This is a genomic window from Amycolatopsis keratiniphila (assembly GCF_000400635.2).
GTDB classification, from domain to species: Bacteria; Actinomycetota; Actinomycetes; order Mycobacteriales; family Pseudonocardiaceae; genus Amycolatopsis; species Amycolatopsis keratiniphila.
Genome location: NC_021252.1, coordinates 8,437,129 through 8,548,978, shown reverse-complemented (window position 1 = coordinate 8,548,978; position 111,850 = coordinate 8,437,129). Strand labels below are relative to the sequence as shown.

Below are 111,850 nucleotides of genomic sequence, written 5' to 3'. Positions count from 1 at the left end.
GTGGCTGCTGATCGCGCTCGACTGGCGGCCGTCGGCCGGCGGGCTGGGGTGGGCGCGGTCGGTGCTGGCGCGGAATCCGCGGCTTCCGGCCATCCTGACCATCCATGAATTGGTATGGGCCGACGAGGCCGGGCAGGCGCAGTTCTCGGAGTTCGGGCAGAAGGTGTGGGACGAACTGGTCGACGGCAACGACCAGATCTTCCTGACGCTCAACGGGCACTACTGGCCGCCCGGGCGCATGGTGAAGCGGAACAAGGCGGGCCACGACGTCCATCTGCACATCACCAACTACCAGGACCGCTACTACGGCGGCGGCGCGATGATCCGGCTCTACCGGTTCGACCTCGCGCGCAACGTGATCGACGTCCGTACGGTCTCGCCGTGGCTCGCGGACCAGGCGCCGCGGCTGAACGAGCTGCAGCGGCAGGAGATCGAACGCACCGGTCCGGCGGACTATTTCAGCCTGGAGATCGACTTCGAGTCGAGGTTCGCGGGGTTCGCGCCGGTCCCGGTGCCGCCCGCCCGGCCCGCCGAACGCCAGCTGATCCGCGGGACCGTGGCGTACTGGCGGTTCGAGGGCCGTGACGGCGCGCCCGTGGACGGTGTCCGTGACCTTTCGGGCCGGGGCAACGACCTGGTCCGGGTGACCCTGCCCGGTAGCGCGCCCGAGGCGTTGCGGTTCTCCGGCGAGTTCTCCCCGCGGCAGCCGTCGAGGTCGAGCCTCCGGTTCGACGGCGGCAAGAAACCGGCTCGCGGCGGGTACCTGCGCACGGCGGACTCCGCGCCGATGAACGCGGAGACGTTCGCCCGCGGCTACACCATCGAGGCGTTCGTGAAACTGCCCGAGGATTTCAAGGACGGCAAGCATTCCTGGGCCGCGATCTTCGGCAGGCAGGGCTCGGGCGGCAAGGCGGGCAAGACCGGCGACGATCCCGGCGAGCCTTCGGCCACACTGTCCCTTTCGGACGGTGCCGCGTTCCAGTGGGCGGTCTTCCCGGTGAACCAGAACGGGATCTCCACCTGCTGGGGGCACGAACTGGCGTTGCGGGAATGGATCCACGTCGCGGCCGTCAACGACGGCAGGCGGACGACGCTCTACGTCGACGGCTGCGCGGTGCTGCGAAACCCGAAGACGCCGGCGGCGGGGATCGCGAACCCCGGCGGCTCGTGGCTGATCGGCGCCTACGCCTATGACTCGATCGTCGAGCAGGCGTTCCACGGCTGGCTCGGCGACGTCCGCGTGGTGGGCAGGGCGCTGGACCCCCGCGAGTTCATGCTCGGCTGAGTTTCGCGCGGATCGTGCGCGGTAATGGTGGACGACCGTCCCCATTATCGCGCACGGTCGTTTCCAGGGGAATGCGGGGGTCTCTTGACAAGCGGGGGACAATAAAAAATCGGCGCCTGAATCAGATTCACTGATCAGTACGCCGAATGTGTTGTCAGTCTAACCGCTGTGAGGGGAACTTGTCAAATCAGGGGTACGACGAGGAATTGCGATCCGAGCGGCAGTACGTGGCGTCGCTCTACGGGCGGCTGGACACCGAGCGCGTGCGGGTCGGCGAGGCGTATGCCGGTGCGCTGCGCGGAGAAGGCTTCGCGCTGTCCGACCGCGAGGTGTCCGTCGGCGCGAAGGCGCGTGAGATGGCCAGGCTGAAGATCGCCGACGAGGGCCTTTGTTTCGGCCGTTTGGACGCCCTTTCGGGAGAACGTTCGTACGTCGGCCGGATCGGCCTTTTCGACGAAGAGAACGACTACGAACCCTTGGTGCTGGATTGGCGTGCGCCGGCGTCGCGCGCGTTTTACTGCGCGACCGGCGCGTCGCCGGAAGGAATGGCGAGGCGCCGTCAATTCCGCACCCTCGGGCGTGAGGTCCTCGACTTCACCGACGAGGTCTTCGGCCGTCCGGAATCGGAGGGGGAACGGGGCGATGTCGCGTTGCTGGCCGCGGTCAACGCGCCGCGCGGCGAGGGAATGCGAGACATCGTCGCGACGATCCAGGCCGAGCAGGACGAGATCATCCGGCTCGACCACGCGGGTGTCGTCGTGGTGGAGGGCGGCCCCGGCACCGGGAAGACGGCGGTGGCGCTGCATCGCGTGGCGTACCTGCTGTACACGAAACGGGAGCGCATGGAGCGCCGCGGCGTACTCGTGGTCGGGCCCAGCAGCGGCTTCCTCGACCACATCGGCCGGGTCCTGCCGTCGCTCGGTGAGACCAGCGCCGTCTTCGCGACACCTGGCGACCTCGTCGCCGGTCTGCGCACCGAACGCGAGGATCCGCCGCCGGTCCAGCGGATCAAGGGTTCGCTGGCGATCCTGGACGTCCTCGCGGCGGCGGTGGTGGACCGGCAGGAACTGCCCGCCGAACCGGAGCCGATCGAGCTCGACGACGTCACCGTGCCGCTGGACGCCGAGCTCGCGGCCGCCGCGCGCGAGGTGGCCAGAGAGAGCGGCCTGCTGCACAACGAGGCCAAGGCGGTTTTCGAACGCACGGTGATCGCCGCGCTCGCCGTCCGCGCGGTCGACCGGATCGGCGCGGGCTGGCTTCCGGCGGACGATCGGCACACCCGTCCGGAGATGCTCGAGAACGCCCGCCGTGACCTGGGAGCCAGCGAGGAGCTCGGCGCGGTGCTCGACCGGCTCTGGCCGTCGCTGACGCCGCAGCGGCTGCTGGCCGACCTCTACGCGTCGCCGGAGCGGTTGCGGGCGGCCGGGGCCGATCCGGCGCTGTTCCGTGAGGACGCGGACGCGTGGACGGTGTCCGACGTGCCGTTGCTGGACGAAGCCGTCGAACTGCTCGGCCGTGACCGCACCGCCGAGCGCCGGGCGGAGGAACGGCGGCGGCTGGCGCGCAAGGAATACGCGGAGCGGGTGCTGCAAATCGTCGAGGTCGAAGACGATCACGACGACTACGAGTTCGCGCTGCGGCCCACGGACGTGCTGATGGCGGAGGAACTGGCGGACCGGTTCGCCGAACGCGACGAGCGGGATCTCGCGGAACGCGCCGCCGCCGACCGGGAATGGACCTATGGCCACGTGGTCGTCGACGAGGCACAGGAACTGTCCGAAATGGACTGGCGAGTGCTGATGCGGCGCTGTCCCAGCCGGTCGTTCACCGTCGTCGGGGATCTCGCGCAACGCCGGTCGCCGTCCGGCGCGCGATCGTGGGACGAGATGCTTTCGCAGTACGTCGCCGATCGGTGGGTGTACCGGAAACTGACCGTCAACTACCGGACGCCGTCGGAGATCATGGCGGTGGCGGCCTCGGTGCTGGCGAGTTTCGCGCCGGATGTGGTGCCGCCGGAATCGGTGCGCTCGTGCGGGGTCCGGCCGTGGGCGCGCCGACTGTCCGAAGTGGACATGGAGGACGCGGTCGCCGAGTTCGTCCGCGAAGAGGCGGGGCGAGAGGGGACGTCGGTCGTCATCGGGCCGCCGGGAGTGCCCGGCGCGATCGCGCCGTCCGCGGCAAAGGGGCTGGAGTACGACGCCGTCCTGGTCGTCGAGCCGGCGCGGATCCTCGCGGAAGGCCCGAACGGTGAGGCGGAACTGTACGTCGCGCTGACGCGGGCGACGCAGCGGCTGGGGGTCCTGTACAGCGGGGTGCTGCCGAAAGTCCTCCGCGGTCTTGATTCCGGGCGGCGGACTCCCGACGCTTACCTGCACTGCGTCTGACCCTCCCGCGAGTGCCATGAACGGGCCGTTCCTTGCAAATTTCGCAAGGAACGGTCCGTTCATTGCGCGGGACGTGCTGTCATCGGGTCAGGTTGCCCCAGGCATATGTCTGCTTTGCGAGCTTCAGGTAGACCAAGGTCTCCGTGCTGACGACACCCGGGATGGGCCGGATGTCGTCGTTCAGCACACTCAAGAGGTGTTCGTCGTCCCGGCAGGCGACCTCGGCGAGCAGGTCGTAGCCTCCCGCGGTCAGCACGACGTAGTGGATGTCCGGCATTCCGGAGAGCTGGTCGGAGACCGCCCGCGGATCGCCTTGCACCTTGATCCCGACCATCGCCTGACGGCCGAGCCCGACGTTCGCCGGATCCGTGACCGCGACGATCTGCATCGTCTCGTCCCGCAGCAGCCGCTGGACGCGCTGCCGCACGGCGCCCTCCGACAACCCGACGGCCTTGGCCAGTGCCGTGAACGAGGCCCGCCCGTCGACTTGCAGTAGAGCGATCAGGGTGCGATCGGTATTGTCCAAACCTCTAGGTGTGCGCTGCTCCATCTGCGCGCGTGGTTCGTCACCCATGCCGTCCCTCCCTTTGTTTCGGCATGCGATTCTTGTCGCGCAGCGTATCGATAAGTGTCCAGAATGCTACCGCCGTTAAGTTGTTTGTCGTGATTCTCTTTCTCGGCGCCTTCGCGCGAAGGATTCTGTCGTTCGATAGGGCGAGTGCCGAGGTTTTCGGATGACGCGTCAGCCGAGGTCGCGTTTCAGCAGGTCCTCCTCGGTTTCGCGGCGGACGAGCAGCGTCGCGGTGCCGCGGGAGACGCCGACCACCGGCGGCCTGCCGACGAGGTTGTAATTCGACGCGAGCGAGTGGTGGTATGCCCCGGTGCACGGGACGGCGAGCAGATCGCCGGGGTGGACGTCGTCGGGGAGCGAGAGCCCGTCGGCGAGGACGTCGCCCGATTCGCAGTGCCGTCCGACCACCGTCATCGGACGCCGGGCGGCGCGGCTGCGCCTGCCGATCAGCCGCGCGGTGTACGCCGCCCCGTAGAGCGCGGGCCGCGCGTTGTCGCTCATCCCGCCGTCGACGGCGACGAAAGTGCGCGAGCCGCGTTTCACCGCGCAGACCCGGTACACGGTGATCCCCGCCGGGCCGACGATCGCGCGGCCCGGTTCGATCGTCAGCTTCGGCAGGGGGAAGCCGTGCGAGGTGCATTCGTAAGCGAGCGCGACCCGCAGGCGGCGCACATAACCGTCGATGTCGAAACCCGTGTCGCCGGGCAGATAGCGCACGGCGTGCCCGCCGCCGAGATCCAGTTCGCGCAGGGTGACACCGTGGCTCTCACGGAGTGCGACGAGCACCCCGATCATCTTGCGGGCGGCCAGTTCGTAGAAGTCCACCCGCGACACCTGCGAACCGATGTGGCAGTGCAGCCCGGCCAGCCGGAGCCCGGGCTGCGCGAGCACGGCGGACACGGCGCGCCCGAGGTTGTCGCGGACCTGCTCCCGCAGTGAGAAGCCGAACTTCTGCCCTTCGGTGCCGGTGGTGATCGCCGCGTGCGTGCCGGCCGCGACGTCGGGGGTCACGCGGATCAGCACCTGCTGCGGGCCGGTGGCCAGCGCGCCGAGCTGCTCGATCTCGTCGAGCGAGTCCACCACGATCCGGCGGACGCCGTAGGACAACGCGGCCTTGAGGTCTTCGGGGGTCTTCGCGTTGCCGTGCAACAGGATCCGCTCGGCGGGGAAACCGATCGACCGCGCCACCGCGATCTCACCGGCCGAGCAGGTGTCGAGGGAAAGGCCCTCCTCGGCGACCCAGCGCAGGACGGCGCGGGTGCACAGGGCCTTGCTCGCGTACGCCACCTCGGCGTCGGGCAGCGCCTTCCGGTAAGCGCGGGCGTTCTGCCGGACCTCGTCCTCGTCGAGCAGGTACGCCGGTGTCCCGAACCTCGCGGCGAGGTGGGACACCGGCGCGCCCGCGAACAGCAGTTCCCCGTCCGGCCCGAGCCGGGTGCTGCGTGGCCAGACCCCGGGTTCGAGGTGGTCGGCGGCCTCGCAGCCGAGGCTGGGCAGGAGCTCGCTGAGCGTCACGGTTACCTCCGCGTCGATCGGTCAGTGCCTCCTCAGCACAACTCCGATCGGCCCGGCCCGGCCGTCGCGGCAACGTCTCCCTGACGCTTCGCGAGGCCTCGCTGACGTCTTGTTAACGCGTGAGTAACCCCGGCCACACCGCGGCGGTGACCCGCTCGCGTTCCGCGCCGGTCAGCGGGCGGCTCGGCGGCCGGACGTCGGCGCGGCACAAACCCAGCTGTGCCAACGCTTCCTTGACCACGCTCACGTTGTGGGCGCTGCCGTCCGCGGCCCGCAGCTCCTCGAAGGGCCGGATCCGCTCCCAGACCGTCATCGCCCCGGCGAAATCGCCGTCCCGCAGCGCGCGGAACATCTCCAGCGAGAGCGACGGCGCGACGTTCACCAGCCCGGAGGTGAACCCGGTCGCGCCGACGGCGAAGTAGCCCGGCGCCGACAGCTCCGCGAGCCCGGCGATCCACGCGAAGCGATCGATCCCCGCGTCCCGCGCCACCGAGGCGAAGCGCACCGGATCCGGCACCGCGTACTTCACGCCGATGACGTTTTCCGCGGCGTCGGCGAGCCTGGCCAGCTGCTCGCCTTCGATGCGCCCGTCGCGCACGTAAAGCACGACACCCAGCTCCGGGACCGCCGCCGCGATGGCGCGGTGGTACTCGACCCAGCCCTCCGTCGAGACGTATGGATGCACCGGCTGATGGATCATGACCAGGTCGGCGCCCGCGTCCCGGGCGTGCCGGGCCGCGCCGATCGCCGTCCGGACGTCGTGCCCGATCCCGGCGACCACACTCGCCCGACCCGCCGCGGCCTTGACCGTCACTTCGAGACAGTGCCGCGTCTCGGCCTCGTCCAGCGCGTAGAACTCGCCGGTGTTCCCGTTCGGCGTCACGACGTCGATGCCGGCGCTGATCACCCGGTCGACCAGGCGCCCGTAGGTCTCGGAATCCACGGCGCCGTCGGCGTCGAACGGGGTCACCGGGATGGCCACGACCCCGGACAGCCGCCGTTTGCGCTCGTCGAACCGGGGAGAGGTCACTGGCATGTCCGATCTGATATATGATGTGACGACGTCAGGTTAGCATCTCGGGACGCTTGTCCTGAACTTTGAGGCGGAAGGTCCACTTAGGACAAGGCGGCGAGGAAGATCTCAAGCTGTTCGACCACGAACGCGTGATCGTCGGCCTGGGGCAGCCCCGAGACACCGACGGTGCCGACCGGCCCCACTCCCTCGACGATCACCGGGAACACGCCGCCGTGCGCGGCGTACAGATCCGGGTCGAGCCGGGAGTCGGCTTCGAACGTCGTGCCCTTCGCGCGGAATTGTTCGCCGACGAAGTACGAGCTGTGCCCGTATCGGTCGACGACGCGGCTCTTGCGGTCGATCCACGCGTCGTTGTCGGCCGAGGTGCCCGGCAACGCCGCGTGGAACAGCCGCTGTCCGCCGCGGCGCACGGAGACCGTCACCGGGAGGGCGCGGTCCCGTGCCGCCGCGAGCAGATGGGCGCCCAGCTTCAGCGCGGTCTCGTTGTCGAACCGGCGGAAGACCAGGCGCTCCTCCTGTGCGGCCAGGACGGCCAGGGTGTCATCGCTCATGGCACCCATTAAATCAACGCTGTTGTGTAATGGCTAGCGAAGGGTATCCAGGGCGAAGGCGGCATACATCGCTACGCCGTTGGCCATCGCGTCCTCATCGAAGACCACCCGGTTCGAGTGGTTCGCCTCCACCGTGGCCAGGTCGGCATCGGGCGGGCAGGCCCCCAGGAACGCGAACGCGCCCGGCACCCGCTGCAGGACGTACGAGAAGTCCTCCGCGCCCATCACCGGGTTCTCCATGACCTCGGAGTTGCGGGCGCCGAGCACCTCGCCCGCCAGCTCCAGCACCCTCGCCGCGACCTGGGGATCGTTCACCGTGACGGGGTAGCCGGGGAGGACCTCGGCGCTCACCTTGACGCCGTGCGCCGCGCCGACCGCCTCGCACACCTTCGGCAGTTCCTCGCGCACGAACGCCTGCGTCCGCTCGGACAGCGTGCGGATCGTGCCCTCCAGGAACGCCGTCTCCGGGATGATGTTCGTCGTCGTCCCCGTCTCGATGCGGGTCACCGACACCACCGCGGGCTCGAACACGCTGACCTTGCGGGTCACCATCGTCTGCAGCGCGCCCACCATCGCGGCCGCCGCCGGCACCGGGTCGATCGCCTGGTGCGGCGCCGAGCCGTGCCCGCCCCGGCCGGTGACGGTGACGTGGAAGCTGTTCGCCGACGCCATGATCGGGCCCGGTCGCGTCTGCACGACACCGGACGCGGCCGAGGTGAAGATGTGCAGGCCGAACGCCTTTTCGACGCGTTCACCCGCGGCGTCGAGCACGCCCTCGTGGATCATGTGGCGCGCGCCGTGCTCGCCTTCCTCGCCGGGCTGGAACATGAACACCACCGACCCGGCCAGCTCGTCGACGTGCTCGCAGAGCAGCCGCGCGGCCGACGCCAGCATCGCGACGTGCGTGTCGTGCCCGCAGGCGTGCATCGCGCCGTCGTCTTCGGAGGCGAAATCGAGCCCGGTGTCCTCGTGCAGCGGCAGCGCGTCCATGTCGCCGCGGAGCAGGATCGCCGGCCCCGGCTTGCCGCCGCGGAGGACGGCGGTCAGCGAGGTGGTCGATTTGCCCTCGGTGATCTCCAGCGGCAGGCCCTCGAGGGCGGCTTTGATCGAGGCCTGGGTCTTCGGCAGGTCGAGGCCGATCTCCGGATTCCGGTGGATCTCCCGGCGGAGCTCTACGGTTTTCGTCTGGAGAGCGCGGGCTTCGTCCAGCAATCCGGCGAAGCGCGCGTCGGGGAGGGTGGGCAGGTCGGTGGGTCCGGTCATGTCTCGATAGTGGCGCATGCGGCGCTTCGGGCGCACCGTGCGTGCGTTCCGAATGCGGGCGGAATACGGTGTGCGCATGGCGGTGCAAGAGCCGATCACGGGGTTCGCGGTGGCCGTGGTGCGGGAGGACGGTCGATGGCGGTGCAGTTCCCTTGATCCGGGGGCGCTCGGCGAGCTCGACGCTGCGATCACCGAGCTCGGCAAACTGCGTTCGACGGGGGCCGCGTTCGGGCTGCTCGCGGTGGACGACGAGTTCTTCGTGATCGTCCGGCCGAGCCCGAGAGGCCCGTCGCTGCTGTTGTCCGACGCCGCCGCGGCGCTCGACTACGACATCGCCGCCGACGTCCTCGACGTGCTGAGAGTCGACCCGCCGGACGAGGACGACGACGCGGTCTGGCCGGAAGGCGACCTGGAGATCCTGTCCGACCTCGGACTGCCAGGGGCCGAGCTGCAGGTGATCGTCGGCGAGGTCGACCTCTACCCGGACGAACAACTCCAGATGGTCGCGCAGCGATGCGGCTTCGCCGCCGAGTTCACCAAGATCCTGGACGAGATCTGAGCCCCGCCGCCTCCGCCGCCGACATCGCCGCCGTCCGGGCGGCGATCGTCGCGGCGCGGGGTGCGGGCGAAGACGTGCCGATCGGCGCCGTCGTCCTGTCCCCGGACGGGACCCCGCTCGCTTCCGCTCGCAACGCGCGCGAAGAACTCGGCGACCCGACGGCGCACGCGGAGATCCTCGCGTTGCGGGCCGCGTCGAAGATCTACGGCGACGGCTGGCGCCTCGAAGGCTGCACGCTCGCGGTGACGCTGGAGCCGTGCACGATGTGCGCCGGCGCTCTTGTGATGGCCAGGGTCGCGAAGGTCGTCTTCGGCGCCTGGGAGCCCAAGACCGGGGCCGTGGGATCGCTGTGGGACGTCGTCCGCGACCGGCGGCTCAGCCACCGCGCGGAAGTCGTCGGCGGGGTCCTGGAGGCCGAATGCGCGGCCCTGCTCGAAGACTTCTTTCACGGGCAACGGGGTAACCGCACCGGGTGAAGGATGTGTCGGACCCCGGGACACGGGTAACCCTCCGGACAGGCGGCCGCAGACGGTGGCCGCAGTCGAAGGAGGAACATCCGCCATGAGCGTTTTCGACAAGGCGAAGGACAAGGCCGAGCAGGCCATCGGCGCCGCCAAGGAGAAGCTCGGCGAGAAAACCGACAATCAGGACCTCGCGAACTCCGGCCGGGCCGACCAGACCGAGGGCCAGGTCAAGGAGGCCGGGCACGACCTTCGCGACCGCGCGGAAGGCGGCGTCCAGGACCTCAAGGACAAGTTCAACAAGTAGCGCGAACGCAGAAGAGCCGGTCTCCGTGGAGACCGGCTCTTCGCTGCGGTGGCGGTGGGATTTGAACCCACGGACGGGTATTAACCGTCACACGATTTCGAGTCGTGCTCCTTCGGCCGCTCGGACACGCCACCGCCGAGAACAATAGCGGACCCTTTAGTCCCGGCGTCGCAGGGGGTCAAGGAAGCTGCGCGGTGATCTCGCCGATCGCCGCCGTCTGGTTCTCGACGATCTCCTGTGCCAGCGCTTTCGTCTCGGCGTGCTCGCCGGAGGAGAGCACCGTCTTGGCCATCGCGACGCCGTTGCGCAGATGCTCGGCCATCAGCGGGAGCCACATCCTGTCGAATTCGGCGCCGGTCAGGTTCTGCAGGGACGCGACCTGCCCTTCGGTGATCATTCCCGGCATCGCGTGCCCGGCGTGGCCCGCCGCGGGGAGCACGGCCGCGTTCCACGACTGGAGCCACGCGGTCATCGTCTGGACTTCGGCCGACTCCGCCTTGACGATCTTGGCCGCGGTGGCCTTCACATACTCGGAAGCCGACCGTTCCGACGCCAGGTTCGCGACTTGGATCGACTGCTGGTGGTGCGGCACCATCTGCTGGGAGAAGGTGATGTCGGCCTGGTTGGCGCCCGGGGTCGCCGGTGCCGCGCCCGTGGCCGTCGAGCAGCCCGCGAGCACCCAGGCGACCAGCGCGAACAGGGCCATCGGCAGTCGCCGTCGCATCGATACCTCCGTTGTCGGGAAACCGGCCCCTCCCCGTCCTGTGATACGGCTGTGACCTTCCGGCGGTTCAAAACCGGATTAGCCTTGGTGGACATGACGGATCCGAAGACCGTGGTGACCGGTTTCCTTCAGGCTCTCGAAGAGTTCGACATCGACCGCGCGCTGGGCTTCGTCGCGATCGACATCGTCTATCAGAACGTCCCGCTGCCGCCTGCCCGCGGCCTTTCGGCGGTGGAGAAGCAGTTGCGCGCCATGGCCCGCTACGGAAGCGGGTTCGAGGCGCGCACCCACCACATCGCGGCCGACGGGCCGATCGTGCTCACCGAGCGCACCGACGTCCTGCGGCGCGGTTCGTGGGAGGCCGAGTTCTGGGTGTGCGGCACGTTCGAAGTGCGCGACGGCCGGATCGTGCTGTGGCGCGACTACTTCGACTGGGCGACGTTCCTCGCGGCGAGCGCGAAGGGTGCGGGCAAGGCGGCGGTCGCCGGCTTGAAGAGACTCACGAGGCGGAAATGACACACCGCCGGTGTACGGGCTCCGTCCTCCCCCGACGGGTCCCGTGCACCGGCGGTGCGCCCCCAGTTCCCCCTGCTCACCCTCCCCGGTGAGCGTCCAGAAGTCGTTCGCCCGGATCGGCCTCGCGCAGAACGGCGTCGAGCCGCGCCCCGCCGAACGGGGCCACCGGGCGTCCGCCGCGTTTCCGGTCGCGCAGGTCGACGGCCAAGGCGGTGGTCAGCAGCAGAACCAGTGCCGTACCGACGATGAGCCAGTTCATCGGACACCTCCTCCGGCGACGTGAGGGAGGATTTGTGTCCTCGCTCACGTCGCCAAAGGTAGCTCCGGAAATGCCGGGTCGTCCCCGGACTTGAGCTTCATTTAAGGCAGCGGAACACCAATGGACTATTTCCGCGGGGTTCCCGCGACATAAATGTCACCGTCGGCCACGGAGACGTCACGGGCACTGGACGCGCCGGTCGCCAGAATGCGGGCGGGGTCCCGGAAACCGGTGATCACTTCCACGCGCTGGACCGGTTTCGGTGTGGTGATCAAGGTTTCCGGCGTCCAGACGCGGCCGTTCCCGAGCAAGAACGTTTCGATGCCCGGCTGTCCGTCACGCGTTCCATAAACGCGCCACGTGCCGCCATTGAGCTGTTCGATCTCATGCAATCGGAGTCCCTTGGCGACTTCGCGCACTTCCCAGTTCCGGCCGTTCCACGCGCCCGCGAAATCGCGCGGCGAGCCCGCGGCGTCGAACTGGAACCAGGTGACGAACGGCTTGCCGTCGCGCTGGATGCCGACCTGCAGGATGTAGTCCGGCGACTTGAGCCCGCCGGGGAGTTCGAGCGGGGTCTCGACGACCTTGAGGTACCGCTCCTGCTCGGCGTCGTCGACCTGTGTGCCGAGATCGCGGCCCGACGCGGAGAAGAAGTGCAGGGTCCGGACGTCGAACGACAGGTGGTAGACGTTCCGGTGGTAGACGTCGTGCTTGTGCTGTGACGGCCCGCCGCCCGCGAGCGTGTACGCGAAGTGGATCCGCCCGGACGACGGCACATACCGCAGCTGCCCGACGTAGACTTCGTCCATGTGGTCCGCCCGGCCCAGCGAGCCGAACGCCCACCGCTTCCCGGTCAGCTGCACGGAGTTCTTCCACGTCTTCCCGTGATCGCGGGAAACGAGGTACTTCATCGGGCGGAAGTCGGAGTTCGCCGTCGGATCCAGCTCGTTGGTGGTCTCGCGATAGAACAGGAAGAGCGTGCCGTCGACGGTCTTCACCGGCATCGGGTAGCTCGCCGCGGCCCCCTCGGGGACCTCGATGTCGGTCCAGGTGCCGTCGAGGGAATGCGCGAACGGCGCGCGGCTGATCACGGTCCGCTTGTTGTGCATGCCGCGGAAGATCAGCAGATGCCCGTCACCCGCCGGCAGCATCGTCGGATAGTTGTGCGGATCGGACTCGCCGTCGGCGATCTTCTTCGGCGCCGTCCAGACGCCGGTCCGGTGGTCGTACGCCTGCACGTAGGTGTCCGCGGCCTTGCCGGACCACGAGATGAAGGTCTTGCGCGCGACCGGGTCGAAGATCCCGCCCGCGTTCGGCCGCCGGTCGGTGCGTGACGCGACCGTGCTCGCCGGGGTCATCACGTCGAACACGGCTTTCCCCGGTGGTTCGGCGGCCGCCGCGGGAACCGGCATCACGAGACCGGCCGCGACGAGCACGCAAAGCAGTCCGCGCATGAAAAACGCCTCCTGGTTGGTAGCAGGCGGCGGAGCCCGATCTTCTCACGCGAGGATCCGACCGGGCTAGTGGTGACGAATCGTTGTCTCGCCGTCTTCCTCATTTCACTTGTTCGGGGGAGTATGCGTCGACCGATCTTGCGAAAAGGGGACTCAGCGTGACCACATCCCGACATGCTGCCCGGAGACGAGCCCTGACCGTGGCCGTCGCCTCGGGCCTGGTCGTGAGCGGCATGACCGCTCCGGCCGCGCTCGCCGCGCCCAGCGCCGACGCCGTGATCGCCGAGGTCTACGGCGGTGGTGGCAACTCGGGCGCCACGCTGACCAACGACTTCGTCGAGCTCGCGAACCGCGGCGCGGCCGCCGTGAGCCTCGACGGCTTCAGCGTCCAGTACGCGCCCGCGTCGGGGAACAGCTGGCAGGTCACGCCGCTGACCGGCAGCGTCGCGCCGGGCGCGCGGTATCTCGTCGCGCAGGCGAAGGGTTCGGGCGGCACGGTCGCCCTGCCGACGCCGGACGCCACCGGCTCGCTGGCCCTGTCCGCGACCGCCGGCACCATCGCGCTCGTCCAGGGCACCACGGCGCTGACCTGCAAGACCGCGGCCGACTGCGCGGCCGACAGCCGGATCAAGGATCTGGTGGGCTTCGGTTCCACCGCCGTCATCCGCGAGGGGGCCGCGGCGCCCGCGGCGTCCAACACCGCGTCCGTCGCCAGGGGCACGACGCTCGCGGACACCGACGACAACGCGGCCGACTTCACCTCCGGCGCGCCGACGCCGACCAACGGCAAGGGTGAGACGCCGGGCGAGACCGGCCCGCCGCCGGTCGACGCCAAGATCCACGACATCCAGGGCACCACGCGGATCTCGCCGCTCAAGGACCGGAAGGTCGCCGGGGTCACCGGCGTCGTCACCGCGATCCGGAGCTTCGGTTCGGCGCGCGGGTTCTGGATCACCGACACCGCACCCGACGCCGACCCGCGCACGAGTGAGGGCCTGTTCGTCTTCACCGGCTCGACCACGCCGGCCGTGGCCGTCGGCGACGCGGTGACCGCCACCGGCACCGTCCGCGAGTTCTACCCGGACGCTCCGGCGACCTCGCCGTACCAGTCGCTCACCGAGCTGACCAGTGCACAGTGGACGGTCCAGTCGAGCGGAAACGCCCTGCCCGCACCGACCGTCGTCACGCCGGACACGGTTCCGGACACCGTCGCCCCCGCGCCGGGCGGCAGCATCGAACCGCTGCCGCTGGAGCCCGCGAAGTACTCGCTGGACTTCTGGGAGACCCACGAAAGCGAGATCGTCAGCGTCTCCGACGCGCGCGTCGTCGGCCCGACGTCGCGGTTCAACGAGCTTTACGTGACCACCAAGCCGAAGCAGAACCCGAGCATCCGCGGCGGCGCGGTGTACCTGGACTACGACCGGCTCAACACCGGCGTGCTCAAGGTCGCGTCGCTGATCCCGTTCGCCGAGCAGCCGTTCCCGAAGGTCAACACCGGTGACGTGCTCACCGGCGAGACCTCCGGCCCGGTCGAGTACAGCAACTTCGGCGGCTACACGCTGTTCGCGACGAAGCTCGGCGCCGCCAAGGACAACGGGTTGCGGCGCGAGAGCACCCGCCCGCAGCGCGGCGGCGAGCTTTCCGTGGCGACCTACAACGTCGAGAACCTGTCCGCTTTGGATAGTGACGAGAAGTTCGGTGAGCTGGCCAAGGCCGTCGTCGGCAACCTGGCGAAGCCGGACATCCTGAACCTGGAAGAGATCCAGGACAACAACGGGCCTACGAACGACGGTACCGTCGCCGCGGATCAGACGTTGCAGAAGTTCGTCGACGCGATCGTCGCCGCCGGTGGCCCGCGCTACGAGTGGCGCCAGATCGACCCGGAGAACGGCAAGGACGGCGGTCAGCCCGGCGGCAACATCCGCGTCGGCTTCCTGTTCAACCCGGCTCGTGTGTCCTTTGTGGACCGCAAGGGTGGCGACGCGATCACTCCGGTCGGCGTGGTCAAGGAGCGCGGCAAGACCCACCTGACCGTCTCGCCCGGCCGGGTCGAGCCCGGGAACGAGGCGTGGGAGGACAGCCGCAAGCCGCTGGTCGGCGAGTTCGTCTTCCAGGGCCGCACCGTGTTCGTCATCGCGAATCACTTCAACTCCAAGGGTGGCGACCAGCCGACGCACGGCCGCAACCAGCCGCCGGTCCGGAGTTCGGAGGTGCAGCGGGCCAAGCAGGCGACTCTGCTCCGCGGCTTCGTCGACAAGCTGCTCGCTTCGGACAAGAACGCGAACATCGTCGTGGCCGGTGACCTGAACGACTACCCGTTCTCGCCCGCCGTGCAGACGCTGACCGCCGGTGGCGCGCTGAAGGACCTCATCGCGTCGCTGCCCGAGAACGAGCGGTACAGCTACGTTTTCGAGGGCCAGTCGCAGGTGCTGGACCACATCCTGGCGTCGAGGGCGCCGCGCGGGCTCGACTACGACGTCGTGCACCTGAACGCCGAGTTCGCGACGCAGGCCAGCGACCACGACCCGCAGGTGCTGCGCTTCCGGCCGAGCGCCGGCAACCCGGTCCAGGACGCGTTCTGGGACCTGGCGGACCACCTGGAGAAGGTCTTCGGCCCTTACCTGCCGAAGCCGTAGCGCGAGTTCCGTCCCCGATCACGCGAGTTACGCCTTCAATCACGTGTGTCGTCCATCCAATCACGCGAGTCGTCCGTCCGGTCACTGGTGACCCATCGAGTACGTGTGCTTGGAGGCGTAACTCGCGTGATTGAAGGCGCGACTCGCGTGATTGGACGGCGAACTCGCGTGATTGGAGGGACGACTCGGCGGGGGTCAGGAGCGTTTGGCTCGCCAGCCAAGGGAGAGGACGGCCTGCACGAGTTCCTGGTAGCTCGGCTTGACCTCTTCCAGGTACTTCTCCAGGTACCCGGCCCGCGCGGTCGGTACCGGACGCGGGTCTTCGTCCTCCGGCAGCCACGAGAGACCTTCGACGTTGTGCTGCGCCATCTTCCACCAGCGCGTGCACCGGTCGACGGCGCGCTGCTCGCGTTCGGCGGCGTCCGCGACGGCCTGGTGCGCCTCGGCGAGCCGGGCCTCCAGTTCGTCCGCGCGGCCGATCTCCCAGTTCCGGAGGTTCTCCGCCGAAGCGCGCGCGAGGCCGACGATCTCCTTGTACCGCATGGCCGCGGTGATGCCGTCATCCATCGAGAAGCCCTTCCGGACGCTGGAACGGGATGATCACCTCAGGGGCGCCGTGCGTGGTGCGGTCGAAGAACAGCGCGCGGCCCGGCCGCGGTGACCAGTGCACCACCTGCCCGGCGGCGAACGGCGACAGTTCGTTGCCCTGGACGTCCAACGCCGCCCAGGTGCCGATGTCGTCAGTGCCCGCGAAGCCGAGCGTGTCCTTCAGCCGGGCGATGCTTCGCCACCAGCCGATGGTGTGGACGCCGTGCGTCGGGCCCTGCTTCAGCAGCACCCGCAACTGATCCAAACCGCTCTTGAGCTGTCCGGGTGCCTTCGCCTCCAGTGCGGGAATCGACGCGTCGACGCCGTACAACAGCAGCACCTTTGCGCTGTCCAAAGAGGACAGATTATCGGCGATATCGATTACCCGGGCGGGAAGATCGTCGACCAGGGTCGCCTCGTGGCCCTCCGCGCGCAGGCGGTCGACCAGCTCGGAGACCGCGGGGACGGACGCTTCGATGGGGCACGAGAGCACGAACTCCACCGAACCGTGCGGATGCTGCCTGGCCAGTGACCGCGCGGCGGAGTCCATGATGGACAGTGCCTCGGCCGTGGCCGCGCCGAGGACGGCGACGTTCCGCCCCGGCGCCTTGGGCAGTTCGACCCCGCAGGCGGCCTCGTCGACGTCGATGGACTGGCCGAGCAGTGCCCGCGGTTTGCCCGTCGGCTTCAGGTCGGCGAACGCCGGGAACTGTTCCAGCACCGGGGAATGCGCGCCGTCGAACAGCCTCGGCCGCTTGAACGACTCCGAGTACCGCTCCCAGAGCCGGTGCTGCAGCTTGTTGAAGACGTCCTTGCTGCTCGCGTCCGGGACATGGGCGAGCTGGTTCCCATGCGCCACGCCGGAATCGTGGTTGATCACCGCGTGCCATTTCGGCGCCGAGACGGCCGCGTTGTTGGTCTCGGACAGCACTCGCCGCGCCTTCGGCATGGCGATCCGCAGCGTGCACTGCTCGAACACCGCCGGTTTGCCCCAGAAGGCCTCGATCCCGGCGACGTCCTGGCTCGCCAGCACCAGGTGGATGCCCTGAGACCGGCCTCGCCGCGCGATGTCCTCCAGCAGCTGGGTCGCGGTCGCCGTCACGCCGTCGCGGCCGGCGAACAGGTACTGGAATTCGTCGATCACCGCGACGATCCGCGGCCAGTGCCCGCCCGGGTCCTGCTCGCGCAGATCCGCGAGATTGGTGACCTCGTGCAGTTTCGCCGCGGCCGACCGGCGGCGCAGCTCGTCGGCGAGGAACCGCAGCAGCGCCAGGCCGAACTCGCGGTCGGTGTTGACGTTGACCCCGATGAGCTTGGCGTGCGGCAGCCAGCTGGCGTCCCGCCGTCCCGGCGCGAGCCCGGCGAACGACACGCCTTCCTTGAAGTCCAGCAGGTACAGCGCGAGCTCGTCCGGCGAGTACCGCGCCGCGAGGCTGCCGAGCAGCGAGTACAGGAAGTTCGTCTTCCCCGAACCGCTCGGCCCGCCGATGAGCACGTGCGGGCTGGCGTCGCCGATGACGACCTCCACCGGCTCGCCCTCGAAGAACCCGACCGGCGCCCGCAGTTCCCGCGCCGAGCTCTCCTTGCCGAGCTCGGTCGGCAGGAGGTCGGCGAACGCGCGCGGCCCGCCCTGTTTGGCGATCAGCGCTTCGGCGATCCGGCCGGCGGCGCGGATGACCTGCCCGGACGGCATCGGCGGATCGAGGTCGACGACCAGGTCCGGGCCGGTCATGCTGGTCATCGCCCGCCGTTCGTCGTGCAGGCTCAGCGATTCGACCGACGTCGACAGCATGGTCGGCACGTCGATGAGGATCAGGCAGATCCCGGCCGCGAGCGCCCCGGTGGCGACCCGTTTCAGTTCGCGGGCGCGCTCCGGTTCGAGGGTCTCGCCGTTGCCGTAGAGCACCGCGACACGGAACGGCTCGACGCGCTGGCCGCTCGCCCGCCGGATTTCCCGCAGCGACGTGTGCCCCGCCTGCATCCCGGTCGCGTGGATGCGGCGGATGTGCCCGGCCAGTTCGTCGAGGAGGTCCTCCAGGCGCCCTGGGTCGTACAGAGTGAGCGCGCTGGTGCGGCTCAACGGGTACAGGTCGGGGAGGATCGCGGTCAGCTGCCCGACGTCCCACAGATGGACGCGCACCGCACCGGGTTCGAACGTGCTCAGGATCCGCATCAGCAGGTTCTCCACGATGCCGTCCACCGCGGCCCTGGTCTTCGGCGCCGAAGTGATGGACAGATGCGACTCGTCGAGCAGCGGGACCGCGACGTCGAACGTGCGCGGGACGTCCTGGCCCGGCACGGTCGCCGAGCCGACACGCCACAGCCCGGGCGCGGTGATGCCGGGATTCGTGCCGACGCGGCCGAGCCAGTTGCCCGGCTGCTGGCTCGCGGGCCCTGGCGCGTTGCTCGCGACGAGTTCGCGCAACGCGTTCGGGCCCGCTTCCCAGTCGGCGTAGAACTGGCCGCGCACGTTGGTCAGCAGGCCGAACACCTCGTTCGCGGCGGGATGCCGCGACCATTCGGCGTACTGCTCCGAAGTGGAGTTGTTCATCCCCACCCGGACGATGTGCTGTTCCAGTTGCAGTTTGGCCAGCTCCGCCTCGGCGGCCTGACGGGCGCCGGCGGCGGCGCCGAGGACGAGCCCGATCTGGTGCCGGACCCGTTCGAGCGCCGTGGCGACTCGATTGCGCTGTTCACTCGCTTTGCTGCCCATACCGGCTCGCCGATCTCAGAGGCGGGATTGGTAACCGCTGACCAGGTCGTCAGCGGCGGAAAGGCGCGTCAGGAGGTTTTCCATTCCCTCGTCGGCCTGCGCCAGCTGCGGCGGCACCCATGGCACGGCCTGCGCCTGGGGTTCCACGATGGCGCGTCTGGACTCTTCGAGCAGGCTCCTGGCCCGCTCGGCATGGGCGCGTCCGTCGGCGAGGCCGGTTTGGACGGCCGTCAGCAGCTGGTGCAGTTCCTCGAGGTACATGTCAGAGACGGGTCGAGTACGACTCGGCCGACGAGATGCCCGCCTGGATGGTGCTCTGCATGCCGGTGATGCCTTGCAGGGCTTCGGCGAGAAGCCCGTGCGCCTGGCTCACCTCGTGCTGGGTGCTGCCCTGGGTGGCCTGGGAAAGCGAAAGCTGGGCTTCTTCGAGAGACTGCGCTGCCTGCTGAAGTGCGGCGATGCTCGCGGATGCCTTCTCGTTCGCGAGCGCGATACCAGCGCGGATCTCTTCGACTCCGGCCATTTTGGCGGACTCCTTGGGACGTCGGGGGCTGGAACGACCACTATTAAACTTAGCGTGATCAACTGACTCTGTTAAGTGAAGGTCCTGCTAAGTAATCAACAAGGCCCCGGACGTCGGAACGTCCGGGGCCTTGCTGACGGCGGAGGATACAGGATTCGAACCTGCGAGGGCGTGAACCCAACACGCTTTCCAAGCGTGCGCCTTAGGCCGCTCGGCCAATCCTCCGTGGGGAACGATACCGGATGCCGTTTCGCCCCCGCGAAGGCGGGTCTGACCTGCGTTTGCCGCTTCGGCGGCTCAGGCGGCCGCAGGCGCGAGAACGTCGGCCACGACGCAGGTGATGTTGTCCGGTCCGCCGCCTTCGTTGGCCAGGTCGATCAGCCTCGGGACGGTCTCGGCGGGATCTTGGAAGGCGCCCAGGACGTCCTTGATAACGGTTTCGACAACCGTTGCCGTTAACCCATCCGAGCACAGCAGGAGACGGTCGCCGGGGGCGGCGTCGAAGGCCCAGATGTCCGCTTCGCCGCTGCCGGTGCTCAGGAGCGCCTTCATCAACAGCGAGCCGCGGGGGTGTCCCTCGACCTCCGAGGGGTCGATGCGGCCGTCGTCCGCCAGGGCCTGCGCGAGGGTGTGGTCGCGGGTGAAGCGCCGAAGCGTGCCGCCGCGGAGGAGGTAGCCCTTCGAGTCGCCGATGTGGGCGGCCGTGAAGTGCGTGCCGTCGAACAGCAGGGCGGTCAGGGTGGTGCCCATGCCCCGCGTCTCGGGCTCCTGCTCGGCCTTCGCGGAGAGCCGGTCGTCGATGGCGCGAAGGCCGCCGGTGAGCACCTCGGTCAGGTCGACGTCCGCGAGGTCGAAGCCGCGGAGGTCCGTGTCGAGCCGGGACAGGACGCCGACCGCTTCGGCGCTGGCCACTTCGCCGTGCGGCTGCCCGCCGATGCCGTCGGCGACCGCCAGCATCCTGGCGCTGGCATAGACCGAGTCCTGGTTGACCTGGCGGCGCCGTCCGACGTCCGAGCCGGCGGCGTACCGAAGGGTGTACCTCATGGCTCCCAGTAAAGCAGCTGTGTACTGAGTTCACAAACAAAGGGTTGGAATGGTCAGCTGTCGGTTACGATGCGGCGATGGAGGAGCAAGCCACCGTCACCGCGGCGGACATCGCGCGCATCGCCGGCGTCGGCCGCGCCGCCGTCAGCAACTGGCGCCGACGTTACGGCGATTTTCCGCCGCCCGTCGGCGGGACGGCGTCGAGCCCCCTCTTTTCCCTGTTCGCCGTCGAAAACTGGCTGCGTGAGCGGGGGAAGCCGGTCGAAATCTCGCTCGGCGACCGGGTATGGCAGCGGCTGCGGAACCTCGGCGACGATCTGGCGCTCGGCGACCGCGTCGGCCGGGTGGGGTCGTATCTGTCGCGGCGCGGCGTGTGGACCTTCTCGCCCCGCTACGACGACGCAGAACTGCTCGGACTTCTGGACCGCTTCGCCGAAGAGCGAGGAGCACGCGAAGCCTACGAGTTCCTATGCGAACGGTACGTCGAGGCGCACTCGCGCCAGCTGTCCGTCACGCCGGAACCGGTGGCGGCGTTGATGTCCCGGCTCATCGGCCCCGACCCCGGCGTCGTACTCGACCCCGCGTGCGGGCTCGGGACGCTGCTGCTGGCCTCCGGCGGGACCCGGCTGCTCGGCCAGGTCGACGATCCGGCGACGTCGTGCATCGCCGCGCACCGGCTCCTGCTCGCGGGGGCGGACATGGAGATGTACGGCGCGGACGCCCTGTCGATGGACTCCTACGAAGGGGTGCTCGCGGACGCCGTCGTCTGCGATCCGCCTTTCAACGAACGGGAATGGGGTTACGACGAACTCATCGGAGACCCGCGCTGGGTGTACGGCCAGCCGCCGCGCGGCGAACCGGAACTGGCGTGGGTGCAGCACTGTCTCGCGCACGTGAAACCCGGCGGGCTCGTCGCGATCCGCATGCCACCAGCCGCGGCGGGCCGTCGAACGGGGCGGAGGATCCGCGGGAACCTGTTGCGGGCCGGGGCTTTGCGAGCCGTGGTGACGGTCGGCAGCGCGGATCTCTGGTTGCTGCGGCGGCCGGAATCCGGCGAACGGCCGCCGTCCCGCCTTCTTCTGACGACTGATCCGTCCACTGTGGAGGAATATCTGCGCGGTGCCGACGTACCTGGCACGGTCCGGATCATCGATCTGCTCGACGAGGAGATCGACCTTTCCCCGGTTCGTCATCAGGCGCGCGGTGAACACGCGGGGGAAGCCTTCCTTGAAGTCCTCAAGCGTTTCGAGGGTATTCGGCCGGAACCGCCGTCGCTGGCCGTGTCCGACGAGAAACCCTCGTTCGTCACGATCGGGGAGCTGCTGAAGTCCGGAGTGCTCACCGTGCCGGAGTCGGTGGAAGAAGGCGATGTCGTCGCGTCGCCCGCCGTTCCCGCGTATGTCCACAGTGGAGAGACGTTCACCGCGGAGCCGACGATGTCGAAGTACCGCACCGACCCCGAACGGCTGGACGCCGCGTTCCTCGCCGGCTGCCTGCGCGCGGCCGGGCGGATCGCGCCGGCCTCCTCGACCAGGATCGACCTCAAACGCACCCGGATCCCGCGCCTGCCGATCGAGAGGCAACGCGCGCACGGGGCGGCGTTCACCCGGCTCGCCGCCTTCGAGGACGCCCTGCGCGAGGCGGCGGAATCGGGCCTGGAGCTGGTGAGGCTAGGCTTGGCCGGGCTCACCGAAGGACAGCTCAAGCCGGAGAACTAGGTTGCTTATCGCCGACCGCTACGAACTCGACGAGCTGCCGCTCGGGCGGGGTGGGATGGGCGCGGTGTACGCGGGCCACGACCGGCATCTCGGCCGCCGCGTGGCGGTGAAGTTCCTCGGCCTTCCCGGCGGCCCGGACGCCGAACTCGAACAGCGCTTCATCCGCGAGGCGCGGATCCTCGCCACCCTGGAACACGCGGGCGCGCCGACGCTGTACGACTTCGGCACCTACGACGAGCGGTTGTACCAGGTCATGCAGTTCATCGAGGGCGTGACCGTCGCCGACCTGGCCGCCGAACACGGGCCGCTGCCGGTGCCGTGGGCGGCCGCGATCGCCGCGCAGGCCTGCGCCGTGCTGTCCGCGGCGCACGCGCTTTCCATCTGCCATCGCGATCTCAAACCCACCAACCTGATGCTGTGCCCCGACGGCAGCGTGAAGGTGCTCGATTTCGGGCTCGCGATGCTGCGCGAGACCGACGTCGCCCAGTTCACCCGTGCCGGGCAGATCCTCGGCACCCCCGCGTACATGGCGCCGGAGCAGATCCAGCGCGGGATCGCCGGGCCGCGCAGCGATCTGTACGCGCTGGGCTGCGTCCTGCACGAAATGCTGACCGGCAGGCAGCTGTTCACCGGCCCGACGGCGTACGCGGTGTTCGAGAAGCAGGTCAAGGAGAGCCCGGCCGAAGTGGCCGGTGTCCCGGTTGGACTGAACGTGCTGCTCGCGGATCTCCTGGAGAAGGACCCGGAACGGCGGCCCCGTGACGCGGACGAACTGTTCGGGCGGCTGGCCGTGTTCGCGCGCGACCTGCCGCCGTTGCCCGGATATCTGGACGAAGGCGCCAACCCTGGCCGGATGTACGCGAGGGTCGTCGGCCGCGTGCCCTGAGTTTTGCTGGTGAACCCGCCACCGCGATAGCGGGGCCTTCGGCCAGGGCGGGTTCACGCGTTCGGGCACGCTCCGGGGTAAACCTTCAGCTCCGCCCACAGGCCCTGAGACGCGATCGTGACCTGCCGATCAACAACCCCGGCCGGGTGAGCTCCGTCTTTACCCATGTCGGACGGACTACGGACAAACGGGGGTAAGGGTCGTGAAGAAGTTCCTGGTGGGGGTGACCGCACTGGCCACCGCGCTGGTGCTGACCGCGTGTTCGGGCGACGCCGGCGGCAGTGCGCCCGGTGGCGGAGCCGTCGCGCAGGGTGCGTCCACGACCACGTCGGCGCCCTCTTCGACCCCGGCCACGTCGTCCCAGGCGCCTACGCCGACGCCGAGCAGCAGCAGTGCCACGCCGAAACCGACGTCTTCCAAGCCCAAGCCGACGCCGAAGCCCACGCCGAAACCGGCGCCCAAGCCCGCCGCGAACGCCGCCGACGTGCCTTGCAAGGCCGCGCTGGCCTCACCGGGCGTGAGCGCTTGCGTGGATCTCTCCGCGCTCAAGACGTGGCTCCTGCAGGACGGCAAGGTCATCTACGGTCCGGTCAAGCAACTGCCCGGCAAGAAGGGATATGCCACGCCGACCGGCGTCTTCCACGTTTCGGCCAAGGTCAAGAACTACCACTCGAAGCAGTTCGACGCGCCGATGCCGAACTCGGTGTTCTTCCTGCCGGGTATCGCCTTCCACACGGGCAGCCTCTCGGTGTACTCGCACGGCTGCATCCACCTGGCCGCGGCGGCCTCGCAGAAGTACTTCACGACTCTGCAGAAGGGCGACGTGGTGCAGGTCGTGGCCTGATCCGCTTCGGTGCCGGTGGTCGTGAGTGACGCCCGGTTTGTCGGCTTTGCGCGGGGGTCGTGAGTGATTTGGGTGGTTCTAACCCTCATTCCCACTCACGACCCCCGTGTAGAAACGGTTATATAGGCATCAAACGGACATCTGGTCGACACGAGATGTCCCTTGTGGACACTCAGGGCCTTTGTCGACGGGTCAATGGAACCCGAAACGACCCTTGGGTAGGTGACCGAGCACGATCCGTGGCGATCATTGCGGTTCGGTTGCTTTGAGATAAATGAAAGCTCCCGGCGGCAATGACCGCCCCGTTCCCGGCGACGTGCCCAGGACACGCCGGAAATGGGGAAGTGCCGATGATCTGGAGCCGGGTACTCGCCGCCCTGTCGGTTTCCATCCTGCTTCTCCCCGGATGGGTGGGCGCTCCGGAAGCGACCGGAGCGCCCACTCTGCCTTCCGGCTTCGTCCTGCGTGACCAGCCGAGCGGTCAGGCCGCGTTCGACCTGACCGATTTCGCTTATCTGCCGGACGGTTCCGTGCTCAGCATCGGCAAGAGCGGCAAGGTCGCCTGGGTGCCGGTCACCGGTCCGGCCAGGACGATCGCGAACCTTCCCGTCCACGACGACGGCGATCTCGGGCTCGTCGGGCTCGCCGTCGCGCCGGATTACGCCACGTCACACCGGATCTACCTCGCGTGGTCGTTCGACACGGGCGGTGGCGCGTTCACCATGCGGGTGGCGCGCTGGACGGTGACCGGCACGGACATCCCCACCGGGCTCGCGAACGAACGCGTGCTCGTCGACCTTCCCGGGTTCTACGACGTCCACGGCATCACAGGTCTCGTCACGGCGCCCGACGGCACGTTGTGGATCTCCATCGGCGACGCCGCCGACTTCACCAGGATGAATCCGGGCGCGTTGCGCTCGCTCGACCTCGATCAGCTCTACGGCAAGATCCTGCACGTCACCTCGGACGGCGCCGGCGTTCCCGGCAATCCGTACTACTCCGCCACGGCCCCGGATGCCAATCGTTCCAAGGTCTTCTCCAGCGGCTACCGCAGTCCCTTCCGGTTCTCCCTCGACCCGCGGCTCGGTCTGCCGGTCGTGGGCGACGTCGGCTGGAACACCTGGGAAGAGGTGGACGTCGTGCGGCCGGGGGAGAACCACGCCTGGCCCTGCTGGGAGGGAAACGCACCCACGCCGGGGTATTCCGGGCTGGCGGGCTGCGCCGGGGTGGTCAACACACCGCCGACCACCGCGTACCACCACGGTTCCGGCGTCGACGAAGGCAACAGTGTCACCGCCGGGATCGTCTACAGTGGATCGTCCTATCCGGACGAATACCGGGGCGCCTTCTTCTTCGGCGACTATGTCACGCAGAAGATCTGGACGATGACGTACGACAGCCAGGGCAGGCTCGTGCGCGCGCCGGAGCGGCCACCGGAGTTCATCGGCATCGGCGGGCCGGTGAAGTTCGCGGCCGCGGCCAACGGCGACATCGTGTACGCCGACATCCACACCGGAAACCTGCGGCGCCTCAGCTATCCGGGGACGAACGCGGAACCGGTCGCGGTCGCCACTTCCGAAACGAACCCCGAAACCCGCACGGTCACCTTCGACGGCGGCGGTTCCTACGACTTCGACGGCGATCCGCTGACCTACCACTGGGATTTCGGCGACGGCACGAGCCAGACCGGTGTCCGAGTGACCCACACCTACGGCACCGGGCTCACGAGAGCGACAGCGCGGCTCACCGTCACGGACCGTCTCGGCGCGTCCGGCGGTACGGACGTCGTCGTGGTGCCGGGAAACCATTCGCCGGAGCCGGTGATGACGGATCCCGGCTCCCGGACGTTCGCGGTCGGGGAACCGGTCGTCGTCGGGGCGACGGCGACCGACGCGGAGGACGGCGGGCTGCCGGTGTCGTGGACCACCCTCATCCGGCACTGCCCGGAGGAGGCGACGTGTCACGCGCACCCCGGCTCGCAGGGCAGCGGACCGGCGTTCACCGTGCCCTTCACCGACCACCAGGACTCGCGCGTCGAGATCACCGCGTCGGTGACCGACAGCGCCGGGGTGACGGCGAGCAGGACGTACGTCGCGATGCCGCGTGAGCACCGGCTGACCCTGACCGGCAACGTGGCCGCGGCGCTGAGCATCCCGGCAGAGGGCGGGGTCAGCACCGCGATGGTGACCGAAGGCGCGACGTTCGAGGTCGTGGCGGAGGAGATCGCCGCGGACGGCGTCTCGACGTTCTCGAACTGGTCCGACGGGCGGACCTCGCGCACGGTGACCGTCACCGTTCCGGCGAACGACCTGACCTTGATCGCGAACTACCTCACCCCGATCGACAAGCGCTACCAGGCGGAACCCGCGCTGCGGCAACGACTCGGCGCACCCGTCGGGCCCGAGGTCGCCGACGGGACCGTGCGCTACCGGCCGTACGTGAACGGCAGGCTTTATTGGAGCGCCGAGACCGGCGTGAGGCAGATCGAGGGCGAGATCCTCAAGAAGTACCTCGCCCTGGGCGGGCACCGGAAGTTCGGGCCGCCCGCGACCGACGAGACCGCCACCCCGGACGGCGTCGGCCGCTACAACCACTTCCCGAACTGGCCCGGCACGATGCACTCGTCGATCTACTGGACGCCGTCGACCGGCGCGCATCCGGTGTACGGGCGGATCCGGGTCAAATGGGCGGCGCTGGGCTGGGAGTCGGGCCCGCTCGGCTACCCCACGACCGACGAACTCCCGACCCCTGACGGCGCCGGCCGGTACAACCACTTCAGCAAGAAGGCGTCCATCTACTACACGGTGCCGACCGACGCGCGCGCGATCTGGGGGCGCATCCGGGTCCGGTGGGAGGCGCTCGGCTGGGAGACCGGCCCGCTCGGCTACCCGACGACCGACGAATCCGCCACGCCGGACGGTGTCGGCCGCTACAACCACTTCACCAAGGCGGGCTCGATCTACTGGACGATGGCCACCGATTCGCACGCGATCTACGGTGCGATCCGGCAGCGGTGGGCAGCGCTCGGCTGGGAGCGGTCGTACCTGCGCTACCCGGCGACGGACGAGTTCGGCATCGCCATCGGACGGCAGAGCAGCTTCCAGAGCGGCTACATCACCTGGAACCGGAGCACGGGGCAGGTGATCGACCGACGGTGGTGATCACAGTTCGATAAAGCCACTCGAAAGTGTGAAATGTCCACGTGGGCCCCTTCGATGAGACGTTCGACTGGGGAAAGGGGCCCTTGCATGCCGTCGAGATTCCGTGCGCTCTGTCACGCCCTCGTGACGTTGCTGATAGTGACCTTGCTGGTGCCGCTGACGTCCACATCGGCGTCCGCGGCGCCGGTGCTTCCGCCCGGCTTCGTCCTGCGTGACCAGCAGAGCGGGCAGGCTCCGTACGACCTGACCGACTTCGCCTACCTGCCCGACGGCTCGATGCTGACCACCGGGAAGCAGGGCAACGTCGCCTGGGTGTCCACCACCGGGCAGACCAAGAGCATCGCCACCCTGCCGGTGCGCAGCAGCGGTGACCTGGGGCTGGTCGGCATCGCGATCGCGCCCGACTTCGCCACCTCCCGCACGGTCTACACGGCCCGCGCGGTCGACGTCGCCGGCGGCGGCATCGCCCTGCGCGCGTCGCGCTGGACGGTCACCGGCACCGCCGAGCCGACCGGGCTGACCGGTGAGAAGGTGCTCATCGAGGGTGCCGCCAACACCGACATCCACGGCATCACCGGTGTCGTGGCCGCCCCCGACGGCACGGTGTGGGTCTCGACCGGCGACAGCTCCCGGTTCCAGGGCGCGGCCGACCCGTTCGCGCTCAACGTGTACGACCTCGACAAGATCTTCGGCAAGATCTTCCACATCACTTCGGACGGTGCGGGCGTTCCCGACAACCCGTACTACTCCGCGGCGAACCCGAACTCCTTGCGCTCCAAGGTGTTCGCGAGCGGCTTCCGCAGCCCGTTCCGGTTCAGCCTCGACGCCAGCACCGGCCTGCCGGTGGTCGGCGACGTCGGCTGGGGCACCTGGGAAGAGATCAACTTCGTCCAGAAGGGCGCGAATCTCGGCTGGCCCTGCTTCGAGGGCAACCAGCCCGCGGACGGGTTCTCCGCGATGCCGCAGTGCGCTTCGGCCGTGAACACCCCGCCGATGCTGGCGATCCGCCACGGGCAGGGCATCGACAACGGCAACAGCATCACCGCCGGCATCGTCTACAATGGAGAGTCGTACCCGGAGGAATACCGGGGCGCGTACTTCTTCGGCGACTACGCCACCCAGAAGCTCTGGACGGCCAAGTACGACACGCAGGGCCGCGTCGTCCGCCCGCAGGAGACGCCGCCGAAGTTCACCGGCATCGGCGGTCCGGTCAAGTTCCTGGCCGCGGCCAACGGCGACATCGTCTACGCCGACATCTACAGCGGTCTGCTGCGGCGGCTCAGCTACACCACCGGGAACAAGGCGCCGGTCGCGGTCGCCACTTCCGAGACGAACCCCGAAACCCGCACGGTCACCTTCGACGGCAGCGGTTCGTACGACTTCGACGGCGACCAGCTGACCTACGAGTGGGACTTCGGTGACGGCACCACCGGCACCGGCGCGAAGGTCAGCCACACCTACCCGGCGGGCACCGAGAAGTTCACCGCCAAGCTGACGGTGAAGGATGGCCTGCAGGCGTCCGGGAGCACGGACATCGCCGTGGCGCCCGGGAACCACTCGCCGAAGCTGACCATGACCGACCCCGGTGAGCGCCTGTTCGCCGTCGGCGAGGAGGTCAAGGTCGGCGCGACCGTGACCGACACCGAGGACGGCGCCCTCCCGGTCACCTGGACCACCCTGGTCCGGCACTGCCCCGAGAACGCGGTCTGCCACGCGCATCCGGACCAGAGCGGCTCCGGAGCCGAGTTCGCCATGCCGTTCACCGACCACACGGACTCCAACCTGGAGTTCACCGCGACGGCGACCGACAGCGCCGGCGTGAAGGTCTCGAAGACCTATATCGCGAAGCCGCGCGAGCACCGGCTCACGCTGACCAGCAACGTCGCCGCGGCGCTGGGCATCACGCCGGAAGGCGGGGCCTCGTCGGCGATGGTGGTCGAAGGCGCGAAGGTGGAGATCCAGGCGGCCGAGGTCGCCTCGGACGGCGCGTCGACGTTCACCGGCTGGTCGAACGGCGCGACCGGACGGCTGACCGAGATCACCATGGGCACCACGGATCAGACCATCACGGCGAACTACATCACCCCGATCGACAAGCGCTACCGCGACGAACCCGCGCTCGCGCAACGACTCGGCGCGCCGACCGCGCCCGAGGCCGTCGACGGCACGGTCCGCTTCCGCACCTACGAGCGCGGGCGGCTGTACTGGTCGAAGGACACGGGTGTGAAGCAGATCGAGGGCGAGATCCTCAAGAAGTACCTCGCCCTGGGCGGCCACAAGGAATTCGGCCCGCCCGCGACCGACGAGATGACCACGCCGGACACCATCGGCCGCTACAACGACTTCCCGATGTGGCCCGGCAAGATGCAGTCGTCGATCTACTACACGGTGAACACGGGCGCGCATCCTGTGTTCGGCCGTATCCGCGTGAAGTGGAAGGCTTTGGGCGCGGAGGCCGGTGAACTCGGCTACCCGACCACGGACGAGAGCATCACGCCCGACCGGATCGGCCGCTACAACCACTTCAGCAAGAACGCGTCCATCTACTACACGGTGCAGACCGACGCCAGGGCGATCTGGGGCCGGATCCGCGTCAGGTGGGAAGCGCTCGGCTGGGAGGCGGGCCCCATGGGGTACCCGACCATGGAAGAGGCGAAGACGCCGGACGGTATCGGCCGCTACGTCCACTTCACCAAGGCCGGCTCGATCTACTGGACGATGCAGACCGACGCGCACGGGGTCTACGGGGCCATCCGGCAGCGTTGGGAAGCGCTCGGCTGGGAGGCCGGGTACCTGAGGTATCCGACCACCGACGAGTTCGCCGTGTCCGGTGGACGGCAGAACAACTTCCAGGGCGGCTACGTGTTCTGGAACGCCTCCAACGGTGCGGTGACCGACCGCCGCTGGTAAAGGTCAAGTACATGAAGGCCCCCTTCCTTGCGCCAGGCGCAAGGAAGGGGGCCTTCATGTACTTCAGCGCAGGAGGTCCGCCGGTGAGGTGCCCGTCAACGTCAGCGGCAGGCCGAGCGCGACGCGTTCGGTGAGCCAGGCGCTCGGCCGGTAGCGCTGGTCGCCGGTGCTCGCGACGAGACCGCGCAGGACCCGCAGCACGAGCTCCGCGCCCGCCTCGTCACCCCAGGTCAGCGGCCCGCGCGGGTAGCCGAGGCCGAGCCGGACGGCGGTGTCGATGTCCTCCGGCGTCGCGAGCCGTTGCCCGGCGATGAAACAGGCGGTGTTGACGATCGACGCGAGAAGCCGCTGCGCGATCGGCGCGGGGCCGTCGCGGACCACGGTCACCGGCAGGCCGGTCGCGGCGAGCGCGCCCCAGGCGGTGCGGCCGGCGGCCGGATCGAGGGCGGGGTGGACGGTAAGCGTCAGTCGTTTCGCGTAGCCGCCGAGGGGATCGACGCCGACGACCCGTTCCGGCGGTAGACCCGCCGCGATCGCGGTGTCCACAGTGGACGATCCGATCGGGCTGACGACCAGGACCGTGTCCGGGTAGGCGGAGTGCACCACCTGGATGCCCGCCGCCGAGAGCAGCGTGCCGAGGCGTTCGTCGTCGACCCACACCGGAGTGTTCGGAGCCTCCGGCGCGGCCGGTTCCGGCTCGACCTGCTGTTGCCCGTCGACGTAGCTGTAGAAGCCTTCGCCGTTCTTGCGACCGAAGAGCCCGGCGGCGACCCGGGGACGCGTCAGCCACGACGGCCGCAACCGCGGTTCGCCGTGGAAGCCGCTCCAGATGCTTTCGAGCACGGCGTGCGAGACGTCGAGACCGGTGAGGTCGAGCAGTTCGAACGGGCCGAGCTTCAGGCCGAGCACGTCACGGGCGACGCGGTCCACTTCGGCCGGGCTCGCGATCCCCTCGGCGAGGATCTGCAGCGCTTCGGTGCCGAGGCCGCGACCGGCGTGGTTGACCAGGAAACCCGGCGCGTCGCGGGCGAGGACGGGTTCGTGCCCCCAGCCGCGGACGAGTTCGGTCACGGCGGGCGGCAGCCACGCGGCGGTCCGCGCGCCGGGCACGACCTCGACCAGCCGCATCAGCGGGACCGGGTTGAAGAAGTGGAGGCCGAGCAACCGGCCGGGATCGGTCAGCGCGGCGCCGATCTCGGTGACCGAAAGCGAGCTGGTGTTGGTGGCGAACACGGTGTCCGGGCCGCAGACGCGTTCCAGTTCGGCGAACAGCGCGCGTTTGATCTCCAGATCCTCGCGGACCGCTTCGACGACGAGGTCGACGCCGCCGGCGGGGGCCAGCGGACCCTCGGCCGCGATCAGCCTGCCTTTCGCGGACCCGGCCGCCTCCTCGGTGATCTTGCCCTTCGAAGCGAGCTTGTCCAGCATCGCGCCGACCTGGTCGATGGCCTCGCCGACCGCCTCCGGCCGGGCGTCGGCGAGCTCGACCTCGAGCCCCGCCGTCACGGCGAGCTGGACGATGCCCCGGCCCATCACCCCGGTTCCGATCACCCGGATCCTGCCGACCTGCTCCGCCCACTTCTCCACCGCGAGCCGCCTTTCCCTCGATGTCTTCTCGTCGTGACGCTAGCCGCCACGCCGGTATCTCGCCCGGACGGGTGATCCGTGGCCCACCCGGCGTAAGGCCACCGAGCCGCCGAGGTCTCCTCCGCGAAAACCGAGTGTTCCGCGCACCACCCCCGAAGGGAAACCTCCCATGGCCACCGTCCCCGCCGCCGCAGCCGTCCGGACCACGCCGTTGCTCCTCGTCGCCGTTCTCTTCGGCGCGGTCGCCGCGTTCCTGGCGAGCCAGGCGTTGTGGTCGCTCACCGCCCTGGCCGTCGTGGTCGCCGCCGCCGTCCTCGCGGGCGGGGTGTGGCTGTCCGGCCGGAAGCCGCAGCCCGAACTCTAAGATCGCCATGTGACGGCGAAACGCTTGACGCGGGAGGAAAGCCGCGAGCAGACCAGGCAGCGCCTGCTCGCGGCGGCCGCCGAGCTGTTCTCCGAACGCGGGGTCAACGGCACGTCCGTCGAGCAGATCGCCGAGCGCGCCGGCTTCACGCGCGGTGCCTTCTACGGCAACTTCGACGGCAAACACGAGCTGGTCGTCGAGCTGCTGCGCCGCCGAACCCAGCGCGAGGCCGAGGAGGTCGCCGCGCTGCGTGACGGCGTCGGGTCCTTCGCCGAGATGATGGACCGGCTGCGCGCGTGGAACGTCGAGCGCGCCGAACACCTCGCCGGCTGGCTGACGCTGCGCACGGAGCTGGCCCTGTACGCGTTGCGGAATCCCGACGCCCGCCCGCTCGTCGGCGAAGGCGAGAAGTCGACAAGGGCACTGCTCGAGACCTCGATCCGGACCGAGCTCGCCGCGCGAGGCGCGGAACCGCCCGCCGATCCGGCCTTCCTCGCGTTGATCGTGCACGCGCTCGAGGACGGTCTCCTGTTGCAGCGCTTCCTCAGCCCGGAGGGGACGGGTGACGAGGACGTCGTGGACGCCGTCCAGCTGCTGATGCGTTCGTGGACCGCGCTCAGCCGGTCATCTTGATCCCGGTGAACTCGGCCATCTGACGGACCCCGTGCGCGAAGAAGGCGTCCGCCGGGTCGACGGAGCCGACGTACTGGCCGAACAGCTCGAAGTTGATCATCCCGAACAGCTGGGTCCAGGCCATGATCAGCCGGGAGGCGGTCTCGGGGCCCAGGTTGATCTTGAGGATTTCGGTGAGCGCGTCGAGCTGGTGAAGCAGCTCGATGGGCATCTCGCCGACCTCGGTCTCGACGCGGAGGTTCGCGTCGCGCAGGACCGCGACGAGCGCGAACGCCACCCGGCCGGCGGGGGCGACGGTGTCCTGCGGGGCCTGGTAGCCGGGGATCGGCGAACCGTAGATCAGCGCGTACTCGTGTGGGTGTGCCTTCGCCCAGGCTCGGACCGCGTGCCAGATCGACGCCCACCGTTCCAGCGGACCCTTCTTCGGGTCGTCGGCCGCTTCCGCGGCTTCTCCGACGGCGTTGTACGCGTCGACGATCAGCGCGGTCAGCAGCTCCTCGCGGCTGGAGAAGTAGCGGTAGAGCGCGGACGAGACCATGCCCAGCTCGCGCGCGACCGCGCGCAGTGAGAGGCCGAGCGCGCCGACTTCGGCGAGCTGGCGGCGGGCTTCGTCCTTGATCTCGCGGGTGAGTTCGGCGCGGGCACGTTCGCGCGCGGTCTGAGTGGCGGCCATGCTCTCACTGTAGAGCATCGCACCTAAACGAGAGCAGCGCTCTTGACATGGCGCACTGCTCTGATGTTCACTGCTCTTAACAGAGAGCACCGCTCTCGCAAACTTCGAGGAGACGGAAATGACCGCCACCCCCGCCGCGATCCGCTACGTGAAGCCGGCCAAGGCGACCAACGCGTTCAACGAGTTCGTGCTCAAGCTGACGAGGCTCGGCGTCAGCGTGCTGGGCAGCCGGGTGCTCTCGGTCCGTGGTCGCAAGAGCGGCGAACTGCGCTCCGTCCCGGTCAACCTGCTGAAGCTGGACGGCGAGCGCTACCTGGTCGCCCCGCGGGGTGTCACACAGTGGGTGCGGAACCTGCGCGTCGCCGGTGAGGGGCAGCTCAGCGTCGGACGCCGCACCGAGACATTCACCTACACCGAACTCGCCGACCACGAGAAGCCCGAGATCCTGCGGGCGTACCTCAAGCGCTGGAAGTTCGAGGTCGGTGTCTTCTTCGACGGTGTCGACGCGAAGGCGTCGGACGAGAAACTGCTGGAGATCGCGCCGGGCTACCCGATCTTCAAGATCGCCTGATGCCGAGAGATCGCCGTCCAATCACGCGTGTTCGCCACTCAATCACGCGAGTTACGCCTCTGATCACGCGTGTCCGGCGATAGCGGCCGTGGCTAGTCGGCCCGGTCCTCACCGGAGGTCTGGCGAGTGCGGCGGGCGGTGGCCGCCACCAGCACCACCCCGACCAGGAACGCGACGAGCCCGATCAGGAACCACAGCTTCTGCCCGGTCATGAAGCTGCCGGTCAGCACGCCGGCGCCCTGCAGCACCCAGACACCGCCGACCAGCAGGAAGACCAGCCCGATCGTGAGCGTGACCCAGCGTTTCATCCACAGCTCCCCGCCTCGACGTGCCCTGTGGCGATTCTGGCACCGGGCGCCCCGCCCGGCGAACCGATCAAGCTCCGCCGGGTCAGTTCCCCACCAGTCCGTTGCGGTAGGCGTAGACGACGGCGTGCACCCTGTCCCGCAGCCCGAGCTTCGCCAGGATCCGGGACACGTGGGTCTTCACCGTCTCCTCGCCGACATGCAGGCGCACGGCGATCTCCGCGTTGCTGGAGGCATCGGCGACGAGCAGGAGGACTTCGCGCTCTCGTGAGGTGAGCCGTTCGAGCTCCGCCGGTTCGGCGGCCGCGGGTTCGATACTGGTGGCGAAGGTCGACACCAGCCGCCGGGTCACCGTCGGGTCGATCAGCGCGTCGCCGCGCGCGGCCACCCTCATGGCCGAGACGAGTTCTTCGGGCGCGAGGCTCTTCAGCAGGAATCCGCTCGCACCGGCCCGAAGGGCGCGGTAGACGTACTCGTCGGAGTCGTAGGTCGTCAGCACGAGAACGCGGGTGTCGTTGCCGGGCGCGGACATGATCGCCTCGGTCGCCGCCAGACCGTCCAATTTGGGCATCCGGACGTCGAGGACCGCGACGTCCGGCCGCAGCGAGGCCGCCTGCGCGACGGCCTCGCGTCCGTCCGCCGCCTCGCCGACGCATTCGAAATCCGCCTGGGTGTCCAGCACCGCGCGCATCCCGGACCGGAACATCGCGTGGTCGTCGGCCAGCAGAACCCGGATCACTGTGCCTCCAAAGGAAAACCGACTCGAACCCGCCAGTGCCGCCCGTCGTCGAGCGGTCCGCATTCGGCCTGGCCGCCGAACAACGCGACCCGTTGCCTGATCCCGGCGAGGCCGCGTTTCGTCGATTCGGCCGACGCGTTCGGGCGGCCGATCTCGTTCGTGATCGTGAGGAGCACTTCCGTCTGCCGGTAGGCGAGGTCGATCTCGACGATCCCGCCGGCGCCGTGCCGGAGCGCGTTCGTCAGCGCCTCCTGCACGATGCGGTACAGCGCGATGTCCACCGAACCCGGGAGGTCGCGCGGCCCGCCGTGGCTGGTCAGCCGCGCGGGCAGCCCGGCGGTGCGGAGGTTGTCGAGCAGCTCGTCGAGGTTGTCCAGCCCCGGCTGCCGCTGGACGTCACCGTTCTCCTTGCCGTGCAACAGGTCCAGCAGACGCCGCAGATCGGCCATCGCGGCCCGGCTCGACGATTCGACCGCCGAGAGCGAACGCCGGACGGCGGGTTCGCCCTCCGGCAGCCCGAGCCGCGCGGCGCCGGCGTGCACGCCGATCGCGCTGACGTGGTGGGAGATCACGTCGTGCAGATCGCGGGCGATCGTCGTGCGTTCTTCGACGACGGCACGGCGGACGGCCTCCGCTTCGTGCTGTTGCCGTTGTTCCTCCGCGCGCTGGAGATCGGCGATGTACGCGCGCCGCGCGGTCGTGTAGCGGCCGACCATCCACGGCAGCAGCCCGCTCACACCGACGTCGATGACCAGCAGCCGCCAGTCCCGGTCGGCACGGTCGACCGGGATGACGTTGCAGGCGACGAGCCCGGCGAGCATCGTCACCAGGGCGGCCACCGCGGGTTTGGCCGAAAGCCAGGCGCCCGCGCGGTAACCCGCGATCAGCACGCCGGCGTTGGTGGCCTGCAGGTAATGGTCGTACGGGAACAGCAGGAGCGGCGCGGCGGCGAGCAACGCGCCGTGCGCGGCGGAAACCCAGCCGGAATACCGCGAAGGCCCGGCGAGCGCGGCGTTCGCGAGGATGCCGCCGATCAAGACCACCCACGCCTGCCAGCCCAGCGAGAGCGGCGGCCCGGCGATGAGGAACAGCCCGGCGTCGGCGACCAGGCAGACGGCCGCGACCGCGCACGCCTGCCTCGCCAGCGAACCACTGATGTCCCGCACGGGCTCAACTCTGCCCTATTTCACTGGACAGGGGTTCCTAAGATCGAAACCCATGGGGGCAGCGAAGACGCCCGTGCTCTGGACGACCGGGGCACCGGGAACCGGGAAATCGACCACCGCCTGGGGTTTATACACCCGCCTGACGCAAGCGGGTGGCAGCGTCGCGTACGTCGACATCGACCAGCTCGGGCTGATCGGCCCGCCGCCCGGCGGCGGGGACGCCGCGCACGCGATCAAGGCGGCCAATCTGCTGCGCGTACTGGAAGTCCTGCGAGGCACCGCGCAGCTCGTCGTGTCCGGGGTGGTGGACCCGGCGAAGCCATACATCGAAGACCCGGGCTTCGACCTCACGCTCATCCGGCTGACGTGCGATCGCGACGAACTCCGGCGCCGGTTTCTCGGGCGTGGCTCGCCCGCCGCGGCCTTGCCCGACCTCTTCGCGGTGGCGGACGTCTACGACCGCGCCGGTTTCGGCGAGGCGATGGACACGACCGGCCAGCGGCCCGAGCAGACCGTGGAAGCGCTGTTCCACCGCTGTGCCGTGGCCGACGGAACCGTTCAGTCGCCGGAGCCCGGACAGCCACAGCCCGGACCGGTGACCGTGGTGACCGGTCCGACGGCGGTCGGCAAGTCGACCGCCGCGTTCAGCGCGCTGCGGGACCTGTGGGAGCGGGACGCGCCCGTCGCGTACGTCGATCTGGCGCAACTCGGCTTCGCGAACCCTGGCCCGGACCCGGCACTTGAGGCGGCGCTGCTGTCGGCCGTCTGGCGCGGTTATCGCGACGCGGGGGCGAAGCAACTGATCGTCGTGGCCCGGGAGTTCCGCCCGGAGCACCGGCGGGTCTTCGACGCGGTCACCGTCGTCCACCTCGACGCGGACGACACCACGCTCACCGAGCGGGTCCGGCGCCGGGCCGAAGGTGAGTCCGCCTTGCTGGCGGGCGACGAGCTACGCGGCGCGCCACCCGGCGTACGGGACCGGGTGGCCGCGCGCGCGATCGCCGAGGCGGCCCGGATGCGGCGTTCCGGCGGTGATCGCGTCGTCCTCGACACCTCCGGGCAGGAACCCGCCGAAACGGCCGCCGCGCTGCTCGCCGTGGTGGCTCAGTAGCGCCGCTGACCGTCCTGGCCCTGTCCGGGCGGCCCGCCGCGCTGGTTCTGCCCCGGCTTGCCGATGGTCGTCGCCGTCGCGGTGTTCCCGGTGACCTTGGCGGTCACCATCACCGTCTCGCCGGCCTTGGGTTCGCCGGTCTTCATGGTCGACGCGTCGATCGTGTAGACCTGCTTGTAGCCGTCCTTGCTGGTCAGGCTGACGGAGGTCGCGCTGATCTCGGTGATCTCGCCGGTCTGCATCCGCTCGGTGCTGTAGCCGCCTTTGCCGTCGGAGACGACGAAGTCGCCGTGCAGCGCGTCGCGCGTCATCGCCCCGCCGGGGCCCATAAGCACCCGGCCGCCGCCGGGGCCGCCCATCATCGCGCCCCGTTCGGCGCCGTTCGCGGCGGTTCCGGCCCAGATCGCGGCGCCACCGCCGGCGGCGATCACCACCGCCACCCCGGCCGCGATCGCGGTCTTGCGACCCGACCAGGTCTTCTTGGGTTCGCCTTCCGGGACGGGCGCGCCCCATTCGGCGGGTTTGGTCGGTTCGGTCATCTGGACGCCTCCATAAGGTCGGTTGCGGCCATGGTCGGCGCCGTCGCTGTGCGGGAGCTGTGCCGCCGGTGGGCACGCGCTGTGATTCCGCCACGGCGGGGTGATCGTTCACAGGAAACGCACAGCCGGCGCACAGAGAAGCCTCATCGGCGCCGCCCAGGATGGCACCATGACCAGTGTGAACGTCCCTTCGTCCGGTTCCGCGAAGGCCGGCCTGCGCCGTGCCGACGGCAGCCCCGTGCGGGTGCTGGTCGTCGACGACGAGGCGACCTTGTCCGAGCTCGTGTCGATGGCGCTTCGCATGGAGGGCTGGGACATCCGCACCGCCGCCGACGGCACCGAGGCGGTCCGCGTCGCCAGGGAATTCCGGCCGGACGCCGTGGTGCTGGACGTCATGCTGCCGGATATGAGCGGCCTGGAAGTCCTGCGCCGCCTGCGTTCCGAGGTGCCGAACCTGCCGGTGCTGTTCCTGACCGCGAAAGACGCGGTGGAGGACCGGATCGCCGGGCTCACCGCGGGCGGCGACGACTACGTCACCAAACCGTTCAGCCTGGAGGAGGTCGCGCTGCGGTTGCGCGCGCTGCTCCGCCGCGCGGGCGGGGTCGCCGGGCCGAGCGGGTCGACGCTCGTCGTCGGCGACCTGACCCTCGACGAGGACAGCCGCGAGGTGCACCGCGGCGGCGATCCGGTGCCGCTGACCGCGACCGAGTTCGAACTGCTGCGTTATCTCATGCGCAATCCGAAGCGTGTGCTGTCCAAGGCGCAGATCCTCGACCGCGTGTGGAGCTACGACTTCGGCGGCCAGGCCAACATCGTCGAGCTGTACATCTCCTACCTCCGCAAGAAGATCGACGCCGACAGGGAACCGATGATCCACACGATGCGCGGCGCCGGGTATGTCCTCAAACCCGCGGGGTAGACGGCCGTGGTCCCTGCGGCGACGGCTGATCGCGCAGGTCGCGGGCCTGCTCGCGCTCGTCTGCCTGGTGGTCGGCGTGGTCACCGAACTGGCGTTGCGGAGCTTCCTGATCGACCAGCTCGACGCCCGTCTCGCCGAGACCAGCGAACGTGCCAGCCGCCCGCCGCCACCGGGCCGTCCCGGCGGGGAAAGGGTTCCCGAGGGCCTTCGCGCGTACGGGCAGAGCACCGGTTCGTTGTTCGTGAACCTCCTCCCTGACGGGCGCGTGGTCGCGGCGGTACTGCGGTCCAGTTACGACGCGAAGATCGCCGACCCGTTCCCGCACGACCCGATCGGCCCGGCCCAGCTCTCGGCCCTGCTGCGGTCGACGCCGACCGACAAGCCCACCGACGTGGACCTCGGCTCGCTCGGGGAATACCGCGTGGTGGCCAAGCAGGCGTCCAACGGCGGTGTCTCGATCACCGGGCTGCCGACCAAGGACGTCACGGATACCTTGTGGAGCCTCGGTTTCATCTTCGGCGGGGTCGCCGTCGGCGGGATCCTGCTGGCGGGCGCGCTGGGCGCGGTGACCGTGCGGCGCACCATGAAACCCCTCGACCGCCTCGCCGCCACCGCGACCAGGGTCGCCGAGCTCCCGCTGGATCGCGGCGAGGTCGCGCTGTCCGAGCGGGTGTCCGAAGTGGACACTGATCCGCGGACAGAGGTCGGCAAGGTGGGTTTCGCGCTCAACCGCATGCTGGGCCATATCTCGGACGCGCTGTCCGCGCGGCAGGCCAGCGAAAGCCGGGTGCGCCGGTTCGTCGCGGACGCCAGCCACGAACTGCGGACGCCGCTCGCGGCCATCCGCGGCTACGCGGAACTCACCCGGCGCTCCGGCTCAGAGGTGCCGCCGGACATCGCGTTCGCGATGGGCCGCGTGGAGTCGGAATCGACGCGGATGACCGGCCTGGTCGAGGATCTGCTGCTGCTCGCGCGGCTCGACTCCGGCCGTCCGGTGGTGCACCAGCCGGTGGACCTCTCCCGGCTAGTCGCGGACGCCGTCGCCGACGCGCATGTCGCCGGGCCGGAGCACAAATGGCTGCTGGAGGTCCCGCCGGAGCCGATCACCGTCCTCGGTGACGCGGATCAGCTGCATCAGGTGGTGATCAACCTGCTCGGCAACGCGCGCACGCACACCCCGGCGGGCACCGAGGTCGCCACCACGCTGTCCATAGTGGACTCGACGGTGACACTGTCCATTGTCGACGGTGGCCCCGGGATCCCGCCGGAGATCCTCCCGGAGGTCTTCGAACGTTTCGCCCGAGGCGACGACTCACGGTCGCGGGCGGCGGGCAGCACCGGGCTCGGGCTGGCCATCGTCGCGGCCGTCGTCGCCGCGCACGGCGGGCAGGTCGGCGTCGTCAGCCGCCCGGGACACACGGAGTTCCGGGTCGTGCTCAGGGCCGCCACTCACTGTTAGCGCCGCAGAGGATGACGCAGGGCAGGTCGCCTTCGGTCCTCCCGGCCAGCCACGCGGCGAACGGGACCGCGGCGGCCGGTTCGACGGCGAGGCGGAACGCCTCCCAGAGCCGGTCCCGCGCGGCGAGCAGTTCCTCGTCGCTGACCAGGACGGACGTCACCCGGTCCCGGAGCACGGCGAACGGCACGTCCCCGGCCCTGGTCGCGCCCAGCGCGGACGCGGCCACCGAGTCGATCTCCACGTCCACCGGCTCGCCCGCCTCCAGCGCGGCGCCGAGCGCGCGGCATCGTTCCGGCTCGACGGCGAACGTCGGCAACCCGGCCAGCGACGTCCCCGCGACCAGCCCGCCACCGCCGACCGCGACCAGGAAGGCGTCGACATCCGGCGCGTCCTGGACCACTTCGGCCGCGACGGTGCCCTGACCGGCGACGACGTCAGGGTCGTCGTACGCGTGCAAGTACCGCGTACCCGGCTCAGTAGCGGCTTCGAGCGCCTTCGCGGCCGCCTCGGCGTACGTCGCTCCGTGACGGATGAGCTTCGCGCCCGTGGCCTCGATCCGGTCCGTCTTCGCCTGCGGAGCCGACTCGGGCACGTACACCGTCGCAGGCAGATTCAGCAGCGAAGCCGCCGTCGCCACGCCCAGCCCGTGGTTGCCGCCGGACGCCGTCAGCACCCGTTCCGGCAACGGGCCGCTCACCAGCGCGTTCACCGCGCCCCGCAGTTTGAACGATCCGCTCCGCTGCAGATGCTCCAGCTTGAGCACCAGCGGCCGCCCGTCGACCTCGGCGCGCAGCACCGGCGTGCGCCGCACGAACGGATGAACCGCTTCGGCGGCCTTGAGGACATCTTCCCAGGTCGGAGTACTCATACCCCCCACTGTCCTCCATGCCGGGGAGGGAGTGACTACACTGGTCCTCGGATCCCGCGCGGCGTCCATCTTGTGAACCTCCCCAGGGCCGGAAGGCAGCAAGGATAAGCAAGCTCTGACGGGTGCGCGGGATCCCCTTTTTTGGGGGACTAAAAGATCCCGAACACATCCTTCGGCGGCACGGGCGACGGCAGGGCTTCCGCGTCCGTGATGGGTTTCGCCTTGCCTTGCAGGTCACGAAGGTCTTCTCCCGCGACGCAGCGCGCCGGATACGCCGACGAAGCGGCGCGGCGGGTCAGGTCCGCGACGGGGAGCTCGACGCGCGAAGCGGCGACCACGATGTTCCCGAACCGGCGCCCCCGGAGGACCCCCGGCTCGGCCAAGATCGCCAGGTAGGGGAAGGAATCCGCCAGCGTCGCCAAGAACCGGCGGAGGAACGGCAGGTTCGGCCCGTCCGACACGTTGGCGATGTAGGTCCCGGCCGGGCGGAGGACCCGCGCGATCTCGTTCGTGAACTCGACGGTCGCGAGCCCGCCGGCCAGGATTCCGCGTTCGAAAGCGTCCACGATGACCAGGTCGGCCGAAGCGTCGTACCTGCCGGAGACGCCTTCGCGGCCGTCGCCGACACGGACCTTCAGCCCCTTCAGGCCCAGCTGCTCGCGGACGAGCGCGACGAGTTCACCGTCGGCGTCGAAGACGAGCTGCCGTGACCGCGGCCGCGCCGCGGCGAGGTAACGGGGCAGCGTGCAGGCCGCCCCGCCGACGTGCAGCGCGTCGAGCGGGCCTTCGCCGAGACAGTCGACGACGTCGGCGATCCGGCGGATGTAGTCGAACTCGAGATCCAAGGGGTCGTCGAGGTTGACGTGCGACTGGGCGACGCCGTCGACCGAGATCATCCAGGCGTTGGGGCGGTCGGCGTCCTGGAGCAGTTCGGCGGTGCCGAAGCGCACCGGATAGCTGCCGGGGGTCGGTGCCGGTCTCACCTGTCGGGCCCTCCCGGTAGTCTCGCGGCCGTGGCATTAGCGCTGTACCGAAAGTACCGTCCGGCTACCTTCGCCGAGGTCGTCGGGCAGGAGCATGTGACCGATCCGCTGCGCACCGCGCTGGCCGCCGGTCGCATCAACCACGCCTACCTCTTCTCCGGCCCGCGCGGCTGCGGCAAGACGTCCAGCGCCCGCATCATGGCGCGGTCGTTGAACTGCGCGAAGGGCCCGACGCCGGATCCGTGCGGCGAGTGCAACTCGTGCCGCAACCTCGCGCCCGAAGGCCCCGGCAGCGTCGACGTCACCGAGCTCGACGCGGCCAGCCACGGTGGTGTCGACGACGCCCGCGAGCTGCGTGACAGGGCCTTCTACGCCCCGGCCGACTCGCGCTACCGCGTCTTCATCATCGACGAGGCGCACATGGTCACCACGCAGGGCTTCAACGCCCTGCTGAAGATCGTGGAAGAGCCGCCGGAGCACCTGATCTTCATCTTCGCGACCACCGAACCGGACAAGGTGCTCCCCACCATCCGGTCGCGGACGCACCATTACCCCTTCCGGCTGATCCCGCCCAGCTCCATGCGCGAACTGCTGGAACGCAACGTCGCCGCCGAGGGCGCGAAGGTCGAGCCCGCGGTGTATCCGCTGGTCATCCGCGCGGGCGGGGGTTCGGCGCGGGACACGCAGTCGGTGCTCGACCAGCTGCTGGCCGGCGCCGGGCCGGACGGCGTCGACTACTCGCGCGCGGTGTCGCTGCTGGGCGTCACCGACGTCGCGCTCATCGACGGCATGGTCGACGCGCTGGCCGCGGACGACGCGGCCGCCGTGTTCGGCACCGTCGAGCGGCTCGCGGAGGCCGGGCACGATCCGCGCCGGTTCGCCACCGACCTGCTCGACCGCCTGCGCGACCTGGTGATGCTGCGTTCGGTGCCGGACGCGGGTGAACGCGGCCTCGTCTCCGCGCCGGACGACGAGCTCAAGAAGATGAAGGAGCAGGCGGGCAAACTGGAGCCCGCCACGCTCTCGCGTTACGCCGACATCGTCCACAATGGACTCTTGGAGATGCGGGGCGCGACCTCGCCGCGGCTGGTGCTGGAGCTGCTGACGGCGCGGATGCTGCTGCCGTCGGTCGCCGAGAGCACCGACGCGTTGCTCGCCCGCCTCGAACGGCTCGAGCGCCGCGCCGCTGCGGCCCCGGCGCCCGTCGCCGCCGCTCAAGCCGCTCCGGTGGCGCAGTCCGCGCCAGCCCCGGCCGCTCCGCCTTCGGGGGAGCCGGTCCGCGAGTTCCAGCGGCCGTCGCAACGTGCCGCCGCGCCCGCTCCGGCGCCCCAGGCCCCTCAGCCCGCCGCGCGACCCGAGCCGGTCGCCGAGCGGCCCGCCCCGCAACGTCCTTCCGTGCCGACCCCGCCTTCTGCCGCACCCGAACCCGCTCCGGCCGCGGCTTCGGGCGATGCGACCGACGCGGACGGGATCCGCGGCCGCTGGCCGCAGGTGCTCGCCGCGATCCGCAAGGTGCCGGGCGGCCGCAGCACCGAAGCGATGCTCACGCAGGCGAGCGTCGTGAGTGTCGAGGGTCGCGCCGTCACCCTCACGCACAGCGCGGAGCCGCTGGCCCGGCGGCTTTCCGAGCCGCACAACGCGGAGCGGGTCGCGGCCGCGTTGAAGGAGGTTTTCGGCGGCGACTGGCAGGTGCGCTGCGTCCACGGCGCCGCACCGGCCCGGCAGGCCGCCGCGCCGAAGGCCGCGCCACCGCCACCCGCGCCCGAGCGTTCCTTCACCCGCCGGTCCGCCGAAGCGCCCAGCGCCCCTCCGGCGCCCCCGACGCCGAAGCCGGAGCCTCAGCGGCCGAAGGTGACGACGAGCGAGCCGGACATCCCGCTCCCGCCGGAGCCGGTCGAGGAGGACGAGGACCTCTACAACGAGGACGCGAGCCCCGCGCCGCCTCCTCCGCCGCTCCCGCCCGAGCAGGATCCGGAAGAGATCGCCCGGAAGCTGCTCGCCGACCACCTCAACGCCCGCCCCCTCGACGAACGCAAGTAGTCCTCTGAATGCGGGGCGTCAGCGGGTGAGGGTGACCCGCCAGGCCGGGTGATCGGTGCCGGGGATCGACGTCTTCCCGGAGCTCCCGAAGCCGAAGGCGCCGCCGGCGATGATGTGCTGCACGTTGCCGTCACCCTTCCGGAACGAGCCGGCGGGAACGCACGCCTGCGCGCTCGGATCGCCGGGGTAGCGCAGGTTCAAATCACCGCCGAACACGGTGCCGGTGCCGTACTTCGCCAGCAGCCCCTTCAGGGCCTGGCACTGCTCCTCGACAGCGGGCTGCTTCGTCGAAAGGTGCGTGGTGCACGCGTTCACCGTGCCGAACTTCGCGCACAGATAGGCCCGCTGCTCCGCGCCGCCATCCTGAGGCCCGTAGTAGCCGCCTTCGCGCGCCTTCACCGCTCCGAGGTCTTGCCTGGCCAGCACCGCGATGCCGTACTCACCCCGCCCCGACGTGCACGGATACGGCGTCGTCCGGCCGTTCTCCTTCTTGCCGACGGGCTGCCAGACGACCGTGTACGCCCGGCCCGACTGCGCTTTGACGTCGGCTGCCAGCTTCGTCGTCTCCGACGAACAGGCCTCGTTCAACGTCACGACGGCCGGGTTCGCCGCGACGATCGTGCTCGCCGCCTTCGCCATCGGGTTCGTCCCGCCCTGGTTGAAGCAGTTCGCGACCCCGCTGCGGCACAGGTTCATCTGCAGCACCGGGAAATCCGTCGCCGCGGCGGCGGGGGCGGCCGTGCCCGCGATCAAGGCGACGGCGGCGAGTACCGATTTCATGGAACGGTCCCTTCGTCGAGTTCCCCGGCGAGCAGTGCGGTGCCGAGCCGGGTGAGGTGGTGCAGGATGGCGCTGCCCTGCCGGGCGCTGGTGACGAGCCCGGCCTCGCGCAGCACGGCGGCCTGTTTGCTGGCCGTGCCGATCGAGGTGCCGAGGCATGAGGCCAGCTTGCTGGTCGTGCGCGGGACACGCAGCGCGCCGAGGCTTTCGGCGCGCGTCCGGCCGAGGAGCGCCACCAATTCGGGGGACACGTCCGCCGGGCGCGCGTTCGTCACGCTGGCGGGGTACAGCAGCACCGGCGGCAGCGCCGGATCGATGAAAGTGACCGGCGTGTTCGCGCAGAACCGGCTCGGGATCAGGGTCAGCCCCCGGCCGCCGAGATGGACGGTCCGCTGCCGGGGGTAGGCGATCTCCAGCACCTCGCCGTCCCAGCCGCGGACGCCGGGGATGCCGCGCATCATCGCCCCCGCCCCCTCGGTGGCCAGCGTGCGGACCCGCCGGGCGCGGTCGGCGGCGACGGTCTCGCGCATGCTGTGCCAGAACGGCGCGATCACCAGGTCGTACGCGTCGCGCAGGGCGCCGACCACCCCGTGGACCTCGTCGCGATCGCCGTCGGCGAGCCGTTTCACCCAGGTCGGGGCGGTGCCGGTGAACACGGTCCGGAGATCGGCGCACAGCCGTCCGCGAGGTGTGCAGGCCACCGCTTCGAGCCCGCTTTCGAAGGACCCCGCCGCCGTGGGCGGAGTCAGGAAATCGGGGAAGTTCCCCTTCGGTGGGACGAGGGTGAACAGCGCCTTCAGCGATCGTGCCGCTTCTTCGTTCTGACGCAGGTTCAGCTGGACCCGCTGCCGCCAGGCCGACGGGCGGTCCTCCCTCAGCTGATGCGAACCGAGGACCAGTTCCCACAGCGGGTCCGGTGCTTCGGCTATCCGGATCCCCTGGAGATCCTTCCGATCGAAGATCATGCGCAGAGTCATGCCTGGTCCCCCTCAAGACGGCATTTTCTTCTCCGGCGGTAACTCAAACGTGCCGGACGCGCTGAGACAAGCCGATCGGACCAATCCGGGAGGGTGGGACGACAAGTCCGCGCTGACCTGCGGAGACGCGGGCACGTGAGACGTTTCCGGGAGGCCCGGGGCGCGGTGATGTTTTCGCTGGGACGAAAAGGGGGTGTCCCGTTCGCGGGTCGTCGGTGACGCTTCGCAGGCACCATCCGGGGGAGGGACCCATGGCAGGAGGAGAACACGGCCGGGCCTTGGCGGAACTGCTCGAAGGGCTGAAACGGCGTAGCGGGCACAGCTACGAACGGATCGGCGCCAAGGCGCATCTGAGCCGATCGACCGTTCACCGCTACTGCAGCGGCGTCAGCGTGCCGGCCGCGTTCGGCCCGCTGGAACGGATCGCGACGGTGTGCGAGGCCGAGCGCGGCGAACTGTCGAAGCTCTTCCGGCTGTGGGAACGCGCGGACGCGGCACGGGGAGAGGCCGCGTCCGCGCCTCCCGTCCCGCGGCCGAGGGGACGGAACCGGATCAGGTGGTGGCCGCTGCTGGCGTCGCTCGTCATGGTCACCGTGGCCGGGGCGAGCGCGGTGCCCGCCGCGGAACCGGCCGCGCCGGCGCTCCACGCCCCGATGTGGACCGAGTTCCCGTCCCCTGTGGACAGTGCGTTCTTCGGGGTGACGGCGAACAGCGAGACCGGGCTGATGCCGACGTTCGGCGTCGGCGCGGTCCGGCTCTGGGATTCGGAAACCCGCTGGCAGAACCTCGAACCGGAACGCGGCAGGCCTGTGTGGTCCACTTTGGACAGGCTGGTCGACGGGGCGAACCAGGCGGGGCTCCCGGTGCTGTACGTCTTCGGCGGCACTCCGGGCTGGGCGGCGCCGGGCGGACCGCCGTCGGCCTACCCGGACGGCTCCCGGGCGGCGCCGCCCGAAGACCTCGCGGACTGGGACGCGTTCGTCGGGAAGGTCGTCGAGCGGTATCGCGGCCGCATCGAGTCCTACGAGCTGTGGGACATGGCCAACCACCTCAAGTACTTCACCGGTCCGGTCGAACGGCTGGTGGAGATGGTCCGGCGGGCGAGCCGGATCATCAAGGCGGGTGACCCCGGCGCCATCGTCGTCTGCCCGTCGATGGGGCACCTCGCCGATCCCGCGTATCGGCGGGTCATGGAGCGGTTCGGCGAACTCCGCGGCCACGAGAGCTGCGACGCCGCCGCGGTCAAGCTGCACCCGGGCAGGATGGCGGACCCGCCGGAGACGATGCTCGCCGTCGCGGACGAGATCCAGCGGAGCTTCCACCGCACCAACGGGCACGCGAACCTGTGGAGCACCGGCCCCGATTTCGACGTCCCGCTACAGCCGCCGGTCGATCCCGCCGTCGCCGCCGACCACGCCGCCCGCATTTTCTTGACCGGCCTCTACGCGCGCTTCAAGCGGATGTACTTCTACAACTGGGGAAGCGACCGCGTGCCGATCGTGCTCCAGCCGGCGGGCGGGCCGCCGACCCGCGCCGCCGCCCACGTCGAACGGCTGGGCCGCTGGCTCGACGGCGCGAAGATCCGGTCGTGCGGCGAGGGCACGCGGGCCGGGCTGCCGGAGAACCTGTGGCGATGCCGGTTCACGCGAAACGGCATGGAGTTCCGGATCGCGTGGGCGCCTTCGGGCACCGTGCGGCTGTCCGCGCCGGGCAGCGCGGAACGCCTCGACGGGACGCGGCCGGAGATCGAGTCGGGCTCCGTCGAGGTCGGCGGCAGTCCGGTGCTGCTGAAGCCCTAGGTCCCGTTGGTCGTGAGTGGCGATTCGGGTTCTAACCCGAATCGCCACTCACGACCCGGCGAGGTAGTCCTCGATCGCCTTCGCGATGACGGCCGCGTACTGCTGACGCCCCTCTTCGCTCGCCATCGCCGCGGCTTCGGCGGCGTTGCGCATGTTCCCGCATTCGACGAGCGCGGCGGGACGGGTCGAGAGGTTGAGCCCGCCGAGGTCGGCGCGCGGGGCGAGCCCGTTCGAACCGAGGTACGTCGAGGTCGGGAAGCCGCCCGCGCGGAGGCCGTCCCGCAACGCGGTCGCGAGCCTCATCGAGGGCTCGCCCTGCTGCGCGTTCAGCGGCGGCGCCGAGTACGCGACGTGGAAACCGTGGGCCCCGGCGGAATTCGAGCCGTCCGCGTGAATCGAGACGACGGCGTCCGCCCCGGCTTCGTTCCCGATCGCGGCGCGTTCGTTGACGCACGGCCCGACGCCGGTGTCGCTCTGCCGGGTGAGGACGACGCGGATTCCCTTGGCCGCCAACGCCTGCGAGATCCGCTGCGAGACGTCCCAGGTGAACGCGTGCTCGGTGTAGCCGGAATTCGTCGAGGTTCCGGTGGTGTTGCACGGTTTCGTCTTGCCGCGCCCCGCCGGGACCTGCTTGTTGATCTCGCCGGGCTTGCCGGCGTTGCCGCCGTTGTGCCCGGGATCCAGCACGACGACCTTGCCGGTTTTCGGCTGCTGGGAGCTCGGCGGCTGCTGAGGCGCGCTCGAAGGCGGAGCGCTCGTCGTGGAACTCGGCCGCGGAAGGGTGGTGAACACCGTGGTGGTGCCGGGCGGCGGCGGACTCGACGGCGAAGACGCCGGGGTGTCCACCCCGCACGCCGTGAACAGCGTCAATCCGATCGCCAGCACCAGGCCCATCCGTCGTCGCACGGCGCCCACGGTGCCACACGGGTGACGGCTAGGCTGGTAGGCGGCACGGGATTTTCCAGGAGAGGACCGATCGGATCATGGTGCAACCCGGTGGCGGCTTCGACCTGTCGCAGATCATGCAGCAGGCCCAGCAGATGCAGCAGAAGCTGGTCGAGGCCCAGGAAGAGCTGGCCAACACGGAGGTGACCGGTACTTCCGGCGGCGGCCTGGTCACCGCGACCGTGTCCGGCGACAGCCAGCTCAAGTCGCTGTCCATCGACCCCAAGGTGGTCGACCCCGACGACGTCGAGACCCTGTCCGACCTGGTCGTCGCGGCCGTCCGCGACGCTTCGGCCAACGCGCAGAAGCTCACCGAGCAGAAGCTCGGCCCGCTCGCCGGCGGCCTCGGCGGCGGGATGCCGGACCTCGGCGGTTTCCCCGGGCTCGGCGGCTAGCTTGTACGAGGGTGTCGTCCAGGATCTGATCGACGAGCTCGGGCGGCTGCCCGGCGTCGGTCCCAAGAGCGCGCAGCGGATCGCCTTCCACCTGCTGGCGGCCGATCCCGCGGATATCGCGCGCTTGCAGGAAGTGCTCGGCAAGGTCAAGGAAGGCGTGCAGTTCTGCGAGGTCTGCGGCAACGTCTCGGAGCAGGAGACCTGCCGGATCTGCCGCGACACCCGCCGCGACCTCACGGTCATCTGCGTGGTCGAGGAGCCGAAGGACGTCCTCGCCGTCGAGCGGACGCGCGAGTTCAAGGGCCGCTACCACGTGCTCGGCGGCGCGCTGGACCCGTTGTCCGGCATCGGACCCGAGCAGCTGCGCATGCGGGAGCTGCTCGCGCGGATCGGTGGCGCGGAGATCAGCGAGATCATCATCGCGACCGACCCGAACACCGAAGGCGAGGCGACCGCGACGTACCTCGTGCGGATGCTTCGCGACTTCCCCGGGCTGACCGTGACGCGGCTGGCGTCGGGGCTGCCGATGGGTGGTGACCTGGAGTTCGCGGACGAGCTGACGCTGGGCCGGGCGCTCTCGGGACGGCGGGCTCTCTAGTTCTAGCGCGTGAAGGCCCCCTTTCCTCGGCTCAGCCGAGGAAAGGGGGCCTTCACGCGCTCGGTTGGTGGCTCACGAGCACTCGGCCTCAGATGTCATGAAAGGGTCGTTCAGGACGAAAAACGTCTTGAACGACCCTTTCATGACATCCGCGAGAGCGTTCGTAAGCGAGCGCGAAGCGTCAGCAGTAGCCCAGCCGCGCCAGCGTGTCGACGATGATCTCCGACGGGTGGAACTTGTCGACCCAAGACTCGCCGCGCCGGTTCTGGTAGGTGTCGAGGAAGTTCTGCAGCTTGTCCCCGCGCATCTCGGTCAGCACGACGGTCTCGCCGAGGTGCTGCGGCGTCTCGGTGCGCTCGCGGTGCACGGCGCACGGCAGGCCGAGGTAGTAGCACTCGGCCGAGAGGCCACCCGAGTCGGTGACGACGTACTCGGCCCGCGCGACCAGCGGCAGGAACTTCAGGTACCGCATCTTCGGCTGGATGATGAAGTTCTTCTCGTCGAACAGGTTCGCCAAGCCGAGCGCGCGGATCTTCTCGCGCTCGGGCGCGCCCGCCATGTAGAGGATCGGCATCTGCTTGCTCTGCTCGCGCAGGATCTCCAGCGCCTCGCGGTACTTCTCCGCGCGCGAGACCAGCTCGAAGCGGTGCAGGGTCGCGAGACCGAACTTCTCCGGCAGGCCCTCGACGTCCAGCGGCCCGTTGATGGCCATCCGCATCGCGTCGATCGCGGTGTTCGCCTCGGTGTCGACGACGACGCCGCGGGCGTTGCGGAGGTTGTTCACCTCACGCGCGCTGGGCGCGAAGTGCATGTCGACGATCTTCGCCGCGATCTTCCGGTTCAGCTCCTCCGGCAGCGGCGACATGATGCTGCCCGACCGCGCACCCGCCTCGACGTGCCCGACCCGCGACTTGAGGATCCGCTTCCCGATGAGCGAGCCGTACGGCGTGGTGAAGGTGTCGCCGTGCACCAGCACCAGCGGCGGACGCCCGTCCTCGACCAGCGCGGCCTTCAGCTCGGCCCGGCGGCCCCACGCGGTCCGCAGCACCTGCGCGGCCCAGCCCGGCACCTGCGCGGGCGACTCCAGGTTGTGCGCCTTCTCCTTCGGCACGAGCCAGACGTCGGGCTCGGGGAGGTTCAGGTCGGCGAGAACGTCCGAGACCTCGTCGACGTGCTGCGCGGTGAACCAGATCTTCGGCCGGACCCCGCGTTCGAGGATGCCGTGGTAGACCGGCGCGATTTTGATCAGTTCCGCCGTGGTGCCGAGAATGAAGGAAATCACCGGAAGAGCCATTCTGTCGGGGTCTGCGGTGCCCGAAGGATACTGGTGGGCCGCGCAAGGTAGCCTCGCCGGGGTGAGTGCGAATTCGCTCCTCCCGGCCCTGTCCGTCGTGATCCCGGTCTACAACGAGCAGGACTGGATCGATCGCAGTGTCGGCGCGCTGATCGCGTCGGCACAGGTGGCGAACTGGCCGGTCGAGGTCGTCGTGGTCGACGACGGCAGCACCGACGGCACCGGCGGCAAGCTCGCCAAGCTGCAGGAGCTGTACGGCATCACCGTCCTCACCCAGCCGAACAGCGGCCGGTTCGAAGCCCGCCGCGCGGGGATCGCGAAGGCGTCGGGGCGGCAGATCCTGCTGCTCGACAGCCGCGTGATCGTGGACCCGGGCTCGCTCACCTTCCTCCGCGACCAGCTCGTCGACCACCCCGAGCGCACGGTGTGGAACGGTCACATCAACGTCGCGTCCGAGCACAATCCGTACGCGGGATTCATGGCCGGGCTGGTCAAGATCCCGTGGCGCCGTTATTGCGCGAACCCGCGGTTGATGTCGTTCGGTATCGAGGAGTTCGACGTCTTCCCGAAAGGCACCGGATTCTTTTCCGCGCCGAAGGACGTTCTCGAGGATTCGTCCAACGCGTTCGAGTCGCTCTTCGAAGACGTCCGTTTCGCCAGTGACGACACGGGTGTTCTGCGCTGGATCGCGGAACGCCACCGCATCTTCCTCGCCCCGGACTTCTCCGCGACCTACCACGGCCGCGATTCGTTCAAGAAGTTCGTCGGGCAGTCCTATTTCCGTGGCACCACGTTCGTCGATTCGTATCTCGCGTCGCCGGGGCCCGCGCGCAACGGCCTGTTCGCCGCGATGGCCGTCGGCGTGCTCGGCCTCGGTGTCGCCGCGAAGCGCCCGAAGGCCGCCGTCGCGCTGGCCGCCGCCGGGTCGACGGCCGCCGGGTTCGCGGTGACGAAGTTCGGCGCGACCAAGGCCGAGGCCAAGGCCGTCGCCCAGCTCACCCCGGTGTTCGCCGCCGGCTTCGGGGCCGGGGCACTCCGAGGCCTCTTCATGGCGCTGCGGGCACGGCTCCGTAAATGAGCAGCACGGTGAGCGGCGAAAAACTGGCCAAGGACACCGGGAAATCCGCCGGTCGCATCGGCGTCTACCTGCTGATCGCCATCGCGCTCGGCTACGTCCTCACGGTCGTCTGGGGCCGGACGCTGTCGCCTGCCGACAACGCGGTCCTGCTCTCCTTCTGGGGCATGCTGATGGGGCTGGGCGCCGCCCTGTCCCCGCTCGAACAGGAGATCTCGCGCCAGTCCGCGCACGCCGCGCTCGAAGGCCGCAAGGCGGGCCGCCCGGCGGTGATCGCCTTCGTCACCAGCCTGGTCGCGGTCGCCGTCGCCGCCCTGTTCACGCTGATCCCGGCGGTGACCGACAAGGTCTACGGCGGCCAGTTCGCGCTCGCCGTGATCGTGCTCGCGGGCGGGCTGTCGTTCGCCTTCCAGTTCGCCGCGCGCGGTCTGCTGATCGGCCAGGACCACGTGCGGTCCTACTCCTGGCTGATCCTGGTCGAGGCCGCCGTGCGGATCCTGGTGGTCGCCGCGCTGGTGGTCGCCGGGCTCACCCAGCTGTACTGGTTCGCCATCGCCGCCGCGACCGGCTCGTTCGCCTGGCTGCTGTTCGCCCGCGGCGCCGCCAAGCTGGTGGACCCGAAGCTCGACGCCGGCGAGCCAGCGAGGCCGGTCGTCACGAACATGTTGATGCTGCTGGCGGGCGCGGGGCTCACCGCGAGCGTCATCACCGGCTATCCGGCGCTGGTCAGCCTGCTCGCACCCGGCGGGGACAAGGACGCGCTCGGCGTGCTCTTCCTCGCCCTGTTCGTGGCCAGGACGCCGCTCACGCTGATGGCGCCGGTCCAGGCCCTCGCGGTGCCGACCGTGGTGCGCCTGTCCAGCACCGAGGAGGGCAAGCACCGGTTGCGGAAGCTGCTCGCGCTCGGGTCGATGGGCGCGCTGGCGCTCGCGGCGCTCGGCGCGCTGATCGGCTGGCTCATCGGGCCGTGGGTGGTGCGCCTGGTCTACGGCGCCAAGAACGACCCCGAGGCCTGGTGGATGGCCGGGCTGGTCTGGTCGTCGGTGCTGCTGGCCGCGATGCAGCTGCTCGCCGCCGTGCTCGTCGCGCAGGCCAAGGCGACGAAGGTGCTGATCACCTGGGCCGCCGTCGTCGTCGCGACCGCGCTGGTCCTGCTGTTCTTCCCCGGCGACACGGTCGTGCGTGCCGTCGTCGGACTCGCCGCCGGACCCACCGTCGGCCTGCTGGTCGTGATGGCGTTCGTGGTGAGAGGCACGCCCGAGCCGGGCAACGCGCGACCTTCCGAAACGTCTCGATAGTGTGGCCGCGCCATCGCGCGCCGCGAGCGGATGGCGTCGTGACGCCGAATAGGGTTGGACAGCGAATTCGATGAACGTTCTTTTGGTCTTGCTGGCGTTCTGGCTGCCGGGGCTCGTCTTCGGTGCCGCGATCAGGCTGCGCGGCTGGACCCTCGCCGCCGCGGCCCCGCTGCTGACCTTCGGCCTCGTCGCCATCGGCATCCCGATCCTCGGCCGCTTCGGCATCCGCTGGACGATGCTCAACGTCGGCCTGTGGGTGCTGCTGCTGTCCGTCGTCGGCTTCGCCCTCTCGTTCCTCGTGCTCCGCTTCACCGCGAAGCGGCACCCGGACTGGGCCGAGGACGAAGACGACGACGAGTCGAAGCGTTCCCTTCGCGACCACCTGCTGATCGGCGCCGGTGTCCTGGTCGGTCTCGGCGTCGGCACGGTGACCTTCCTGCGCGGCTCGCGCAGCCTGGAGAACGTCCAGCAGGGCTGGGACGCCCCGTTCCACGGCAACCTGGTGCGCTGGATCGCCGAACACGGTGACGCGCGCGCGTCGACCGTCGGCACCATCGCGAACCTGCCGAACCAGCACGACTACTTCTATCCGGACACCTACCACGCGCTGCTCGCCCTGGTCTTCGGCAAGGGCGGCCTGACGATGATGCCGACGCTGAACCTGGCGGCGCTCATGGTCGTGCTGACCGTCCCGGTCGGTGTCGCGGCGATGTGCCGCGCCTGGCGGATGCCGGTGCTCGCGACCGCGGCCGCGGCGGCCGTGTCCACCTGGTTCACCGCGTTCCCGTACGACTCGCTGTGGCGCGGCCCGCTGTGGCCGTATGTCGCCGGGGTGGCGCTGGTGCCCGCGATGCTCGCGCTCGCCCGCCTGCTGCTCAAGCCGAACGGTGTCGCCGGTCCGCTCGCGATCGGCGTCGGCGTCGCCGGGCTGGCCGGCCTGCACACCAGCCTGATCTTCGTGATCATGGTCTACTTCCTGCTGATCCTGCTCGCGGTGCTGTTCCGCTTCGAGAAGATCGGCTGGCGCCGCAGCGCCGCCTCGCTGGTCGCGACGATCGTGATGGCGGTCGTGCTCGGCGTGCCACAGGTCCTCCCGGCGCTCTACAACGCGGGCGGCGTGACGAGTGCGTTCTGGGCTTCCGAGACCAGCGTGTCCGGCGCGCTCGGGCAGACGATCACGTTCTCGCCGATGGCGTCGTTCCCGCAGTGGTGGATCGGCATCCCGGCGATCATCGGCGTGTTCTTCCTGGTCAAGCACCGGCGGATGCTCTGGATGGTCGGCGCGTACGTGGTGCTCGGCGGCCTGTTCGCCGCGACGATCTCGCTGGAAACCCCGCTCATCCACACCCTGACCGGGGTGTTCTACAACGACCACTGGCGGATCGGCGCGCTCGTGCCGCTGGCAGGCGCCGTCGCGTTCGGTGAGTTCGTGCACACCGCGTCGGGCAAGTTCGCCGAGAAGATCGGTGAGCGCAAGCCGAACCTGAACCCGTTCACCGCGGCCATCGTGGGCGCGCTGGTGGTCGGTCTCGTCGTCACGGTGCTGAGCCGGGGCGGCTACATCGGCCGCAACTCCGCGCGGCTCGCGATGAACTACGGCACGGAGGGCCCCTCGGTCAGCAAGGGCGAGGAAGAGGCCTACGCCTGGCTCGGGAAGCACGTCGTGCCGGGTGAGCGCGTGATGAACGACAAGGCCGACGGCTCGGTGTGGATGTACGCGCTCGCCGGGGTTCAGCCGGTCGAGTGGACCAACTACGGCGCCGAGTTCACCACCAAGCCGGGCTGGCTCAGCGTGTTCCTCAACGACATCAACCGCGACCCGCGCGTGCGCGAGGCGCTCACCGACCTCAAGGTGCGCTACGTGCTGGTCGGCAAGGGCAAGGTGGCCCCCAACGCGCAGTCCGCGGTGGGGCTCCAGCGGCTCGACATCACTCCGGGTTTCAAGCGCGTCTTCCACAACCTCGACGCGTCGGTTTACGAAATCGAAGGTCAGCAAGGTGTGGTCGCCTCCGGCGCCCCCGCCGGGTCCGACACCGCTCACGGCCAGTAAGAAGATAGAGTGATCCAGTGTCCAGTACGTCCGTGACCACCCGTCGCGTACTCATCGTGATGCCTGCTTTGAACGAGCAGGCCAGTGTCGGCGCGGTCATTTCCCAGGTCAAGCAGTCCTTGCCGGGCATGGACGTGCTGGTGGTCGACGACGGCTCGTCCGACGACACGGCCAAGCTCGCCCGCGCGGCGGGCGCGGAGGTGGCCCGCCTGTCGGTGAACCTCGGCGTCGGCGGGGCCATGCGCACCGGCTTCCGGTACGCGGCCGCCCGCGGCTACGACGTCGTCGTGCAGGTGGACGCGGACGGCCAGCACGACCCGAACGAGGTCGCCGCCCTGCTGGACGCGCTCGACGACGCCGACATCGCGATCGGCTCGCGGTTCGCGGGCAAGGGTTCGTACAAGGCCAGCGGCCCGCGGAAATACGCGATGGTCGTGCTCTCGGTCGTTTTCTCCCGGCTCGGGAAGACCAAGCTCACCGACGTGACCTCCGGGTTCAAGGCGATGGGCCCGCGCGCGATCAAACTGTTCGCCGCGTACTACCCGGCCGAATACCTCGGCGACACGGTCGAATCGCTGGTGATGGCGATCCGCGCCGAACTGAAGATCAAGGAAATCCCGGTGATCATGCGGGAACGGGCCGGTGGCACACCGAGCCATTCGCCGGTGAAATCGGCCGTCTACCTCGGCCGCGCCGGACTCGCCCTGCTGCTGGCGCTGGTGCGCCGCCGTCCCGCCGTCGACTCGTCGGATTCGGCGTAAAAGGAGCTGATTATGGCTGGCTGGCGCATTCTCAGCATCGTCGTCGCCTGTCTGGTGCTGTTCGTCGTCCTCGAGATGATGCGGCGGCGGAAACTGCGGGAAAAGTACGCGGGTGTTTGGCTCGTCCTCGCCGTCGGCGTGGTCGTGCTCGCCCTGGTTCCGCAGGCCGCCGACTTCATGGCGCGGATAACCGGCGTGCAGACGCCGTCGAACTTCGTCTTCCTCTTGGCCGGTGTCGTGCTGGCACTGGTCGCGTTGCATCTGTCGACCGAGGTCGGGCACCTCGAAGAAGAGGTCCGGACCTCCGTCGAGGAGATCGCGCTGCTCCGCTGCGAACTCGCCGACGCCCAGCGTGACCTGGAAGAACGCGTCGCCGCGCTCGAAGCGCGGACGGCCACGCCCGACAACGTCAAAGGGCTCCCCGAAGTGAGCCCCGCGCGCGCACGCTGATCGACGCCCTTTTCGCGGCCCCGCCGAGGCTGGGCGCCGTCCGCGTGCTCGCCGTCGACGGCCCTTCCGGCTCCGGGAAGTCCACGCTGGCCGGGAAGATCGTGGCCGAACTGGCCGGCCGGGGCGTCCACGTCGCGCTGGTGAGCACCGACGAGTTCGCCACCTGGGACGAACCCGTTTCGTGGTGGCCGCGGCTGGAGTCCGGCGTGCTGGAACCGCTGCGCGCGGGCAAGTCCGGTCGCTACCGGCGAGTGGACTGGTCCAGTGGCGTCCCGCTGCCGGGTGAAGAGGTCGAGATCCCGGTCCCCGAGGTCCTGGTGCTGGAAGGCGTCTCCAGTGGCCGCGCGCGGATGCGGCCGTCGTTGTCCCTGCTCACGTGGCTCGACGGCGGCAGCGAAGCCGAACGTCTCGACCGCGCCGCCGCGCGGGACGGCGAGGGATCCAGGGCGGAACTGCGGCGCTGGCAGCTGTTCGAGCGCGGGTGGTTCGCCGTCGACGGGACCCGGTCCGCGGCCGACCGTGTGGTCACCTCTCTTGAGTGGTGAGGACGGAGTCGGACGGCGGTTTCGCGTGACTGGACGGACGACACACGTGTTGGGATGGACGACACGCGTGATTGGACGGACGACTCGCGGCGGAGGCTTCGCCACGGTCGTGTCGTCCATCCGGTCACGAGTGTCGTCCGTCGGATCACACGTGCCGTCCGTCCAGTCACGTGTGTTCCGCCCCTGATCACGCGAGTTCCGCCTTCAATCACGCGAGATCCGGCTCCGATCACGCGAGATCCGGCTTACCACTCACGAGACGGGACCCAATGTCCTGCCGATGTCCTGTTTCCTCCGGCACCCATTGGTTGTAGTGGTGGACACCCATTTGAGTCAGTGACCCGGCACTCTGCGCGTTAGTGGTCCGGAATTGATTACACTCCGTCCGGAATTGCGGACACTTTGCGGTCGTATTGGCCGTCGTGTAGCGCGATCGTAACCTCGCGTGCTTAAGTGCGGGCTGAGTTCCCGCTAGTGTCGGCGGGCACACCGATCGTCCGCCGAGTTCGAGTTACCGACCGACCGGACGGTGCCTAAACACCGAAAATCTCCTCAAGGGGTGCCAGATGCAGCAACTGCGGGTGACCCGAGCACGCCGTGTGGCCCTGATCGGGCTTGCCGGCGCACTCGCGGTCTCCATTTCCGCCTGTGCCGAATCGAAGCGTGAAGAAGGCGCAGGGGGTGGCTCGGGAGGCACCATGGTCTTCGGCGCCGCCGGTAACCCGAAGACGTTCGACCCGCTCTTCAACGACGACGGTGAGACCTTCCGCATCATCCGCCAGATGATGGACACGCTGATCATGAACAAGCCGGGGACCGCGGACCTCGAGCCCGGCCTGGCGGAGAAGTGGGAAGGCAGCAACGAAGGCAAGACCTGGACCTTCACCCTGAAGAAGGGCGTGAAGTTCCACGACGGCACCCCGTTCAACGCCGAAGCGGTCTGCTTCAACTTCAACCGCATGTACAACATGAAGGGCGCCGCCGCCCAGAGCCAGATGATCTACTACGGCGACGTCTTCGAGGGCTTCGCCAAGAACGAGGGTGACGCCTCCGGCGCCCCGGTGTTCAAGGACTGCCAGGCCAAGGACGAGTCGACCGCCGTCCTGAACCTGAACAAGGCCAAGGGCGCTTTCCCGGCCGCCTTCACGCTGCCGTCGTTCTCGATGCAGAGCCCGGACGCGCTGAAGAAGTACAACGCCGACGCCGTCACCCAGAGCGGTGACTCGTTCTCCTACCCGGAGTACGCGCTGAAGCACCCGACCGGCACCGGCCCGTTCAAGTTCGAGAGCTGGGACCAGGCCAAGGGTGAGATCACGCTGGTCAAGGCCACCGACTCGCCGACCCAGACGGCCAAGCTCGACAAGCTGGTCTTCAAGGTCATCCCGGACGAGAACGCCCGCAAGCAGGCGCTCAAGGCCGGCGACATCCAGGGCTACGACTACCCGTCGCCCGCGGACTACGGCCTGCTGCGCAACGACGGCGAGCAGGTGCTCATCCGCCCGTCGTTCAACATCCTGTACCTGGGCATCAACCAGAAGAACAACCCGAAGCTGAAGGACCTCAAGGTCCGCCAGGCGCTGGCCTACGGTCTCAACCGCGACCAGTTCGTGAAGTCGAAGCTCCCCGAGGGCGCCGAGACCGCGAGCCAGTTCGTGCCGAAGGCGATCGACGGCTACAACGAGAACGTCACCAAGTACGACTACAACCTTCAGAAGGCGAAAGACCTGCTGAAGGAAGCCGGCGCCGAGGGCATGACCCTGAAGTTCTACTACCCGACCGAGGTCACCCGGCCGTACATGCCGAACCCGGCGGACATCTTCACCTCGCTGTCCGAGGACATGAAGGCCATGGGCATCAAGGTCGAGCCGATCGCCAAGCCGTGGAACGGTGGCTACAAGGACGACGTCCAGAAGGCGGGCAAGCACGACGTGCACCTGCTCGGCTGGACCGGTGACTACAACGACGCCGGTAACTTCGTCGGCACCTTCTTCGGCCGCGAGAAGCCGGAGTTCGGCTTCAACAACGCGGAGCTGTTCTCGGCCATCTCCGCCGCGGACGCCGCGCCCGCCGGCGAGGCGCACACCAAGGCGTACCAGGACGTGAACCAGAAGATCATGGAATACCTGCCCGCCATCCCGATCTCCTACGGCCCCCCGGCGATCGTCGTCGGCCCGAAGGTGAAGGGTCTGGTGGCCAGCCCGCTGACCGACGAGCGCTTCTACACCGTCACGGTCAACTGATCCACCACCACTAGTGGCTCAGGGGGTGGGTGCTACCGCGCCCACCCCCTGAAGTCCATTCCCGGGCTGGCAACAAAGGAACGCACGTGCTCCGTTTTCTCGTGCGTCGGCTGCTACAAGCGATACCGACGCTCTTGATCCTGTCCATTTTGATCTTCGCCTGGCTCCGGTCCCTGCCCGGTGGCCCCGCCGGCGCCCTCCTGGGTGACAAGGCGACCCCGGAGAAGATCGCCGACCTGAACAAGCTTCTCGGCCTCGACGATCCGATCTTCGTCCAGTACTTCAAGTTCCTCGGCCGGGCGATCACCGGCGACTTCGGCAACTCGCTGGTCTCCGCCCAGCCGGTCATGTCCGAGATCGGGAACTTCCTCCCCGCCACGATCGAGCTCGGCTTCTGCGCGATGCTCATCGCGGTGGGTCTCGGCATCCCGTTCGGTTACCTGTCCGCGCGGTTCCGCGGCGGGGTCGTCGACAACGTCATCATCGTGCTCAGCCTGGTCGGCGTCGCGGTGCCGGTGTTCTTCCTCGGCTACATGATGCAGGACCTGCTGGCCGCCCCGCTGGGACTTCCCTCGCAGGGCCGTCAGATGGCCGGTCTCGACGCCACCACCGTCACCGGTTTCGCGGTCTTCGACGGCATCATCACCCAGGAATGGGACGCCGCCTGGGACGCGCTCACCCACCTGATCCTCCCGGCGTTCGCGCTGGCCACGATCCCGCTCGCGGTCATCGTCCGGATCACCCGCGCCTCGGTGCTGGACGTGCTGAACGAGGACTTCATCCGCACGGCCAACTCGAAGGGCCTGACCCAGCCGATCGTCCGGCGCCGTCACGTGCTCCGCAACGGGCTCCTGCCGGTGGTCACCGTCATCGGCCTGCAGACCGGCGCGCTGCTCGGTGGCGCCGTGCTGACCGAGCGGGTGTTCAACTTCCGCGGCCTTGGCTTCCTGCTCGCCGAGGGCATCGAACGGCGTGACTACCCGCGTCTGCAAGCGCTGCTGCTGTTCGGCGCGCTGGTCTACGTGCTGGTGAACATGCTGGTCGACATCTCGTACGGGCTCATCGACCCGAGGGTGCGTGTCCGATGAACACCTTGCTGAACAAGAAGAAGGAGCCGATCGACCGGCTCGCGGCCTCGTCGGCGAAGGGGCACAGCCTCGGTGGCGAGGCGCTGCGCCGGATGATGCGGAGCCCGGTGGCCATCACCGGCGCCGTGATCACCGGACTGTTCCTGCTGGTGGCGATCTTCGCGCCGCTGCTGGCGCCGAAGGACCCCTACGAGCGGTATCTGCAGAGCCAGGTCATCCTCGGGCAGGGCATCATCCCCGGCGCCCAGCCCGGTTTCCCGCTCGGTGTCGACGACTTCGGCCGTGACTACCTTTCACGGCTGCTCGTCGGCGCGCAGAACACCCTGCTGGTCGGCGTGCTCGCCACGATCATCGGTGTCGTGGTCGGCATGATCATCGGCGGTCTCGCCGGTGCCTTCGGCGGCTGGGTCGACACCGTGCTGATGCGTCTGGTCGACGTCATGCTGTCGGTGCCGTCGCTGCTGCTGGCGATCTCGGTCGCCGCGCTGTTCCAGAAGCCGAGCCAGTGGACGGTCATCGTCGCGGTCTCGATGGTCAGCGTGCCGATCTTCGCGCGGCTGCTGCGCGGTTCGATGCTCGCGCAGAGAAGCAGCGACCACGTGCTCGCGGCGACGTCGCTCGGCGTCAAACGCGGGGCGATCGTGTTGCGGCACATGCTGCCCAACTCGCTCGGCCCGGTCATCGTGCAGGCCACGCTGACCCTGGCGACCGCGATCCTCGAAGCGGCGGCGCTGTCGTTCCTCGGTCTCGGCGACCCGGACCCGAACCGGGCGGAATGGGGCATCATGCTGAGCCGCAGCGCTCGGCAGTTCCTCGACATCCGGCCCGAGCTGGCGTACTACCCGGCCATCGCGATCATCATCGTCGCGCTCGGGTTCACGCTGCTCGGCGAGTCCCTGCGGGAAGCCCTCGATCCGAAGAACAGGCGGTGATCTTTCATGGCTCTCCTTGAAGTACGCGACCTCAAGGTCGTTTTCTCCCGGCGCGGCGAGAAGCCGTTCACCGCGGTGGACGAGGTCAGTTTCGACGTCGAACCCGGCCAGACGGTCGGTCTCGTCGGTGAGTCCGGTTGCGGCAAGTCCGTGACCTCGCTGGCGATCATGCGGCTGCTCGCGAAACGCGGCAACCAGGTCACCGGTTCGGTGTCGTTCGAAGGCACGGATCTGCTTCGCCTGTCGGACAAGGAAATGCGGGACCGCCGGGGTCGCGACCTCGGCATGGTGTTCCAGGATCCGCTGTCCTCGCTGAACCCGGTCATCCCGATCGGCTTGCAGATCACCGAGGTGCTGGAGCGGCACCGCGGGATGTCGCGCAAGGCGGCGTCGGTGGAGGCGGCGGAGCTGCTGGACAAGGTCGGCATCCCCGACCCGACCCGGCGGCTTTCCGAGTACCCGCACCAGCTTTCCGGCGGGATGCGGCAGCGCGCGCTGATCGCGATCGCGCTGGCGTGCCGTCCGCGGCTGCTCATCGCCGACGAGCCGACCACCGCGCTCGACGTGACGATCCAGGCACAGATCCTCGCGCTGCTGCGGGAACTGGTGCAGGACACCGGGACCGCGCTGATCATGATCACGCACGACCTCGGTGTGGTCGCCGGTCTCTGCGACCAGGTCAACGTGCTCTACGGCGGCAAGATCGTCGAGCGCGCGGAGCGGCACGCGTTGTTCGCCGAGCCGCGGCATCCCTACACACACGGCCTGCTCGCCTCGATCCCGCGGCTCGACGCGGGCCGCGGCGAGAAACTGATCCCCATCAAGGGATCCGTCGCCGACAACATCCCGTGGGACGGCGGTTGCGCCTTCGCGCCCCGCTGCCCGAACGCTCTCGGCGTGTGCCGGGAGGTTTCACCGCAGCTGACCCCCGATCACGGTGGGCTGCTGCGCTGCCACAACCCGGTGATCCCGGCCGTGGCCGCACGAGGAGGGGCCCGATGACCCACACGGTACCGCCGCAGGACGTGCTGCTGGAGGTCGAAGACCTCAAGGTGCACTTCCCGATCAAACGCGGCATCGTGGTCGACCGGACGGTCGGGCACGTGTTCGCCGTCGACGGCGTCGATCTGGCCATCCGCCGGGGTGAGACCTACGGCCTGGTCGGGGAATCCGGCTGCGGCAAGTCCACTTTGGGCAGGGCGATCCTCCGGCTGACCGAGCTGACCGACGGCAAGGTCGTCTTCGACGGCACCGACGTCGCCGGGCTCAAGGGCGAGGAACTGCGCAAGGCCCGCCGCCGGATGCAGATGGTGTTCCAGGACCCGATGTCCTCTTTGGACCCTCGGCAGTCGGTGGAATCCATTCTGACCGAAGGGATGAAGGCGCACGGCCTCGACAAGGACAAGGAGGCGACGGCCAAGCGGCTGCGCGAACTCCTTGCCGCCGTCGGGCTTCCCGAGTCCGCGCTGCGGAAGTACCCGCACGAGTTCTCGGGCGGTCAGCGTCAGCGCATCGGCATCGCGCGGGCCCTGGCCGTCGAGCCGGACCTGATCGTCGCCGACGAACCGGTGTCCGCGCTGGACGTCTCGGTGCAGGCGCAGGTGGTCAACCTCCTGGAGGATCTGCAGGAGAAGCTCGGGCTGACGTACCTGGTGATCGCGCACGACCTCGCGGTGGTGCGGCACATCTCCGACCGTATCGGCGTGATGTACCTCGGCTCGCTGGTCGAAGAGGCCGACGCCGACACGCTGTACGAGAACCCGCTGCACCCGTACACGCGGGCGCTGCTCTCGGCGATCCCGGTGCCGGACCCGACGGTGGAGGACAGCCGCGAGCAGATCCTGCTCGCCGGTGACCTGCCCTCGCCGGCGCGGCCGCCGTCCGGTTGCCGGTTCCACACGCGGTGCCCGTGGCGGCAGCAGAGCCTGTGCGACACCGACCGTCCGCAGCTGCGGGAGCTCGGCACCGGGCACCGGGTCGCGTGCCACTACGCGGAGGACATCCGCGACGGGCGGATCCAGCCGCACGAGGTCAAGGCGGAACTCGTCGAGGCCGGGGAGCTGAACCCCGACGTCGGCGGGCTGCCGGACGTCGGCTCGGCGGCGGAGATCCTCTAGTCCCCAACGCGCGTGAAGGCCCCCTTCCCTCGGCTCAGCCGAGGGAAGGGGGCCTTCACGCGCTTCGGCCGCATTCAGAGGACTAAATGCGGGGAGGGTGGCCTTCGGGCAGACTCGGTGTCATGCGGGTCACAGTGCTGGGTGCGTCGGGACGGACGGGGATCCACGTGGTCCGGCTCCTGCGGGGGCGGGGCCATCAGGTGCGGGCGGGCCTGCGCAGCCGCCGCCGCGCCGAGCAGGTCGCCGGGCTCGGCGCCGAGACCGTGGTCGCCGACGTCACCGCCGACGCGGACGACCTCGTCGAGGCGCTCGCCGGTTCCGAGGTGGTGATCAGCGCGATCGGCGCGCCCGATCCGGATCAGGCCTCGGTCGACCTGGTCGACCGTGACGGCGTGATCACCGCGATCCGCGCGGCGGAGAAGGCGGGGGTCGCGCGGTTCGTGCAGCTTTCCGCGCAGTTCGCGGATTCGCCGGATCAGGGTGACCGCCTGGTGCGGTCGATCCTGATGGCGAAGCAGATTTCCGACAGCGTCCTGCGCCGTTCGAGCCTGAACTGGACGATCGTCCGGCCCGGCACGCTCACCGACGACCAGCCCACCGGCCACGTCAAGATCGCCGGTCACCTCGAACCGGGCCGCGTCTCCCGGGCGGACGTCGCCGCCGTCCTGGTCGCCACGCTGGAAGAGCCGCTCGCCGAGAATCAGGGCTTCGACGTCATCGGCGGGGAGATCCCGATTCCGTCGGCACTGGCGTCGCTGGGCTGAGCGCTTTCTTCCGTTCCCGCGCGGCCCGCAGGTTCGCGACGTTCCCGCAGGTGCGCACGTCGTGCCAGACGCCGCTGTTGTTGCGCGAGACGTCGTAGAAGGCCGAACGGCAGCCGTCGAGCCGGCACAGTTTCAGCCGCGACCAGATCCCGGCCTGCTGCGCGAGCAGCGTCTCCGTCCACAGCGCCGAAGCGAGCCACTGCCGTCCGGTGCCGGACGGAAACAGCCGGACGGCGCCGTCGCGCAGGGCCAGGTCTGCCCTGACCGGTTTGCCAAGGTCCGTTTCGTCGCCGTCCACGAGCGAAACGAACGACGCGCGAAGGTCGCGAAGCGCGCGAAGATCGCCCGGACCCAGCGAGATCTCGGGAGCCTCGGAGTCCCGGGCTCGCGACCATTCCGCCAGTGCCTCGGCGGCCCAAGGTCGCGCCAGATCGGCGTCGCTCAGCAGGTCGAGGCCGTACGTCTTGATCGCCTTGGTGTTGAGGAAGTCCTGAACGAGCGCCAGCCCCGAGGGGGCGGTGCGTAACCGGTACCGGTCCGTCGCGGTCCATGACATAGGTCAAGCGTACTTGACTCTGTCGAGCCGCGTCGCCATGCTGACGACAGAGGCAAAAGCCGAACACTTCTGTCAAGGAGCAAAGTCATGACCTCCATCGAAGGCGCCGTCGTCCTGGTCACCGGCGGGCAGCGCGGACTCGGCAAGGCGTTCGTCGCCGAACTGCTCGACCGCGGCGCCGCCAAGGTCTACGCGACGGCCAGGTCGCCGCGTGCGGAGACCGACCCGCGGATCGTCCCGCTCCCGCTCGACGTCACCGACCCGGCATCCGTCCGCGCGCTGGCGGAGAAGGCGAGCGACGCCACGATCGTCTTCAACAACGCCGGTGTCCTCGGGCTCGGCTCGCTGTTGAGCGACGGCGTCGACGCGCACCGTCCGGTCTTCGAGACGAACGTCTTCGGCGCGCTGCGCGTCGCGCAAGCGTTTGCGCCGCAGCTCAGGGACGGTGGGGCGCTGGTCAACGTGCACTCGGTCCTGTCGTGGGCGGCGGGCTCGGGGTCCTACGGCGCGTCGAAGGCGGCCTTCTGGTCGCTCACCAATTCGCTCCGCATCGAGTTCGCCGAGCAGGGCACGCAGGTGGTCGGGGTGCACCTCGGCTACACCGACACCGACATGACCCAGGGCCTCGACATCCCCAAGAACGACCCTCGCGACGTCGCCCGCCAGGTCGTCGACGGTCTCGAAAAGGGCGAGACCGAGGTGCTCACCGACGACCTCACCCGCCGCGTCAAGGCCGCGCTGTCCGGACCGGTCGAGCACCTCGGCACCAGCCGGATCGGCGCGTAGAAAACCGTTGGCGGGAGGCCTCCGGTCCGAGGTAGCTTCGCCGCCATGTGTGCACCCGCGTTCACCCGGATCCGCCGCGCCTAGCGGCGGATTCCCGGCTTCCGGCAAGGAACCGCCGCCCGAGCGAGACATCGCCGGGCGAGCCTCGTGCTGCCCGGCTCACCTCGAAGCCGCGGAGATCCCTTGCGCACACAACATCCTGGCCGTCATGAACTGGGCCAGAACTTCCTCATCGACCGGAACGTCATCGAAACCGTCGTGAAGCTCGTCGACGGTACGGACGGGCCGATCATCGAATTCGGTACGGGCGACGGCGCCCTGACCTTGCCGCTCGAACGGCTCGGCAGGTCGCTGACCGGCGTCGAGATCGACGGCCGCCGCGCCACCCGGCTGGCGGGCCGCGTCCAGCCGTCGACGAAGATCGTCACCGCGGATTTCCTGCGATATCCGTTGCCGAAGGTGCCCCACGTGCTGGTCGGCAACCTGCCGTTCCACCTGACCACCGCGACCCTGCGCCACGTCCTCGCCGCTCCCGGCTGGACGGACGCCGTCCTGCTCATGCAGTGGGAGGTGGCGCGCCGCCGGGCCGGGGTCGGTGGCGCGACCATGATGACCGCGCAGTGGTGGCCGTGGTTCGACTTCCGGCTGACCGGCCGGGTGCCCGCGGCGGCGTTCCGCCCGAGGCCCGGCGTCGACGGCGGTCTGCTCACCATGACCCGGCGTGAGCGGCCGCTCGTCGACGACGCGGATCGTGCGCGCTACCAGGACTTCGTGCGGCAGGTGTTCACGAGGCCCGGCCGGGACGTCGTGCCCAAACGGCTCACCGCACGCCAGTGGGCTGAGGCGTTTCGGCTTCGGCGAGGAAATCCGGCTCGCGCACGCGGCGCTTCGTCGAACCGAACAGGACGCCGCCGATGACGACGGCCGCGGCGAGGATCTCCACCAGCGACGGGCGTTCGTCGAGGACCAGGAAGGCCATCGACAGCCCGACCACCGGCACCAGCAGGGAGAACGGCGCGACCACGCCCGCCGGGTTGCGGCGCATCAGCGAGGTCCAGATACCGGAGCCGACGATCGTGCCGAACAACACGACGTAGGCGAGGCCGCCGAGCCCGATCAGCCCGGTGGTCGTGCCGAGCGTGCTCAGCGAGTGCCCGATCTCGGCGGGACCCTCCATGACCAGCGACAGCGCGAACATCGGCAGCGGCGGCACCACGGACATCCAGAGGACGAAATTCAGCGGGTTGTCCGGTGCCGCCTGCCGGGTGCTCAGGTTGCCGAAAGCCCAGCTCAGCGCGCCGAGCAGGGTCAGGATCACCGGCAGCAGGGCGGCGTTCCCGGCCTGCTGCCAGGCGATCGTCGCCATCCCGGCGACGGCGAGCAGGATCCCGGTGAGCTGCCGCCCGGACACGCGTTCGCGCAGGAAGACGGCGCCGAGCAGGACGGTGAACGGGGCCGACGCCTGCAGCACCAGCGACGCGAGACCGGTCGGCATACCGGTGTCCATCGCGATGAAGAGGAACACGAACTGCCCGGTGCCGAAGCCCAGCCCGTAGCCGAGCAGGTGGCGGATCTTCACCTTCGGCCACGGGACGAACAGGATCGTCGGGATCGCGATGACCGCGAAGCGCAGCCCGCCGGCGAAAACGGGCGGGAACTGGCCGAGGGTGGCGTGGATGGCGAGGAAGTTGCAGCCCCAGAGGACGGCGACGAACAGGGCGAGCAGACGATCGCGGGCGGGCATGTCTTCACTCTTACGTGGAACGACCCTTTAGGACCAGCGAGAATATTTGCAGCGATCGTTCAGTTCGGCTTCACATATGCTGGCGGTATGGACATCGGCCGGTTGCGGACCCTGCGGGAATTCGCCGATCGCGGCAGCGTGACGGCGGCCGCGAAGGCGTTGCACTGCACGCCGTCCGCGGTTTCCCAGCAGCTGCGCGCCCTGCAGGGTGACGTGGGTCTCGCGCTCACGGAACCGGCCGGACGCGGCCTGCGGCTGACCGACGCGGGCCGCGCGCTGGTCGCCCGCGCGGACGACGTGCTCGCCGCCCTGGAGCGCGCGGAGTCCGAATTGGACACTTACCGCAGCGCACCGCGCGGCCGGGTCCGGGTGGCGATCTTCCAGTCGGCCGGGCTGATGCTGCTGCCGGGACTGCTGCACCGGACGGCGGAATTCGACGGCCTGGACGTCATCGTGCGCGACGTCGACATGACCCCGCCGGAGGTCCCCGGGCTCGTCGCGGATTACGACATCGTGGTGGCGCACCGGGACGAGCACGCGCCGTCGCTCGGCTCGGACCGGCTGGAGACCCGGCATCTGCTGCGGGAACCGCTCGATGTCGCGCTCCCCGCCGGGCATCGGCTCGCGAAGCGCCGCCGCATCGAGCTGGCCGAACTGGCCGACGAACGCTGGATCAGCGTCAACGCCGGCTTCCCGGTGGACGACATCCTCCAGTCGCTGATCATCCGCACCGGTGTGCGGCCGCAGGTGGTCCAGCGCATCAACGACTTCCGCATCACCGAACGGCTCGTCGCCGCCGGGCACGGGATCGCGCTGCTGCCCCGGTACACAATGGACACCCGGCGCGGCAGCGGTCTCGTCTGCCGTCCGCTCGCCGGGATCAAGGCGGCCCGGCACGTGGAGGCGGTCTACCGGCTCGGCGCGTCTTCGCGTCCCGCGGTGGCGAAGGTGCTCGACGCGCTCGCCGACGAGGTCGGCGCGCTCACCGGCGAGCGTGACTCTTCAGGTGGTCCAAGGCGATCTTGAGCGCGTCGGCGATCGGCGTGACGTCGTGGCGCAGGTGGGCCATCAGCAGGCCGCCCTGCACACAGGTCAGCGCGGCCTGGGCGAGCCTCGCCGGGTCGGCGCCCTCGACGAGTTTTCCCTGTGCCCGCAACGATTCCAGGCCACGCTGGAGATGTGATTCCCATTCGCGGTAGGCCTTGTCCAGCAGCGGCGCCATCTTGGGGTCGTCCCCGAGTTCGCCGGTGAGGTTGCCCAGCGGGCAGGCGATGGGCCCCTTGGGCGTGGTTTGGATGGCGAGGATCTCCCGGGCCCACTGGTCGAAGTCGGCCCAGTCGTGCAGCTCGAAGATGGTCGGCTGGTTGCCGAGGATGTTTTCGAGGAAGCGGGTGATCACCGCCTCGACGAGCTGATCCTTGTTCTTGAAGTAGTGGTACATCTGCGACTTCCCGGCGCCGCTCGCCGCGAGCACCTTGTCGACGCTCGTCCCGGCGACGCCGTTGACGTACATCAGCTCCGCCGCCGCGTCGACGATCGCGTCCCTCGTCATCCGTCCCTGCGGGGTCTTCGCCGGTTGACCACTCATGTACCGAATAGTACAGTCGGCTTCACTGTACCGATCAGTACAACCAAAGGAGCCGACCATGGGGGATCTCAACACCGACCTCGCCGAGCTGCGGGAATCCGTCGCGAGCCACGTTCCGGCGGAGGTCGCCGAGGTGCTCAAGGCCGACCGCGCGACGTTCGTCGGGGTGGTCGCCGAGGCGGCCGCGAAACCGGGTGCGCCGATGCCGGATCTCGCGCTGCCGGACGCCGGCGGCGATCGGGTGCGGGTCGCGGACGGGCCCGCGGTCGTGGTGTTCTATCGCGGCGCGTGGTGTCCGTACTGCAACCTGGCGCTGCGCACGTATCAGCAGGAGCTGTTGCCGGAGCTGGAGAAACTGGGCGTGAAGCTGGTCGCGGTCAGCCCGCAGCTGCCGGACGGGTCGCTGTCCACAAAGGAGCTGGAGTTCGCCGTGCTGTCCGATGTGGACAACGAGCTCGGGCGCGCGCTCGGCATCACGTTCCGGCTGGCCCCGGAGACGAAACCGGCGTTCGACACGCTCATCGGCGACGTCGAGAAGATCAACGGGGCGGCGGAATGGGAGCTGCCGTATCCGACCGTCCTGGTCGTGGACGGCGAAGGCGTCATCCGGTACATCGACGTGCACCCGGACTACACCACGCGCACCGACCCGGCCGACGTCCTGGCCGCCGTGAAAACAGCGATCACGCGTGATTGAAGCCGTAACTCGCGTGATTGAAGGCGTTCCGGCCCCAATCACGCGAGATACGCCCTCAGGCACGTGAGTTACGGCCCCAATCACGCGAGTGCCGGCGAAGCCTAAGCCGTGAAGGCCTCCTTCCCTACCCTCAAGGTAGTGAAGGAGGCCTTCACGGAACGCCGGAAACTACCGGTTCGCCCGGTTCACCGCCGACACGACGGCCCGCAGCGAAGCGGTCACGATCGACGGGTCGATCCCGATGCCCCAGTACACCCGGTCGGAGATCGCGCACTCGATGTACGACGCCGCCCGCGCGTCGTCGCCCGGCGAGAGCGTGTGCTCGCTGTAGTCCAGCAGCCGCAGGTCGAACCCGACGGTCGACAGCGCGTCGAAGAACGCCGCGATCGGGCCGTTCCCGCGCCCGGTGACCTCGTGCTCGTCACCCTCGACCCGCACGGTCGCGGTGATGTCGTACTCACCGTCCCCGTTGTCCCGGACGTGCTGGCGCACCAGCTCCAGCGGCGTCTTCAGCTCCAGGTACTCGGCCGAGAACGCGTTCCACATCGTGGCCGGGTCGACCTCGCCGCCCTCGGTGTCGGTGTGGCGCTGGACGACCTTCGAGAACTCGATCTGCAGGCGCCGCGGCAGGTCGAGCTGGTGCTCGGCCTTCATGATGTAGGCGACGCCGCCCTTGCCGGACTGCGAGTTCACCCGGATCACGGCCTCGTAGTTGCGGCCGATGTCCTTCGGGTCGATCGGCAGGTACGGGACCTCCCACGGGTGCTCGTCGACCGGCGTCCCGGCCTTGTCGGCGGCGGCCTTCAGCGCGTCGAGGCCCTTGTTGATCGCGTCCTGGTGGCTGCCGGAGAACGCGGTGAACACCAGGTCGCCCGCCCACGGGCTGCGTTCGTGCACCGGCAGCTGGTTGCAGTATTCGACCGTCCGCTTGATCTCGTCCATGTCGGAGAAGTCGATCTGCGGGTCGACGCCCTGGCTGTACAGGTTCATCCCCAGCGCGACCAGGTCGACGTTGCCGGTGCGCTCGCCGTTGCCGAACAGGCAGCCTTCGATCCGGTCCGCGCCGGCCTGGAAGCCCAGCTCGGCGGCGGCGATACCGGTGCCGCGGTCGTTGTGCGGGTGCAGCGACAGGATCACCGAGTCGCGGCGGTCCAGGTTGCGGTGCATCCACTCGATCGAGTCGGCGTAGACGTTCGGCGACGCCATCTCGACGGTCGCGGGCAGGTTCAGGATCACCGGCTTATCCGGCGTCGGCTGCCAGATTTCGGTGATGGTGTTGCAGACCTCGAGCGCGTACGACAGCTCGGTGCCGGTGTAGGACTCCGGCGAGTACTGGAAGCGGAAGTCGGTGTCCGGCTGCTTCGCCGCGTAGTCGACGACCAGCTCAGCGGCCTGCGAAGCGATCTTCGTGATGCCGATGCGCTCCTCGCGGAACACGACGCGACGCTGCAGGATCGAGGTCGAGTTGTAGATGTGGACGATCGCGCGCGGCGCGCCTTCGAGCGCCTTGAAGGTGCGCTCGATCAGCTCAGGGCGGCACTGGGTCAGCACCTGGATGCTGACGTCGTCCGGGATGGCGCCCTCGTCGATGATCTCCCGGACGAAGTCGAAGTCCGTCTGCGACGCCGCCGGGAAGCCGACCTCGATCTCCTTGTAGCCCATGCGGACCAGCAGGTCGAAGAACTTGCGCTTGCGCGCGGGCGACATCGGGTCGATCAGGGCCTGGTTGCCGTCGCGCAGGTCTACGGCGCACCACAGCGGCGCGCGCTCGATGCGCTTGTCCGGCCAGGTGCGGTCGGGCAGCGAGATGTCCTCGACCAGGTCGTACCAGGGGCGATAGCGGTGTACGGGCATCGAAGTGCCGCGCTGGGTGTTCCACGAAGCCTGCTCGGAAGGCGCAGGACGGGTGGGCTTGCGAATGCTCATGAGGGGACGGTTCTCCTGAAGAATCGGGTGCGACGACCGGCACCACGAAGCCCCGCGACGGGGAGCCGGTCCGATCAGGCCCCGTCGCGGCAGCGAAGCAGGAGAGCTCGAGCCACGACGCCACCTTAACCGCGCGATCTCCCGAAAGGAAACCCGGGCCGCGATCGAACCGTGACCACAGTGGCGCCCATTCGGGTTACTCGCGGGTAGCAATCGGACCAGGCGACGTGCCACACTGCCCGGCATGGGCGAGCACGCTGAAGAGAAGGAAACCGCTGATCAGGCGACCCGGCGCAAGGTCGATTGGCGGGCGGGCGGCAGCCGCGCGGCCGGGATCCTGGCGAGCGTCGTCCGCTGGGTCGGCCTGATCTTCGCGGCCATCCTGGTGCTGCACGTCGTCTTCGTGATCGGCGAGGCGAACCCGGACAACGGCATCGTGTCCTTCGTCCGCGGCTGGGCCGACGGGCTCCTGCTCGGCTTCAAGGACCTCTTCATGCCCGAAGACGCCAAGCTCCGCGTGCTGATCAACTACGGCATAGCCGCGATCTTCTGGATGGTCGTCACCGGGATCCTCGCGAAGATCATCCGGCGTGTGGGCGGTTCCGCTTAGTCTCGGAGCATTACGCTCGGAAGATGTTCGCGCGGGCGGTGCCCTACGAGATCGTCGCGATCGGGGCTTCGGCGGGCGGAGTCAAGGCGCTCCTGACGGTGCTCGCGGCCTTGCCCGCGGGCTTCCCGGTGCCCGTGGTCATCGTCCAGCACCTCGATCCCCATCACGACACGGTGCTCGCCGAGCTGCTCGACCGGCGGTCGCGCTTGCGGGTCAAACTGGCCGAGGACGGCGAGCCGGCCGAGCCCGGTACCGCCTACATCGCCCCGCCGGACCGTCATCTGCTGATCGGGCCCGGCGGAGAACTCCGGCTGTCGGAGCGGGACAAGGTGAGATTCGTCCGGCCGTCGGCCGACCTGCTCTTCGAATCCGTCGCGCTGGTCTGCGGTGCCGCGGCGCTGGTCTGCGTGCTCACCGGAACCGGTTTCGACGGCTCGGCGGGCGCGAGGGCGGTCTCTTCCCGTGGCGGTACCGTGATCGCCGAAGATCCGAGTACCGCGGAATTCAAAGGCATGCCACAGGCCGTCGTGAACGCCGTGGCGGTCGACCTGACGCTGCCGCTGGAAGGGATCGCGGCCGCGCTGGTGGCCCTGATCGAAGGAACGAGATCGCTGTGACCGCGTATGACGCCGGCGCCGACGACGAGCGTGAGCTGGAATCCCTGCTGACGTTCATCAAGGATTCCCGCGGCTTCGATTTCACCGGCTACAAACGCACGTCGCTCGGCCGCCGGATCCGCAAGCGGATGCAGACGGTGAGCTTCGAGAAGTACGCGGATTACCGGGATTTCCTGGAAAGCAACGCCGACGAGTTCCAAGAACTCTTCAACACCATTCTGATCAACGTCACCGGTTTCTTCCGCGACCCGGCGGCGTGGGACTACCTGCGGACGGTGGTCGTCCCCGGTCTGATCGCGAAGGCCGACCCTGATCAGGACATCCGGATCTGGAGCGCCGGGTGTTCGAGCGGCGAGGAGGCCTACACCCTCGCGATCATCTTCGCCGAACACCTCGGTATCGAAGCCTGCACGAAACGGGTCAAGATCTACGGCACCGATGTCGACGAGGAGGCCCTGCGCGAGGCCAGGGCCGGGGTGTACTCCCTCAAGGCGCTGGAAAAACTCCCCGACGAGGTGAAAGCGAAGTACTTCGAACCGAACGGCGCCCTGTTCGCCTTCCGCCGTGACCTCCGCCGCCGGGTGATCTTCGGCAGGCACGACATCACCCGCGACGCCCCGATCTCACGGGTCGATCTGCTCGTCTGCCGCAACACCCTGATGTACTTCAACGTCGAAGCGCAGACGAAGATCATCGAGCGGTTCCATTTCGCGCTCAACGAAGGCGGCCACCTTTTCCTCGGCAAGGCCGAGATGCTGATCGCCGACGGATCCCGGTTCGAGGTCACCGACATGCGCAACCGGGTGTTCCGGATCCAGGCCGGTGCGGGTGCGGCGAAGCCGGCGCGTTCCGATCTCCTGCCGTCGTCGGAGGCCGGAAGGATCAATCGGCGCCAGGTGGCCGAACTGGCCTTGGCGGCCTCGCCCGATTCGGTGGTGGTCGTCGACCGGGACGGCATGGTCGCGTTGATCAACGGCGCGACGACGCCGCAATTCGGGCTCTCCCCGGACAAGGTGGGCACTCCGTTCGGTGAGCTGGAGATCTCGTCCCGGCCGATCGAACTCGGGTCCTTGGTCGACCGGGCCCACAGCGAGCGCCGGAGTGTGCGGGTCAACTCCGTGCGATGGGACAGGAACGACGGCGAGACACGGTATTTCGACGTCATCGTCAAACCGCTGCTCACCGGTGACGGCGAGGATCTCGGCGTCGCGATCACCCTCATCGACACCACCGAGGCCACCCGGCTCCAGCAGGAGGTCAAACGGGTGCAAGAGGACCTGGCCACGGCCTACGCGGAAGTCCAGTCGACCAACGCGGAGCTGGAGACGGTGAACGAGGAACTCCAGTCGAGCATCGAGGAACTCGAGACGACGAACGAGGAACTCCAGTCCACCAACGAGGAACTGGAGACCACCAACGAGGAACTCCAGTCGGGCAACGAAGAACTCGAAACGATGAACGAGGAGCTGCGGATCCGCACCGCCGAGCTGGACGAGGCACGCACCTTCCTCGAAGGGGTGCTGTCCAGCGTCGCCGCCGGCGTGGTCGTGCTCGACAGCGATCTGCTGGTGCGCAGCTGGAACCGCGGCGCCGAGGACCTGTGGGGCATGCGCGCCGACGAGGTCTACCGGACGGACTTCTTCACGCTCGACTTCGGCCTGCCGACGGACGGGCTTCGCGACATGGTCGAGATCTGCAACGAGACCGGCCACCGCGCACTCCCGGTGGAGACCGACGCGGTGGACCGGAAAGGCAGGCCGTTCACCGCCTCCGTCAGCTGTTCGCCGCTGGGCGGGCCGGGAAGTGGCGTCGTGCTGCTGATGGAGAAGCGGCGGGAGTGAGGTCGTCGCCCTGGGGGAGCAGGTCCGCGACCGTCAGGCGGCGGCTCATCAGCCGTTCGGAGAGGTCGCCGATCCGCATGTTGTGACCGCGGGCGTAGCGCCGCAGCACCCGGAACGCGCCCTCCGGGCTGACTTCCAGCCGGGCGGACAGCAATCCCTTGGCCTGCTCGATGATCACCCGGCTCGACAGCGCCCCCTGCAGTTGCCGCGAGGTCGTGGTCAGCCCGGTGATCGTCCGGTGGTTGAGCATGGCGATCGTCGCGACGTCGGCGAGTGCGTTCGCGATGCTCAGCTCGGTCGGCGGCAGCGGCGCCGTCTCCGTGGTCAGGATCGTCACCGCGCCGAGCGTGTCTTCGCGACGGCTGAACGGGAACGCGTGCACCGACCGGTAGCCGAGGGAAAGCGCGGCGGGAGCGAAGCCGCTCCAGCGCGACGTCGCTTCACCGAGGAGCACGTTGACGACCGGCTCCCCGCTCGCCTCGCTCTCGACGCCGGGCCCTTCTTCGGCGAAGAGCTCGCCGAGCGGTGGCGTTTCGAGCCGTTCGTCGGTGTCCACCACGACGGGGCGATCGCCGGAGGCGGTCAGGTGCACCGACGACGAAGCGATCAGCTGGGTGTACCGATCCGCCACGCAGAGCCAGTAATTCGCCGGATCCAGCGTGGGAACGAGAGTGTCCGCCAGCTCCACCAACGTGTCGGCGACCCATTTTTCGCGATTCCGCATCAAAAATCGGCCTTCCTTGGGGGCAGCCAACGCTAGTCCTCTTGTTGCGGTCGCGGAAGCCGCCTCACTCAGCCATCCGGGTCACATCCGCGGGGCGGCCGCGAGCGTACGCTCGCCTCATGTGGGACGGCACCGGTGGCCGGTACGACCAGTCGGCCCTGCGCGAACTGGTCGAGGCCGAACGAGGGCGTGCGGATCGCGCCGCGGGGGTGGCCCTACGGCACGAAATCCTCATGGAAACGGCCGTCGAAACCATGCGACCGTTCCACCGGAGGATGGCGCGGCTCCATCGCGCCACCGAAGGCAGGCACCGGGCGGCGGCCGAGCTGCACGCGGGCTACGTCGCCGCGGTGAACGACTGGGCCGCCGGACGGGCGGGCGCCCCGCCGGCGTTCATGGCGGCGGTGGCCGAGAAGGCCGGCGTCCCGAGCCTCGCGGTGACCTTGTTCAGCAGCCCCGGAACCGCGGCGCTGGTCGTGTCCGATTCCCTCGCCGCCAAGGCGAACGATCTGGAGTGCGTCTTCGGTGAAGGGCCCTCCCGGGAAATGCCCGGCGTCTGCGGTGAGCGGGAACTGTCGAGCCGGTGGCCCCGGTTCGGGCCCGCCGCGAGGGAACTCGGGGTCCGGGCGGTGGTGTCTGCCCGGCTGGGGCTGCGGGAAGCGCCGCTGGGCACCCTCACCGCGTATCGGCCAGAACCCGAACCGGACGCGGAAATCGCCCGTTCGACGGAACTGGTGGCCGACGCGCTCACCGCGACCGCGTTGCATCCGAGCACCCGCCTCGACGCCGAAGACGGGCTCCCCGTCCATCCGTTGTTCGGCGACCTGGACCTCGAGGTCGTGGTGCATCAGGCCACGGGGATGGTCATGACCACCCACGACTGCACCGCCTCGGACGCGCTGGCCCTCATCCGGGCGCACGCCTACACCCGGGACGAAAGCGTCATCGACGTCGCCAGGACGATCGTGGGCCGGACATCGACGCTCAGCTGACACCGAGCCTTTCGTACGCCTCGACGGCGGCTTTCGGGTCGTCCGCCTGGAATTTCACGACGCGGACGGTCTCGGTCGCCCCGAGCGGCCGGGTCACGGTGATCGGCTCACGCAGTTCGGCGACCAGGTTCGTCTCGTAGAAGTTGTCGTACCTGAGCCAAGTTCCATCGCGAAACGCCTTCGCCTTGGCTGGATCGTGGCTCTCCTTGGCCTGCCGGAGGGAGGCGATGTTCTCTCTCGGGATCCGTACGTCGTAGAACGAGCTGTAGCGCACTCGCACCTCGCGCGAGGAGATCACGTGCGGCCGGACGACGGTGCCGGCGTAGACCCCGAACACCAGCAGCGCCGAGTACACGCCGAGGGCGAGCAACAGGACGTCCACGACGAGGCCGAAGTCGATCAGCCAGAAAAGCCCGGCTTCGAAGGCGCTCGCCACGGCCAGGACGATGAAGATCGGCTTACCGCCCGAACCGTACGGCACCGGGACGGCGTCCCCGTCGATTCCGTCCTTGCGGCGGGTCAGATACAGCCAGAGCCCGGCCATCGTCCGTGACTCGTTGCGGAGAATCCTGCGGAATGCCCCCATAACCCCAGGTTAGCGATCGAACCCGGTCAGGATCTTCACCGCGTCGGCGGATCCCGGGTCCTTCGGGGTGTAGATCTCCAGCCGGTGGTCGGGGCTGTCGGGCTGGAGCCACACCTGGTAGTCGACGCTCACCGCACCGACCGTGGGGTGCCGCAGATGCATGGCGCCGACGGTGCAGTCGGCGACGTCGCCGGTCGCCCACAGGGTCGCGAATTCGTCGCTGCGCATGGTCAATTCGCCGATGAGCGCCGCCAGCCGGGCGTCGGTGGGGTAGCGACCGGCGGTCAGCCGCAGATAGGCGACGTGGATCGGGGCGAGTTCGGCCCGGTTGCGGTGCAGCTCGCGGGTGAGCGGGTCGAGGAAGAACATCCGGGGCAGCGACGGCCGCCGTTCCGAATCCTCCGGGGCGTCGAAGTCGAGGTGTTCGGCCATGAGCGAATGCCCGCCGTGGTTCCACGCGAGCACGTCGCCGCGACGGCCGAAGACGAGCGCCGGCACGGTCTCGCCGAGGTTCTCCAGCAGCGCGAGCACCCGGGGATGCGGTTCTTCCGGGCCCGGGTCGGACATCTTCGGGAGCGAGGACCGCCGGGCGAGGTTGTACAGATGCGCGGTCTCGACGTCGTCGAGCCGCAGCGCGCGGGCGAGCGCGTCGAGCACCTGCTGTGAAGCGGTCTCGGCCAGCCCTTGTTCCAGCCGCGTGTAGTACCCGGCGCTCACCCCGGCGAGCTGGGCGAGCTCCTCGCGACGCAGCCCGGGCACGCGGCGCGAGGTGCCGTAGGTGCGCAGGCCGATCTCGGCGGGAGTCACCCGGTCACGACGGCTTTTGAGATACACGCCGAGGCTTTCCATGACTCCGAGCCTAAGTACTTCGCCCGCCGCGTGGGTGTACCCGCGAGGTGTACCCATGGCACGGGGATGGTTGCCGTCCCGAAGCCGGTACAGCGTCGAGGGCATGACACGACAGCACACCAGGGCCTGGTTCGGCCTGCTGGTGATCCTCTGCCCGGTGTTCCTGGTCTCGATGGACGGCTCGATCCTGTTCCTCGCGATGCCCAGGATCAGCCAGGCGCTCACGCCCACGGCCGACCAGGCGCTGTGGATCCTGGACGTCTACGGTTTCGCGGTCGGCTCGCTGCTGATCGCGTTCGGCGCGATCGGCGACCGGTACGGACGGCTGAAGCTGCTGATGATCGGCGCCGCCGTGTTCGGCCTCGGCTCGGCGGGCGCGGCCTTCGCCCCGAATCCGGAAACGCTCGTCGCCTTCCGCGCGCTGATGGGACTGGCCGGTGCGACGCTGCTGCCGTCCGCGCTGGCCGTGCTCAGCGAACTCTTTCCCGACCCCCGGCGGCGGGCGCGCGCCATCGGGATCTTCGCGGCCGCGTTCGCCGCCGGTTTCGCGATCGGCCCGGTCGTCGGCGGGGTCCTGCTGGAGCGGTTCCCGTGGGGCTCGGTCTTCCTGGTCAACCTGCCGGTGATCGCGGTGTTCCTGGCGCTCGCGCCGGTGCTGTTGCGCGAGGTGCGAGCGGCCGGGACGGGCCGCGTCGACGTGCCGAGCGTGGCGCTCTCCGCCCTCGGTCTCCTGCTCGCGATCTACGGGATCAAGCACGCGGCCGCCGACGGCCTGTCCGTCTTGCCGGTCGCCGCCGGGATCGCCGGTGCCGCGCTGCTGACGTGGTTCGTCCGGCGGCAGCGCGGTCTGGAGCACCCGCTGATCGAGTTCTCCCTGTTCCGCGACCGTGTTTTCACCATCGCGATCGTCACCGGGCTGGTGCCGCTGGCCGCGTGGTCGGCGGCCGCGTACCTGTCGGGGATCCACCTGCAGTCCGTGCTCGGCCTGCCGGTCCTGCACGCGGCGCTGCTGGCGCTGCCCGGCGCGGCGGTCCTCACGATCATGTGCGTCGTCACGCCCGCGCTGGTCGACCGGGTCGGCAAGCGAACGGCGCTGGTCGCCTGCCATTTCTCCATCGCCGCCGGGCTGGCGCTGCTGCTCATGACCGGGGTCACGGGCGGGGCGGGCTGGTACGTCGCGTCGACGGTGGTCGCCGGGATCGGCTACGGCATCTCGTTCAGCGTGGTGGCCGACACGGCGGTCGCCGCGGTGCCGGCCGAGCGGGCGGGGGCCGCGGGCGCGATCGCCGAGACCAGCAACGAGATCGGCAACGCGCTGGGGATCGCGCTCATGGGCTCGCTCGCCGCGCTGGTGTTCCGCCTGACGGGACCTGATCTCGCGCCCACCCTGGGGGAAACCCTCGCTATCGCGCCCGCGACCGCTCTTGACGCGAAGGAGGCCTTCGTCGCCGGTCTGCACACCGCCGTCGTGGTGCTCAGCCTGCTGCACGTCGGGCTAGGGGTACTCGCTCTGCGGTGGCTCCCTCACTCGGAGAAGGCGCTCGTGCCCCAGGCGTCGGCGTAGGCGAATTCGGCCAGGGGAACGCGCTCACGCGGCGCCTTCTCGCGCTCGATCCGCCAGTCCTCTTCGAGCACCGACGGGTCCGCGGCGTGGCCGACCGCGATCGCGACCTTGGGGACGACGTCGTCAGGGAGGCCGAAGAAGTCCTTCGCCGCTTCGGCGGAGAAGCCCGCCATCTGGTGCGCGATGAGGCCGAGGTCGACGGCCTGGAGCACGAGGTTCTCGCTGGCCAGGCCCAGCCCGTACTCGGCGTACGGGACGTCGCCCTTCTCGTTCGTGGTCACCATCACGCCGATCAGCAGCAGCCCGGCGCGACGCGCCCACGCGCGGTTGCCCGAGTTGAGCGTCGAGAGGATGCGGTCGAACGACGGCGTGCCCCGCAGGCCGACCAGGTAGCGGGCGGGCTGGGTGTTGCCGAACGACGGCGCCCAGCGAGCGGCTTCGAGCAGCGCGCGGAGCTGGTCTTCGGACACCGTGGCGGCCTCGTCGTAGGCGCGCGGGCTCCACCTGGCGGCCATGATCGGCGCGATCGGGGTACTCGTTCGGGCGGGTTTGTGCATTGGCGGACGATAACAAGGGGTGCTCTCCGTCACTAAAGTGAAAGCCCTCCGACTATTTCGTTGGTGTTAAGGAAGATTTACTTCGGGAAGTCCTCTATGTGGTGGTCAGGACCACTTACGAGGGTGGCGGGCGTGCGTGACCCCGGTAGGCTTTCGCCCAAATAAGGGACGCGGGGGCTCCTCGGTGCCCACGAGGAGCACGCCCGGCCCGTCGAGGAGGTTCGGGCGTGGCCCTCGTGGTCCAGAAGTACGGCGGTTCGTCGCTGGAAAGTGCCGACCGGATCAAACGCGTCGCGGAACGCATCGTCGCCACCAAGAAGGCGGGCAACGACGTGGTCGTCGTCTGCTCCGCCATGGGCGACACCACCGACGAGCTGCTCGACCTGGCTCAGCAGGTCAACCCGGCTCCGCCGGAGCGTGAGATGGACATGCTGCTCACCGCGGGTGAGCGCATCTCCAACTCGCTGGTGGCGATGGCGATTTCGGCGCACGGCGCGGAGGCCTGGTCGTTCACCGGCTCGCAGGCGGGCGTGGTGACGACGTCGGTGCACGGCAACGCGCGGATCATCGACGTCAGCCCCAGCCGTGTGACGGAGGCCCTCGACCAGGGCTACATCGCGCTGGTGGCCGGTTTCCAGGGCGTGTCGCAGGACACCAAGGACATCACCACCCTCGGCCGCGGCGGTTCGGACACCACCGCCGTCGCGCTGGCCGCGGCGCTGAACGCCGACGTCTGCGAGATCTATTCCGATGTGGACGGTGTGTACACCGCCGATCCCCGGGTCGTGTCCGACGCCCGCAAGCTCGACACCATCGCCTACGAGGAGATGCTGGAGCTCGCCGCGAGCGGATCGAAGATCCTACACCTGCGCTCGGTGGAGTACGCGCGCCGCTACGGCGTCCCGATCCGAGTCCGTTCTTCCTACAGTGACAAGCCGGGCACCACGGTGACCGGTTCTATCGAGGAGATCCCCGTGGAACAAGCGTTGATCACCGGTGTGGCGCACGACCGCTCCGAAGCCAAGATCACGGTGACCGGCGTACCCGACACCACCGGTGCCGCCGCCCGGATCTTCCGCGTGATCGCCGACAACGAGATCGACATCGACATGGTGCTGCAGAACGTGTCCAGCACCGTCTCCGGCCGCACCGACATCACCTTCACGCTGTCGAAGGCCAACGGGGCCAAGGCCGTGCAGTCGCTGGAGAAGATCAAGGACGAGATCGGCTTCGAGTCGGTCCTCTACGACGATCACGTCGGCAAGGTGTCGCTGGTCGGCGCGGGAATGCGTTCGCACCCCGGTGTCACGGCGACGTTCTGTGAGGCGCTCGCGCAGGCGGGCGTCAACATCGAAATCATCAACACCTCGGAGATCCGGATCTCGGTGCTCATCCGGGACGCGCAGCTCGACGACGCGGTGCGCGCGATCCACGAGGCGTTCGAACTCGGCGGCGACGAAGAAGCCGTCGTCTACGCGGGGAGTGGTCGCTGATGTCGGAAGGTTTGCGGGTAGGCGTGGTCGGGGCGACCGGCCAGGTCGGCGGCGTCATGCGCCGTCTGCTGGCCGAGCGGGGTTTCCCGGTCGCCGAAATGCGGTACTTCGCTTCGGCGCGGTCCGCCGGTTCGAAGCTTCCTTGGCGTGACGGGGAAATCGTCATCGAGGACGCGACGACCGCGGATCCGTCCGGTTTGGACATCGCGCTGTTCTCCGCCGGTGGCTCGACCTCCAAGGCCCAGGCGGAACGGTTCGCCGCCGCCGGCGCCACGGTGATCGACAACTCGTCGGCGTGGCGGATGGACCCGGACGTCCCGCTGATCGTCAGCGAGGTCAACCCGGAGGCGGTCAAGGAGGCGCGCAAGGGGATCATCGCGAACCCCAACTGCACCACCATGGCCGCGATGCCGGTGCTCAAGCCGCTGCACGCCGAAGCGGGCCTGGTGCGGCTGGTCGCCAGCACCTACCAGGCGGTGTCCGGCAGTGGGCTCGCCGGCGTCGAGGAGCTGGAAGGCCAGCTCGCCGCGGCCGCGGCGAACGCGGGCGCCCTGACCCACGACGGCGCGGCGGTGGCCTTCCCCGAGCCGAAGAAGTACGCGCGGCCCATCGCGCACAACGTCCTCCCGCTGGCCGGGTCCATTGTGGACGATGGCGAGTTCGAGACGGACGAGGAGAAGAAGTTCCGCAACGAGAGCCGCAAGATCCTGAGCATCCCGGAGCTGCGGGTCTCGTGCACCTGTGTGCGGGTGCCGGTGTTCTCGGGGCACTCGATCTCGATCAACGCCGAGTTCGCGCAGCCGCTTTCCGTCGCCCGCGCGACCGAACTGCTGACCGGCGCGCCCGGCGTCGAGCTGTCGGACATCCCGACCCCGCTGCAGGCCGCCGGGCAGGACCCGTCGTACGTCGGGCGGCTGCGGACGGACCCGGGTGTCGAGGGCGGTCGCGGCCTGGTGCTGTTCCTGTCGAACGACAACCTGCGGAAGGGCGCGGCGCTCAACGCCGTGCAGATCGCGGAACTGGTCGCCGCGAACTCCTGACCCCGTGCAAGGAACGGTCCTTTCCTTGCGAAATCTGCAAGGAAAGGACCGTTCCTTGCATCCGCCGGTCCGCCTTCGCTTGGCGAAATGACCGATTGATCACCATATGCACGGTTTCTGGACGGGGTCGTGAGTGATAATGAGGGTTAGAACCGCCCAAATCACTCACGACCCCTGCTCAAAGTGAACAAGTCGGACATTTTGCCGCCGAATGTGCCCCTTGTGGACGGTCGGAATCGGGTCCCGCGCGCCGAGACGCATTCAGAGGACTAAACGCGCGTGGCACCCGCGCAGGCCGCGTACCGCGTCGCCAGGAACTCGCCCCGCGGATCCCCGCTGTAGGACCAGACCCCGCCATCCGCCCGCGTCCCCAAGTGCCGGAACTGCTCGACGGCCTCGTCGAAGCGCCCGTTCTCCACGAGCGCCTTCGCCAGGTACGCCCGGTCTCCCCGTTTCTCCGGATAGTCTTCGCCGTCGAGCAGCGCCAGGATCCCGTCGAGCGCGCCGGAGACCTGCGGCTCCCGCCACGCGGGAACGTCCTGGAACTCGGCTTCGTGCGCGGCGACCAGCAGCAGCGGGGCCAGGTTCGGCGACTCCGCGGCCGCGGTCTCGGCGAACTCCCACATCAGCTCGTTCGAGCCGAACCACTTCGCGCACCAGTACTGCAACGCCCGCGAGTGCGCGCCGCGATGCCGCGGGTCGCGGGCGACGAGTTCCGCCCAGACCTTCCGGTACTGGTCGTTTTCGTACTGCCGCCCCATCGCGATCGTGAGCGCGGTCACCCACGGCGTCGGGTCTTCGGGAGCGAGCCCGGCCGCCTCGTGCACGGCGTCCTCTGCCTGCTCCAGCACCCGGAAGAACGCGGCGAACTGCTCCTGCGTGACGTGCTTCGCCTGCAGTGAACTGCGCACCTCCCAAGCCACGTCCACCAGTGACGCCGCGTTGACGAGCGCCGCGCCGGGGTCGCCGGGGCGGGCCTTCCGCCACGCGCGCAGCCACTCGTCGTCCTTCGCGGCGGCCTCGCCGAGCGCGCCGGTCACCTGATCGCGGCGAGCCCAGTTCCCCTGGGTCGACGCCAGCAGCGCGGCGGCGCCTTCCCACTCGCCGCGAGCAGTCGACTCCTGCACGGCGAGGATCTCCGTGTCGGTCCAGTACTCCTTGGCCGACACCTCGCCGTCGGCCGGGAGACCCCAGCGCGTGACGTCCGGGATCCTGCCCTTGAACTTGGGCTTCTCCGGCGGCAGCAGCGCGGCGAACTCTTCCGGCGTCAGCACGTTCTTGAGTTCGTCGATTTCGACGCCACGCCGCTTCGCCTCTTTCATCATGGCGAAGACGGCCTTGCGTTCACGGGATTTGAGCAGCCAAAGCATGGAAACTCCTTAAGAGCGAACGAGAGTGAGGGCCGGCCGATAGCCGGCGGGCACTCCGGCGGCCGTCAGCAGCGCGCGCAGCGGCGCGGTGTCGGATTCGGCCGCGGTGGCCTGGTCGAGCGCGGGTTCCAGCCGGTCTTCCAGCGGCTCGTCCACGGCGAACGGCGCCGGCCCGGACCACGAAAGCGACCATCGCCCCGCGCCGACGTCGGTGAGCGCCGCGTGGACGACCACCGTCAGCCGCCGGCGGACCGAGACGACGGCGAACTCCCGGCGGGCGCGCGGCCCGGCGCCGGCGGGCGGCTCCGAATCGGGATCGGCCAATTCCTCGTGCCTGCCCGCGTCGAGCAGGTCCAACGCCATGTCGAGGGTGCGTTCGCCCAGGACCTCGGCGGCCGCTTCGGCGGCGGCGTGACGGCGGCCGATGGCGACCAGCGACTGCCAGTCCGTCCGCCGTTTCGTGTGCGCCTCGTCGGAGAAGACGGTGAACAGCGCCTCGTCGAGCATCTTTTCGGCGCCGGTCAGCAGTTCGGTCGCCGGACGTTCGCCGCCGGGGCGGACCGGGATCCGGGCGCCCGCTTCGAGCGTCGCGACCCGGTCCCGGGTGGCCGGATGCGTGTCCCAGCGCGACGTCTCGTCCTCCGACGGGTTCCGGCGGATTTCCTCCATCTGCTGCGCCCTGGTCGGATCGGTGAGCAGCGCGCGGTAGCCCTCGCCGAACCGGTCCGGGAGGTAGCCCGCGTCCCAGCCGATCGCGGCGTAGTTGTTCATGAAGAACCGCCAGGTGACGGCCAGCGCTTCGATCTCGCGCAGGGCCGAGGTCGCCGCATCGGTGCCCGCGAGCCGTGCCGAGACGGCGTCGGCCGCGAGTTCCTGAGCCCGGCAGACACTCATCGAGACGACGAAGTAGAGCTTCGCGTACTGCTTGAAGAGCCAGCCGACGAAGCGCTCGAAATAGCCGTCGCGGTCGAGGCCGTCGACCACCCGCGCGATCGACTTCCGCCCGCGATAGGTCACCGCGGCGAAGCGGGTGTCCTTGTTGCTGTAGTGCCCCAGTTCGTGCGCGAGCACGGCGCGGAACTGGTCCTGGCGCAGGCCCATGATCAGCGGGACACCGATGATCATGCGGCGGCGCAGCACCCGCAGCCCGAGCCACGAGGTGCGCTCGGCGACCGCGGCGTTGACGTCCGGATCGAGGTAGATCTCGTCCGGCGGACGGGTGCCCGCCTCGGCCGCCAGCTCCCGGACCAGCGCCCAGAGCGCGGGCTGGGACTCCGGCGTCACCTGGACGCCGGGTACGTCGTCGTCGGTCACCCGCTCGACCGTGAGCAGGGTCTTGAGCAGGATCCAGCCGACCGGCACGGTGATGATGCCGAGCTTCACCGCCGCGATGACGTTGTGCTGCAAAGCCAGTACTTCGAGTGTCACGATCCCGCCCACGAACGCGAGCACGAGCAGCGGGAACCCCGCCAGCAGGACGGCAGCGAGCAGCCCACGAAAAGACTTCACTGTGAAACGGACCTTCCCCAGAGTTGGTGTACCCCCGACACCGAGCGCTCATTGTGCCCGAAGCGCCTCTCACGGCCGATCACTTTTCGAGTACGATCGAAGACTTCGGGATGAACATCACCCCGGGTCTCCGCTGTCGCATGTGGACTGTCCATTGTGGAGCCGGTTAATTGCCTTGTCCGGTTCGCCCGGGCGGTGCATTCTCAACGGCGACAAAACGTTTTCCACGAAGGGAAAGTCATGTACACGGCGGTCGAAGGCTCGCGGGTTCCGATCCGGATGTGGGCGGACCCCGCATCGGTCGAGGACCAGGCCATGCGGCAGCTGCACAACGTCGCCAACCTGCCGTGGGTGCACGGCGTCGCGGTCATGCCCGACGTCCACTACGGCAAGGGCGCGACCGTCGGCAGTGTGATCGCGATGCGCGACGCGGTGTCCCCGGCCGCCGTCGGCGTGGACATCGGCTGCGGGATGAGCGCGGTGCGGACCTCGCTCACCGCCGCCGACCTGCCCGACGACCTGCTGAAGCTCCGCCGCCGGATCGAATCGGCCGTCCCGGTCGGCTTCGGCCTGCACAAGACCCCGGTGAACCCGGCCAAGGTGCACGGTGTCGGTGGCTGGGACGCCTTCTGGAAGTCCTTCGGCGACCTGCATCCCGGCGTCCAGGACCTGCACGACCGCGCGTCGCGCCAGATCGGCAGCCTCGGCGGCGGCAACCACTTCATCGAGGTCTGCCTCGAACAGGGCGGCGAGGACGAAGGCCGCGTGTGGCTGATGCTGCACTCCGGTTCGCGCAACATCGGCAAGGAACTCGCGGAACGGCACATGGCCGTCGCGCGGAAGCTGCCGCACAACGCGGATCTGCCGGATCCGGACCTCGCGGTCTTCGTCGCGGGCACGCCGGAGATGCAGGCGTACCGGCGCGACCTGTTCTGGGCGCAGGACTACGCGGCGCGCAACCGCGCCACCATGGTCGCGCTCGTGAAGCAGGCACTGAAGGACGTCGTGCCGCAGACGACGTTCGACGACGCGATCAGCTGCCACCACAACTACGTCGCCGAGGAGACCTACGACGGCATCGACCTCCTGGTGACCCGCAAGGGCGCGATCCGCGCGGGTTCGGGTGACCTCGGGATCATCCCGGGCAGCATGGGTACCGGTTCGTACATCGTGCGCGGCCTCGGGAACGCGTCGTCCTTCCAGTCCGCGTCGCACGGGGCGGGCCGCCGGATGTCGCGGAACAAGGCCAAGAAGCTGTACACCGCCGAGGACCTCGCCGCGCAGACCGCCGGCGTGGAATGCCGCAAGGACTCCGGCGTGGTGGACGAGATCCCGGCCGCGTACAAGGACATCGAAACGGTGATCAAGGCGCAGACGGATCTCGTCGAGGTGGTCGCGCACCTCAAGCAGGTCGTCTGCGTGAAGGGCTGAAACGTGGGTGGTGTGCCGGGGAACCCGACATACCACCCACGTTTCTCGCTACTGTGGTCTTCATGAAGAGGTTGGGAATCGCGGCGCTCCTGGCGGCCGCCGGGCTCGCGCTGGCGGGCTGCAGCGAGGTCACGAACGCCGTCGATCAGACGAACAAGGCCGCGACGAAGGTCGGTGCCTGTGCCGAGGCGCTCAGCCTCACCGACCTCAATCCGGACCCGGCGACGATCAAGGAACGCGCCGCGGACAAGGAGAAGCGCCTGCGTGAGCTGGCGAACAGCGTCGGCGAGCAGAACGTCGCGAGCGCGCTCACCGGCATGGCCGATTCGTACCTGCAGGTGCAGAAGGAGAACATCCAGGACGCGGGCAAGATCGCGGACTGGACCAAGCGCAACCTCGACCGGATCGAGGCCCTCCGCAAGGTCTGCGCCTAGCCCCTCTCGAAACGCATCAGGAGGAGGTGAGCGCGGGCACCTGGGCGGGGGTACGGGACCGGCGCCAGAACAGGCCGAACGAAGCGATCGCCAGCGCGCCCAGCGCCGAAGCCGCGAACCCCCAGCCGGGGCTCGAATGGTCGATCACGAACCCGATGATCGGGCTCCCGATCGCCAGCCCGATCCGGCTGGCCGCGTCCAGCAGGCCCATCGCCTCGCCGCGCACCCGCGGCGGCGCCGCCGCGCTGACCGTCTCCGTGCTCGCGGCGAGCGTCGGCGCGCACAGCACGTTGCTCGGGAAGAGCACGATCGCCAGCAGCCACCACGGGTGGTCGATCAGCCCGACCGGCAGGGTCAGCACCGCGAGCAGCACCATCAGCGTGCCCTGCGAAAGCGACCGCCGGACCGCGCCGTGGATCGCCCCGCCGAGCACGGAAGCGACGCACATCAACGTGATCAACAGTCCCGACCAGGCGATGTCCCCGCTCGCGCGCAGCGTCGCCAGCGCGGCGAGTTCCATGCCGACCAGGCAGAACAGCGCGCCCGCGGCGATGAACATCGCCATCACGAGCCGTCCGGTGAGCCAGCTCCGCACGGGCGGCCGCTCCCCGGTGAACACCTCGGCGTCGGCCTCGGCGCGGATCGGCGGGTTCTGCCGGTAGATCAGCGTCGCCGAAAGCGCGAAGCAGACCCCGATACCCGTGAGCGCGTAGACCGCGGGCAGCTGCGTGATCGCCATGATCCCGGCCGACGGCCCGATCATGAACGACGCCTCCACCAGGATCGTGTCCAGCGAGTAGGCCGCTCGCCGCTGCTCCAGCGGCACGAGCGCGGTGAGCACCAGCCGCGCGAGCGTCCCGGCGGGCACCGACAGCACACCCGCGGGGAGCGCGACCGCGAGCAGCACCTGATACGGCAGATGCGGCGCGCTGATCCAGAACGTCGACGAGGCCACCCCGCAGATCGCGACCACCGGCCGCAGCCCGTAGCGGTCGACGTACCGGCCGACGAGCGGCGCCCCGATCGCGCTGCCGAGCGTGGTGGCGGCGCCGATCAGCCCGGCCGCGCCGTAGCCGCGGCCGAGGTCGTTGACCACGTACAGCGTCATCGTCACGCCCATGGCCGTCATCGGGAGCCGGGCCAGGAACATCAGCAGCATCGAGCTGGGAACTCCGGGCACGGCTAACACGCGACGATACGGAGCGAGGGCCATACGTCCGATGAGAACGTAACTTGGTACGCGCGTGCAAGTTTTTTTCGCGAGTTACGGGTCACCCGGTCCGGGGGGTTTTCTTGACTGACTCCAGATAAGACGAGAGGGTGGTGGGGACTGACCGCTCACCACCACGAACCAGGAGGCACCGGCGTGACCCTGCCGACCACGAACAACGTGGGCATCCCCGTCGCGAGCGACAACGACTCCCTGACGGTAGGCGCCAACGGCCCGATCCTGCTCCAGGACCACTACCTGATCGAGAAGAACGCCCAGTTCAACCGCGAACGGGTGCCGGAGCGTGTCGTCCACGCCAAGGGCGGCGGTGCGCACGGCTTCCTCGAGGTCACCGAGGACGTCAGTCAGTTCACGAAGGCCGCGCTGTTCCAGCCAGGCGTGCGCACCGAGAGCCTGGCCCGCTTCTCGTCGGTCGCCGGCGAGAACGGCTCGCCCGACACGTGGCGCGACCCGCGCGGCTTCGCGGTGAAGTTCTACACCTCCGAGGGCAACTACGACCTCGTCGGCAACAACACCCCGGTGTTCTTCATCCGCGACCCGATCAAGTTCCCCGACTTCATCCACTCGCAGAAGCGCCGCGCCGACAACCACCTGCGCGACCACGACATCCAGTGGGACTTCTGGACGCTGCGGCCCGAGTCCGCCCACCAGGTCACCTGGCTGATGGGCGACCGCGGCATCCCGTCGAACTGGCGGGAGATGGACGGCTTCGGCTCGCACACCTACCTGTGGGAGAACGCCGGCGGCGAGAAGTTCTGGGTCAAGTACCACTTCAAGACCGACCAGGGCATCGGCTACCTGTCGCAGGCCGACGCGGACCGCATCGCGGGCGAGGACTCCGACTACTACATCCGCGACCTGTTCAAGAACATCAAGCAGGGCAACCACCCGAGCTGGACGCTGTACGTCCAGGTGATGCCGTACGCCGAGGCCGCGGACTACCGCTTCAACCCGTTCGACCTGACCAAGGTGTGGCCGAAGGGCGACTACCCGCTGATCAAGGTCGGCCGCTGGGTGCTCGACCGCAATCCGGCGAACTACTTCGCGGAGATCGAGCAGGCCGCGTTCGAGCCGTCCAACCTGGTGCCGGGCATCGGCCCGTCGCCGGACAAGATGCTGCAGGGCCGTCTGTTCGCGTACCCGGACGCGCACCGCTACCGGATCGGCGCGAACTACACGCAGCTTCCGGTCAACGCGCCGAAGTCCCCGGTGAACAGCTACTCGCGTGACGGCGCGATGCGCTACAACAACCCGGGCGACCCGGTGTACGCGCCGAACTCCTACGGCGGCCCGCACGCGAGCGCGGAGATCGCCTCCGAGACCGCTTCGGGCTACGGCGTCGAGGACGAGGTCATCCGGTCGGCGTACAAGCTCCACGCCGAGGACGACGACTTCGGCCAGCCGGGCACGCTCGTCCGCGACGTGATGGACGACGCGCAGCGCGAGCGGCTCGCGAGCAACATCATCGGCCACGCCTCGAACGACGTCTCGCAGCCCGTGCTGGAGCGCGTCTTCGAGTACTGGCGGAACGTCGACAAGGACCTCGGCGACAAGGTCGCGGACGCCTTCCGCAAGTAAAGGACCTCTCTTCGAGAGGCCGCTCCCACCACGGAACGCCCCCGGTGCGCGCACCGGGGGCGTTCCCATGTCCCCACTCGCATGTGAAACCAGAAGTGGGCGTGGCGTGCGTGGGGGACACCCCGACTGGAGCAGTGCGACACGCCTGTCCGACGGAGTGATGAAGCCAAACGATCACCGTTTACACCGGTGTGGGTGAACGAGCGGCTCCACAGTGGAGATCGGTCACGGGTGGTCATAAAACGGCGGGAAAAGGATGATCTTCAGGGGGAAGCACAAGATTTCGACGTTAATCAATTGCGGGGGTCTTCCCCGGGAATGAATCCGGCACGTAAGGGTTAGAAATCGGTTCCAACCGGTGATCGGGTGGTGTTCGGCCGATACGGCGGGTATCGATTTACCTCGTCAGGTCCCAGAGGCCAGGAGGTAAGGAATGAAAGGCAACATTGCCCGGATGATTGCCGTGGTCGCCACCGGCAGTCTGTTGGCGGTGGCCTCGGCCGGCGCCGCGACGGCTGGTACCGATGGTGGAAAGGGTTCGTCGAACACGCAGGCGCTCGCCGCGCAGGTGCTGCAGATGCGGGACGGCCTCACCAAGGTGGCCTACGCCGGTGACGTCGCCACGACGCGGGCCGACTTGGACAAGCTGAGCCCCGTCCTCGGTGACATCGCCGCGGGCAAGCGCTACCAGATCCAGACCGAAACGCAGAAGCTCGGCGACCTGGCCCAGGGTCGCTCCGTCGAGTCCAGCAGGCTGCTGGCCGACCCGACCGCGAAGGCGCGTCAGCTGCCGCCGTTGCCGGTGCCGATCCCGTCGCTGCCGGACCTTCCCGGACCGCTGAAGATCGTCAGCGACCTGGTGAAAGCCCTGCTCACGGCCGTGACCGGCATTCTCGCGGGCCTGCTCGGCGGACTCCCTGTCCCGCCGCTTCCAGTGCCGCCCGTACCGCTTCCCACGCCTTAGGAGGCCGAGGGAGTCGTCAGGTTCCGCCGTGCAGGGCGGCGGGCCACGAAATGGGGGCCGGGGCCCGGGTGGGGACATTTCTCCCCATCCGGGCTCTGGCCGTCACCGGGGCGCGAGGCCCACTCGCAACGCTCCCGCCGCCTCGGCCGTCGCCTCGCGGAAGCGCCGCCCCACGCCGAGGAAGTTGAGGTACCCGTGGATCAGGTCCGGCTGGCGGCTGAGCGCCACCGGCACCCCGGCCTTCCGCAATTTCTCCGCGTAAGCCTCGCCCTCGTCGCGCAGCGGATCGAAACCGGCCGTCGCGATATACGCGGGCGGCAATCCGGAAACATCACCGTGCAGTGGTGACAGTTTCGGGTTGTACAGATCGGTGCCCTTCGGCACGTAATGTCCCTCGAACCAGGTCATATCCGAATCGGTGAGGAACAGGTCCTCCGCGAACAATTCCCGGGAGCGGCGGCGCACGGTGAAATCGGTCGCCGGGTAGAACAGCAGCTGGAACGCCGGGACCCCGCCGCCGCGTTTGACCGCCTGTTGCGCCGTCACCGCCGCGAGGTTCCCGCCCGCGCTGTCGCCGCCGACGGCGATGCGCGCCGGATCGGCGCCCAGGTCCCTCGCCTTCGCGAAGGCGTACTCGAACGCCGCGATCGCGTCTTCGGTGGCGCCGGGGAACCGTGTCTCCGGTGCGAGCCGGTATTCCACCGACAGGACCCGCACGCCCGCCTGTTTCGCCAGGTAGCGGACGCTGTTGTCGTGGGAGGCGCGGCTGCCGACCACCCAGCCCCCGCCGTGGAAGAACACGAGCAGCCCGGACGGGTCCGGCAGTCCGGCCGGGGTGTAGAGCGTGGCCGGCAGGTCGCCGTCACCCGTCGGGATGAGCAGTTCCCTGGTGGCGACCGGCTCGATCGTCGGTCCGCTCACCAGATGCCTGCTGGCCAGGAGCATGCTTCGCGATTCTTCGACGCTTCCCCGCACCAGCGATGCCTTCGCCAGCTTCTGCAGGCGAAGCAGGAGCTGGGCGTCCAACGCCAGTTCCTGTCCGTCCAGGCGTAGCGGCGGCCCGGCGATGGCCCGTCTGACCGGCCTCGGGAGCCAGAACGCCAGCTGCGAAAACGCGGCCTCGGCACGGATCTGGAGCGGTATCGCCATGCTTCCTCCTGGGGGCTTCCCGACAGGTTACTTTCGAGTAGGTATGCCGTCCAGCGGGAACGGGGCCGTTGGGGCGAACGGGTGTGACGCAGGCCTCCGTTCCAGATCCTGGTCCTCCACTTAAGTAGAGGGGTTAGCCTCGAAAGCGTGACTTCGACGAACTCGGTGCATGTCCTCGGTATCGGCGGCTCTCTGCGGGAGGGCTCGCAATCCGAGCGCGCGCTGCGGATCGCGCTCGGCGGGGCGGCCGAGGCGGGAGTCACCACGGAGCTGATCTCCGGCCCCGAACTGGTTTTGCCGTTCTACGACACGGCGTTGGACGAGCGGCACGAGCGCGCCACGCGGCTGGTCGAAGCGATCCGCCGCGCCGACGGGATCATCGTCGTGTCGCCCGGCTACCACGGTGCGCTTTCCGGCCTGGTCAAGAACGCCCTGGACTACGTCGAAGACCTGCGCGACGACGCCCGTCCGTATCTCGACGGCCGCGCGGTCGGCCTCGCCGCCGTCGCCTACGGCTGGCAGGCCGCGGTCACCACACTGGAGCAGCTGCGCACGATCACGCACGCGCTGCGCGGCTGGGCCACCCCTTTGGGTGGTTCGATCAACACCGCGGAGACCAAGTTCGACGAAGCGGGCGGCGCCTCGGACGAGAAGAGCGTCCGCACCCTCCGCCTGATCGGAAGCCAGGTCGCCGAGTTCGCGCTGAGTCGCGCGGGTCACTAAGTCGTTTGTTCCGGTCATCGTCCGGGTAATTCCCGGACGTGATGCCTGCCATGGGGTGGCAAGGTTTCGCGGTTGCGGGACGTTGACACCGAAGAGACGCTCAACGGGGCGTGTCTTGAGACCAGGAGGTAGGCGAAGAATGGCTGAGGCTCTGTACACCGCTGTGGCCACCGCTCGCGGCGACGGCCGCAACGGTGAGGTCACGTCTTCCGACGGCGTCATCGACGAGTCGCTGGCGATCCCGAAGGAGATGGGCGGCCCCGGCGGCGACAAGACGAACCCCGAGCAGCTCTTCGCCGCCGGCTACTCCGCCTGTTTCCACTCCGCGCTGCAGCTCGTCGCGCGCCAGGCGAAGGTGACGCTGGACGGCTCCACCGTGACCGCCGAGGTCAGCGTGCTCAAGCAGGGCGCGGGCTTCGGCCTCGGCGTGGCACTCAAGGTTTCGCTGCCCGGCCTGGAGCAGGCGCAGGCCGATCAGCTCGTCGAGCAGGCGCACCAGGTGTGCCCCTACTCGAACGCGACCCGCGGCAACATCGAGGTCGCCCTGTCCGCGACGGTCTGATCCCGGCCGCGGCAGGTCCATCCCGAACCGACTGATTTCTGAAAGGAAGACCGGAAAATGGGCAAGTCTCCGATCCAGAGTCCGTTGAGCGAAGCCGACAAGGAGATCACCGGTAACGCCTTGCAGGCCACGCTGGTGGATCTGGTGGACCTGTCGCTGATCGCGAAGCAGGCCCACTGGAACGTCGTCGGCGCGAACTTCCGCAGCGTGCACCTCCAGCTCGACGAGCTGGTCGACACCGCGCGCCAGTACGTCGACGAGGTCGCCGAGCGCGCCAACGCCATCGGTGTCTCGCCGAACGGGCAGGCGAAGGCCGTCGTGGAGAGCTCCGGCCTGCCGGACTACCCCGACAACTGGCAGTCCGTCGAGTCCACGGTCGCCGCGATCGTCGGCATCCTCGCGGCGCTGATCGAGCGGCTGCGCAAGCGCATCGACGAGACCGACAAGAGCGACCTGGTCACCCAGGACCTGCTCATCGCGATCACCCAGGAGCTCGAAAAGGCGCACTGGATGTGGCAGGCGCAGCAGGCCTGACCCTCACCCCTCGTGAGTGGTAAGGACGGTTCTAACCGTCCTTACCACTCACGAGCCGCTACGTTCGATCCATGGTGCTGCACAAGGGAACCGCGTCCGATCCGGACCGCAAGACCGGGGCCAACCCGCTGTACGCCGGCGCGTATCCCGCGCTCGCCGCGAACATCCGTCTCCCGCACGACAGCCTCGCCGAAGACCCGCTCCCGCCCGACACCGCGCTCCAGCTGGTGCGCGACGAGCTGATGCTCGACGGTAACGCCCGGCTCAACCTCGCCACGTTCGTCACCACGTGGATGGAGCCGCAGGCCCGCGAGCTGATGGCCGAATGCGTCGACAAGAACATGATCGACAAGGACGAGTACCCGCAGACCGCGGAACTCGAGCGGCGCTGCGTCAACATCCTCGCCGATCTGTGGCACGCGCCCGATCCCACCGCGATCATGGGCTGTTCCACCACCGGTTCGTCGGAAGCCTGCATGCTCGCCGGCATGGCGCTGAAGCGCCGCTGGTCGAAGCTGGGCCGCACCGGCAAGCCGAATCTGGTGATGGGCGCGAACGTCCAGGTCTGCTGGGAGAAGTTCTGCGAGTATTGGGAGGTCGAGCCGCGGCTGGTGCCGATGGACGGCGACCGTTTCCATCTCACCGCCGACGAGGCGATCGCCCGCTGCGACGAGAACACGATCGGCGTCGTCGCGATCCTCGGGTCCACTTTCGACGGCAGCTACGAGCCGGTCGCCGAGATCGCCGCCGCGCTCGACGGCCTGGCGGAACGCTCCGGCTGGGACATCCCGGTGCACGTCGACGGCGCTTCGGGCGCGATGATCGCGCCCTTCCTCGATCCGGATCTGAGCTGGGACTTCCGCCTGCTGAGGGTGGCGTCGATCAACACCTCCGGGCACAAGTACGGGCTCGTCTACCCCGGCGTCGGCTGGGTGCTGTGGCGCGACAAGGAGGCGTTGCCGGAGGAGCTCGTCTTGAACGTCAACTACCTCGGTGGCGACATGCCGACTTTCGCGTTGAACTTCTCCCGCCCCGGCGCCGAGGTGGCCGCGCAGTACTACACGTTCGTCCGGCTCGGCCGCGAAGGTTTCCGTGCCGTGCAACAGGCTTCGCGTGACGTCGCGACCCAGCTGGCGGACGGGATCGCCGAGCTGGGCCCGTTCCGGCTGCTGACACGCGGTGATCAGCTGCCCGTGTTCGCCTTCACGACGAAGCCGGACGTCGAGGGCTTCGACGTCTTCGACGTGTCACGGCGGCTTCGCGAGCGTGGCTGGCTCGTCCCGGCGTACACGTTCCCGGAGAACCGGACCGACCTCGCGGTGCTGAGGATCGTGGTGCGCAACGGTTTCACCCACGACCTCGCCGATCTGCTGCTCGCCGATCTCCGCCGCCTGCTGCCCGAGCTCGATCACGGCCCGCGACGGCGGACCGCGTTCCATCACTGAGCCGGGTGCCCTGCGTCACGCCGGATTTCCCCTGGCCCTACCGGCGCGTAACGTCGGGGGGTATGGGAGTCGCCGGAGACGAACGTCGTGCGTTGAGCGAGCTTTTCGAAGAGGTCGGCCCGGACGCGCCGACCCTGTGCGCGGGCTGGAAGACGCGGGATCTCGCGGCGCATCTGCTGGTCCGCGAGCGGCGGCCCGACGCGGCGCCCGGCATCCTGGTGCCCGCGCTCGCTTCGTACACGCAGCGGGTGCAGGACTCCTACGCCGCACGGCCGTGGTCCGAGGTCGTCGGCAAGGTCCGATCCGGCCCCGCCTGGTACTGGCCGACGTCGATCGGCGCGGTCGACGAGCTGGCGAACAGCGCCGAGTTCCTGATCCACCACGAGGACGTCCGCCGGGGACAGCCCGGCTGGGAGCCGCGCCCGGCGGACTCCGCACGGGACGCGGCGGCGTGGAAGTCGGCGAAGCAGGCCTCGAAGCTGAACCTGCGGAAATCACCGGTCGGCGTGATCTTGAAGACCCCCGAAGGCCGCGAAGCGCGGGTGAAGGAAGGCCCGGACACGGTGACGGTGATCGGCGCGCCGATCGAGCTGCTGCTGTTCGTCTTCGGCCGTGACGCCGCCAGGATCACCTTCGAAGGTGACGCCTACGCCGTCGACCGTCTGCGGAAGCACGACCGCGGGCTTTAGAGTTCCGCCCATGCCGATGATCAGTGTTTCGATGTTCCCCGGCCGCACGGCCGAGCAGAAGCAGGCCCTCGTGCGCGAGGTGACCGACGCCTTCGTCCGCACCTGTGGCGGCAACCCCGAAGGCGTCTGGGTGACCATCAACGAGATTCCCGCCGAACACTGGGCGTCCGGCGGGACTCTCTTCTCCGAACGCTGACTCCGTTCGCCGGGGTCAGCGAAGCCCGACGGCCCGCAGCGCGAAGAACACCTCGATCGCGGTCTGCTTGATCGTCTCGGCGATCACCAGCGACCCGTGGCCCGCGTCGAACCGGTAGAACTCGAACGGGATCTCCCGTTTCGCGAGCCTGTCGAGGTAGTTCTCGACCTGCCGGATCGGGCAGCGCGGGTCGTTGTCCCCGGCGAGCACCAGCACGGGCGCCGTCACGGCCTCGACGTAGGTGATCGGCGAGCATTCCCGGTACACCGCCGGCACCGTCTCCGGCGAACCGCCGAACAGTGCCCGGTCGAACGAGCGGAGCTGCTCCATCTCGTCCTCGTACGCGGCGACGTAGTCCGCCACCGGCACCCCGGCGATTCCAGCCGCCCAGCGCGCGGGCTGGGTGCCCAGCGCCAGCAGGCTCAGGTAGCCACCCCACGAAGCACCGTTCACCACGCACTTCTCCGGATCTGAGAGTCCACTTTGGACGGCCCAGTCGTGCACGGCGGCGACGTCTTCGAGCTCGGTCAGCCCGGGACGGCCTTCGATGGCGTCACGCCAGGCCGAGCCGTACCCGGTCGAGCCGCGGTAGTTGACCTCGACGACGGCGAATCCGGCGTCGAGCCAGACGGCGCGGTATGCGGAGAAGCGGTCCTCGTCGGCCGAATGCGGCCCGCCGTGCAAGGAGAAGACCGTCGGAAGCGGACCTTCGGGCGCGTCGGCCGGACGCGAGACCAGTGCGTGGATCTGCCCGCCGATCCCGTCGACGAACGCGTCCGTGACCGGGGCGGACTCCGGGGCGCGCTCGCCCGGAGGTTCGAGGAGCACGGAGTCTTCGCCGCTAGCTGTACGCGCGCGCACCGCCGTCGGTTGCGCGGCACTGGACCACGAGTACTCGACCGTGCCGTCGGGCCGCACGCCCGCGCCGCCGATCCGGCCGGGCGGAGTGTCCAAAGAGGACAACTCGCCGGTCGAGAGGTCGTACCGGTGCAGGGAACTGCGGCCTTGGTGGAAGTGCACGACCAGCAATGCCGTCGCGTCGGGGTACCAGCCCGCGACCACCTCGCCGGGCAGATCCAGCTCGATCTCCTGCTCGGTGTCCGCGGCGGTGTCCCAGATCAGGAGCTCTTCGCGGCCGCGCCGCTCGTGCAGCACCAGCAACCGCTGATCGCCGGCGACCGGCGAGTACTCGAGCGCGCCGAGGCCTTTGCCCTCGCCGCCCCATTTGTCGGCGATCGTCGTGAATCCGTCGGTGGACAGGACACGCAGCGCGGGGTGGCGCGAATCACCGTGCTCGGAGTGGGAGATCGCGAGCAGCGACTCGTCGCGGGACAGCGAGGCGATCCCGGCGTCGTCTTCGTGGCGGTAGAAGGAGGTGGTCTCGCCGTCGATGTGGGCGAAGAGCTCGCTGCCGTCGTCGGTCGAGACGCCGACCGCGACCACCCGGGTGCCGATCTCGAGCCCGGCGGGGTAGCCGTCGTGGACGTCGGGCACCGCGCGCTCGGCGGCGGCGCCCGGCGCGAACGGTTCGCGGACCCAGGAACCGAATTCGTCACCGTCGGTGTCGTTGAACCACCAGATCCAGCGGCCGTCGGGGGACGGGGTGGCGTGCATCGTGCCGTTGGGCCGATCAGTGACGCGGCGGTGCTCGCCGGTCGACCGGTCCCAGGAGTAGACCTCCCAGACACCGCTGGCGTTGGAGACGTAGACGTTCGCGTCGGGGGCGTCGATGGCCCACTCGGGGACCGAGATACGCGGCGCGTGGAAGCGGGCCCGCCACCTGCGCTCGGCTTCGGCGTCGTCGAACAGGCGGTCCGGGACCGCCGCGGACGGATATTCAGTGCCTGACTGCGTGCTCACCCCTCGATCCTGCCACTCGGGAGCCGTACTGTGTGCGGGGTGCTGGAGGGAAACGCGCCACGCGCGCGGTCCGCGCGTCAGGCGGTCGAACGGGCCGTGTTCGCGCAACCGCTGTTCGGGCCGGGGATGGGGTGCGTCGACGTCGGCTGCGGGCCGGGTTCGATCACCCTCGGTATCGGCGACGGGCACAGAAAGTCCACAGTGGACTTCCTGGTGGCGGAGGCGTGCGCGTTGCCGTTCGCCGACGATTCCGTGGACGTGGTCTTCGCGCACGCCGTTTTCGAGCATCTGAAGGAGCCGGGTGCCGCGCTGAAGGAGTTCCGGCGCGTCCTCAGAACGGGTGGCACCCTCGCACTGTCCACATCGGACTGGAGCCGGGCGCGGCTGCGGCCGAAGACGGCGAACGTCGACGCCGCCCTCCGCGGCCACTATCTGCTGTGGCGCCGCGCCGGCGGTGATCCGTTCGCCGGGCGCTCGCTGCCCGCCGCGGTCGCGGCCGCCGGTTTCACCGACGTACGAACGAAAATCCGCTACCGCACGGACACGACCTACCGTGCGCTGGCGACGTCCGTGGAGGCGGGGCTGGTGACGGCGCTGGAAACCGCGACGACCCCGGACCGCGACCAGCTCGCCTCGGCCGCCCGGTCGGCGTGGTCGTGGGCGCGCTCGGGGGATGGGGATTTCGCGCAGTGCTGGACCGAGTTGCTCGCCACCCGCTGAGCGTTTCGCGGAACCCCTCGGCCTTCTGCCCCCTCGGTTGTCCACAGCCGCTCACCGTTGTGGACTACTGACCTCGCCGCCCCCTCTTTCGCCCAGTCCTGACGCCCCTCGGCGATACGCTGGAGCCGGGGTCGCCCCCCTGGGAGTGGCGGGGGCTGCGCGGGGCTCGTGTGTCTTGGGGAGGCCTGTCCTGAAGGGGGCCTTCAGGACACGTTCCCCATGTCACACCGGGACATCCGGCGCCGCGGAAGCCCGCAACGCGAAAGAGCCTTGCTCGCGAAGGCGAGCAAGGCTCTTTCGATCTTGCGTCGGGGTGGCGGGATTCGAACCCACGACCTCCTCGACCCGAACGAGGCACGCTACCAAGCTGCGCCACACCCCGGATACTTCTTAGCGGGTCGAGGAGAAGTTTAGCGGACGGTGTTTCGGGCTTTGCGGGGGGCTGCTTTCCGGTGGTTCTCGCTGGTCGTGCCCCGTGGGACGAGGGTCAGCAGGCTCGCCTCGGGCGGGCACGCGAAGCGGACCGGGGCGTACGGCGAGGTGCCCAGTCCCGCGGAGACGTGCAGCCACATCTGGGCGCCCCAGCGGGACGCGCCGCGGGCGCGGGTGCGGTCCAGTTCGCAGTTGGTGACGAGCGCGCCGTAGCCGGGGACCCGGAGCTGCCCGCCGTGCGTGTGGCCCGCGAGGACGAGGTCGTAGCCGTCGCCGGCGAACTCGTCGAGCACGCGGGGCTCCGGCGAGTGCGTGACGCCGATGCGGACGGCGGCCGCGGTGTCCACGGGGCCCGCGATGTCGGCGTAGCGGTCGCGGTGGAGGTGCGCGTCGTCGACGCCGGCGGTGAACACGTACTGGTCGGCGACCTCGATGGTGCGCCGGACGTGGGTGAGGTCGTTCCACCCGTGTTCGACGAAGGCCGCGCGGAGATCGCGCCACGGCAGGTGCTCGCCGTGAATGCGCTTCTTCTTGCCCTTCGGCATGAGGTAGCGCGCGGGGTTCTTCGGCTTCGGCGCGTAGTAGTCGTTGCTGCCGAAGATGAACACGCCGGGCCGGTCCAGCAAGGGGCCGAGCGCGCGCAGCACGGATGGGACGGCCTGGTGATGTGACAGGTTGTCACCGGTGTTGACGACGAGGTCCGGTTCGAGTTCGTCCAGCGCCGCTACCCAGCGTTGTTTGCTCACGTGCCCGGGCAGCATGTGCAGGTCCGAGATGTGGAGGATCGTGAAGGGCTTCGCCCCTGCCGCGAGGACCGGGAGCTCCGCGGTGCGAAGCGTCCACCGGCGCCTTTCGATACCGACCGCGTAACCGAGGGTCGCGGCTCCCAGAGCGACGGTTCCCACGGCCAAGCGCCGTACCGTCGCCCCCGAAGTGCTTTCGTTACTGAGCGTGCTCACAATGTCCAGTTTACGTGCTCTCCGGTGGTGATCGTTCGCCCCCATTCCAGCGATCTCGGTAAATCGCTGGAATGGCCTCTTTTCTTCACCTTCCGTGGTCGGCGCGCAGTGTCGCGATCGACCGACATGGTCTCGTCGACCGCTGTTCCCCGTTAGGCCGCCAGCCGGTCACTCAAAGTTAGAGCGGCGTGACACATCGTGATTCGCGCTGGTGAACATGACCCTCCCCAGTCAGCGTCCGCCGCCCAAGTACTTCGGGTCCGGAGCCGGCAACGGCAGCGGTTCCTGGCCTTCGAGGATCTTCGACATCGCCCCGAACCAGGTCTGCGCCGGCGTCTTCCCGCCGAACATGTTTTCGCAACCGCGAGTGGTCACGTTACCCGGGCCGAGGTAGCACAGGCCGCCGTTTCCACCCTTCGGACGGAACACCATCGCCGCGCCCGCGAGCTGCGGGGTGGCGCCGAGGTAGGTCCCCGAGCCGTTGCTCTGCGTCGTCCCGGTCTTGCCCATCACGGGCCGGTTCCACCGGGCGCCGTTCGCGGCGCCGAACGAGGTCCCGCCGGGCTGGCTGTCCCTGCTCATCCCGACCGCCAGAGTGTTGGCGAGACCTTCGGGCACCACCTGCTCGCAAGCGGCTTCCTTGACGGGCACCGGCTTTCCGTCCCGGTCGGTGACGCCGGCCAGCGGGGTCGGCGGGCACCAGACGCCGCCGCTCATGATCGTGGCGCCGACGTTCGCCAGCTCCAGGCCGCTCAGCGGAGCCGGGCCGAGGGTGAACGACGCGTTCCCGGCCCAGCCGGGCCGCGGGCCGAAGGCCTGCAGCTGGCTGGTGTTGGCACCGGGATTGTCGGACTTCGGATCCACCGCGCCACCGCCGAGGTTGCTGGCCATGGTGTCGCGCATGCCGAGTTTGCGCGCCATTTCCACGATCGGCCCCGTGCTCCCGATCTTCTCTTCGAGGGCCACGAACGCGGTGTTCGGCGAAGTCGCCAGCGCCTGCTGCATCGACATGGTGCCGCCCGCCGGGTTGTAGTCACCCGCGTTGCCGAGGCAGTACCAACGGGAGCGCAGCGGCGGTCCGGTCGGGGCGCACTTGGGGCCACCACCGGCGAAGATGTGCGAGGTGTAGAAGTCGGGCACCGGCAAGGGCGAGTTGATCCCGGCCACGCCTGCTTCCAGTGCCGCCGCGGCGGTGAAGACCTTGTACGCCGAGCCCGCACCGCCGGTGTTGTAGACGCCGGAAGGCAACGCGAACGTCGTCTGTCCCTGGTCTTCGTGCAGCCCGTAGTCACGGTTCGCCGCCAGCGCCACGACCTCATGCCGCTGTTTGCCCGGCTTCACCAGGGAAAGCGTGTTCGCGACGTTGTCCTGCGTCTTCTTGACCTGGGCTTCGGCCGACATCTTGGCCTCGTGGTTCGCCCGTTCGTCCAAAGTGGTCTTGATCTGGTAGCCGCCGGTGTAGAGATCGTCCTTCGTCATCCCGGACTTGAGGAGATAGTCCTCGACGTACTGGCAGAAGAAACCGTTCTCCGTGCCGGCACCGGTGCAGTTCGACGCGGGCTTCTGCGGGCCGCCTTCGACGACGCCGAGCGGCTCGGCCTTGAAGCGTTCGGCGTCCACCTTCGCGAGCTTCTGGTTGTCGACCATGCGGTCCAGCACCAGGTTGCGGCGTTCGGTCGCCTTCGCGGGGCTCTTCCACGGGTCGTTGACGATCGGGTTGTTCACCAGACCGGCCAGCAACGCCGCCTGCGGCACCGTGAGCTTCTCGACGGGCGTGTTGAAGTACGCGTTCGCGGCCGCGCCGACCCCGTAGATCTCGCGCGAGAACTCGACGACGTTCAGGTAGCCGGTCAAGATCTGCATCTTGTTCAGCTTGGTTTCCAGCTGGATCGCGATCCGGGCTTCCTTCAGCTTCCGGGCGACCGACTGTTCCTGTGCGCGCTTCTGGCCCGGCTTGTCGTCCCGGTAGACGACGTTGATCAGGTAGTTCTTGACGTACTGCTGGGTCAGCGTCGACGCGCCCTGCGTGTCCCCGCCGGTGCTGTTGCTGACCGCCGCGCGCAGCGTGCCCTTCCAGTCCACCCCGTTGTGCTCGTAGAAGCGCTTGTCCTCGACCGAGATCAGCGCCCATTTCATGGCGTCGTTGATCTGGGTCTCGGTGGTCGGGATGCGGTACTGCTTGTACAGCGTCGCGATCTGCTTGCCGGTGTTGTCCGTGATCGTCGTCACCAACGGCGGCGGGATGTCCGCTAGGTCCGAAGATGTCTTGTCGACGGTCTCGCTCGCCTGGTTCGACAGCACCCCCGCGGCACCCGCCACCGGGAACAACATCCCCGCGACCAGCACCCCCGCGAGCACACAAAGGCCAATGAGCTTCAGCAGACCGTCCGTTTTGCGCACGCGGACCAGGGTACGCGGATCCCGTTAGCCCACCGTGACGTCACCTAGCTGTAAGTGCGGATTCGGTCACGAAAGCGACCCCATGAGGTGACGGCTGGTAGTCGGAGGCATTCTAGGGCTTGGCGGAGGGAACCGAGGGCCCTTACAGTCCGTCAACGTCTCACGTATGAAAAAGCCGACAGACGGGTGAGTGCGAGCGGCAGTCGCATTCGGCCGAACGGAGGCACCGGCACCGGGGAGGTGTCGGCTCAACCGACGTGAGCACACAGGGAGACACGCTCATGGGGGCAGGAGCGCAGGCTTTTCGTCCCCCCGTGGTGTGTCGAACACCAGGGTAGGGAGCTGGGGGTATGGAAACCAACCAGTCGAGCTGGCGAGTCAATGCGTCGTGCCGCGACACCGATCCGGACGGCTTGTTCGTCCGGGGGGCGGAACAGAACCGGGCCAAGGCGGTCTGCCTCGGTTGCCCGGTCAGGACGGAATGCCTCGCCGAAGCGCTCGATGGCCGGATCAACTTCGGCATCTGGGGAGGTATGACCGAACGGGAACGGCGGGCGCTGCTGCGGCGGCGGCCGGACGTTTCCAGCTGGGCGGACCTGCTTGAAGCGGCGAAGCGCAGTTTCACCGGGATCGACGAAGAGGAAGACGTGCGCGTCCGAGTCTCGTGATCAGGGTTCCGTGAGTGACCCCTTCCCTGAGTCCAAGGTAGGGAAGGGGTCCTTCACGGAGCCTCAGGACTGGGTGGCGAGCTTGGTTCCGATGTCGCGCAGGCCTTCGAGATCGTGCACGTCACTGGGGAGCGCGGGCACCCGCACCAGCGGGACCTCGGGATGCGCCCGCGTGAACCTGGCGAGCAGCCGCGTCTCTCGATCGGCCAGCGCGACCCGGTCCGCGTGCAGGCGAAGGACGGCTTCGGCCAGCGGAGCGCTGGTCTCGCCCTTCGCGAGCTGCTCGGCGGCCGCGACGGCTTCGGCGCTGGACAGCGGGGCGAGCACCGGATGCGTCCGGTTCGCGACCAGCCCCGCCAGCGGCATGCTTTCTTCCGAAAGCCGCTCCACGAAATAGGACGCCTCGCGCAGCGCGTCCGGCTCCGGCGCGGCCACCACGAGGAACGACGTCCCGCCGGACCGCAGCAGTTCGGAGGTCTTGCGCGCGCGTTCGCGGAAGCCGCCGAACATGCTGTCGAAGGCCTGCATGAACGCCGAAGCGTCCGTCAGCAGCTGGCCGCCGATGATCGTCGAGACGGCCTTCGCGAACATCGAGAACCCGGCGTTGACCACCTTGCGCAAGCCCCAGCCGCCTGCCTTGGCCGGGCCGGTGAGCAGCCGGATCATCCGGCCGTCGAGCGCGGTCGAGAGCCGCGTCGGCGCGTCGAGGAAGTCCAGCGCGGACCGGCTCGGCGGCGTGTCGACGATGATCAGATCCCACTCGTCGGTGGCCGCGAGCTGCCCCAGCTTCTCCATCGCCATGTACTCCTGTGTGCCGGAGAACGACGTGGAAATGGTCTGGTAGAAGGGGTTCTGCAGCAGCTGCTCGGCGCGTTCCGGGCCGGCGTGCACGCGCACCATGTCGTCGAAGGTGCGGCGCATGTCGAGCATCATCGCCCACAGCTCGCCCTTGGGCTCGAAACCTTCGACCTGCACCTGCTTCGGGTGATTGCCCAGCTCGCGCAGGCCGAGCGCCTGCGCCAGCCGCCGCGCCGGGTCGATGGTGAGCACCACCGTCTGCCGTCCGCGTTCGGCCGCGCGCAACGCGAGCGCCGCCGCGGTGGTCGTCTTGCCGACCCCGCCGGAACCGCAGCACACGATGACCCGGCTCTCCGGATCGTCGATCAGCTTGTCGACCTCCAGGACGTCCGACATCAGCGCACCCCCTGCTCGGTCAGCGCTTCGGCGAGGTCGTAGAGCGCCGCGACGTCGACGCCGTCGGTCAGATCCGGCAGTTCGAGGCCCGGCAGGTCCGCTTCGGAAAGTTGCTCGCGGGCGCGCTGCTCGGCCGCGACCCGCACGGCGTGCTCGACGGTCTCCTCGACGAGCGCGTCAAGAGTGCTTTCGGGCAGGTCGAGACCGGCCGACGCGAGCCCGGCGCGGACGCGCGAGGCGTCGACACGGCCGTCCGCGGCGGCGGTCACCGAGCGGGCGGGCAGCCGCGGCGGGCGGACCCGGTTCACCAGCACGGCGCCGGGGCGCAGGTCGGCGCCGTCGAGTTCGGCGACCGCCTCGACGGTCTCCCGCACCGGCATCTCTTCCAGCAGCGTCACCAGGTGGACCGCGGTCTCACCGGAGTGCAGCAGCCGCACGACGCCGTCGGCCTGGCCCCGGATCGGGCCGGTCTTGGCGAGATCGGTCAGCGCCTTGGTGACGTCGAGGAACTTCACGACCCGGCCGGTGGGCGGCGAGTCGACGACGACGGCGTCGTACGTGTGGCGGCCGTCCGATTCGGTGCGGCCGACGCATTCCTTGATCTTCCCGGTGAGCAGGACGTCGCGAAGGCCCGGCGCGAGCGTGGTCGCGAACTCGATCGCGCCCATCCGCCGCAGCGTCCGCCCCGCGAAGCCGAGGTTGTAGAACATCTCGAAGTATTCGAGCAGCGCGGCCTCGACGTCGATGTGCAGGGCGCGCAGTTCGCCGCCGCCGGGGACGGCCGCGATGCGCTGCTCCGCGTACGGGAGAGGCTCGGTGTCGAAGAGCTGGGCGATGCCCTGGCGGCCTTCGACCTCGATCAGCAGCACTCGGCGCCCGCCCTTGGCGAGCGCGAGGCCCAGCGAGGCGGCGAGCGTGGTCTTGCCCGTCCCGCCCTTACCGGTGACGAAATGCAGCCTGGCTCTCGCGAGTTCGTCGGTCCAGCCGGCAAGGGGTGTGCTCACCGGTCCCACCCTAATTGAGCGATCAGCTCGCCAGCATCATGACGCCGAGCGCGGCCACGACCAGTCCTGCGACGCCCCAGGTCAGGACGCCGGGCAGCACCGTGAGCATCACCACACCGAGCAGCAGGAGGACGACGAAGGCCACCGCGCCGGTGACCGCGACCGTCGCCGAGTTGTTCGTGCGGTCCCGTGCCTTCGCCATCAGGACCAGCATCAGCGGCAGCCCGGCCGCGGCGAGCAGGACGGTCGCGATCACGCGCCAGGTCTCCACGGGACCTCACGTTAGCGTCGTGAGTGGCGTTTCGGGTTAGAGCCAACCGTGTCGTGGATATCTACTGGTGGTCTCGCGTGACTGGCTGGACGACACACGTGATCCGGCGGACGACACGCGTGTCTGGGCGGACGACTCACGGCGGAGGCTTCGCAGCGGTGTGTCGTCCCTCTGATCACGCGTGTCGTCCGTCGGATCACACCTGCCGTCCGATCAATCACGCGAAGGCGCCGTTCGGTACAGGTGGTCGTGAGTGGCGATTCGGGTTAGAACCCGAATCGCCACTCACGACCCACAGGACCGGTCAGCTCCCGATGGGGGTCGCGGGCACGCAGGGGACCGGCTTCGCGTGCGCCGGGTCCAGTGCGTTGAGGACGTGCCCGGCGGCGTTGCGGTCGGCGGCCACCCCGGCGTGCTCGGCCAGGTCCAGCAGGCAGCTGTCCTGCAGCACGATGTTCTTCACGTTCGGGCCGGAGCCCATGCCGCTCGTGTACGGGACGACGGCTTCGTCGTAGCGGGTCATGATGTTCGTGTAGGTCACGCCAGGCTGGAAGACGCCGTTGCCCGACCGCAGCTTCGTGAGGAACTCCGAACCGCGCAGGAACTGGCGGCACGAACCGCAAAGCGGGTCGAGGATGCCGTTGAATCCGGGCGCGAGCCCCAGCGCGCCGGCGAGTGCGTACAGATGCGAGGCGCCGAACAACGTCGTGCCGTTCCAGAGCGGGGTCAGGCTGACGTACTTGTCTACTTTGGACGCTCCGCCGAGGAACTTCACATAGTAAGAAGGCATCAGCGTGCCTTCGGAATGCCCGAGGATGTCCACCTTGGACGCGCCGGTCGCGCCGCGCACCTTGTCGATGAACGCGGAAAGCTCCTTCGCGCTCTGCTCCATCGGCAGCAGCCCACCGGGCTGGTAGATCGGCAGCGGCTCCCCGGGGACGCCGTAGGTGAGGGAGAAGACGCAGTACCCCTGGTTCTTGAGAAGCGGGCCGAACGTCTGCCAGTTCACCGTCTGGTTGGCGCTGAGGCCGTGGGTGAGCACCACCGGATTCGGATGGGCCGCGCTCGGACGGCAGCCGAAGTCGTTCGCGCCGGGTGGCGGGCCGCCGGGGTTCGCCGCTTGTGCGGGCAGTGCCGCGGCCAGCGTCCACGGGACGGGGAGTTCCTCGTCGGCGGTCGCGGGTGAAGTGCTGATCAGGGCAAGGGCCGCGGCCAGGAGGGTGGCGGCGAGGGACTTCGTCGTCCGCATGTCGGCGTCCTATCTACTCCCGAGTAGGTGTGAAGTGAACCACATCGACGGGAAAACGGCGAACCGGTCGCGAGAGGGTTTTCCGCATGTGTGTCGGGCGCTCTTGCCGGTTTGGCTACGCTCCCGGGCATGAGCGCCACCAAGTGGGAGTACGCGACCGTCCCCCTGTTGATCCACGCCACCAAGCAGATCCTCGACCAGTGGGGCGAGGACGGCTGGGAGCTCGTCACCGTGCTCCCGAACCCGACCGGCGAGCAGCACGTCGCCTACCTCAAACGACCGAAGAACTGAGGGCCTGAAGCCATGACCTGGAGCGATCGACTCGCCGAGCTCGGTATCGAACTGCCAGCCGTCGCCGCCCCGCTGGCGGCTTATGTGCCCGCTGTCCGCACCGGTTCGCACGTCTACACGGCCGGACAGCTGCCCTTCGTGAAGGGTGAGCTCGAAGCGACCGGCAAGGTCGGCGCCGAGGTCAGCCCCGAAGAGGCGAAGCAGTACGCGCGGACGTCGATCCTCAACGCCCTCGCCGCGGTCGACTCGGTCGCCGGCATCGACAACGTCGTGCGGGTGGTCAAGGTCGTCGGGTTCGTGGCGTCCGCGGAGGGCTTCACCGGCCAGCCCGCGGTGATCAACGGCGCGTCCGAGCTGCTCGGCGAGATCTTCGGCGAGGCGGGTATCCACGCCCGTTCGGCCGTCGGCGTCGCCGAGCTGCCGATCGGCGCGCCGGTCGAGATCGAACTGATCGTGGAGGTGAAGTGATGGACCCGGACATCGAGCGGTCCTCGCACGAGCTCCTGCTCCGGCTGGCCGGACGGCTGCCGGACCAGCTCTTGTGGCGGTTCCGTGACTGGCTGGGCGAGGGCGCGATGGGCACGCTCGCGCGCACCCTGCCCAGGTCTTTGCTTAAGCACAGGATCGACCTGGACCAAACCGAGTATCGCCTGCTAGTCGCCGGACTCATCCCTCACGGGGCCGACTGGCATCAGGTGAGTTCCACCCTGGGGGTAGACGACGTCACCGAGACCAGGTACACATTCACGCAGAGTGCGCCCGAATGGGTGAACTCCGTCGACTCTGTGTCCGTATTGATCCACGCGACGTTGCGGGGACGGCCGGATGTGGGTGAAGTGCGGCAAAGCTGGCGACACCTCGGTGTGGTCGGCGAGGGTGGGGCGAAACGAGTCCTCCTGGTCACGGCGACGAACGGCCTGCCGAGGCTGACCGGCGAACTGCAGCGCGTCCTGCGCGTGCTGGGTGACGAGGAGCCCGGCGTCGAGGTTCTCCCGCCGAGCATCGACCTCACCGGCTATCACCGCACCGCGCTCGCCAACTCCGAGCTGGTCTGCGTGGGCGCGGTGGACACCGGAAGTCGGCTGGTCGCCGCTTAACGCTCGCTCCACCAGGCGAGCCGGGAGGGAGCAGAGCAATGGTGGAGGTCCACGACGGCCCGCCCATGGACGGGTTCTCGGTGCCCCTGCGCCTGCACAACCTGTTACTGGCCCTGGCGGGTCGTATCGACGACAGTGCTTTGACCGAAGCGCGTGAGCTGATCGCGCGTGCGCACATCGACGAAGCGGTGGAGCTCACCACCGGCACCCTGATCGCGGGGAAGATCCCGGTGAGCTCCTCCGAACAGCGCGAACTCGCGCTCGTCCTCGAGATGAGCCGGTCGGACGCCACCCTGGCGAACGACCTGCTGGTCGTCGAGGAGGACGAGCCGGTGCTCACCCACCGGTTCACCGGGGAGAACCAGCCCGAATTCGGCCTCGCCGAGGCGCTCGACCGCACCCTGCAGGTGCTGCCGGACGTCCGGTCGGTGCACGCGGTGTGGCGGAACACGCCGGCGGGCAGTGTGCCCGGCGCGCTGCCGCAGCGGGTGGTCCTGGTCGAGATCGGGCCCGAGGGCAACCCGCCCGCGGTCGCGTTCCGCGTGGACACCGCGCTTCGCCGCGCGGGCATCCGCTCGGTCGTCGAGGTCGCGGGCCCCGGCGTCGCGCGGTCCGCGTACCACCAGGCCGCGTCTTCGGCCGCGAGCCCTGTCTGGGTCGCCGGGAGTACCCACTCCAGTGACTTTCGGTCCGAACCGGTGACCCCGCCGCCCGCTCCCGCCCCGGCTCCCGAGCCGGTCAAGGAGCAGCCGAGCAGGCACGGGCTGCGGCCGGTGAGCGCCGGGAGCCACGAACCGGCCGAGCCGATCGCGCCGGTGGTGCCGATCGTGCAGCAGTCGCCCGCGGCGGCGACGTCGTCCTCGTCTTCGTCGGAGTCGGCACCGCCGCGCAAGTCGCGGGCGGAGACCCGTGCCGAGCGCACGGCCGATCTGACCCCGGCCGAGGTGGCGCAGCTTCGCCAGGCGCTCAAGGAGGACCCCGAAAAGGGCCGCGAGATCGCCACGGGCAAGCCGAGCATGCACGAGGTCGTCGAGCTGCCCGCTCTCGACCTCGACGATCCCAGCCTGAGCGAGCGCGACCGCGCGCTCCTGCGCGAGCTGCACGCCGAGCTCGCCGAACGGGAGCGTGCCGAAGCGGCGAAGATCCGGCTGAACGGTGCTTCGCGCAGCAGCGGCTGGTCTTCCTGACGAGCCCCACGCGTTTCGTCCTCTGAATGCGGTAGTTGCACGCGCAACGATCGCAACCAGAGGACGAAACGCCGTCTCCCAAGGGCGCTCAGCGCCCGACGGAGACTTCGTCGAGCGCCCTCTTTGGGCCGGAGGCCCCGGAAACTCGATGAAAGGGCGCCATCCGCACGCGACTCCGGTTGCCCGCTGGCGGCGCCCTTTCGGCGTGTTTGCGGCAGCGCTCGACAGACAGGCACAGTGTTAGGTTGCGGGTGTGGCTGAAGAACTGACATTCGACATCCCGGTGGGGGCCGGGGTGGGCACCCGCGCCAACGCCGACGGCGAGCCCGTGACGCCCAAGGACGCGGCGACCGTGATCCTCCTCCGCGACGGCGCCGAAGGCGTCGAGGTCTTCCTGCAGCACCGCGTGAAGGGCATGCCGTTCGCGGGCGGGATGACCGTCTTCCCCGGCGGCGGCGTGGATTCCCGCGATGTCGACACCTCCGTGAGCTGGGCGGGACCGGAGCCCGCCTGGTGGGCGGAGCGCTTCGGCTGCGACGAGTCGCTGGCCCGCGCCCTGGTGTGCGCGGCCGTGCGGGAGACGTTCGAGGAGTCGGGCGTATTGCTCGCGAGCACCGGCGACACGGTCGTCACGGACACGACGCCGTACCACGACGCCCGCGAAAAGCTGGTCTCCCGCGAGCTCTCGCTCGCCGCCTTCCTCGAGGCGAACGGCCTGACACTGCGCGCGGATCTCTTGCGACCGTGGGCGAACTGGGTCACCCCGCCGCAGGAACCGCGCCGCTACGACACCTGCTTCTTCGTCGCCGTGCTGCCCGAGGGCCAGCAGGCGGACGGCGCCACCTCCGAGGCCGTCAGTTCCGGGTGGCAGCGGCCAGAAGAGGCCATCGCCGATGCCAAGGAAGGCCGCCGCATGCTCATGCCACCGACCTGGATCACGCTCGCGGAACTCGGCGAGTTCGACTCGTCGGCCGCGGCTCAGGCCGCCGAGCGCGAGATCTCGAAGATCATGCCGACGCTGGTGCGCGACGGTGACAAGGTCCGAGTCATCCTGGACCCGGCGTGAGCGCCCCCGCGTACGGCGTGTTGCGTCAGATCACGCTGACGACTTCCGTGCTGCTGGAGAACAATCCTTCGTCGATGACGTTGGAGGGCACCAATTCCTGGGTGCTGCGCGGGCCCGGCGCGTCCGGTTCCGTGGTCGTCGACCCCGGTCACGAGGACATCGAGCATCTGACGCTGCTGGCGGAGACCGGCGACGTCGAGCTGATCGTGCTCACCCACCACCACCCCGACCACGCCGAGGGCGCGCCCTGGTTCGCCGAGCGCGTCGGTGCCCCGGTGCGGGCCTTCGACGAGAAGCTCTGCATCGGCGGAAAGTCCCTTGTGGACGGTGAGGTGATCGAGGCGGGCGGTGTCCGGCTGTCGGTGCTGCACACGCCCGGGCACACCGGCGACTCGATCTGCCTGGTGTCCGACGGCCAGATCCTGACCGGTGACACCATCCTCGGCCGCGGCACCACCGTGCTGCACGACCTCGGCGACTACCTGCGCTCGCTACGGAAGCTCATCGGGCTGCCCGACGGCACCGTCGGCCTGCCGGGACACGGCCCGGAACTGCCCGATCTGGCCGCGACCGCGCGCGAATACCTGGCCCACCGGGAAGAACGGCTCGACCAGGTGCGTTCGGCACTGGAGAAGCTCGGCGCGGACGCCACCCCACGCCAGGTGGTCGAGGTCGTCTACGCCGACGTCGACAAGGCTTTGTGGGCGCCCGCCGAATGGAGTGTGCGGGCGCAGTTGGACTACCTGAGGTCGGAGGACGGCGAATGAGTGACGTCGAGGTCGAGTTCTACTGGCGCCCCGGATGCGGGTTCTGCGCCGCGCTGGAGTGGCCGTTGTCGAAGAGCGGCTTCAAGGTGAAGCGGGTCAACATCTGGGAGGATCCGGAGGCCGCCGCGCGGGTGCGTTCCGTGGCGAACGGGAACGAGGTCGTGCCGACGGTGTTCGTGGGCTCGAAGGCGATGGTGAACCCTTCGTTCGGGGAGATCGAGGCCGCCGTGAAGGCCGCCTCCGCCTGACTCATAGCGTCTGGGTGCGGGCGTCGCGTGGGGACGGGCGTCAGCGCGCCAGCATCGGCATCACGTAGTACGTCAGCTCCACATCGCCCGGCTCCACCGCGCGGATGACACAGGCACGCATCCCCGGCTGGATGTCGAGCCGCACACGTTCCCCGGCGAAACCCTGCAGGGCGTCCAGCAGATAGCGCGCCTGGAACGAGGGCGACGTCCGGCCGCCGGAGACCTGCGCCTTCAGCGTTTCTTCGGCCTCCCCGGTGTCCCGCTTCGAGCTGGCCAGCCGCAGGTGTGAGTCGCCGACCTCCAGTGTCAGCACCCGGCGATCGTCCGCGTAGACGCCGACGCGGCGCACGGCGGCGGCCAGTGCGTCGGCGGCGACCTCGACCTTCGTGTCCACAGTGGACGATTCGATCAGCTTCTCCGACAGGAAACCCGCGTCGAGTACGGCGGTGGTGACGGCGACGCCCGCCCAGCTCAGCCCG

At 69.2% G+C, this 111,850-nt stretch carries 109 protein-coding genes, 3 tRNA genes and 1 other RNA gene (2 of these 113 running past the window's edge); 65 read left to right on the top strand and 48 right to left on the bottom strand.

From position 1 onward, the window contains the following. Positions 1-1,285, top strand: partial view of a LamG-like jellyroll fold domain-containing protein gene (locus AORI_RS79695; protein WP_016337983.1) — the 3' portion only. The gene continues 527 nt to the left of window position 1, outside the view; 1,285 of the gene's 1,812 nt are visible here — the last part of the coding sequence; its start codon lies off the left edge, out of view; it ends in the stop codon at positions 1,283-1,285. Between the two features lie 179 nt (positions 1,286-1,464). Beyond that, on the top strand, positions 1,465-3,669 hold the full coding sequence (gene helR / locus AORI_RS79690) for an RNA polymerase recycling motor ATPase HelR (RefSeq protein ID WP_267283969.1): 2,205 nt from the start codon (positions 1,465-1,467) through the stop codon (positions 3,667-3,669). A gap of 79 nt (positions 3,670-3,748) precedes the next feature. Here the strand turns inward: helR and AORI_RS79685 are convergent, their stop codons facing one another. The 5 genes from AORI_RS79685 to AORI_RS79665 form a co-directional block, all read right to left on the bottom strand. After that, the gene (locus AORI_RS79685; protein ID WP_016337981.1) at positions 3,749-4,243 is read right to left on the bottom strand and encodes an Lrp/AsnC family transcriptional regulator; all 495 of its coding nucleotides are present in this window, start codon (positions 4,241-4,243) and stop codon (positions 3,749-3,751) included. A gap of 168 nt (positions 4,244-4,411) precedes the next feature. Next, complete coding sequence (lysA, locus tag AORI_RS79680) at positions 4,412-5,755, bottom strand: diaminopimelate decarboxylase (RefSeq protein WP_016337980.1); 1,344 nt, start codon at positions 5,753-5,755, stop codon at positions 4,412-4,414. 112 nt (positions 5,756-5,867) lie between these two features. After that, complete coding sequence (locus tag AORI_RS79675; RefSeq protein ID WP_043848450.1) at positions 5,868-6,791, bottom strand: dihydrodipicolinate synthase family protein; 924 nt, start codon at positions 6,789-6,791, stop codon at positions 5,868-5,870. An 80-nt stretch (positions 6,792-6,871) separates the two neighbouring features. Then, positions 6,872-7,342, bottom strand: coding sequence for a heme-degrading domain-containing protein (locus AORI_RS79670; protein WP_043848449.1), 471 nt, complete (start codon positions 7,340-7,342; stop codon positions 6,872-6,874). Between the two features lie 33 nt (positions 7,343-7,375). Beyond that, positions 7,376-8,605 (bottom strand): M20 metallopeptidase family protein, encoded by a 1,230-nt coding sequence (locus AORI_RS79665; RefSeq protein WP_016337977.1) that lies wholly within the window; start codon positions 8,603-8,605, stop codon positions 7,376-7,378. Positions 8,606-8,681: 76 nt separating this feature from the next. Between AORI_RS79665 and AORI_RS79660 the strand changes: the two genes are divergently transcribed. The 3 genes from AORI_RS79660 (at position 8,682) to AORI_RS79650 (ending at position 9,932) form a co-directional block, all read left to right on the top strand. Next, positions 8,682-9,164 carry a tRNA adenosine deaminase-associated protein gene (locus tag AORI_RS79660; RefSeq protein ID WP_197684721.1) on the top strand — a complete coding sequence of 161 codons (483 nt, stop codon included), beginning with the start codon at positions 8,682-8,684 and terminating at the stop codon, positions 9,162-9,164. Then, positions 9,119-9,640, top strand: coding sequence for a nucleoside deaminase (locus AORI_RS79655; protein WP_228688266.1), 522 nt, complete (start codon positions 9,119-9,121; stop codon positions 9,638-9,640). The genes AORI_RS79660 and AORI_RS79655 overlap by 46 nt, the downstream gene beginning before the upstream one ends. Before the next feature lie 85 nt (positions 9,641-9,725). After that, complete coding sequence (locus AORI_RS79650) at positions 9,726-9,932, top strand: CsbD family protein (RefSeq protein WP_007035155.1); 207 nt, start codon at positions 9,726-9,728, stop codon at positions 9,930-9,932. A 46-nt stretch (positions 9,933-9,978) separates the two neighbouring features. Here AORI_RS79650 and AORI_RS79645 read toward each other — a convergent pair. Together AORI_RS79645 and AORI_RS79640 are read right to left on the bottom strand one after the other, a co-directional pair. Beyond that, a tRNA-Ser gene (locus AORI_RS79645) sits at positions 9,979-10,066 on the bottom strand. Between the two features lie 44 nt (positions 10,067-10,110). Next, positions 10,111-10,656, bottom strand: coding sequence for a DUF305 domain-containing protein (locus AORI_RS79640; RefSeq protein ID WP_016337974.1), 546 nt, complete (start codon positions 10,654-10,656; stop codon positions 10,111-10,113). Positions 10,657-10,749: 93 nt separating this feature from the next. On the opposite strand from AORI_RS79640, the gene AORI_RS79635 reads away from it, so the two are divergent. After that, positions 10,750-11,172: a limonene-1,2-epoxide hydrolase family protein gene (locus AORI_RS79635; RefSeq protein WP_200870947.1), complete on the top strand. Its 423-nt coding sequence runs from the start codon at positions 10,750-10,752 to the stop codon at positions 11,170-11,172. Between the two features lie 76 nt (positions 11,173-11,248). Here the strand turns inward: AORI_RS79635 and AORI_RS79630 are convergent, their stop codons facing one another. Both AORI_RS79630 and AORI_RS79625 read right to left on the bottom strand, forming a co-directional pair. Continuing rightward, positions 11,249-11,431, bottom strand: a complete 183-nt coding sequence (locus AORI_RS79630) for a hypothetical protein (protein ID WP_016337972.1) — start codon at positions 11,429-11,431, stop codon at positions 11,249-11,251. Between the two features lie 125 nt (positions 11,432-11,556). Beyond that, complete coding sequence (locus AORI_RS79625) at positions 11,557-12,885, bottom strand: BNR repeat-containing protein (protein ID WP_016337971.1); 1,329 nt, start codon at positions 12,883-12,885, stop codon at positions 11,557-11,559. A 233-nt stretch (positions 12,886-13,118) separates the two neighbouring features. On the opposite strand from AORI_RS79625, the gene AORI_RS79620 reads away from it, so the two are divergent. After that, positions 13,119-15,521 carry an endonuclease/exonuclease/phosphatase family protein gene (locus AORI_RS79620; protein ID WP_228688430.1) on the top strand — a complete coding sequence of 801 codons (2,403 nt, stop codon included), beginning with the start codon at positions 13,119-13,121 and terminating at the stop codon, positions 15,519-15,521. Between the two features lie 195 nt (positions 15,522-15,716). Here AORI_RS79620 and AORI_RS79615 read toward each other — a convergent pair whose 3' ends face one another. The 6 genes from AORI_RS79615 to AORI_RS79590 all read right to left on the bottom strand — a co-directional run bounded on the left by AORI_RS79615 (position 15,717) and on the right by AORI_RS79590 (position 20,389). After that, positions 15,717-16,088 (bottom strand): hypothetical protein, encoded by a 372-nt coding sequence (locus AORI_RS79615; protein WP_016337969.1) that lies wholly within the window; start codon positions 16,086-16,088, stop codon positions 15,717-15,719. Continuing rightward, entirely contained in the window at positions 16,081-18,822 is a 2,742-nt protein-coding gene (locus AORI_RS79610; protein WP_016337968.1) for an FtsK/SpoIIIE domain-containing protein, read from the bottom strand. Before AORI_RS79610 ends, AORI_RS79615 begins: the two co-directional genes overlap by 8 nt. Positions 18,823-18,837: 15 nt before the next feature. Continuing rightward, on the bottom strand, positions 18,838-19,083 hold the full coding sequence (locus tag AORI_RS79605; protein ID WP_016337967.1) for a hypothetical protein: 246 nt from the start codon (positions 19,081-19,083) through the stop codon (positions 18,838-18,840). Between the two features lies 1 nt (position 19,084). Beyond that, on the bottom strand, positions 19,085-19,345 hold the full coding sequence (locus AORI_RS79600; RefSeq protein ID WP_005167132.1) for a hypothetical protein: 261 nt from the start codon (positions 19,343-19,345) through the stop codon (positions 19,085-19,087). Positions 19,346-19,485: 140 nt separating this feature from the next. Next, positions 19,486-19,570 (bottom strand) — tRNA-Ser (locus tag AORI_RS79595). A gap of 72 nt (positions 19,571-19,642) precedes the next feature. Beyond that, positions 19,643-20,389, bottom strand: a complete 747-nt coding sequence (locus AORI_RS79590) for a PP2C family protein-serine/threonine phosphatase (protein ID WP_016337966.1) — start codon at positions 20,387-20,389, stop codon at positions 19,643-19,645. A gap of 77 nt (positions 20,390-20,466) precedes the next feature. On the opposite strand from AORI_RS79590, the gene AORI_RS79585 reads away from it, so the two are divergent. The 5 genes from AORI_RS79585 to AORI_RS79565 all read left to right on the top strand — a co-directional run bounded on the left by AORI_RS79585 (position 20,467) and on the right by AORI_RS79565 (position 29,908). After that, the gene (locus tag AORI_RS79585) at positions 20,467-22,107 is read left to right on the top strand and encodes an N-6 DNA methylase (protein ID WP_016337965.1); all 1,641 of its coding nucleotides are present in this window, start codon (positions 20,467-20,469) and stop codon (positions 22,105-22,107) included. Position 22,108: 1 nt separating this feature from the next. After that, entirely contained in the window at positions 22,109-22,993 is an 885-nt protein-coding gene (locus AORI_RS79580; RefSeq protein ID WP_016337964.1) for a serine/threonine-protein kinase, read from the top strand. A gap of 202 nt (positions 22,994-23,195) precedes the next feature. Beyond that, positions 23,196-23,837 carry a L,D-transpeptidase gene (locus AORI_RS79575; RefSeq protein ID WP_016337963.1) on the top strand — a complete coding sequence of 214 codons (642 nt, stop codon included), beginning with the start codon at positions 23,196-23,198 and terminating at the stop codon, positions 23,835-23,837. Between the two features lie 350 nt (positions 23,838-24,187). After that, on the top strand, positions 24,188-26,998 hold the full coding sequence (locus AORI_RS79570) for a PQQ-dependent sugar dehydrogenase (RefSeq protein WP_016337962.1): 2,811 nt from the start codon (positions 24,188-24,190) through the stop codon (positions 26,996-26,998). 87 nt (positions 26,999-27,085) lie between these two features. Next, complete coding sequence (locus tag AORI_RS79565; RefSeq protein ID WP_043848446.1) at positions 27,086-29,908, top strand: PQQ-dependent sugar dehydrogenase; 2,823 nt, start codon at positions 27,086-27,088, stop codon at positions 29,906-29,908. Between the two features lie 63 nt (positions 29,909-29,971). On the opposite strand, the gene AORI_RS79560 is transcribed toward AORI_RS79565, so the two are convergent. Next, complete coding sequence (locus AORI_RS79560) at positions 29,972-31,495, bottom strand: 3-hydroxyacyl-CoA dehydrogenase (RefSeq protein WP_016337960.1); 1,524 nt, start codon at positions 31,493-31,495, stop codon at positions 29,972-29,974. Positions 31,496-31,664: 169 nt separating this feature from the next. Here AORI_RS79560 and AORI_RS79555 point away from each other — a divergent pair, with 169 nt between their 5' ends. Both AORI_RS79555 and AORI_RS79550 read left to right on the top strand, forming a co-directional pair. Beyond that, on the top strand, positions 31,665-31,859 hold the full coding sequence (locus AORI_RS79555) for a hypothetical protein (RefSeq protein WP_016337959.1): 195 nt from the start codon (positions 31,665-31,667) through the stop codon (positions 31,857-31,859). Between the two features lie 9 nt (positions 31,860-31,868). Next, complete coding sequence (locus AORI_RS79550; RefSeq protein ID WP_016337958.1) at positions 31,869-32,492, top strand: TetR/AcrR family transcriptional regulator; 624 nt, start codon at positions 31,869-31,871, stop codon at positions 32,490-32,492. Here the strand turns inward: AORI_RS79550 and AORI_RS79545 are convergent. Further along, positions 32,476-33,165, bottom strand: coding sequence for a TetR/AcrR family transcriptional regulator (locus AORI_RS79545; RefSeq protein ID WP_043849245.1), 690 nt, complete (start codon positions 33,163-33,165; stop codon positions 32,476-32,478). The genes AORI_RS79550 and AORI_RS79545 overlap by 17 nt on opposite strands. Before the next feature lie 118 nt (positions 33,166-33,283). Between AORI_RS79545 and AORI_RS79540 the strand changes: the two genes are divergently transcribed. Further along, complete coding sequence (locus tag AORI_RS79540; protein WP_016337956.1) at positions 33,284-33,736, top strand: nitroreductase family deazaflavin-dependent oxidoreductase; 453 nt, start codon at positions 33,284-33,286, stop codon at positions 33,734-33,736. 92 nt (positions 33,737-33,828) lie between these two features. On the opposite strand, the gene AORI_RS79535 is transcribed toward AORI_RS79540, so the two are convergent. The 3 genes from AORI_RS79535 to AORI_RS79525 all read right to left on the bottom strand — a co-directional run bounded on the left by AORI_RS79535 (position 33,829) and on the right by AORI_RS79525 (position 35,946). Further along, entirely contained in the window at positions 33,829-34,044 is a 216-nt protein-coding gene (locus AORI_RS79535; protein WP_016337955.1) for a hypothetical protein, read from the bottom strand. Between the two features lie 82 nt (positions 34,045-34,126). Then, positions 34,127-34,780 (bottom strand): response regulator, encoded by a 654-nt coding sequence (locus AORI_RS79530; RefSeq protein WP_016337954.1) that lies wholly within the window; start codon positions 34,778-34,780, stop codon positions 34,127-34,129. Then, entirely contained in the window at positions 34,777-35,946 is a 1,170-nt protein-coding gene (locus tag AORI_RS79525; protein WP_016337953.1) for a sensor histidine kinase, read from the bottom strand. The genes AORI_RS79530 and AORI_RS79525 overlap by 4 nt, the downstream gene beginning before the upstream one ends. Before the next feature lie 52 nt (positions 35,947-35,998). On the opposite strand from AORI_RS79525, the gene AORI_RS79520 reads away from it, so the two are divergent. Then, positions 35,999-37,057, top strand: coding sequence for an AAA family ATPase (locus tag AORI_RS79520; RefSeq protein WP_016337952.1), 1,059 nt, complete (start codon positions 35,999-36,001; stop codon positions 37,055-37,057). Here AORI_RS79520 and AORI_RS79515 read toward each other — a convergent pair. Next, a complete protein-coding gene (locus AORI_RS79515; protein WP_016337951.1) occupies positions 37,051-37,596 on the bottom strand; it encodes a hypothetical protein in 546 nt (181 codons plus the stop codon). The two genes, AORI_RS79520 and AORI_RS79515, sit on opposite strands and share 7 nt — an antisense overlap. A 169-nt stretch (positions 37,597-37,765) precedes the next feature. Between AORI_RS79515 and AORI_RS79510 the strand changes: the two genes are divergently transcribed. Next, a complete protein-coding gene (locus AORI_RS79510) occupies positions 37,766-38,515 on the top strand; it encodes a response regulator transcription factor (protein ID WP_016337950.1) in 750 nt (249 codons plus the stop codon). Continuing rightward, positions 38,493-39,974, top strand: coding sequence for a sensor histidine kinase (locus AORI_RS79505; protein ID WP_016337949.1), 1,482 nt, complete (start codon positions 38,493-38,495; stop codon positions 39,972-39,974). Before AORI_RS79510 ends, AORI_RS79505 begins: the two co-directional genes overlap by 23 nt. Here AORI_RS79505 and AORI_RS79500 read toward each other — a convergent pair. Next, positions 39,952-40,842, bottom strand: a complete 891-nt coding sequence (locus AORI_RS79500; RefSeq protein ID WP_016337948.1) for a serine/threonine dehydratase — start codon at positions 40,840-40,842, stop codon at positions 39,952-39,954. The two genes, AORI_RS79505 and AORI_RS79500, sit on opposite strands and share 23 nt — an antisense overlap. 46 nt (positions 40,843-40,888) lie before the next feature. Here AORI_RS79500 and ffs point away from each other — a divergent pair. Next, an RNA gene (ffs, locus tag AORI_RS82660) (signal recognition particle sRNA small type) lies at positions 40,889-40,983 on the top strand. A gap of 8 nt (positions 40,984-40,991) precedes the next feature. Here ffs and AORI_RS79495 read toward each other — a convergent pair. After that, complete coding sequence (locus AORI_RS79495) at positions 40,992-41,825, bottom strand: spermidine synthase (protein WP_016337947.1); 834 nt, start codon at positions 41,823-41,825, stop codon at positions 40,992-40,994. Positions 41,826-41,855: 30 nt separating this feature from the next. Here AORI_RS79495 and AORI_RS79490 point away from each other — a divergent pair, with 30 nt between their 5' ends. Then, a complete protein-coding gene (locus AORI_RS79490; protein ID WP_043848445.1) occupies positions 41,856-43,865 on the top strand; it encodes a DNA polymerase III subunit gamma and tau in 2,010 nt (669 codons plus the stop codon). Between the two features lie 18 nt (positions 43,866-43,883). On the opposite strand, the gene AORI_RS79485 is transcribed toward AORI_RS79490, so the two are convergent. Together AORI_RS79485 and AORI_RS79480 are read right to left on the bottom strand one after the other, a co-directional pair. After that, on the bottom strand, positions 43,884-44,645 hold the full coding sequence (locus AORI_RS79485) for an endonuclease/exonuclease/phosphatase family protein (RefSeq protein ID WP_016337945.1): 762 nt from the start codon (positions 44,643-44,645) through the stop codon (positions 43,884-43,886). Beyond that, positions 44,642-45,622, bottom strand: coding sequence for an ArsR/SmtB family transcription factor (locus AORI_RS79480; RefSeq protein WP_016337944.1), 981 nt, complete (start codon positions 45,620-45,622; stop codon positions 44,642-44,644). The genes AORI_RS79485 and AORI_RS79480 overlap by 4 nt, the downstream gene beginning before the upstream one ends. 251 nt (positions 45,623-45,873) lie before the next feature. On the opposite strand from AORI_RS79480, the gene AORI_RS79475 reads away from it, so the two are divergent. Further along, on the top strand, positions 45,874-47,421 hold the full coding sequence (locus AORI_RS79475) for a helix-turn-helix domain-containing protein (protein ID WP_016337943.1): 1,548 nt from the start codon (positions 45,874-45,876) through the stop codon (positions 47,419-47,421). A 48-nt stretch (positions 47,422-47,469) separates the two neighbouring features. On the opposite strand, the gene AORI_RS79470 is transcribed toward AORI_RS79475, so the two are convergent. Next, positions 47,470-48,315 carry an N-acetylmuramoyl-L-alanine amidase gene (locus tag AORI_RS79470; RefSeq protein ID WP_016337942.1) on the bottom strand — a complete coding sequence of 282 codons (846 nt, stop codon included), beginning with the start codon at positions 48,313-48,315 and terminating at the stop codon, positions 47,470-47,472. 89 nt (positions 48,316-48,404) lie between these two features. On the opposite strand from AORI_RS79470, the gene AORI_RS79465 reads away from it, so the two are divergent. After that, positions 48,405-48,761 carry a YbaB/EbfC family nucleoid-associated protein gene (locus tag AORI_RS79465; protein WP_007035126.1) on the top strand — a complete coding sequence of 119 codons (357 nt, stop codon included), beginning with the start codon at positions 48,405-48,407 and terminating at the stop codon, positions 48,759-48,761. A gap of 1 nt (position 48,762) precedes the next feature. Beyond that, positions 48,763-49,359 carry a recombination mediator RecR gene (gene recR / locus AORI_RS79460; protein ID WP_005166260.1) on the top strand — a complete coding sequence of 199 codons (597 nt, stop codon included), beginning with the start codon at positions 48,763-48,765 and terminating at the stop codon, positions 49,357-49,359. Positions 49,360-49,540: 181 nt separating this feature from the next. On the opposite strand, the gene AORI_RS79455 is transcribed toward recR, so the two are convergent. After that, a complete protein-coding gene (locus tag AORI_RS79455) occupies positions 49,541-50,653 on the bottom strand; it encodes a UDP-N-acetylglucosamine 2-epimerase (RefSeq protein ID WP_016337941.1) in 1,113 nt (370 codons plus the stop codon). Between the two features lie 61 nt (positions 50,654-50,714). Here AORI_RS79455 and AORI_RS79450 point away from each other — a divergent pair, with 61 nt between their 5' ends. The 12 genes from AORI_RS79450 (at position 50,715) to AORI_RS79395 (ending at position 63,973) form a co-directional block, all read left to right on the top strand. After that, complete coding sequence (locus tag AORI_RS79450; RefSeq protein WP_016337940.1) at positions 50,715-51,731, top strand: glycosyltransferase family 2 protein; 1,017 nt, start codon at positions 50,715-50,717, stop codon at positions 51,729-51,731. After that, entirely contained in the window at positions 51,728-53,026 is a 1,299-nt protein-coding gene (locus tag AORI_RS79445) for a polysaccharide biosynthesis protein (RefSeq protein WP_016337939.1), read from the top strand. The genes AORI_RS79450 and AORI_RS79445 overlap by 4 nt, the downstream gene beginning before the upstream one ends. Positions 53,027-53,096: 70 nt before the next feature. Beyond that, complete coding sequence (locus AORI_RS79440; RefSeq protein ID WP_016337938.1) at positions 53,097-55,076, top strand: DUF6541 family protein; 1,980 nt, start codon at positions 53,097-53,099, stop codon at positions 55,074-55,076. A 59-nt stretch (positions 55,077-55,135) separates the two neighbouring features. After that, positions 55,136-55,837, top strand: coding sequence for a glycosyltransferase family 2 protein (locus AORI_RS79435; RefSeq protein WP_046199872.1), 702 nt, complete (start codon positions 55,136-55,138; stop codon positions 55,835-55,837). Positions 55,838-55,849: 12 nt separating this feature from the next. Then, positions 55,850-56,287, top strand: coding sequence for a DUF2304 domain-containing protein (locus AORI_RS79430; RefSeq protein ID WP_016337936.1), 438 nt, complete (start codon positions 55,850-55,852; stop codon positions 56,285-56,287). Beyond that, positions 56,284-56,832: a uridine kinase family protein gene (locus AORI_RS79425; protein ID WP_081809752.1), complete on the top strand. Its 549-nt coding sequence runs from the start codon at positions 56,284-56,286 to the stop codon at positions 56,830-56,832. Before AORI_RS79430 ends, AORI_RS79425 begins: the two co-directional genes overlap by 4 nt. Positions 56,833-57,398: 566 nt before the next feature. Continuing rightward, positions 57,399-59,072, top strand: a complete 1,674-nt coding sequence (locus AORI_RS79420; protein WP_476692324.1) for an ABC transporter substrate-binding protein — start codon at positions 57,399-57,401, stop codon at positions 59,070-59,072. Positions 59,073-59,158: 86 nt separating this feature from the next. After that, entirely contained in the window at positions 59,159-60,160 is a 1,002-nt protein-coding gene (locus AORI_RS79415; protein ID WP_016337933.1) for an ABC transporter permease, read from the top strand. Then, positions 60,157-61,092, top strand: a complete 936-nt coding sequence (locus AORI_RS79410) for an ABC transporter permease (protein WP_016337932.1) — start codon at positions 60,157-60,159, stop codon at positions 61,090-61,092. Before AORI_RS79415 ends, AORI_RS79410 begins: the two co-directional genes overlap by 4 nt. A gap of 6 nt (positions 61,093-61,098) precedes the next feature. Then, positions 61,099-62,094 (top strand): ABC transporter ATP-binding protein, encoded by a 996-nt coding sequence (locus AORI_RS79405; protein WP_016337931.1) that lies wholly within the window; start codon positions 61,099-61,101, stop codon positions 62,092-62,094. Beyond that, positions 62,091-63,209 (top strand): ABC transporter ATP-binding protein, encoded by a 1,119-nt coding sequence (locus AORI_RS79400; RefSeq protein WP_016337930.1) that lies wholly within the window; start codon positions 62,091-62,093, stop codon positions 63,207-63,209. Before AORI_RS79405 ends, AORI_RS79400 begins: the two co-directional genes overlap by 4 nt. 122 nt (positions 63,210-63,331) lie before the next feature. Further along, entirely contained in the window at positions 63,332-63,973 is a 642-nt protein-coding gene (locus AORI_RS79395; protein ID WP_037334951.1) for an SDR family oxidoreductase, read from the top strand. Here the strand turns inward: AORI_RS79395 and AORI_RS79390 are convergent. Further along, a complete protein-coding gene (locus AORI_RS79390) occupies positions 63,924-64,529 on the bottom strand; it encodes a CGNR zinc finger domain-containing protein (protein ID WP_016337928.1) in 606 nt (201 codons plus the stop codon). The genes AORI_RS79395 and AORI_RS79390 overlap by 50 nt on opposite strands. Before the next feature lie 87 nt (positions 64,530-64,616). Here AORI_RS79390 and AORI_RS79385 point away from each other — a divergent pair, with 87 nt between their 5' ends. Both AORI_RS79385 and erm read left to right on the top strand, forming a co-directional pair. Further along, complete coding sequence (locus tag AORI_RS79385) at positions 64,617-65,315, top strand: SDR family oxidoreductase (RefSeq protein ID WP_016337927.1); 699 nt, start codon at positions 64,617-64,619, stop codon at positions 65,313-65,315. A gap of 183 nt (positions 65,316-65,498) precedes the next feature. Beyond that, entirely contained in the window at positions 65,499-66,233 is a 735-nt protein-coding gene (gene erm, locus AORI_RS79380) for a 23S ribosomal RNA methyltransferase Erm (RefSeq protein ID WP_043848444.1), read from the top strand. Here erm and AORI_RS79375 read toward each other — a convergent pair. Beyond that, complete coding sequence (locus AORI_RS79375; RefSeq protein ID WP_016337926.1) at positions 66,136-67,059, bottom strand: EamA family transporter; 924 nt, start codon at positions 67,057-67,059, stop codon at positions 66,136-66,138. The genes erm and AORI_RS79375 overlap by 98 nt on opposite strands. A gap of 87 nt (positions 67,060-67,146) precedes the next feature. On the opposite strand from AORI_RS79375, the gene AORI_RS79370 reads away from it, so the two are divergent. Then, the gene (locus tag AORI_RS79370) at positions 67,147-68,085 is read left to right on the top strand and encodes a LysR family transcriptional regulator (protein ID WP_016337925.1); all 939 of its coding nucleotides are present in this window, start codon (positions 67,147-67,149) and stop codon (positions 68,083-68,085) included. On the opposite strand, the gene AORI_RS79365 is transcribed toward AORI_RS79370, so the two are convergent. Next, positions 68,042-68,647, bottom strand: a complete 606-nt coding sequence (locus AORI_RS79365) for a TetR/AcrR family transcriptional regulator (RefSeq protein ID WP_043848443.1) — start codon at positions 68,645-68,647, stop codon at positions 68,042-68,044. The two genes, AORI_RS79370 and AORI_RS79365, sit on opposite strands and share 44 nt — an antisense overlap. A 58-nt stretch (positions 68,648-68,705) precedes the next feature. Here AORI_RS79365 and AORI_RS79360 point away from each other — a divergent pair, with 58 nt between their 5' ends. Continuing rightward, positions 68,706-69,344 (top strand): peroxiredoxin-like family protein, encoded by a 639-nt coding sequence (locus AORI_RS79360; RefSeq protein ID WP_016337923.1) that lies wholly within the window; start codon positions 68,706-68,708, stop codon positions 69,342-69,344. A gap of 168 nt (positions 69,345-69,512) precedes the next feature. On the opposite strand, the gene leuA is transcribed toward AORI_RS79360, so the two are convergent. Next, positions 69,513-71,270 carry a 2-isopropylmalate synthase gene (gene leuA, locus AORI_RS79355; protein ID WP_016337922.1) on the bottom strand — a complete coding sequence of 586 codons (1,758 nt, stop codon included), beginning with the start codon at positions 71,268-71,270 and terminating at the stop codon, positions 69,513-69,515. A gap of 244 nt (positions 71,271-71,514) precedes the next feature. Between leuA and AORI_RS79350 the strand changes: the two genes are divergently transcribed. From AORI_RS79350 to AORI_RS79340, 3 genes are read left to right on the top strand one after another with little or no spacing between them, the layout of a single operon-like run. Then, positions 71,515-71,880, top strand: a complete 366-nt coding sequence (locus tag AORI_RS79350) for a hypothetical protein (RefSeq protein WP_016337921.1) — start codon at positions 71,515-71,517, stop codon at positions 71,878-71,880. A 23-nt stretch (positions 71,881-71,903) separates the two neighbouring features. Further along, a complete protein-coding gene (locus AORI_RS79345) occupies positions 71,904-72,497 on the top strand; it encodes a chemotaxis protein CheB (protein WP_016337920.1) in 594 nt (197 codons plus the stop codon). Further along, the gene (locus AORI_RS79340) at positions 72,494-74,338 is read left to right on the top strand and encodes a CheR family methyltransferase (protein ID WP_016337919.1); all 1,845 of its coding nucleotides are present in this window, start codon (positions 72,494-72,496) and stop codon (positions 74,336-74,338) included. The genes AORI_RS79345 and AORI_RS79340 overlap by 4 nt, the downstream gene beginning before the upstream one ends. Here AORI_RS79340 and AORI_RS79335 read toward each other — a convergent pair. Next, positions 74,271-75,062 carry an ANTAR domain-containing protein gene (locus tag AORI_RS79335; protein ID WP_063751888.1) on the bottom strand — a complete coding sequence of 264 codons (792 nt, stop codon included), beginning with the start codon at positions 75,060-75,062 and terminating at the stop codon, positions 74,271-74,273. The genes AORI_RS79340 and AORI_RS79335 overlap by 68 nt on opposite strands. A 119-nt stretch (positions 75,063-75,181) precedes the next feature. Between AORI_RS79335 and AORI_RS79330 the strand changes: the two genes are divergently transcribed. After that, on the top strand, positions 75,182-76,054 hold the full coding sequence (locus AORI_RS79330; protein ID WP_016337918.1) for an ANTAR domain-containing protein: 873 nt from the start codon (positions 75,182-75,184) through the stop codon (positions 76,052-76,054). Here AORI_RS79330 and AORI_RS79325 read toward each other — a convergent pair. Together AORI_RS79325 and AORI_RS79320 are read right to left on the bottom strand one after the other, a co-directional pair. Beyond that, positions 76,047-76,640 carry a hypothetical protein gene (locus tag AORI_RS79325; protein WP_228688265.1) on the bottom strand — a complete coding sequence of 198 codons (594 nt, stop codon included), beginning with the start codon at positions 76,638-76,640 and terminating at the stop codon, positions 76,047-76,049. The two genes, AORI_RS79330 and AORI_RS79325, sit on opposite strands and share 8 nt — an antisense overlap. A 9-nt stretch (positions 76,641-76,649) precedes the next feature. Continuing rightward, a complete protein-coding gene (locus tag AORI_RS79320) occupies positions 76,650-77,489 on the bottom strand; it encodes a helix-turn-helix transcriptional regulator (RefSeq protein WP_016337916.1) in 840 nt (279 codons plus the stop codon). A gap of 103 nt (positions 77,490-77,592) precedes the next feature. Between AORI_RS79320 and AORI_RS79315 the strand changes: the two genes are divergently transcribed. Continuing rightward, a complete protein-coding gene (locus AORI_RS79315; protein ID WP_043848442.1) occupies positions 77,593-79,053 on the top strand; it encodes an MFS transporter in 1,461 nt (486 codons plus the stop codon). Here the strand turns inward: AORI_RS79315 and AORI_RS79310 are convergent. Further along, complete coding sequence (locus AORI_RS79310; RefSeq protein WP_016337914.1) at positions 79,014-79,610, bottom strand: nitroreductase family protein; 597 nt, start codon at positions 79,608-79,610, stop codon at positions 79,014-79,016. The two genes, AORI_RS79315 and AORI_RS79310, sit on opposite strands and share 40 nt — an antisense overlap. Before the next feature lie 227 nt (positions 79,611-79,837). Between AORI_RS79310 and AORI_RS79305 the strand changes: the two genes are divergently transcribed. Together AORI_RS79305 and AORI_RS79300 are read left to right on the top strand one after the other, a co-directional pair. Further along, positions 79,838-81,103 (top strand): aspartate kinase, encoded by a 1,266-nt coding sequence (locus AORI_RS79305; protein WP_016337913.1) that lies wholly within the window; start codon positions 79,838-79,840, stop codon positions 81,101-81,103. Continuing rightward, on the top strand, positions 81,103-82,143 hold the full coding sequence (locus AORI_RS79300) for an aspartate-semialdehyde dehydrogenase (protein WP_043848441.1): 1,041 nt from the start codon (positions 81,103-81,105) through the stop codon (positions 82,141-82,143). The genes AORI_RS79305 and AORI_RS79300 overlap by 1 nt, the downstream gene beginning before the upstream one ends. A gap of 269 nt (positions 82,144-82,412) precedes the next feature. On the opposite strand, the gene AORI_RS79295 is transcribed toward AORI_RS79300, so the two are convergent. Both AORI_RS79295 and AORI_RS79290 read right to left on the bottom strand, forming a co-directional pair. Further along, the gene (locus AORI_RS79295; RefSeq protein ID WP_016337911.1) at positions 82,413-83,513 is read right to left on the bottom strand and encodes a hypothetical protein; all 1,101 of its coding nucleotides are present in this window, start codon (positions 83,511-83,513) and stop codon (positions 82,413-82,415) included. Between the two features lie 9 nt (positions 83,514-83,522). Then, positions 83,523-85,022: a M48 family metallopeptidase gene (locus AORI_RS79290; RefSeq protein ID WP_016337910.1), complete on the bottom strand. Its 1,500-nt coding sequence runs from the start codon at positions 85,020-85,022 to the stop codon at positions 83,523-83,525. Between the two features lie 240 nt (positions 85,023-85,262). Between AORI_RS79290 and AORI_RS79285 the strand changes: the two genes are divergently transcribed. Both AORI_RS79285 and AORI_RS79280 read left to right on the top strand, forming a co-directional pair. Then, positions 85,263-86,453 (top strand): RtcB family protein, encoded by a 1,191-nt coding sequence (locus AORI_RS79285; protein WP_016337909.1) that lies wholly within the window; start codon positions 85,263-85,265, stop codon positions 86,451-86,453. A 62-nt stretch (positions 86,454-86,515) separates the two neighbouring features. Continuing rightward, positions 86,516-86,887, top strand: a complete 372-nt coding sequence (locus tag AORI_RS79280) for a hypothetical protein (protein WP_043849240.1) — start codon at positions 86,516-86,518, stop codon at positions 86,885-86,887. A gap of 16 nt (positions 86,888-86,903) precedes the next feature. On the opposite strand, the gene AORI_RS79275 is transcribed toward AORI_RS79280, so the two are convergent. Beyond that, positions 86,904-88,046, bottom strand: coding sequence for an MFS transporter (locus AORI_RS79275; protein WP_016337907.1), 1,143 nt, complete (start codon positions 88,044-88,046; stop codon positions 86,904-86,906). A gap of 207 nt (positions 88,047-88,253) precedes the next feature. On the opposite strand from AORI_RS79275, the gene AORI_RS79270 reads away from it, so the two are divergent. Both AORI_RS79270 and AORI_RS79265 read left to right on the top strand, forming a co-directional pair. After that, positions 88,254-89,696, top strand: coding sequence for a catalase (locus tag AORI_RS79270; RefSeq protein WP_016337906.1), 1,443 nt, complete (start codon positions 88,254-88,256; stop codon positions 89,694-89,696). A gap of 433 nt (positions 89,697-90,129) precedes the next feature. Then, complete coding sequence (locus tag AORI_RS79265) at positions 90,130-90,660, top strand: hypothetical protein (RefSeq protein WP_016337905.1); 531 nt, start codon at positions 90,130-90,132, stop codon at positions 90,658-90,660. Between the two features lie 102 nt (positions 90,661-90,762). On the opposite strand, the gene AORI_RS79260 is transcribed toward AORI_RS79265, so the two are convergent. After that, the gene (locus AORI_RS79260; RefSeq protein ID WP_016337904.1) at positions 90,763-91,809 is read right to left on the bottom strand and encodes an alpha/beta hydrolase; all 1,047 of its coding nucleotides are present in this window, start codon (positions 91,807-91,809) and stop codon (positions 90,763-90,765) included. 147 nt (positions 91,810-91,956) lie between these two features. Between AORI_RS79260 and AORI_RS79255 the strand changes: the two genes are divergently transcribed. The 6 genes from AORI_RS79255 to AORI_RS79230 all read left to right on the top strand — a co-directional run bounded on the left by AORI_RS79255 (position 91,957) and on the right by AORI_RS79230 (position 95,958). Continuing rightward, complete coding sequence (locus tag AORI_RS79255) at positions 91,957-92,532, top strand: NADPH-dependent FMN reductase (protein WP_016337903.1); 576 nt, start codon at positions 91,957-91,959, stop codon at positions 92,530-92,532. A 139-nt stretch (positions 92,533-92,671) separates the two neighbouring features. Beyond that, a complete protein-coding gene (locus AORI_RS79250; RefSeq protein ID WP_016337902.1) occupies positions 92,672-93,094 on the top strand; it encodes an organic hydroperoxide resistance protein in 423 nt (140 codons plus the stop codon). A gap of 57 nt (positions 93,095-93,151) precedes the next feature. Then, entirely contained in the window at positions 93,152-93,628 is a 477-nt protein-coding gene (locus AORI_RS79245; protein ID WP_016337901.1) for a Dps family protein, read from the top strand. Between the two features lie 71 nt (positions 93,629-93,699). Beyond that, on the top strand, positions 93,700-95,073 hold the full coding sequence (gene gad / locus AORI_RS79240; RefSeq protein ID WP_016337900.1) for a glutamate decarboxylase: 1,374 nt from the start codon (positions 93,700-93,702) through the stop codon (positions 95,071-95,073). 62 nt (positions 95,074-95,135) lie between these two features. Then, positions 95,136-95,762, top strand: a complete 627-nt coding sequence (locus AORI_RS79235; RefSeq protein WP_016337899.1) for a TIGR03085 family metal-binding protein — start codon at positions 95,136-95,138, stop codon at positions 95,760-95,762. A 10-nt stretch (positions 95,763-95,772) separates the two neighbouring features. Continuing rightward, complete coding sequence (locus tag AORI_RS79230) at positions 95,773-95,958, top strand: 2-hydroxymuconate tautomerase (RefSeq protein ID WP_016337898.1); 186 nt, start codon at positions 95,773-95,775, stop codon at positions 95,956-95,958. A gap of 15 nt (positions 95,959-95,973) precedes the next feature. Here the strand turns inward: AORI_RS79230 and AORI_RS79225 are convergent, their stop codons facing one another. After that, the gene (locus AORI_RS79225; protein WP_016337897.1) at positions 95,974-97,818 is read right to left on the bottom strand and encodes a prolyl oligopeptidase family serine peptidase; all 1,845 of its coding nucleotides are present in this window, start codon (positions 97,816-97,818) and stop codon (positions 95,974-95,976) included. Positions 97,819-97,857: 39 nt separating this feature from the next. On the opposite strand from AORI_RS79225, the gene AORI_RS79220 reads away from it, so the two are divergent. After that, positions 97,858-98,538, top strand: coding sequence for a methyltransferase domain-containing protein (locus tag AORI_RS79220; RefSeq protein WP_043848440.1), 681 nt, complete (start codon positions 97,858-97,860; stop codon positions 98,536-98,538). Positions 98,539-98,846: 308 nt separating this feature from the next. Here AORI_RS79220 and AORI_RS79215 read toward each other — a convergent pair. The 3 genes from AORI_RS79215 to AORI_RS79205 all read right to left on the bottom strand — a co-directional run bounded on the left by AORI_RS79215 (position 98,847) and on the right by AORI_RS79205 (position 102,329). After that, positions 98,847-98,920: transfer RNA gene (locus tag AORI_RS79215), tRNA-Pro, on the bottom strand. 28 nt (positions 98,921-98,948) lie between these two features. Next, positions 98,949-99,875 carry a metallophosphoesterase gene (locus AORI_RS79210; protein WP_199750184.1) on the bottom strand — a complete coding sequence of 309 codons (927 nt, stop codon included), beginning with the start codon at positions 99,873-99,875 and terminating at the stop codon, positions 98,949-98,951. 285 nt (positions 99,876-100,160) lie between these two features. Next, complete coding sequence (locus tag AORI_RS79205; protein ID WP_016337894.1) at positions 100,161-102,329, bottom strand: transglycosylase domain-containing protein; 2,169 nt, start codon at positions 102,327-102,329, stop codon at positions 100,161-100,163. A 350-nt stretch (positions 102,330-102,679) separates the two neighbouring features. Here AORI_RS79205 and AORI_RS79200 point away from each other — a divergent pair, with 350 nt between their 5' ends. Further along, positions 102,680-102,997, top strand: a complete 318-nt coding sequence (locus AORI_RS79200) for a WhiB family transcriptional regulator (RefSeq protein ID WP_005166974.1) — start codon at positions 102,680-102,682, stop codon at positions 102,995-102,997. 63 nt (positions 102,998-103,060) lie between these two features. Here the strand turns inward: AORI_RS79200 and bagB are convergent, their stop codons facing one another. From bagB to AORI_RS79180, 4 genes are all read right to left on the bottom strand, one after another. Beyond that, positions 103,061-104,191, bottom strand: a complete 1,131-nt coding sequence (gene bagB / locus AORI_RS79195; protein ID WP_016337893.1) for an ATPase BagB — start codon at positions 104,189-104,191, stop codon at positions 103,061-103,063. After that, positions 104,191-105,195, bottom strand: a complete 1,005-nt coding sequence (gene bagA, locus AORI_RS79190) for an ATPase BagA (RefSeq protein ID WP_016337892.1) — start codon at positions 105,193-105,195, stop codon at positions 104,191-104,193. Before bagA ends, bagB begins: the two co-directional genes overlap by 1 nt. Before the next feature lie 22 nt (positions 105,196-105,217). Then, positions 105,218-105,466, bottom strand: coding sequence for a hypothetical protein (locus tag AORI_RS79185; protein WP_016337891.1), 249 nt, complete (start codon positions 105,464-105,466; stop codon positions 105,218-105,220). A gap of 304 nt (positions 105,467-105,770) precedes the next feature. Further along, the gene (locus AORI_RS79180) at positions 105,771-106,715 is read right to left on the bottom strand and encodes an esterase/lipase family protein (RefSeq protein ID WP_016337890.1); all 945 of its coding nucleotides are present in this window, start codon (positions 106,713-106,715) and stop codon (positions 105,771-105,773) included. Between the two features lie 129 nt (positions 106,716-106,844). On the opposite strand from AORI_RS79180, the gene AORI_RS83605 reads away from it, so the two are divergent. The 7 genes from AORI_RS83605 (at position 106,845) to AORI_RS79150 (ending at position 111,371) form a co-directional block, all read left to right on the top strand. Then, a complete protein-coding gene (locus tag AORI_RS83605; RefSeq protein WP_016337889.1) occupies positions 106,845-107,006 on the top strand; it encodes a Sp36 family protein in 162 nt (53 codons plus the stop codon). 12 nt (positions 107,007-107,018) lie between these two features. After that, positions 107,019-107,474: a RidA family protein gene (locus tag AORI_RS79175; RefSeq protein WP_016337888.1), complete on the top strand. Its 456-nt coding sequence runs from the start codon at positions 107,019-107,021 to the stop codon at positions 107,472-107,474. Next, entirely contained in the window at positions 107,474-108,103 is a 630-nt protein-coding gene (locus AORI_RS79170) for a hypothetical protein (RefSeq protein WP_016337887.1), read from the top strand. The genes AORI_RS79175 and AORI_RS79170 overlap by 1 nt, the downstream gene beginning before the upstream one ends. A 38-nt stretch (positions 108,104-108,141) precedes the next feature. Further along, positions 108,142-109,290: a hypothetical protein gene (locus AORI_RS79165; protein ID WP_016337886.1), complete on the top strand. Its 1,149-nt coding sequence runs from the start codon at positions 108,142-108,144 to the stop codon at positions 109,288-109,290. Between the two features lie 253 nt (positions 109,291-109,543). After that, positions 109,544-110,356 (top strand): NUDIX hydrolase, encoded by an 813-nt coding sequence (locus AORI_RS79160; protein ID WP_016337885.1) that lies wholly within the window; start codon positions 109,544-109,546, stop codon positions 110,354-110,356. Next, entirely contained in the window at positions 110,353-111,123 is a 771-nt protein-coding gene (locus tag AORI_RS79155) for an MBL fold metallo-hydrolase (protein WP_016337884.1), read from the top strand. Before AORI_RS79160 ends, AORI_RS79155 begins: the two co-directional genes overlap by 4 nt. Then, entirely contained in the window at positions 111,120-111,371 is a 252-nt protein-coding gene (locus tag AORI_RS79150; RefSeq protein ID WP_016337883.1) for a glutaredoxin family protein, read from the top strand. The genes AORI_RS79155 and AORI_RS79150 overlap by 4 nt, the downstream gene beginning before the upstream one ends. Before the next feature lie 40 nt (positions 111,372-111,411). On the opposite strand, the gene dnaN is transcribed toward AORI_RS79150, so the two are convergent. Continuing rightward, positions 111,412-111,850, bottom strand: the end of a protein-coding gene (gene dnaN / locus AORI_RS79145) for a DNA polymerase III subunit beta (RefSeq protein WP_016337882.1). The gene runs 626 nt beyond the window's last position; the window shows 439 of its 1,065 coding nt (coding positions 627-1,065); its start codon lies beyond the right edge, outside the window — the gene reads right to left on this strand; its stop codon occupies positions 111,412-111,414.

Coding starts and splice junctions, on each gene's coding strand:
- AORI_RS79685 (WP_016337981.1), bottom strand. CDS start 4,243: ATGGGTGACGAACCACGCGCGCAGATGGAGCAGCGCACACCTAGAGGT.
- AORI_RS79675 (WP_043848450.1), bottom strand. CDS start 6,791: ATGCCAGTGACCTCTCCCCGGTTCGACGAGCGCAAACGGCGGCTGTCC.
- AORI_RS79670 (WP_043848449.1), bottom strand. CDS start 7,342: ATGAGCGATGACACCCTGGCCGTCCTGGCCGCACAGGAGGAGCGCCTG.
- AORI_RS79665 (WP_016337977.1), bottom strand. CDS start 8,605: ATGACCGGACCCACCGACCTGCCCACCCTCCCCGACGCGCGCTTCGCC.
- AORI_RS79660 (WP_197684721.1), top strand. CDS start 8,682: ATGGCGGTGCAAGAGCCGATCACGGGGTTCGCGGTGGCCGTGGTGCGG.
- AORI_RS79655 (WP_228688266.1), top strand. CDS start 9,119: ATGCGGCTTCGCCGCCGAGTTCACCAAGATCCTGGACGAGATCTGAGC.
- AORI_RS79650 (WP_007035155.1), top strand. CDS start 9,726: ATGAGCGTTTTCGACAAGGCGAAGGACAAGGCCGAGCAGGCCATCGGC.
- AORI_RS79640 (WP_016337974.1), bottom strand. CDS start 10,656: ATGCGACGGCGACTGCCGATGGCCCTGTTCGCGCTGGTCGCCTGGGTG.
- AORI_RS79635 (WP_200870947.1), top strand. CDS start 10,750: ATGACGGATCCGAAGACCGTGGTGACCGGTTTCCTTCAGGCTCTCGAA.
- AORI_RS79630 (WP_016337972.1), bottom strand. CDS start 11,431: ATGAACTGGCTCATCGTCGGTACGGCACTGGTTCTGCTGCTGACCACC.
- AORI_RS79625 (WP_016337971.1), bottom strand. CDS start 12,885: ATGCGCGGACTGCTTTGCGTGCTCGTCGCGGCCGGTCTCGTGATGCCG.
- AORI_RS79620 (WP_228688430.1), top strand. CDS start 13,119: ATGACCGCTCCGGCCGCGCTCGCCGCGCCCAGCGCCGACGCCGTGATC.
- AORI_RS79615 (WP_016337969.1), bottom strand. CDS start 16,088: ATGGATGACGGCATCACCGCGGCCATGCGGTACAAGGAGATCGTCGGC.
- AORI_RS79610 (WP_016337968.1), bottom strand. CDS start 18,822: ATGGGCAGCAAAGCGAGTGAACAGCGCAATCGAGTCGCCACGGCGCTC.
- AORI_RS79605 (WP_016337967.1), bottom strand. CDS start 19,083: ATGTACCTCGAGGAACTGCACCAGCTGCTGACGGCCGTCCAAACCGGC.
- AORI_RS79600 (WP_005167132.1), bottom strand. CDS start 19,345: ATGGCCGGAGTCGAAGAGATCCGCGCTGGTATCGCGCTCGCGAACGAG.
- AORI_RS79590 (WP_016337966.1), bottom strand. CDS start 20,389: ATGAGGTACACCCTTCGGTACGCCGCCGGCTCGGACGTCGGACGGCGC.
- AORI_RS79585 (WP_016337965.1), top strand. CDS start 20,467: ATGGAGGAGCAAGCCACCGTCACCGCGGCGGACATCGCGCGCATCGCC.
- AORI_RS79570 (WP_016337962.1), top strand. CDS start 24,188: ATGATCTGGAGCCGGGTACTCGCCGCCCTGTCGGTTTCCATCCTGCTT.
- AORI_RS79565 (WP_043848446.1), top strand. CDS start 27,086: ATGCCGTCGAGATTCCGTGCGCTCTGTCACGCCCTCGTGACGTTGCTG.
- AORI_RS79555 (WP_016337959.1), top strand. CDS start 31,665: ATGGCCACCGTCCCCGCCGCCGCAGCCGTCCGGACCACGCCGTTGCTC.
- AORI_RS79545 (WP_043849245.1), bottom strand. CDS start 33,165: ATGGCCGCCACTCAGACCGCGCGCGAACGTGCCCGCGCCGAACTCACC.
- AORI_RS79540 (WP_016337956.1), top strand. CDS start 33,284: ATGACCGCCACCCCCGCCGCGATCCGCTACGTGAAGCCGGCCAAGGCG.
- AORI_RS79535 (WP_016337955.1), bottom strand. CDS start 34,044: ATGAAACGCTGGGTCACGCTCACGATCGGGCTGGTCTTCCTGCTGGTC.
- AORI_RS79520 (WP_016337952.1), top strand. CDS start 35,999: ATGGGGGCAGCGAAGACGCCCGTGCTCTGGACGACCGGGGCACCGGGA.
- AORI_RS79515 (WP_016337951.1), bottom strand. CDS start 37,596: ATGACCGAACCGACCAAACCCGCCGAATGGGGCGCGCCCGTCCCGGAA.
- AORI_RS79510 (WP_016337950.1), top strand. CDS start 37,766: ATGACCAGTGTGAACGTCCCTTCGTCCGGTTCCGCGAAGGCCGGCCTG.
- AORI_RS79505 (WP_016337949.1), top strand. CDS start 38,493: ATGTCCTCAAACCCGCGGGGTAGACGGCCGTGGTCCCTGCGGCGACGG.
- AORI_RS79500 (WP_016337948.1), bottom strand. CDS start 40,842: ATGAGTACTCCGACCTGGGAAGATGTCCTCAAGGCCGCCGAAGCGGTT.
- AORI_RS79485 (WP_016337945.1), bottom strand. CDS start 44,645: ATGAAATCGGTACTCGCCGCCGTCGCCTTGATCGCGGGCACGGCCGCC.
- AORI_RS79480 (WP_016337944.1), bottom strand. CDS start 45,622: ATGACTCTGCGCATGATCTTCGATCGGAAGGATCTCCAGGGGATCCGG.
- AORI_RS79475 (WP_016337943.1), top strand. CDS start 45,874: ATGGCAGGAGGAGAACACGGCCGGGCCTTGGCGGAACTGCTCGAAGGG.
- AORI_RS79470 (WP_016337942.1), bottom strand. CDS start 48,315: ATGGGCCTGGTGCTGGCGATCGGATTGACGCTGTTCACGGCGTGCGGG.
- AORI_RS79465 (WP_007035126.1), top strand. CDS start 48,405: ATGGTGCAACCCGGTGGCGGCTTCGACCTGTCGCAGATCATGCAGCAG.
- AORI_RS79455 (WP_016337941.1), bottom strand. CDS start 50,653: ATGGCTCTTCCGGTGATTTCCTTCATTCTCGGCACCACGGCGGAACTG.
- AORI_RS79445 (WP_016337939.1), top strand. CDS start 51,728: ATGAGCAGCACGGTGAGCGGCGAAAAACTGGCCAAGGACACCGGGAAA.
- AORI_RS79440 (WP_016337938.1), top strand. CDS start 53,097: ATGAACGTTCTTTTGGTCTTGCTGGCGTTCTGGCTGCCGGGGCTCGTC.
- AORI_RS79435 (WP_046199872.1), top strand. CDS start 55,136: ATGCCTGCTTTGAACGAGCAGGCCAGTGTCGGCGCGGTCATTTCCCAG.
- AORI_RS79430 (WP_016337936.1), top strand. CDS start 55,850: ATGGCTGGCTGGCGCATTCTCAGCATCGTCGTCGCCTGTCTGGTGCTG.
- AORI_RS79420 (WP_476692324.1), top strand. CDS start 57,399: ATGCAGCAACTGCGGGTGACCCGAGCACGCCGTGTGGCCCTGATCGGG.
- AORI_RS79410 (WP_016337932.1), top strand. CDS start 60,157: ATGAACACCTTGCTGAACAAGAAGAAGGAGCCGATCGACCGGCTCGCG.
- AORI_RS79405 (WP_016337931.1), top strand. CDS start 61,099: ATGGCTCTCCTTGAAGTACGCGACCTCAAGGTCGTTTTCTCCCGGCGC.
- AORI_RS79400 (WP_016337930.1), top strand. CDS start 62,091: ATGACCCACACGGTACCGCCGCAGGACGTGCTGCTGGAGGTCGAAGAC.
- AORI_RS79395 (WP_037334951.1), top strand. CDS start 63,332: ATGCGGGTCACAGTGCTGGGTGCGTCGGGACGGACGGGGATCCACGTG.
- AORI_RS79390 (WP_016337928.1), bottom strand. CDS start 64,529: ATGTCATGGACCGCGACGGACCGGTACCGGTTACGCACCGCCCCCTCG.
- AORI_RS79385 (WP_016337927.1), top strand. CDS start 64,617: ATGACCTCCATCGAAGGCGCCGTCGTCCTGGTCACCGGCGGGCAGCGC.
- AORI_RS79375 (WP_016337926.1), bottom strand. CDS start 67,059: ATGCCCGCCCGCGATCGTCTGCTCGCCCTGTTCGTCGCCGTCCTCTGG.
- AORI_RS79370 (WP_016337925.1), top strand. CDS start 67,147: ATGGACATCGGCCGGTTGCGGACCCTGCGGGAATTCGCCGATCGCGGC.
- AORI_RS79365 (WP_043848443.1), bottom strand. CDS start 68,647: ATGAGTGGTCAACCGGCGAAGACCCCGCAGGGACGGATGACGAGGGAC.
- AORI_RS79360 (WP_016337923.1), top strand. CDS start 68,706: ATGGGGGATCTCAACACCGACCTCGCCGAGCTGCGGGAATCCGTCGCG.
- leuA (WP_016337922.1), bottom strand. CDS start 71,270: ATGAGCATTCGCAAGCCCACCCGTCCTGCGCCTTCCGAGCAGGCTTCG.
- AORI_RS79350 (WP_016337921.1), top strand. CDS start 71,515: ATGGGCGAGCACGCTGAAGAGAAGGAAACCGCTGATCAGGCGACCCGG.
- AORI_RS79345 (WP_016337920.1), top strand. CDS start 71,904: ATGTTCGCGCGGGCGGTGCCCTACGAGATCGTCGCGATCGGGGCTTCG.
- AORI_RS79335 (WP_063751888.1), bottom strand. CDS start 75,062: ATGCGGAATCGCGAAAAATGGGTCGCCGACACGTTGGTGGAGCTGGCG.
- AORI_RS79330 (WP_016337918.1), top strand. CDS start 75,182: ATGTGGGACGGCACCGGTGGCCGGTACGACCAGTCGGCCCTGCGCGAA.
- AORI_RS79325 (WP_228688265.1), bottom strand. CDS start 76,640: ATGGGGGCATTCCGCAGGATTCTCCGCAACGAGTCACGGACGATGGCC.
- AORI_RS79320 (WP_016337916.1), bottom strand. CDS start 77,489: ATGGAAAGCCTCGGCGTGTATCTCAAAAGCCGTCGTGACCGGGTGACT.
- AORI_RS79315 (WP_043848442.1), top strand. CDS start 77,593: ATGACACGACAGCACACCAGGGCCTGGTTCGGCCTGCTGGTGATCCTC.
- AORI_RS79310 (WP_016337914.1), bottom strand. CDS start 79,610: ATGCACAAACCCGCCCGAACGAGTACCCCGATCGCGCCGATCATGGCC.
- AORI_RS79300 (WP_043848441.1), top strand. CDS start 81,103: ATGTCGGAAGGTTTGCGGGTAGGCGTGGTCGGGGCGACCGGCCAGGTC.
- AORI_RS79295 (WP_016337911.1), bottom strand. CDS start 83,513: ATGCTTTGGCTGCTCAAATCCCGTGAACGCAAGGCCGTCTTCGCCATG.
- AORI_RS79285 (WP_016337909.1), top strand. CDS start 85,263: ATGTACACGGCGGTCGAAGGCTCGCGGGTTCCGATCCGGATGTGGGCG.
- AORI_RS79280 (WP_043849240.1), top strand. CDS start 86,516: ATGAAGAGGTTGGGAATCGCGGCGCTCCTGGCGGCCGCCGGGCTCGCG.
- AORI_RS79275 (WP_016337907.1), bottom strand. CDS start 88,046: ATGCTGCTGATGTTCCTGGCCCGGCTCCCGATGACGGCCATGGGCGTG.
- AORI_RS79265 (WP_016337905.1), top strand. CDS start 90,130: ATGAAAGGCAACATTGCCCGGATGATTGCCGTGGTCGCCACCGGCAGT.
- AORI_RS79260 (WP_016337904.1), bottom strand. CDS start 91,809: ATGGCGATACCGCTCCAGATCCGTGCCGAGGCCGCGTTTTCGCAGCTG.
- AORI_RS79250 (WP_016337902.1), top strand. CDS start 92,672: ATGGCTGAGGCTCTGTACACCGCTGTGGCCACCGCTCGCGGCGACGGC.
- AORI_RS79245 (WP_016337901.1), top strand. CDS start 93,152: ATGGGCAAGTCTCCGATCCAGAGTCCGTTGAGCGAAGCCGACAAGGAG.
- gad (WP_016337900.1), top strand. CDS start 93,700: ATGGTGCTGCACAAGGGAACCGCGTCCGATCCGGACCGCAAGACCGGG.
- AORI_RS79235 (WP_016337899.1), top strand. CDS start 95,136: ATGGGAGTCGCCGGAGACGAACGTCGTGCGTTGAGCGAGCTTTTCGAA.
- AORI_RS79230 (WP_016337898.1), top strand. CDS start 95,773: ATGCCGATGATCAGTGTTTCGATGTTCCCCGGCCGCACGGCCGAGCAG.
- AORI_RS79200 (WP_005166974.1), top strand. CDS start 102,680: ATGGAAACCAACCAGTCGAGCTGGCGAGTCAATGCGTCGTGCCGCGAC.
- bagB (WP_016337893.1), bottom strand. CDS start 104,191: ATGTCGGACGTCCTGGAGGTCGACAAGCTGATCGACGATCCGGAGAGC.
- AORI_RS79180 (WP_016337890.1), bottom strand. CDS start 106,715: ATGCGGACGACGAAGTCCCTCGCCGCCACCCTCCTGGCCGCGGCCCTT.
- AORI_RS83605 (WP_016337889.1), top strand. CDS start 106,845: ATGAGCGCCACCAAGTGGGAGTACGCGACCGTCCCCCTGTTGATCCAC.
- AORI_RS79175 (WP_016337888.1), top strand. CDS start 107,019: ATGACCTGGAGCGATCGACTCGCCGAGCTCGGTATCGAACTGCCAGCC.
- AORI_RS79170 (WP_016337887.1), top strand. CDS start 107,474: ATGGACCCGGACATCGAGCGGTCCTCGCACGAGCTCCTGCTCCGGCTG.
- AORI_RS79165 (WP_016337886.1), top strand. CDS start 108,142: ATGGTGGAGGTCCACGACGGCCCGCCCATGGACGGGTTCTCGGTGCCC.
- AORI_RS79150 (WP_016337883.1), top strand. CDS start 111,120: ATGAGTGACGTCGAGGTCGAGTTCTACTGGCGCCCCGGATGCGGGTTC.